Source organism: Chitinophaga sp. YR573 (genome assembly GCF_900110995.1).
Taxonomy (GTDB): domain Bacteria; phylum Bacteroidota; class Bacteroidia; order Chitinophagales; family Chitinophagaceae; genus Chitinophaga.
This window is the reverse complement of the sequence record NZ_FOJF01000001.1, coordinates 3,549,160-3,664,502: the sequence shown is the minus strand read 5'-3', so window position 1 is coordinate 3,664,502 and position 115,343 is coordinate 3,549,160. Positions and strand designations below refer to the sequence as shown.

The following is a 115,343-nucleotide window of genomic DNA, read 5'->3' as shown; positions in this document are numbered from 1 at the left end:
GGAGAAAATTAATCGGCTTAAACTAGCGACAGGAAAATTATCAGAAAATCAAAGGATTGCCATTACCAAAATATACTGGCAGAAATTATCTTATAAACAGGCAGCTGAGCAAATGGGAATATCAGTTAATAGCTTCAATGAACATATGAAACGGGCAATGCAGAAATACAGGAAACTTTTTGACTGACATTTATTTTCAGATTACACTATCTGAAACAAACAACAAATTGTAAGTACTTTTAAATTATTGATACTTATTGCTTATTTTTAATTATGCCTGATCATTTTGATGTTCATATCAATATTAGCTACAACTATATATTCGTCATTCAATCGTTACCTAGTGATGAATTGCCAACCGGGAAGAGACTTTATGATGACATTATTAGACGGCGCTGCGAGCTACGGAATGTAGAATCACGATATTTTCAAGTAGACAGTAAAGACGAGTTCTTTTCGTTGATAAGTAGAATCGTAGATGGAGTATTAAATAAGAAAGTCATACCCATATTGCATTTTGAAATGCACGGGGATGATAAAGGCTTTCAGCTTGCTAATGGAGAATTAGGGGATTGGGAGGAATTAGCACTCTATTTCCGCCAAATGAATGTCCATCTTAAAAACGGATTACTGATTACGTTAGGAGTATGTGAAGGTATCTATCTATACCAAATAATCAATCCTATAGAGCCCGCTCCTTTTTGGGGGATAATAGGGCCGAAGACGAAGATTGCTAACATTCATATTGAAGCTGACTTCACTGAATTCTATAATACCTTGCTGAGTTCATACGACTTTGGACAGGCTCTTAAAGATCTTAATCTTTTTCATGGCCATTATAAATACGCTATAATCACATGTGATATGATTTGGCAGATGTTCGTTGAAATGGCAAAAGAATTAGGAAGACCTATACCCAAGGAAGAGGAGACAAGAAAGCGCTTTTTGCTGATAACTTGAAAACAGATTCACCTCTTATGTGCAATTCAATTTGCTATTTCACATAAATACAAAGTGTCCAAATCTGAGTTGGACACTTTATGGAATATCTCCTAATTTCCTATCACCTTCTTTAAGGCAGCATTATATTGATCTTCTGTCAATACCCCACTGTCCTTGAGTTCCTTGAGCTTTTTAATCTGTTCTGCCAGGTCTGGTGGTGTAGTAGTAGTTGCGGCGGCAATTATTTCTTTTGGTGCATCACTGGCTACTTCCTTCTGATTTAATGCTGACACAATATCTATCCAATATGGAGAAAGGTTTCCCCCCTTTGCGACTACAAAAAACTTTTTCCCTGTCCGCTTTGTACCGGTTAACTGAAAATCCTTTACAGTCATTTTTAAGTTTGCCCAGGATGATCCTAATGGAACAGGACCCGCCAGTGACCAAGGAGATAACGTAATGAACTCAAATCCTTTAGCCCCATTAGAACCATATCCTAATCTGACCTCCTTACCCTTCCAGTACTTCTCACCTGTACTCAGATACAACGTGTCATTCTCAATTTTTCCGAATTCATTGGATTGGGCGACAGCGAAAGCAGGCAGTAACAATACAGCTAATAATAACCGTTTCATATAAATGGTTGAGGTTTGTTTTGATTGATATTATCTTCTTATAGTGGTTTAAATATTGTTTCTGCGTTTTCCGATTTAAGGCGTGCATAAAATTCAATAGCATAGCTATCGGTCATGCCTGCCACAAAATCGCAAACAATCCTCTTTTTATCAGCTCCCGTTGATTCATAGTAGTTTCTAAAATCCTCAGGAAGTAACTCACATCCTCCATCTTCGGTCAAAGTAGTGAATATCTCTTTAACAATTTCGCGCCCCCTATATTCTGCAATCTTCAACCTCGACGACAATACCTGAGAGATGTAGGTAAATTTCTTTAAGACTTCTACCTGCCCCAATGTTTTGTCATTTAGGGTAACTTTACTTTGTGCCGGGTACACTTTATTTGGAATCAACTTTACGCCCTCTATGAATTTATTTACTAGAGTTGAAGAAAGAAAGTTGCGCTGGTAGCCATTGTATGAGTATGAGTTTATTATTGCATACTGCTGATTTAGATACTTAAAGGCAGTATCGATATCTTTCACATTGGTAGGTTCAAAGTTCTGAAACAGAAATTCGGCAAATAAGTTTTGGAGAATTTCACCGACCTTTTCGGGTGAGGGTTTAAAAATATTGCCGTCTGGAAGTTCAAGCTCTATTTCGTCAGATATGGCATCTAACAGTTTCTGCTTTGGAAATACCACATCCTGAAGAGTATAAAAGCCGGCTTTAAGCCCGTCCTCCAAATCATAAGTTGAGTAAGAAATATCATCTGCCACATCCATTATCTGACACTCAATTGTTTTGTATTTCTCACCTTTACCATATCCGCCGGTATTTGCCTTTATCTGCGTTACCAAATCATTATCAAAATGATAGTAGCCCTTTACAGGTTTAATTTTTTCCCCCTTTTTCTTTCCACTTTTATATACTTCACCCTTGGGCCTGACCGGATCTATGATATTATCATATTTCAATATACTAGCTAATGTTCTTGCTGTAAGGTTTAACCCTTTTCGTTGATCGGTCCCCTTCAAAATTGAGTCATCAATATCATAAAACCCCTTCTTTTCAATTTTTGTCAATAATCGAAGGGTTTGTGCATTACCTTCGTAACCACCATCTTTTCTCATTAATGAATCCAATTCATACTCACCTTGATGGCCAAATGGGGGATGTCCAAGATCATGGGCGAGCCCGGCAAACTCCACTATATCAACATCAATTTGTCGATTTTCAAAGAATTTGTTCTGAGCATTCAATTTTGTTGCAATAGATCGTGCAATTGACGCCACTTCAAGTGAATGGGTAAGCCTATTACGAAAAAAGTCAGATTCAAATCCAGGATATAACTGAGTTTTACCTTGTAACCTACGGAAACAGGTAGAATGTATTAATCTGTCTATATCTCTTCGGTAAGGGGACCTGTAATCACATGCTTTACTGGAATCTTCAGTGTAGTAACGGAGCTCATCCTTTTGTACAATATACAGTGGACGGTCCTCTTTCTTTGATAAGGACAATTGGTTGATTGTTTGAGGTTAGTAAATAACGTAGAATAAAATGAATATACTTCTAAATGAAAAAGGTCGTGCTATTTAGCACGACCAGAAGATTTTGTGCGCCAAGCGCCGCTTGCTATTTCACTTTTGCTGAAAATGCTTGAACGAACAATGGCTTCTGTAGTTTTACCAGTCCTCGGAATGACATTTTCGGCAGCTTTCTTAGCATAAGCAGCAGCGGTCGCATTAGGGGTAACGACTTGATTCTTAGCTTTTTCCATGATGATCAGTTTGACAGGGTAAGTAAATTATACAATTCTTACAAAAAAGTGAATGGTGGCCTTCGCAATTCAGTGGATTAATAATTCGTTCCGCAAAGTTAATCCTTATAGAATCATTTTAAGTACAACTTTCGTACAAATTTTTACCACCTATCAAAATTAACGTTACTGCACAGATAACGTACAGCAGTCAAAATTGTTCTCTCCAATTCTTTTATATTGATAATCAATTCCAAAAAGATACCAAAATTACGTAATTAGATCAGATACTTAATCCATAGGTTAGATCTTGTCCGATTGCATAAATTGATTGCCACAATTAAACATAAAGATATTTTATAACATAACCTACACTTTGGGATAATTTATTTGTACAGACAAACTGAACCCACTCCTGCGAACATCCCCCCCTTGAGCTGGAGGGTCGGGGGTACCCCCGGCTATTGATCGACTTGAAACCTAATTTTTAACACAAAATTTTAATCGTATGGAACCAGAAGTAATACACGGTCTTAGCATGAGTGATTTCGGAGAATTCATTAAGACCCAAATAAATGATGACAACTCCTTTGGTTACGCTTTACTTCGTTATGGCAGTGAGGCTGTTATGATTACCAGTGAGCAGTGGTATAAGTTCTGTAGTGAAGGCAATGTAATACCAGGATCGATCTCCGTTAAAAAGGACTATCAGCGCACTTATAAGCTGGATGCAAATAAGCAGCGTGAAAAGGATGAAAATGGTGATTTCATCCTGATCCAGAAAGAGAAAAGGGGTTGGCAGATGATTGGTGCTAAATCACTGACTCAGGTTAAAACTGAGGCACTGATTGAAGGTGAGATCGCAGCACTTTCAATTGATAAGGAAGTAATCGTTCAGCGATCCAGAAACAAACTGGCTGAATTGCAAAGCGAAGCTGCCAAATTCAGTGTTCTTAGTGATGATACAATTGCCAGAATCAAAGCGCAACTGGCTCTTGACGCTGACGATGATGATGATGATGATCAAGAAGAAGAACAGAAAGATCCAAATCTGGAAGCTAATACAGTAGGGGGACAACAGGTTGCAGCTACTACAGCTGATCAACCACAGGGTTAAATGAGATACAGGGGGGCAATTGCTCTCCTGTATTCTTTTCCATATCTGATAGATATATCCAGCTCATATAATCAGATTTTCAACCACTAGATATCAGGAATATATCCTGTCAAACATATAAGATATAAATAGCATTAATATTCATTTATTCATAAACTTAATAATATGTCAGTGACCAAAAAATTTAAAGAAAAAATGGTTTCATTACTTCAGGTGGTAAGCACTCTTCGAAGATTTCAAGATAAACCATATTTAGGTTTACTGGAGAGTATCCTGATGGAATATGTAAAAATGCTCGATGATGCAATCTTTACAAGTACACGCTTAATCGAATTACAAAATAGTTTCTTAGGGTTGCTGGAGGCATTGGACATCCATCACAATGATTCACACACCCAATATGTGTATGAAGAGTTCCAAAACATTACCAGTGAAATACAGCCTCTTATAAATCAGAATCTTTCACTGGCATCTTAATAATAACACCATTTGTAATCTTTTTCTACAAATGGGGTTAAGAAATGGATCCCGGCAACTGAGTCTTCTAATGCCGGCAATTTATCTCCCTTTCTAAAACGTATTAATTGCAGTGTAATCACAAAGGTGAACCAGATTTGCTCGAAATAAATATAATCCTAGAATATCTATTCCCGGAACATTATATCATATCAATCAGGTAGTAGTTGTTGAACAACTATTTCAATAACGTCTAAAACAAAGCAGTTGAATTAAACATACCATAATTTTTCTGACAGCAATTACTAGCTCTCAGCACTTTAGTGTTTTTGAAAACAAAATTTGATATAGTTTTAACCTGCCAAATTAATTAGACACCTATACATGATTGCGACGGAAATTGTTTACCCGTTGGGTGTACACTACATGACACCTCAGTAAGGGATTATCAATTACATAAATTTTTAAAAAACTATGTTTTGGTTACTGTTGACGTTGGTAGCTATCCATGCTTCCAGATCAGCACGTAAGCGGGATGAGTATGCCTATAATAAAAAGAAAAAAGACAGACTAAAAAGAAAATTCATTACTAAACACTTAAAATAGAAAACATGGAACTCCAAGCATTTGTAAATGTTTCTACAGATTTTTCACAGAACACTATTCAAATATCCGGCATTACAAAGATCATATATTCACCGGAAAACATTATGATTTGGGCCCTCGATGAATCTTCATCAGCAGCAAGGTTTTTAAATCACAATAATAACGAAAAGCACTTCGGTGCAACTTATGTGATACCTGTAACGCTAATCGGACAGCTTCATATGGAAGGCGCTTTCAGATTACTACCACCAGGCAAAACAGAAGAAGTTATCCAGGTTGCCGAGTCTCATCGTGAAGAAGCCATTCATTCGGATATAAAGGATTTCTTACTCCCTTACATTAAATCCGAAGACATAACGCCGAGAATGAATGCTTTTATATTGAAAGGAGCCGCATATGTTAAAGCCAATACATTAGCGGAACTTTTCAAGAAAGCTACTGTCACCAGGCTAAAGGAAGTAGAAGCGATTGGTGACGGCGTAATCAAAGCAATTAAAGCCATTGGAAAGGAACACGGCCTAACACTGAGAAACTGATATTATTCTGGTTGCACCTTCTGTTTTTTGTGATACACATAACATTATTAACAAAACCAGATACATTTTTATGAACATGGAAACATTTAGAGTACAGAAGGTCAGCCACTATAAAAAGGAGGAAATTGTCCATCTTCCTGAACATACGGACTATTCACTGCTTTCTGTCGTACCGCAGGAGCAATCCCTTAAACTTATACTTGAAAAAAGTTCTACTCAAAGTGCGAAAAGTGGCAGAGCGGACATCCTGCTAACAGATAAGGACCTGTTGCCATTAATTGTGATGTTGGTGAATTACTATAAGCAAAGTATGGATGATAGGAAACAAAAGGAGTGAGTAGCAAAGAGTTTAGTTTAAAGGGCAATTACAAACCTTTAATCGAATCCAAAATGAAACAAGCGTATATCATCTTTGAAATTATTCACATTAAAGCAAAAATTTCTAAAGGATTGCATAAAGCTGAGCTCTTGAAACCAACAGAGTTTGTTGTGGAACATAATGAAATAAAAGGACATCTGCACCTGAAGAGATTTTTTCCTGGAATAGTGATGAATGTTGAATGGGAACGATTTTGTGATGAGGATAAAAAAAAAGTGTTTAACGGGATACTGGACGGTTTAAAAATGGAATACGGAGACCAATTAGTTTTCGCGCATTGCAGGGAATTCGTCTTTGGTGATGAATTAATGAAAAATAACACTTTCCCGTCTTACACAAATTTAAATGTTTCCAAAGTACTAATATTCGGGGAAAAACTCAGGCCACTACATGAAGTCATTGATGGATTTCTGAACCTTAATTTTAAAATATCGTATGACCAGGATACTGAAACAAACGTTAAGGTAATGGTAATATAGATAATGCTTGGAAGACCAAAAGCATCCCGGTGAACTGGTAAGTGAAATTGAACGGGATGCTTTGTTTTATAGCTATAGATTTAATAAAGATCTGTAAGATTTTTTTTTAAAATCAATTCAAATGAATACAAAAATACGCGCTTTTATTATTATGCTACTGTTATATGGATTACACGTTTATCTAATGAACACCTTATTGTCAATACATAGCAATATGAGTGATATTCTGGCCTTCTTAATGATGATCGCCTGTCCATTCTATAAACGAATACATCAGCGCTTAGTAGCAACATTAAAAAATAGATAATATACCTATTGCTTATATGATATCCAAAATCCTTCTTCTATGATCCTATCTGACAAATTCGCACATATTACCGATGCTATTCGGGGAACAGGAAAAAATCCTACCATAGGAAATCGCATCGGTGAGGCCGCTGTTAAATATGTTAATAATTACTGTAACAATTCATTGACAAAAAATAACGGAAAAAACCAGTCACCAGATGAAACTGCTTATAGAATATACTCTGACTGGTTGAATCAAATAGTAAAGTACACAGCCCAATATCCGGATGCTGTATTCCTACCGTTTGATATGTTCCTGGCAATAACCAGGCAGATAAGGATCAGAATGGGGCGATTGGTACGTCTGGAATATCTCTGCATTATAAATAGCGGGCCATCAGAAAAAAAAGAGAGTCCGCTCAGTGGAGAACAGCCAGTAATAGACTGGAATAAAGACCATGTATATATCTGTTCAGATGAAGTTACCGAACTCCAATCAATAGAAGCATACAAGGAGTATAAAAGCGCTGCTATAATAAAAACTGTTCCTGGAGGATACCTGATGATAACATCATGGTAAATAACAGGGTAAACATGCTACAGTTGAGGCATAAGCGAGTTTAAGTTTATAAGCTTCAAATATAAAAATGAGGGGTTTCTACCTCTCATTATTAATAATAAAATTCTTTTGGGGAGAATAAGATGAAATGAAAGATTTCATCAGTTTATGGATACTGTAATATTAAATAAAGGGGATCGCGGACAGGAACCCTGCAGTATTCATTATAAAAGTAGGGGCGGTAGCACAATTCATGTGTGAATGGGAAGATTTGAAAACGATGGTTGTGCTGCCCCCTTATCTTTTATATTTTTTTTATTCACAATTAAATCCATGCTAGTAAAAATTTCACTTATCGATATAAATAATCCTGATGCCGGTTTTTGGGTAACTGATGAATACCAGGATTTCCAAAAAGAGATAGATTTTGACGAAAATATCTTGGAAAAGCTCAATGGTAGACATGAAGCCCATTTTATTGCTACATTCTTCAAGGGAACAATAAAAATTGAAACTGAGGCACCTGCTCAAAACTGGTAAATGTATGTATGTACGTCAAATGCCAAAATTACTAACCCATTACCCGGTGGCCAAATGAAGACAATAAGATTGCCTATTATAAATGTCAGGCACCTGGATGACTTCTTTTTAGATAATAACGGTCACCTAAAAGCTATCTCTGCTTTAGAACTACATAAGATTCACGAAGTAGAAAGATCAGCCTGGGCACAAATGAATTCAGTATATCATTTTATTACAAAGGAAATGATAGAATGGCTTAAAGAGAAAATAGAAGGAAGAAGCGCCGTTGAAATATGTGCCGGCAACGGTGGAATTGCCAGGCTACTTGGAATACCGGCAACGGACAGCTATTATGAAACAGAGCCTAACGGCATCGATTATTGTTTAAAGAAAGGAATAAGGCCCGTCTTTCCAGCAGCAGATGTAATCAAAATGGAGGCTAATGAAGCAATCACATATGACAAACCAAAGGTTGCCATAGGAGCGTTCGTCCCTCAGATATACCTGCACAGTGATGTAAATAGTGATAATCCCGGAAAAACCTGGGGTGTAGATGAGGTGTTATTATTAAAAAAAGTCCAGACTTACATAATGTTAGGAAATGAGATTGTAGATAAAGGTAAACGGATCTTTAAATTACCACATCAAACATACCGGCTACCGTGGCAGATAACCAGAGCAAACGAACAGGCGCTAAACCGAATATGGATCTGGGATAAACGAATTATGAAAGTCAGATAACACAGCTGCAAATGTCTTTAAAATAAATAGTGCCGGGGAAACCTTGCCAACTCATTTGAATTAAAATTGGAATTATTCCAGAACCGATTCAAATCACCCGGCACTTTATCATTTCACTTACGTTTTATAGGGGAAACGTATGTGGTAAGGGTTGTTTCATAGCTCAAAGCGTAAGAGCGCAGGTGAGACTACCACCTGGTCACACATTAAATGTGGGGGATATTAATTGCCTGGCAAAGCATAATTAATAACTCTTGACCCGTTAGAATCGAGGGGAGACAACCTTTAATTTTTGTTACTATTTATTGTGTCCAACTATGATAAGACCGGGAAAGGTTGAGAGTATTCTACTTACAGAAAAAGAGGTTTATCTGCTCAGCAAAGGCAACTATGTTATATACAACAACAAAGTGGCGCAGATACAGGAAATGAAGTACTTTATTAAGATACTCTCCACCGGCGAGCAGCGTCAGCTTTCACGGGATGAAATGAGTACATTAAAAAGGATGGTAGTCACACTCAAGTATGGAATGAAGTCAGAAGGGATTCAGATACGCAGATTCCCATTAAAATATGAACAATGGCAATTTGCTATCGATAATAACCTGTTAAATACGGGTGTGCCCGTATCCTTTGAGGTAATTACATCATCGTTCATCAGCCAACATTCTACCGGTAAGATCACCACCTTTATCGCCATAATACTCTCAGGAAAAAGCAAATACTCATATACTGATACAGAGGTAAAAATCCTTGTAGATAATGCCATGTATCACGCTGTCAGCAGTGCCAAACTGGATCTAAACGGTGTCCTTATCGTTGAACAGGAAGAAATAGACAGATGGTGGGAGTACAATAAATATTTTGAATCGTAAAAAACAGAACCGGTATACCAATTGGCCAGTATTGGGCTGGCGGATCGGATATAGCATCTAATAAAAAGTTCTTTGAAAATACATTAACGCATGCTAAAAGTCAGACCTAAACCATCATGGCAAAGAGAAAGCGTCACCGTAAGAAAAAAGCTCCATTAATGCCCGCTATACCACCGGAAGATTATAATGGATCTATTGCAGATTGGATGTGTACGCTTATACTATGGGGATACTGGGATGGTGAAGGGTGGTATGGTGCCTGTAAAATCCCAAATGATATTTGGTGGGAATTGCTTGAAGCCTGTGAGGGTACCAATTAGTGATTGCTATTAATGACAACAAATCCAATTAATTATGTACTCACTACATCTTCAATCAAATAGTATCTAAAATAAACTTTATGTCTATGTCTGATAAAAACGTATTCGATTTAGGGCGTGCATTTGCTGCAACCTCTTCATCGCAGTTACAGAGCGTAACTAGCCTCGATACTTCAAAGAGTTTTCTGGAAATGCAAATATCCTACCAAAATGTTAGTGAGGAGCATATACGTGCAATTACACGAAATCAGCTTTTCTATGCTCTCTGTACTTACGACAGATACTATTTCCTGAAGATAATGATCAGTTTCTTTAATCATTCTTTTAACGTACCACTAAACTTTGGCGCATGTGAGATTGGAGACTGCGAGGATTGGATTAATAGAAATGATAATGAGCTGAAAATTGTTGTATTTGATAGTATAACCAAGGAATTAAAAGCCGAACGAATCATTAAGGTAGAATTAGGATTTCAGATTGCAGTCAGGAAAGCAGCTTTTTCTCAGATGCAGCAGTGTAATACAAATCCAGTTGACCTTTCCAGTATCTGTGATCACCTGAAGCATAGCGAATTTGAGATGGACGCCTACATTGAGCCATCTCAAAAAAGCGAAATTGCCTTTTAATCTCCATCATTATATTTCTTCATGTAGTTCATAATACTGATCACTAAAAAGGCGGCGCCATCAATAATAAGAATATTCAAATGTCAAATTCGGGTGGTCAACTTCCGGATTCCACGCTCAGCGTGCCCTACGGAGCTAAACAATAGGGATAACAGGAATCACTTCCTGTCAAAGTCTGCATCTAATGGACCAGTGATGCGCAATGATGCAGCAAAAACGGTTTTGGGGGAGTTTATCCGTTCAGGGCCTATAAAAAACTCCCCTTTATAATCCATTCTTCATTTTAAAACCGCTGCTTATGGAAAATAGATTTGATTTAAAAATAACTGCATCTGCAACAAGGTCTGAGTTAGCAGCTGACCTGATAAAAATTGCCTCCAAGATTAGTGATCCCAATATCTCAAACGATGATCTTTTCTTCGAGGAAGAGGATTGCGACAGTATTATCGAAATAAAAATATGGGATCCATTTGAACAACGGGTACTTGAGGCATCTGAGGGATTAAGAATGAGGTTGATGTAATATTCAATTAACCACTATTAAATAAATAAAGTTGGAAATCACAAGAATCAGCCTACTTACCCTAAAGAAAAATACCCTTGAGATAAATATATCATCCGAAGAACTTCTCAGAATTGAAAACGGCGAATTTGTACAACGTGTTGTCCCGCATTTAAGCCCGGAAATAAGGGAGTTTCTGATATCAGGTATTACACCAGAGGAATGGAAGGATCACTTTGGGAGTGAAGAAGACTCATAAGATGATATCCTATTTGCTCATTTTAATTACAAATACAAACCTAAAAACCAAATAAAAAATATGTCAGTACTTGATTCTAAACCACTTGCTCATGTCAATTTGAAACACATTGATGAGGTATTACTGGATTCAAACGGACTTTTAAAAGTTGTTGACGCAGACCTACTCAGATCCTTTAGATTTTTAGAACTGCGTCTGTGGGCCAGAGAGAATGGAGTGTACCAATTCATTACAACTGAAATGATCGATTGGTTGAGAACATACTTTGATGGGAGAAAAGGTTTGGAGATCTGTGCCGGCAAAGGTACAATCGGACGGACATTAGGTATTATCAGCACAGATTCACGCCTGCTACAAACTAATCATGGCATCGTGAAATCTGCAATGCAACAATTCAATGAACAGCCAACTAACCCACCTGATGATGTGCTGACTTTTGAGTCCAACGCAGCTGTCAATCATTTCAAACCGCAGGTGGTTGTTGGCGCTTTCGTTAGCCAGCTTTACAAACCTGGTGAAAACTGGGACAAAATCCCCAGTTCCGCCTTCGGTACTGATGAAGAACTATTATATAAGAAAGTTTCAACTTATATCATGTTCGGTAACATAAATGTTCACAAACACAAACGACTTTTCAAGAAACAGCATCGGGAATATTTCTTTCCATGGCTTTTTACCAGGTGTGAAGATCAAAGTAAAAACCGGGTATGGGTCTGGACGAAATAAATATATTTCAATATAAAACCAGGGCTAATATGCCTATTTCACGAAATATTAAAGGCCGGCTTCGATATGTTCATTCATAAAGCATAAGTCGGTCTTTTTCAAAAAGTTGATTACTTAAGACAGCACTATTACTATATCGATAAAATGAATTCACCATGACCAAATGTGCAAAGCTCGTGGCTGTTTCATTGATGACACGAGTTGAAGTAAATATTAATTTAACAGATGAACAGATTTGGAGTTTAGCTGTACCCAAATTGATTTCGGCCTTACAGGATGGCGGAATGGACAACCTTGAATTTATCGAGGACGATACCGAATGTCCATACATGGAAGCAGCATATGACAAGAAATCCAAGGATCAAACCGAAACGGAAGAACGTAGAATTATAGGATATCAGATTGAAAGTACGGATGGAGAACATCGGCTTCCCTTGGGCTTTTACAGCTTTGTAATTTTCTCTGAAAAAGCAGTAGATCTCTGGTTAGAAATTGATGCGTTAATTCCAAGCGGAGAATGGAGAAAGGTACCTGTTTATGCAGGTGAAATAGAAGACCCAATATTACTTAACAAAACTCCCCAAATCCATTAAATTTCCCAATACATACCAAATTATTCAACAATGGAGAAAAAAGAGATTAAAGAAAAACTACTCTCCATTATAGCGCAATACCCTACAGCCAGATTAATAGTGATTCAATATTATGGTGCCGCCGGTGATTTCGAGGAATTTTCAGATGTGTCAGCCTGTGACAATTGTGGGAATCCTGTATTACTACAAAAGGAATTTCTTTCGCAAATAGAATCTCTGCTCGGGCACTTAATAGGATATTCTGGGCTAACATTCGATGGAAACGGGTCTGAAGGACTAATCAACATAGATCTTAATACTATGACCTTATACCTGGATAACAACGATATATATTATCAAAGCTCACCAGGAATCAGCACTCAGCTGCGTATTAGCGAATAATGTGAAAAATCATTTATTGTATAACCATTAAAAATGAGACAAATGATCAGAAAAACAACTCTTTATTTAACACTAGGAATAGCGTTGGTTATAATAGGATTATCTCTTCTGTGCAAATTTGCCGGCTGGCAGATCGCGCTGGCAATAATAGCTGTCCTAATGGGAATTATTTTCATTTGGCATTACTCCAAATTAAAAAAGGAAAGCAATAGTCCCCGTAGTATCTGGGAGCATATCTATCAATGATTATTAATAACGATGTAAAATGAAAAAATCAGACATACCAACGCCTTACATATTGGTTGGAGCATATAGTAATGATTTCTCAGAAGATTGTGATTTTGCAATTATTGAGATTAGTACATCATTTTTACAGGAATTGGAAAATAGATTTAGCGTTTTCAATCAGCAGATATCTTCAAAATTTATTAATGTCACCTTCTACGATTCTCCAAAAGGCTTTTTTCGCAATAAACACAATTGCCCTGAAGATTTAACAGCTTCAGCAATACTGGGCTCTATGGATTTTTGCTTTATCGACATCACAGAGCAGGAAATTGAGAATCTGGAAATCCCTGAAAGTAGATATGATGAAGAAATGATGGTTATTACTGACTACAAAAACTTCTATTATACTGCCACCGCTAAGTACACTGAAGCGACTTTTAGAACCAATGGCATTCATATTCAGGATTTAAAGGATGCTTTGTATTCACAGCAGGCAACATAACAATCAAAATAGAAACACCATCAATTGTTTCTAACGCTGATATAATTACTAATCCAATAAAATATATAACTATGCCCCCACTATTCTCCAAAGCAGAGGAGCCTACTAATCTTATTTATATCAGGTCAATTTATCTACGAAATTTAGGCTATAGTATGTACACAATTGTTGAATTAAATGAAAGTTTGCTAAATATCATCAGAAAGGAAAAACTTCGCGTCGAATTGTTTTTTCGTGATGCTCCTTATTTAAAGTGTCTTTGCTACAATGTAGCGCCGGTCGGTTGTTTTCGATACAATAAATCTATCAAATATATAGAAGAGTCAGCTTCCATTGGTGATATTCAACAGGAAGATTGGTTCTTTATCAAAATGGACGAAGAAATATTGGAAAGGCACAAAAGAATTAGTGAGGCATTTTTTCAGTATCAGATGGAATTTTTACCTGACAAAACTTTTCGATTTACAGCTTCAACTAAAGCCTACAGTAACTTAATAACTACTGTAAATGTTTCGGCTAATGACCTATTAAATAAATGTAGTGATAATAAAATCAGCTACTTAAACTAATGAAACCTTATAGTACCAAATTCAGAGGGTGTCCAAAATACATAGCTCATAAATTCAAAGGGATACCTAGTAAAGCCAGAGGGATTACCAAGTCAGCCAGACAGCAGATTATTATTGCAAACCGCAGCCGGCATAAATCCGAAAGACAAAATGCTCGGTTGCTTATCAAAAAAGAGCTTGAACAGGATGACGATTCCGAGATAAAAGTAATACTAATTCTTGAAAATGGTGTTCTGCAACCGGTCTACAGTAATTACCCCCTTAAGTACGCTTTAGTGTATTATGATGAAGACAAAAAACCCGTGGAGGGTGTATTTGAGTCAGATCATTGCCAATTCGATCTCAAAGAACTATATAATCATCCGGACATTGAAAAATATATGGATATATATGATCAATTATGTCGCTTAAACTTCTAAAATTATATATCCTTAACTTTTAATTTCATGATTGAGAATGAGAAACAATATAGGATTACTCAGCGTTGGCTTCATAACTTTCAAAAATCTTTGAAAACACAGGAGTTAGTCACCTCTGACAACCCCTTATTGCAGCAGATTTACATCAACTCATTGAAAAGTATAATCAGCGAACTCAGTGATGAAATTAAGCAGTACGAAGCATTGCAAAACCAGCATTAAACCCTAATAGACTATTAACCCATTCATATTCCATATATCCCATCCTGTTTTACAATAACCCCAGGTAACCCATAATCCCTTATTGATATGTTTTGTGTGTATGATATAGAAACCCTCAAAGGGATGTTTCTGTACGTGTCGAAGAATTTACAGACTGGAAAAATGTCCGTCTATCGTATTGATAGGTATAGAAATGATCTGTATGATTTTGTTAGACATCTCCGGGAGGACGATTGTGAATACTATGTTTCATTTAACGGCCTTTCATTTGACAGCCAGGTAATACAGTATATCCTGGAAAACTATTCAACCTGGGAAGGTTTTTCAGCCCTAAAGATAACTGGACTCATTTACCAGTTTGCACAGGACCGGATAGATGATGCTAAATACAACCTACGTCCTCCATTCAAGGAATTTAAACTCTGGAAAAAACAAGTTGACCTATTTAAAATTCATCATTATGATAACAAGGGCCGGCGTTGCTCCCTTAAATGGCTGGAATTCTCCATGGACTTTCCCAATATCGAGGAAATGCCTATCGATCACAAGCGCTGGGACTTTACTCAAGTAGAGGTCAGGGAGATTATCTTCTATTGTATTAATGATGTGATGGCCACTGAGCGTCTTTACCTGATTACCAGAGGAATCACTGACCTGGAAGAATATGCCGGAAAAGACAAGATCCAGGAAAGATTTGATATTATTTCCGAATTTAATCTGTCTTGGTCTGCCTTAAGCTGGTCAGATGTCAGGATCGGCGATGAGCTTAACAGAGTAGGATATATCCGGGAATCGGGACTTAGCCCCTATGAAGTCTATGAGCTGAAAGAGAAAAGAACATCTACAGCCGGCTTCACGTTTTCAGACTGTATACCTAAATATGTCCAGTTCAAAACCCCTAAGTTCCAGGAATTTCTTGCACGGGTAAAAGATGAGAAAGTCTATCTCAAAAAGAAGCAGGAATTCATTATAGAGGTCGATGGTACCTCCTATATGATTAAAAAAGGCGGTATCCACAGCATGGAGAAAAAACGCATGCTGGTAGGCGGTGATGGCCGGCTTATTATCGATGCCGATGTGGGATCACAATATCCCAATGCTATCGTTAAAAGAGGATTATTCCCTTCCCACCTGGGCCCACTATGGCTAATTAACTACAAGCGTACGATTGAACTTCGTTTGAAGTACAAAGCCCTCAGCCAGGATACCTCACTGACATCTACCGAGCGGAAAAAATATAAAGGGCTTGCAGAGTTTTTAAAATTAGCGCTCAATGGTGGCGGATTCGGAAAGACAAATGAACCCACTAACTGGCAATACGATCCCAAAGTTCAATTTTCCTGCACAATAGGTAACCAATTCGAAATGCTAATGCTCATTGAATCATTGTTAATGGAAGGAATCAAGGTGGTTTCCGCAAATACTGACGGAATAGTATGTCAACTCGCCCAGGAGAAGGAATCCAGATATTACGAGATCTGCAGGGAGTGGGAGAAAATTGTAGGCAACAATGAAATGGGAAAATTGGAGTATACACATTTTGATAAAATTATTCAGACCTCTGTTAATGATTATTTAGGGATCAAATCAAATGGCGAAATAAAACGTAAAGGAGATTTTGCTATCAGCACGGAGCTTCATAAGAACAAAAGCAGGAGAATCATCCCTATTGCTATTGAGAAACATTTTGTTAACAATATTCCAATCGAGCAAACCATACGTCAGCATCAGAATGTATTCGATTTCTGTGTAGGTGTTAAATCGTCAAAAGATTATCACTATGAAGGTATCAATATCCGTAATGGTGAAAAGGATATATATCATCGGGTCATTAGGTACTATATGACTGAAAAAGGGAAAAAACTGGTAAAAGTTAAAAATCCGGAATCCTTAAAAAAAGGGAAAAAACTATCTCAATGTGAAGCTGGTAAGTGGTTAAGTGAAGTGATCAACACTTATAAAGACCAGAATATTTCAGATCTGGACATTGACTATAATTATTATATCCATAAATGCAATGAGATAATCCAGGGACTGGAAACACCTGCTAAGCGACAAAAGAAAAACCCGGTAAGTCAACCCTTAACCCAGCTATCGATTTTCTAACCGGCCAAATTTAGTAAATGAAACAACTGGATGAATTCATAAAAATTTTCAATTCACTGGGTAGATACCAGGACATAGCTGAAGCATTCGAAGTTTTCCTCGATCACTGCCTTCTGCCTCAAAAAAAAGGTGTCTTGCCACAAGAAATAGAGGAGTGCATGAAAAAGATACACCACCCGGAAGGAGAATTCCTTTTCATGGAACTTAAAAATATCCTCATTGATGTTAAAGCCAAAAAGGACTGCTATGATTTATTGGGGGATTTCTTTATGGATTCCATTTCAAGAGGCCATAATGGGCAGTTTTTCACTCCAGACGAGATCGGCAACATTTTAGCCAGAATTAATATTCCACAGGATGCAAAGCTGGGAGAAAAGGTACTGGACCCAGCTTGCGGAAGTGGAAGGCTGCTAATGGCCGCACATAGAAGGTGCCGGCATTTACTCCTCTTTGGAGCTGATACCAGTCGTATCTGTTGCAAAATGGCATTATTAAATATGCTAATGTATGGAATGATAGGAGAAATCAGCCATATGAACTCTCTTAGTAACGAATTCTTCGAAGCCTATATTATCTATGTAGAGCAGGAAGGCCACCTTTTAATTCCATACTATATACATACCATTGACCCCCAAAGATCATTTATTAGGCTCAAAACAAAAACGGAGTGGAAGGAGTATTGGGCTAAAAGGAAGGACTGTTATGAAAAAATGCTTCACCCTATATAATAGTGAAAAAACTTTCATCACAATGTTACCTTTTCTCCCTTAGTGCAATGTGTCATAGAAGGGCTCAAATAGAATTGACACTTATCGCTTTGCGTAGCATTGTGGTAGGTGTATTTCTGTTTGAGCCTTTTTTACATTATTCATATTAATTTATTTTAAAATGTATTTAAAGCTATCGCCATTACTTGTCTATCATTTACTTCCAACCCGACTATTGCGCCAGGAAAGTAGCAATGCTTAATGACCTTATGCCAGGTCGCAATCTCAAAAATCATAATAACCTAAAAATTTCTAAAATCAATTATGAAATCACGAACAAAAAAAAACATTTCAATTTTAATTTCTGTATTTGTAGTCGCCTCGATAATTCTCTATCTAATATATGAGCCCACCGTTTCTGTAAATTATTTTGGCAATGCTGACTTCAATGTTTTAGACAGTGGCCGAGTTGACATCACACCAAAACAGTTAATTGATAAATTATTCCACGCACTAGGAGGAAAACAAAGAATTGAGAACGTATCCACTGTATACGAAATCGTGACCCAAAAAAAAGGGGAGAAAACTCTTACTACAAAAAAATGGATATGCCAGGGAAAATATGCACGATATGAATATAAAGGAGATAGCATCGATATAACAGAAATATATACTCCTTCTGCTGCTATCATGATCGATGAAATTAGTGCTAAGGTAGGTGATATTGATATCACTGATAAAAATAACCTTTTATACTATGGCGATTATATGTATTCCGCAACTAATCTGCTGCTCGATTTTAACAGCACTAATTTCCGGCCAATGAATATGGATAAAAGGGGATACTATGTTTATAGCACTGCAAACGACCAGCATAATTATTTCTGGATTGATTATAAATCATTTCTCATAACAAGGTCAATACGATTTGATCTAGAAGGATTTGGTCACATAACCGATTACAGCAATTTTACCGTGGGCTATGATGGGTTTTCTTACCCCATCAAAGCTATAACAACAGTTTACGAATTCAAAGATGGATTTCCGGCAAAAAAACTAGATGATATCACTCAAACCGTATTTACATTCAATGTTCCAATACCAACTTCTTTGTTTAGGATCTCAGAGGAACAGCGAGGTATATACTACAATCTTACTAAAAAAGATTTTCCTCGGCTATAGCCAGTCTAGTAGGTATTCAATCGTTTTCCTTAATCAAAACATACAATTACAAAATGAACTCATTAAATAGAAGTATTAGTTTATTTTTCCTTTTTACCACCTTCCAATTATCCGGATGCACCTTCTCTTATGATCCTCCAACTGATGATTCTAAATCAGAAATTCCAACTGACATATTTAATGACAGTCTTGCCTCTGATCAAAATTTAACCCCCTTAATAAACACTAGCATTAATCCTTTTGATATCTCGACAGAAGAACTTAGCACGAAGCTTTTAAAAGCTGTTGGGGGTATTGAGGTTCTAAAAAAAACTAAAACAGAATACGAGGAATATCATCATACAATAGATGGCCATATAACAAGTGGTAGAAAATGGGTAGTCATAGATAATAGGTCCCGCACTGTAGATTTGGTCGATGGGTCAGAGCATTCTGATTTAGTATGCCAACAAGCAGGTATGCAAATTCACAAGGCACCTTTCGCAATAGTAGATATAGATTTAAAAGATCCTGGTTATAAAGAATTCTGCTTACATGGTTCATTTTTGTATGCGTATCCGGAAAGGGTCTCGCAATTTAATGAAAGAAATATCACTCCTTTAGGAATGGACCATGACTATTACATATTCGACATGCGCATTCAAAACAAAGATTTAGGATATTTCTGGGTAGATAAAGACAGCATGTTGGTGCGAAAACAATTGACGACGGGTATTGCTGCGGACGGGAAATATTTTGCAGACATCGTATCATACCAAAATTTTATTAAAAATAAAACCGGATACACACATCCTACTCTCATCTGCGTCTCAAGATATGATTACAAAAAAAGTAAGCTAGGCATGCAACAAAAATATAACTACACGATATTCAACATAAGCTTCGACAGAAAAATGGACAACTCATTGTTCTCCGTATCTGACGACATAAAAAGATACTATACCTTAAATACTGGGAAAGTGTATCCCTATTAAATTAATACAACAAAAATGAAAACTTTCAGGTCCATTAAAGAAGCCATTATTATGGCATTCACAATACTTTCATTCTCGTCTTGTTTTACAAATATCAAACCCAGTACTCCTACTATTCCGGCAAAAGATAGTGCAACTTCAATAAAGGATAATACGTCTGACTTCAGATCAGCATTTTTAGCTGATAAACTCGCTCCTATGGATATATCTACTCAAGAGCTAATAGCCAGACATATAAAAGCACTGGGAGGCCGGCAGGTGATCGAAAATATAAAAACTGTTTTTGAGAAAGTGGAAAAAAGTGAATCTGGTGAGTTATTAAATCTAAATAGATGTGTTTTGATAAATAAAAAGGCTCATTATGACGGAGAAAAAAATAATGAGAAGTTTACCGAAATAACAACCCCAAAAGGTTCGTTACATATTGACTGGAAAACCATGGAATTATCTGAATACACCCCTGAACCAGAGATACTTCCCATATTGCTTTCAGGGTTATTGCATTATGGGAATCCCATGGAAATTCTTGATTTAGACTCGACCAATTTCAAGCCTTTAGGAATAACATCAAGTTTTCTCTATAAAGTAAAGCATACGAATAGCTCCGGTATTATGTCCTATTTGTATATAGATCAAAAAACCTTTCTGGTAGTGCGAATGATGTCTGACCTTGACAATGGAGAGCCTGATGTATACTTGACTTTATTTTCAGAATTCACAAAAAACAAAGAAGGATATCATTATCCGGCGAGAATATTTTGCTTTACCTGCAAAAATGAAAACGGCAGGTTAGGAGAAACTACAGATTACAGTACAACTGTTACAGATATAAAGTATAATGTTCCATTATCTGATACGCTTTTCAATATACGGGAGCCTCTAAAGAGCCAATATGAAGCTAAATCCATACTACATATTTTTTCCAAATAACAACCAAAAGATTGATTAATGAAAACATTTCTATTAGTAATTCTCTCAATCTGCATATTGGAGGGATTAAAAATTCATGGCACTTATAGAATGGTGGATAGAAAGGGTGATTATGGAACCGTATACATAGATTTTGGAGATAGTACATATGTAAAAAGAACGTCTGAAGGTGCCATTGACAAAGGAAAAATTCATCGAGTAAAAATGCCTAATGGGCGAACAACAATATACCTGAAGAATTATGTTGAAACTGAAGATGAGGATTCGGCTAAACAATTAATTAGACGCTCATGGGGGAATAGCGTGATTGAGTTTATCGAAACGAGTAACGATACAATTCCATATAGGGTCACTTTCGTCAGGAATTTACATATAACGTTAGCATCGGGCAGATTTATTAAGAGCTATAAATAAAAAATTTAATTGTAGCAGGTATATGTATGATATATATCTGCTACAATTCTTTATAAAATCAAATTAATATGGCAATACATTATGTTGTCGGAGATGCTACATCTCCTATTGGGAGCGGATCGAAGGTTATTGCGCATATTTGCAACAATCAAGGCTACTGGGGAAAAGGATTTGTAATGGCATTATCTAAAAAATGGCCTTTCATCAGGGATGAATATAAAAAATGGTACTATAATAATAATGATACATTTAAGTTAGGAGCTGTATTAGCCCTACCAGTTGGGGAAAATATCTTAGTAGCCAATATAATTGGACAGGAGGGAATTTATAAGGATAAGGAGGGTAATCCGCCAATAAGATATGATGAACTTAAGACTGGACTATTCTATCTGACGGATCTTATTTGTGCAATGCGAACAAATATGCCGACATCAGTGCATATGCCTAGAATTGGTTGCGGACTTGCAGGAGGAGAATGGAAAATAGTTGAACCAATCATTGAATCAACGCTTTGTGAAGCTGGGATTGAGGTATACGTGTATGATTTAAAGTGAGGTTTTGTTCAACTTTTTCTCTAGCTCATCTTTAAAAGTCAATAATCGCAGGTAAAATGGTTCATATAAGGTCTGACCAATGTGCGTTTTCAGAACTAAAATGTGTCCAGAAACAAAATCAAGAGGACGAGAGACTATTGATCCCTTTGCAATTTCAATGTCTTTTGGAAGTTCTTTTCCTTTAAAAAAATCATCCAAATTATCTATATCCTGTATTGTAAATGATGGCATGATCCTATTTATGCAGGTAAATATAATATACAATTCCAAATTATAAAACAATACAACCAATGGAAAAAGATAAAAGATTTGAAGATTACTGGAATGAATTTTTATTGATTCCTGTTGTCAATGGAAGAATTCAACTACCATTTTATCAATTCGAAAAAGGATCTGAGTTTGAGAGGATTCTGGAATGGTTAAACGAAAAATGTGCAAACGAACTCCTTTAGGCTAAGATTATGACCGAAAGAATGACAAATGTCAGATCATACTCCTTTTTGAAATTGAAATTATTCTGGGAGAAAATTTGTAAACAGAAATAATCAAAATATATATTTGCACCTATGTTGGTTTACTATTTAGAAAATTATATGGCTCATCCCATTGAACTCACTAAAGCAATGGAAAAATTACTGGAGGATAAAGACTCTATAATATTAGGGCCAAAGCAATTATGGAATGAGACTTTGGGAGATATTAATATATCAACCACTTTTACCGGTAATGATATTTCTTTAGGGGCATCATCTCCGCCTTTAGTTTTTGAAACTTATATATACACACCAGGCGAAGATCACGAGTTTTATGAATATAGGGAGAACTACAGTACCTATCAGCAGGCTGAAAATGGTCACAAAAAAATAGTAGACATGGTAAAAGCCGCTGAAAAACGGTCGAAGTTTTAAGTGTTTGTGGGAAACTTCAGATGATATTCCTGTTAGAAATAGGAAATATTCTCAGAGGCAATCTAATACAATAAATTGTTAATATGAATACAAAAGTTAACCCCAAAACGAGATATTGTCCCGTTTGCCCATTCTAACTTATTGATTATCGGGCATTTCGAAACACCTTGTTGATATATATAAATTTTATTTATGGTATTATTCACTCCAGGAGAAGGATCTACACATATACGAATCAATAAATTAGTCCCTCTGACTCTGTTTGTCTTGGTTCGAATCCAGGTCAGGCAACAAGAAACTAAAACCCGCTCTAAGAGCGGGTTTTTTCGTATGTATAAAAATGTTTATGTACTACCCAATTCATTAAATCGTTATTATCTTACCAATTAACGCTACAATATCATCCATGCAAAACAAGGTAAAAATTCTGAAGACTGAAGTCCTCTCTGATAACTGGTACACGTTAAGAAAGATCACCTACGAATATCAGAAAGCCAATGGTACCTGGGAAACCCAAAACAGAGAAGCCTATGACAGGGGCAACGGTGCTACCATTTTACTGTATAACAAAGAGCAGAAAACAGTCATTCTCACCAGGCAGTTCAGACTACCTACTTTTGTAAATGGTAACCCAACCGGTATGCTCATTGAAACATGTGCAGGCCTGCTGGATAAAGACAATCCTGAAGATTGTATAAGAAGAGAAACGGAAGAAGAAACAGGATATAGGATTACAGATGTCCGTAAAATATTTGAAGCGTATATGTCTCCCGGTTCTGTTACAGAAGTATTATACTTCTTCGTTGCAGAATATTCAAAATCGATGAAGATACATGAGGGAGGTGGTATTGCACATGAACAGGAAGATATTGAAGTACTGGAAATAACACTTGATAAGGCTATGGAGATGATTGATAATGGGGAGATCAAAGATGGGAAGTCAATTATGTTGTTGCAGTATGCGAAGTTGAAGGCCTTAATTTAAAAGGTCTGCGTCAAAAAATTGACGCAGACCTTTTAAATTAATCTTTCGTAGGTAGTTTACCACGCCCACTGGAATCTACCTGTCCGCGTTGTATCATTTTGATCTGATCTTTCGCCTTAGGATCTACATCCAGCAATTTTAATGGTTCCGGAGAATCTTTCAACAAAGGAATAACGCCCAGGTAACGAATAGGTTTTACCTGTTTATCTCCCAGGTTGATCACAGTTTCAAAAGCAAATACGGGCTGCAGGTACCTGCCGTTATTATCATAATAGGTTTTATTGACGCTTTTGACATCGTATTGTGCAGTTGCGCCAAACTCCTGTATGATCTGCCTTTTCAACAGACCTTCTGCTTCTTCGCGGGAAATCAGTTCTTCCTGTTTTAGTTGCCGTTTGCCGGAAGTTTCATTCACTTCCCTCCAACGATAGGTTAAACCAAGTACCTCTCCTTTGTCCCCGATGTTCACTATGATTTTGGAGCCTGCTCCTATTACCTGTAAGCTGTCAATTATACGGCCATAAGTAAGCGTAATCAATTTATCTACGATAGGGCCATTTACAGATTGTGCGCGAAGCCCACCTTCATGTACCAGCTTTAGCTGTTCTGCTTTTTTAGGGAACAGCCCTTTATCACGGATAAACTTTTCGCTTATCTTAATAGCCTCTTCTTTGCCCGGTAGCTTAGGCGTAAAATCGCCCAGATATTCTTTACTGAATTTATTGAAGGCGAAGTTACCGGTGGTCAGATCCTGTTCCAGGGTTGTATTCACATCATCCGGAGATACGAAGTAAGCAATATTCTCATCTTTAGATACTGTGAGATCTTTAGCAGATGAGATGCCAAGAAAATCGCTTATCAGTTTCCGGGTATTATCCTGAGTAAGAGGTGCCGTCTCTTCAAAAGAATACAGATAAATGTTTGTCTCATTTCCCGGATGTGTTCTGTTACATTTACAGGCACACAGCGTAAGACAACTTATGAAAACAGCTGCATTTTTTATAGTCATGATTCTAACTTTAAAAGTGAATGAAATTAAAACTGCCACCAGGTTTTCATACCGCCGGTACCACCAGCAGGATCTGCTGCATAACTACCTAACCGGTCGTTCTCAGTGCTGGTATATATAATGGCGCTGGCATAACCGGGGAACTCTGTATAAGTGCCATCAGAGTAGAAGGTGCGTTCACCATCGACTGCACTGAACCATGACTGCCAGATGCCTCCGTTTGCTTTCAGTTTGTTGGCAAAACGGTTAGGAATACCGTTATCTGAGTAGCTCAGTGTACGGAAGCCTGCCAACTGATGCAGACCCTGAAAAATAGCACTCCATGGCGTCCACCAGTCGCCACTGGCAGGAGCTTCCGGAGCAGATGCTACGGTGGAGCAGGATTCAATAATCATGAACTCAAGATCCCCGCCGGTGGAGAGGTCGCCATAAGCAGGACAGTTACGCAGATCCACACCAGTACTGGTGCTTTGATTCGTTTGTACATAATAAGCACTTCCGTGAGCAGCTACATAGGCCAGGTCCATTTTATCAACGAAGTCCTGGTGATCACTGTCAAATTCGAATGGTTCTGCCCAGAAGTATTGTACTTCCTGCCAGCGGTTTGCACCAACCGTTTGCCAACCCTGGAAGTTCTTTATAAAGTTCCAGACGTTTCTTACAAAGCGATCTTCTGCGTGGTCTACATAGCCACCGATTTCACGATCGGAAGCTTTAACATAATTGATTACAGAACAGGATAGCAGGAACGCCACAAAAAGCGCCCTTACCCTGAAGAAGGAGGGGTTACGTGTTTTCATTACATTGTTTTTGGAGTTATGAACAAACTGCTTATGCCAATGGCATAAACACATAAATTAAATTATTAAATATCTTAATTAAATTGTTGGGGTAGCTCTATGCTGTTGGGGTATTATTGTGCCATTCACGTATAATCAAATATACAGATTTCTGATGATTTTCATCAATTTTGAAGTTACTAGTCAGATCACATTTCATTATTAAAATCAATATGTGATGGATAGAAAAAATGAAAATTCGAAAATATATAATCATGATAAGTTTTCATTAACATCAGATTAACCAAACCCTTAACATCCTATTATTTATCACAAGAAAGACTATTAGTTATATTTAGAAGGGCGTATTAAATCTATGTTATAGGGTTGCAGTTTTGAGAAGTAAACTTTATGTTTGTACGACCAATCATTTATTTTCAACAGAGTCAATATTTGTGAATGTATCCAGATTATGGAAATGATGTTATTCTGCTGGAACGGCTAAAGGCACATGATTTAGAAGCCTTTAACTACCTATATAATAACAACAGGAAGTGGTTATACGTTCTCGCTTTGTCTATTATAAAGGACGAATGCGAGGCGCAGGACCTTGTCCAGGATCTTTTCATTGATTTCTGGCAGCAAACTTTATATAAACAAGTCACAACATCTATTAAGGGTTATCTGTCTAACAGTATCAAAAACAGGGCATACAATTTTATTCGTAATGAAGGTGTTCGTAAAAAAAGAGAAAATAATATCCCGCTCCCCAATGAATTCATCCTACCCACTTACCATCTCGAAAATGCCGAGCTGAAGAAAGAACTTACCGCCGCTATGGATGATCTCTCCCCGGCCGCCGCAAGAGTCTTTAATCTCGCTTACCTGGAACATAGAAGCTACCATGAAATAGCCGCAGACCTGTCCATCAGCCGCAATACGGTGATGAATCATATGGTCAAAGCTTTAAAAACTTTACGTACCAGGCTAAAAAAGTGGGAATCCCTATAGTGCTATTCTATTAAAACCGTGTCTATAAGTCATAGTGATGAAACAGGATGATGATAAAATTGATTACTTATTGGCAGGTAAAATAGCCGGTACCCTTGATAGCACAGAGCTTATTGAGATAGATATGCTCATTGCTGAGGATAATACTATCCACGAACGCTGGCTCGCATTAAATAATGCGCTCCCTGCCGATGGGATCAGTGAAGTTGAATGGGCCGATCTCACCACCGTATTACAAAAATCAAAAACCAACATACACCTTTTCAAAAAGCTCGCAGTCGCCGCTGTTATAACCGGCGTCTGCGTAACAACCTTGTTCTACTTCTTACCAAAGCAGCAACAACAAATAGCCAATAATAATACGATACAATTAACACTGTCCAATGGCCAGGTCATCGACCTCAGTAAAGAGAAAGGTGATGTAGCTGCAGGAGATGCGCAACTTAACAATACACAACATACCCTCACCTATACTGTAACAGGAAAGGAAAAAACAGGCATTAACAGCCTTACTGTACCTATAGGGAAAGATTATAAGATCACTTTGGATGATGGTACAGAAGTATGGTTAAACTCCGCCAGCCAGCTGAGCTTCCCCTTCTCCTTTACCGGTAATACAAGAGAGATCAGTATCAATGGAGAAGCGTACCTGAAGATCGCGAAAGACGAAAAGAAACCTTTTATTGTACACCTGCCGCATAATAGCGTACAGGTACTGGGAACGGAATTTAACGTCAACTCCTATGATTCCGGAGTAGTAAAAGTAGCACTGGTACAGGGTGCTGTGAACGTCATCAACGGCACGAAAACAGTATCCGTACAACCAGGTATGGAAGCTGTATCCAATGCAAACGGGATCAGCATGGAGCAGTTTGATAAAACCCGCGTACTTGGCTGGAAAAAAGGGATCTATTACTTCTACGGGGCCGACCTGAAAGAGATATCAAAAGTATTGCCACGCTGGTTCGGTATAAATGTAAGTATCGACAACCCAATTGTCATGAACAAAAAGTTCGCCGGTGGAGTAGACAGAAATCAGCCGATCTCCGTATTCATAGAGAACCTGAAAATGGTAACGGATATCGAATGCTCTTTCGATGAAAAAAATAATACATTACACTTCAAATAACTCACTCAATTTTATATGTTTCGCCCACTTTTCACGTTTACCACCGCAATGGTGATGTCAGTCGCATGCCTGGCACAACCTTCCAGACACGTCATACTCATCAGCATTGATGGCTTACGGCCCGAATTTTACCTGGATAGTCAATATCCAACCCCTAACCTCCAACACTTAAAAAACGGCGGCTTATATGCCCTGAAAATGAAAAGTGTGTTCCCCAGTTACACCTACCCTTCCCATGTGGCCATGCTCACAGGTGCCATGCCGGCAAGAAGTGGTATTTATTACAACGCACCCGTAGGCAGCACCGGCAACTGGAACTGGTTCCTGAAAGATATCAAAGTCCCTACCGTATGGCAGGCACTCAAAGCAAAAGGCTTGACTACCAGTGCCGTACAATGGCCGGTTAGCGTAGGAGAAGGGATCGACTACTCCATTCCGGAAATATGGGATGATAAGCATGCAGAAGACAGGATCTCTGAATCCAGGAAATACGCTACCAAAGGACTGGTAGAAGAAATAGAACAGAATGCCACCGGCAAACTGAACGGAGAAAATATGAGCGAAGAATTCGTAAGCATGGATACCAACGCCGGCAGAATGGCGGCTTACATCTTCAAAACCTATAAACCTCACTTCCTGGCCTTACACTTCGCCTGTGTAGATGGCGCCGAACATGGCGTAGGCCGGGAAGGAGAAGAAGTTACACTTGCATTGGCCAATGCAGACAACGCCATCGGTGGCGTACTGGAAGCGGTAGAACGCTCCGGATTAAAAGACAGTACCACCATACTCATCGTGGGAGATCATGGATTTATGGACATCCACGGCGTACTAAGACCCAACATCTGGTTAAAACAAAACGACCTGCTGGAAGTAGCCAAATTCCAGTCTTCCGGAGGATCCGCTTTCCTGTACCTGAAAAACAAAGCCGCCCTGGAAAAAGTAAAGAAAATCCTGCAAAATCTGCCCTACAGTCAAAAAAAGTTATTTAGCATATATGACAGGGCCAAACTGGACGAAATGGGCGCAGATTCCAGTGCAGCACTGGCTTTAGCCGCCGTTCCGGGCATCGTTTTCAGCGGTGCTTCTGTAAACAAAGAAGGCGTATTACTGAAAGATGAATTAGGCGCAGCCAGTGGTGGCCATCACGGATATGATCCCAATTTCCCGGAAATGTATACCGGATTTATCGGTTATGGCGCCGGCATAAATAAAGGGACCGTCATCCCTGTTATAGGAGTAGAGGATATCGCATCATTAATTACAAAACTCTTAGGCGTCGAATTTAAAGCTCCTGATGGCATATTATTACCTGGTATCATAAAATAATTATCCCCAAAAACCACTACCCTTCATTCATTGTTGTTTTCCCTTTATACATGGAAGAGTTAATCCGATGTTAAGGACTGAAAATAACTTTGCGGGCTGATCTAATCAACTTATATTCAGATATCAGCCAAAATAAATTTATGCTCATTACCTTCCCCGATTTCATAAAAATAAATCGCAGATATCTTATTATAGCAGTAGCAGGTCTTGTTGTACAATTTATCATTTTCAAATTATTATACCCTTACGCAGATTTCTTCTCCGATTCCTATAGTTATCTGTATGCAGCATATGCTAATCTGGACATTAATATATGGCCAATAGGTTATTCTAAATTTCTGATGGTATTTCACAAAATAACTGCTTCTGATACTGCACTGGCAGGCTTTCAATACTTCTTCCTGGAATTTACAGCATTGCTTTTTTATTACACCATCCTGTATTTTTACAAACCTGCAAAAATCACCAGCAGCATTCTTTTTATCTTCCTTTTCTTCAATCCACTAAATTTATATATCTGCAATTATGTAAACAGCGATCCACTCTTTGCAGCATTGAGTTTATTATGGATTACACAACTGATATGGATTGTACAACGACCACGGTTATATCAGATCTTTACCCACGCAGTTTTATTATACGCCTGTTTCACCGTACGTAACAATGCCATGTATTATCCGTTTATTTCCGCGCTGGCATTTCTTATATCCACACAACGTATCTGGGTAAAAGCAACAGGGATTATACTGGGAAGTTTATTAGTGCTGATCTTCATCAACAACCAACGTAACGCCGCATACAAAATAACAGGTAAGCATCAGTTCTCATTATTCACCGGCTGGCAACTGGCCAATAATGCCCTGTATATGTATAAACAGATAGACGTTGATAGTACGTTATTACCTTCAGAAGCATCCAGAGAAGTAGACCATCTCACAAAACAATTCTTTAAAAATACCCCGCCTGATATGCAGGAAATATTATCGGATTATGTGGCTAATTTCTTTATCCGTCAATCAGAAGCTCCATTAAAACAATATTACAAACAGCATTTCAAACCCACAGACAGATACAATGTGATAGCCGAATGGGGAAAGGCTTCTATTGTATTTGAAGAATATGGCAGTTACCTGATAAGACATAATCCAGGGGCATTCACCAGGTATTATCTGTTAACCAATACAAAAAACTATTGCCTGCCACCACTGGAAAAACTGGAAGTATACAACCTCGGAAAAGACAATGTAGATCCCATAGCCCAGTATTGGTTCAATTATAAAAGCAGAAAAGTAACGGCCGTTTCTGCCACCATCCAGCATAAAATACTATTCCCTTTTACACCGCTTTTTTTTGTAATGAATATTTTATTTGTCATCTGTATGATCGCAAGAAAATTTCTTGCTGATAAGACATTAATATTGATCACTGCCTTTCTCATCATCAATTTTGCCTTCAGTGTTTTTGCTACCATAAACGTACTCCGTTATCAATTCTTCCCCATGATCCTATGTTTTACATTCACCTTGTTATTAATAGAATGGATGGATAAAAAAGCTGTCATCAAGCAATAATTTGCTTCAGTGCCTGATAATAATGCTCATACTGCTCGCTAGTAGATAAGAACAAAAGCGGTTCTATTAATTCCAGCTCCATCAATAAGAACCGCCCTTCTTTTACCACCCCATCTACTCTCGCATATAAACATCCATTTGCATACCGCTCTACAAAACTCAACGCTGTTGCTAAATAAGCCGCAGGGGGCGTCTGTGGTTCTGCACTTCCGCCAAACTGCCTCTGCACCCTGAACTCACCAGGTACAGGTCTCTTCAGCAAACAATGACTGAATACCCCATTAAAAAAGAGGAAAGACCACTCCCCTTCCAGGATCTCCGGCATAAAAGGCTGCACCATAAACGCTTCATCAAATACTAATGCTGGCAGTTTACCCGGTGTCACCACAAATGTATTCTTAGACCCACCACTGATGCATGGCTTCACAATCAGCTTATCTGTATTAAAATTGCTGAAGTAAGCAGGCCATAAAGGCTGCGTACCTTTCTCAATATATACAGCAGGAATCACCGGTAAATCAGCATCCATCATCTCCCGGATATAATGTTTATCACTATTCCATCTGACAATATCATAAGGATTTAATAACCGGATCTGCAAACTTTCCAGTTTAGACAGCCAGCTATAAAATGCTTTTATATTATCAATATAATCCCAGGGAGACTTTAAAATAACCAATTGATATTGTTCCCACTTCACCCCGGCATCTGTCCATACCTCACGATGAATATCCAAACCCTTTTGTTGCAGGAAATTCAACAACAAAGTATCCTCATCGGATAAACCCTGCAACAATTGCCCTTCATAACAGATATAAGCGATTTTCATATAAGTTTCGTTTTCTTACAATTCCACAGATACCAATAGCACTAGTTTTGACATATAAAAACAAATATATGGCACCCAAAATTCTTATCACAGGCGCATCGGGAAATATTGGATCTACACTCGTAAAAATACTCAGAGAACAGGGCATCCCCTTTCGTGCAATGGTCCGTTCCTTAAGTGAAGACATACCAGAAGCAATACAAGGTGATTTCAACGACCCGGCTTCTATCCCCAATGCTTTACAGGGGATAGAAAAAGCTTTCCTCTTAACAAACTCCTCAGAACAATCAGAAAAACAACAGATTACCTTTGTGCAACAGGCTAAAAAAGCAGGAGTAAAACACATAGTAAAACTGTCTCAATGGGCAGCAGATAAAAACTCGCCTGTACGTTTCCTGCGCTACCACGCAGCCGTAGAAGATAAGATAAAAGAATCCGGTATGACTTACACCTTTCTACGCCCTAATCTGTTCATGCAGGGGTTACTAGGCTTCAAAGAGCCTATCAAACAGGGGAAATTCTTTGCGGCCGTTGGCAATGCCAGGATCAGTGCTGTAGACATCAGAGATATTGCAGATGTAGCCGCAGTGGCATTAACCCAGCCAGGCCATGAGAATAAAACTTACAACCTCACAGGTCCGGAAGCTATTACCCATTATCAAATGGCGGAAGAACTCTCCAAAGCATTAGACAAACAGATCATCTTTATAGATGTCCCTCCGGCTGCCATGAGAGACGCGCTATCCCAGGTACACTTTCCGGAATGGCAGGCAGACGGACTAATAGAAGATTACGCACACTACGCCAGGGAAGAAGCGGCATCTATAGAATCAGGGGTAAAAGATGCAACAGGCAAGCCCCCACGCAGTTTTAAAGATTTTGTAAAGGATTATGCCCCCGCTTTTGCATAACCCTTTATCAATAGCCCGGGCTATTGATAAATACAAAAATCCCTGTAACTTTCGGGCAAGATGCACCTCTTAAGACAACATATAGAAAAAATCGTTCCTCTTACTGACAGTGAGTTTGACTATGTACTCTCTCACTTCAGTACGAGGAAATTCCGTAAACACCAGTTCCTGGTACAGGAAGGAGATCTTGTACCACAAGAGTTTTTTGTGATAAAAGGTTGTATGAAATCCTATATGATGAACGAAGAAGATAAGGAGTATATCTTACAGTTCGCCATGGAAAGCTGGTGGATCAGCGACTTCGAAGCCTATAACAAACATACTCCCGCTACCCTTAATGTTAATTGTATAGAAGACTCCGAAGTATTATGCCTCTCCTACGAAAACAGGGAAAAGATGTGTGATGAGATGCATAAAATGGAACATTATTTCAGAAAGATCTCCCACTCCGGTTATATAGCCTTGCAACAAAGAATCCTTTGTCTTCTTAGCAGCACTGCAAAAGAACGCTACGATAAATTACGGAACCAATATCCTACCCTCTTTCAAAGAGTTCCCAAATCAGTGATTGCGGCTTACCTGGGTGTATCCAGAGAAACCCTCAGCCGTATGGTGTGATCTACATCACATTAAAAAAGTGATCTGAATCGGGCTCTCATAACGCATATTCCCCGACCTTTGCATTCATAAATCAAACAATTATGAACTTAGGTCTTGATAATAAAACAGCCTTAGTATCTGCCTCATCAGGTGGAATAGGTCTGGAAATAGCTATTTCATTAGCCAGAGAAAATGCGACAGTAATCGTGAACGGCCGTACTGAGAAATCAGTATCTGAAGCTATTGCCAAAATTAAACAGCAATTACCCAACGCCAGCCTGAAAAGTCTGGTAGCTGATATTGGTACTAAAGAAGGTTGCGATAAAACCATACAGGAATTTCCGGAGATAGATATCCTGGTAAACAACCTGGGCATCTACGAAGCAGTAGGATTTTTTGACGAAACAGATGAGTCCTGGTTCAGGATCTTTGAAGTAAACATCATGAGTGGGGTACGTTTAAGCCGGCATTATGCCAAAAAGATGATAGAAAGAGGTACCGGCCGTGTGATCTTCATCTCCAGTGAATCAGGCTTAAATCCTGCTCCGGAGATGGCGCATTACAGTGCTACCAAAACGATGCAGCTGGCTATTTCAAGAAGTCTCGCCGAACTGACTAAAGGAACTAAGGTAACTGTGAACGCAATACTTCCTGGTCCTACCATCACCGAAGGAGTATCTAAATTTATACAGGATATCTTCCCCCAACATACACCAGAAGCAGCAGAAAAGGCTTTCGTAACGGAAAACCGTCCTACTTCTTTAATCCAGCGGTTGATCAACCCAACTGAGATTGGAGACTTTGTGGCCTTCGTAGCAAGTGAAAGAGCTTCCGCCATTAATGGCGCAGCACTGAGAGTAGATGGAGGAGTCGTAAAAAGTGCATTTTAAAAAAACTATATAAAACGAAAAGGCTCCCAAAACGGGAGCCTTTTGAAGTTATATTAACAGGAGTAGTTTCTTATCAAATCAACCTTCTCTTCCCAATTGCTTCAACATCTTCCCATGCGCCCACAACGCTAACAGAAAATTTGACTGCACATTATAAGGTATCTTAAACGACGCCGTAATAGACTTCACTATAGGTGCCAGCTTCCTGTAATGCACATGGCAGATATTACTAAACAAATGATGCTCTATCTGGTAATTCAACCCGCCAATAAACCAGGACAACACCCTGCTCCTCGGTGCATAATTACTCGTATTCGCCACTTCATGCACCGCCCAGGAATCTTCCATCCTCTTATGATCTCCACCTTCCACAGGCAAATTAAAAGCAGACTCCCCTATCACATGCGCAGGCTGGAAAATACAGGACAGGAACAATCCTGCCACAAAATGCATCCCTAAAAATCCTGCCAGCACAGCATACCATGGCATTCCGGAGAACAGCAACGGCAACACCAATATATAAGAGTAATAAAACACTTTAGCAATAGAAATACGTAACATCGCCGTCTTCAGCGTTACCTTCTGTTTCACGAGTAAATCATGCTGCTTATATCTGAAAACCTGTATATAATCTTTCGCCGTCATCCAGAACAACGTCATGATCATATAGAAAAACCAGGCATAGATATGCTGATAACGATGATACCAGTACCTTGGCTGATTAGGAGAAAAACGTAATAATTTAATACTATGAATATCCTCATCCAGTCCGTGGATATTTGTGTAAGTATGATGCAGAATATTATGCTGGATCTTCCAGTTAGCTACATATCCACCTATAAGTTCCAATACATGACCAATAAAATTATTCACTTTCTTATTCGAAGAATAAGCACCATGATTCGCATCATGCATGACGGAAGTACCGATACCGGTCATACCAATACCCATTACAAACCAGAAACCAAAAAACAACCAGGGATGACCTGCAGCTACTCCTGTAATCATTAATGTACAGGGTACAAAATACAATGCCAGCATCACAGCAGTTTTCACCCACATCTCGGTATTTGCATACGTGGAAATACGATTAGACTCGAAATACTCATTTACAGCTGTTTTCACGGCTTCCATAAAACTGTCCTTACCCTTTGGGGCGAAACGAACAATTTCCAACTTCTTACTTTTCATCTTAAACAACTTTTAACAGTACGAGAAATCTTAAACAGAGGTGCCATGTAAGGTACGATATATACACTAACTCTAGTACGCTCCCTTCGCTTTTAACACAACAATGGGAGTTTTTATTATAATTCTCAGATCTGATAATAACGTATATGTTGAGATATAAGTAAGGTCAGGTTTCATCATATAATCAGCACTTGTATTATGTTCCCTGTCCTCAATCTGCCACTGTCCTGTAATTCCCGGTCTTACCAAACAACGGATCTCATTAAAATCCGGTAATCCCGCCATCATAAAAGGCACCAATGGCCTCGGCCCTACCAGACTCATCTCTCCTTTCAGCACATTAAACAATTGTGGCAACTCATCTATGCTTGTTTTACGGATAATACTGCCAATCCAGGTAACCCGACTGTCATTCTTCACTTTATACAACACCCCATCAGTAGCCATCTGTTGTTCATGAACAACCATTGATCTGAACTTAAAACACCTGAAATGAACACCCCGGTAACCAATCCGCTCATTCGTATATAATACCGGTCCTTTGGAAGAAAAGAGAATAAGCAGAGACACAATAATCAGTAAAGGAGAGAATAAAATGATCAGCAAACCGGCAACGATAACATCAAAAATCCGCTTAATAACAAGTTGCAGCTTCTTCCGCTGCAAGGAAAGTTCGATATCTTCTTTGGTCAACATAATATGCTAAATATATACCCTTAATCAAACAAAAAAAATTACTGGTTGTAGTATAGTAAACCTTTCTCCGATACCTTAAATTGATTACATGTTAAACCCGATGAAAAATGTTCTTGTACTGGGCATCAACTACTCACCAGAATTAACCGGAATTGGAAAATATACAAGTGGAATGGTAGAACATATGGTGTCCGAAGGTATCAGCTGCACCGTTGTTACCGCATTCCCTTTTTATCCGCAATGGCATGTACAACAACCTTACAAAAACAGATTCTTCAAGAAAGAAGTAAACGGACTACTCACTATTTACAGATGCCCGTTTTACATTCCCCGCAAACCTTCCGGATTCAAAAGAATGATGCAGGATATCTCCTTTCTTCTCTCATCTTCTATCATCTTACTTAAACTAATATTCTCAAAACGTTTTGATACATTCATCACCATCGCTCCTCCTTTTCATATAGGTTTTGCTGCTCTGTTATTCCGCTTCTTCAGAAATACCCGCGTTGTTTATCATATACAGGATTTACAGATAGATCTCGCAAAAGAATTACATATGATAAAGTCTGACAAGTTATTGAAATGGATGTTTAAGCTGGAGAAATACATTTTAGAAAAAGCGGATCATGTAAGCACGATCTCCGAAGGGATGATTAATAAAGTAAAACAGAAACAGGATATCCCCGTCATCTACTTTCCCAACTGGGTAGATACCCAACTGTTTTATCCACTCCCCGATAAAATCATGCTGAAAAAGAAATGGGGATTTAAGAGTGATGACCACATTGTATTATACTCCGGTAATATAGGGGAGAAACAGGGTCTGGACAACATTTTACATGTAGCAGAAAGATGTCACAATATTCAATTTGTTATCTGTGGTACCGGCGCCTACAAAGGCCGACTGCTGGAACTATCCGTTATCATGGGATTACAAAATGTACATTTCATGCCCCTGCAACCTATAGAAGAATTTAACAACTTCCTTAATATGGCAGACATCCATCTCATCCTGCAAAAGAAAAATGCAGCAGACCTTGTCATGCCATCCAAACTAACCACTATCCTGTCTGTAGGCGGGAACATCATTGCTACCGCCAGCGAAGGCACTTCCTTATATCATACCATTGCGAACCATAACCTGGGACTGCTCATAGAACCCGAGAATATAGATCAGCTGCATAAAGCAATTGTGCAATTATCGGCAACACAAAATAACTGGTCGCCAAACGCACGCACATTTGCCACCAGTTATTTATCGGGCAGCACTATCATTAATCAATATATATGCAGTATAACTTCCTGATTGTCGGTGCCGGTCTTTCCGGCTGTGTATTGGCTGAAAGAATTGCTACACAGCTGAATAAAACAGTATTACTGATAGACAAAAGAGACCATATCGGCGGCAACTGTTACGACAAACCAGATGCCGCAGGTATCCTCGTGCATCAGTACGGGCCCCACTGGTTTCACACAAATGATAAAGACATCTTCAGTTATCTCTCTGCTTTTACAGACTGGCACCTGCATGAACACAAAGTAAAAACAAGCGTGGAGAATATGCTGTTACCCATACCCATCAATATGGATACCATCAACCAGTTGTACAACATGAAATTGCAGACTCCTGAACAAGTACAACAGTTTTATGATTCCGTAAGAGTAAAGGAAATTGTACATCCCCAGAATGCAGAAGAAATGATTATTAGTCAGGTTGGCTATGATCTCTATAATAAATTCTATAAGAATTATACCATTAAGCAATGGGATGTGCATCCTAAAAGGTTAAACGCCTCCATTACTGCCAGGATCCCGGTAAGAACAAATCAGGACGACCGCTACTTTACAGATACCTACCAGGGCATTCCAAAAAACGGGTACACAGAAATGTTCAGGAAGATGATTAACCATAAAAACATCACGGTAGCCCTGCAAACAGATTTCAACACCCTCTCTGCCAACTTTAACCAGGTGATCTATACAGGTCCTATCGACAGCTTCTTCCAGCATCAGTTTGGCGCATTACCCTACCGCTCATTACACTTTGAACATAAAACCATCAATCAGGAGTTTTACCAGGAATGCCAGCAGATAAATTATCCCAATGATTTCGCCTACACCCGCATCGTAGAATGGAAACATGCTACCGGTCAGCAACATCCTCAAACAAGTATTACCATGGAATACCCCTGTAAATGGGAACAGGGCAAAGAACCCTTTTATGCAGTACAGACAAAAGAAAGCGGCCTTTTATATAATAAATACCGGAAAGAAGCCGATAAACTGACAAGCGTAAAATTCTGTGGCAGACTGGCTGATTTTAAATATTATAACATGGATCAGGTGATAGCAAGAGCTTTTACATTTTTTAAAAAGGAACTCTACAGCCCTTATATAAGAAAAAATAGTGTTATATTTCAGCACTTTTTATAGAGATATGAGATATATACTTTTTCTGATTTTAACCATAACATTTAGCGGAACAGTGACCGCACAGAAGCCTGGCCGCAAAATGGCAGACTCCACTCTTTTTGGTGATGATAACATCCCTACCAGGAGCGATTACCTTAGCCAATTTGAAAAAGTATTCCAGACGCTGAACAAAGCTCCCCTCGTAACAGGGTCTTTTGTAAAAGCAGATGATATACAGGAACACCTGAACGAAAGCGACTCCGCTCTCGCTATCTTAAAAGAGAAGTTCTCCTCTACCAGCGACAGGACCCTCAACATCCGCAACCTGCAGATGTACAATACCCTGCTGGATGAACTGGACAGAAACATGAATGACTATTCTGTTCAACTGAACAGCTACGATACCAAACTGGAAGATCTTAAAAAAGAGATCCGCGACCTGAGAAAGGATACCCTGCTCCGCAAGGTATTCAGAGACTCCTCCCTGCGTCTGTCTTTCGTTCCCCAGCTACAACAGCTGCGTACCAAATTCAAACGTGCCGACAGCCTCATCAGACGCAGTACTACCCAGATCAACGACCTGAAAGCACATACTTCCGCCAACTCCATCACCGTAGAAGAACTGCTGTACCAGGCAGATGCTTCCTTAGCATCAGTAGGCAGCAAAGCTTTCGGTAAGGAACGCCGCTACCTGTGGGAACAACCTACTGCCAGGACCAACATGTCCAGAGGCGCCTTCCAGAAGTCCGTGAATAACGAACAGCAACTGGCGCAATACTATTTCACAAATACCCGCAGCAAACGATTCTGGCTGTTCCTAACCGGACTAGCCTTCTTTTTCTGGGTATGGAACAACTACCGCAGCCTTAAAAAGCGGAAGAAACTGAGCGCTGTAGACAGCTTCAACTTCAGCTATATCAACCATATTCCGGTTATTGCTACTTTATTATTGATCCTCAACCTGGCGCCCATCTTCGATGTACATGCGCCGGCTATCTATATAGAATCCACCCAGTTCCTGTTAATGATCTTATTAACCTTCGCATTCTATAAACGTTTGCCAAAAGATCTTTTCTGGGGATGGTGCATCTTTATCCTGCTGTTCTTATTATTACCGGGCACCCGCATCCTTGGCCTGCCTATAAGGCTGATGCGCTGGGCCACCCTGGCTCTCGATATTGCCTCTATCTTCTTCGGATTATATATCCTCTCCCGTTCCAAAGAAGTAAGAAGCAAATACAAGCTGATCTTCTACGCAACCGGGTTATATACTTTCTTCAACTTCCTGGCCGTGATCTGCAACATTTTCGGCAGGGTCACCCTTTCCCAGATCTTTGCCGCTACAGCCGTATATGCGCTGGCACAAACGGCTAGTCTGGCTGTATTCGTACAAATCATCATAGAAGCCTTCCTATTACAGATACAAAGCAGCAGGATCCGTAAAAACTATCCTGAAGAGTTTGAAGTAAAAGATATCAGGAAGTCTCTTTTTCGCCTGGTAATTGTCTTTGCCGCCGTATTGTGGTACATCGTATTCACGACCAACCTCAACCTCTACGACGCGCTGAACGATATATTATCAGAGCTCTTCACCGCTCCTGTCATTATCGGTAGCTTTAGATTCACACTTAAGGAAATCGCTATCTTCCTGGGTATTATATGGGTAGCCAACTTCTTACAGCGTTACATCGCTTACTTCTTCGGAGATACGGGAGATGATGCTGCTTTTGACGATAAAGGACAACGTTCCCGCTTACTCATTACCCGTCTTGTATTACTGATACTGGGCTTCCTGCTGGCAGTAGCCGCCTCCGGCTTACCAATAGACAAGATCACGGTGATATTGGGCGCTTTAGGTGTAGGTATTGGTTTGGGGCTGCAAAGCATCGTCAACAACTTTGTATCTGGGATTATATTGATATTCGACCGCCCTTTAAGAATAGGAGATACTGTAGAGATAGGTGATAAAAAAGGTCGTGTGAAAGAGATCGGTATCCGTACCAGCACCCTGCTCACTGAAGATGGGGCTGAGGTGATCATGCCAAACGGAGACGTGCTTTCCCATAATATCGTGAACTGGACACTCAGTAACAACCATGCCCGTGTGACCCTCAGCTTCAGTATCGAAAGGAAACCGGGGACAGAGATCCTGAAACCGGAGATCCTCAATATTATCAAAGGCAATGAAAAAGTGGTGGAAAAGAGAGAGGTGGAAGTAGCTGTGAGTAACATTAATTCTAAAAAGACAGATATCAATATCATCTTCTGGTGCAGGGATATCAGCAAAGTATCTGCTATTTCAGAGGAAGTACGCAATGCTATTTATGCCCATCTGGAACAAAAAGGAATCAATATTTTATAAATCGGATATTCCCGATACCTTTACAGTATGGAACAAGTTGAAATTTTCAAGGCTCTTTCAAACAAAACCAGGTTACAGATCCTGGAATGGCTGAAAGAGCCTGATAAACATTTTGCGGAGGAAGCGAACACCCCTACCGGTGTATGTGTGGGGGCTATACAGATAAAGGCGGGATTGACCCAGTCTACGATCTCGGAATACCTGACCATTCTCTTACGTGCCAATCTGGTGACTGTGACCCGTAAAGGACAATGGACTTACTACAAACGGAACGAAGAAGCCATCAAAGCGCTGGGGTTAAACATCCAGGAATCGCTCTGATAAAATAATACAGCCAATAGATAAATGAATATTACATAAGGGGACGGGTATTCCCATAGATTTGTACCCGTAAGAAACCAGTTCCACTCCTTATGATAAAATTAAAAGAAAAAATTGCCTACGGGTTCGGTGACATGGCTTCTTCCATGTTCTGGAAACTCTTCGGCATGTATCTATTGTTCTTTTACACAGATATATTCGGATTAAAAGCGGCTGCCGTAGGTACTATGTTCCTGATCACCCGCATCTGGGACACCCTTTTCGATCCTGTGGTAGGCACTCTGGCCGACAGGACCTCCTCCCGCTGGGGAAAATTCCGCCCTTACATCCTTTACATAGCCATCCCTTTCGGCGTGATAGGCGTACTCACCTTCTCCACCCCCGATCTTTCTCCTGGTGGCAAGCTGGTATACGCATACATCACCTATTCCGCCATGATGATGATCTATTCACTGATAAACGTGCCCTACGCTTCTTTGTTAGGGGTCATCTCCTCTGATGCAAAGGACAGGAACACCCTCGCTTCTTTCAGGATGGCTTTTGCCTTTGCGGGTAGCTTAATTGCGCTGGCATTGATAGAACCTTTAGTCACGCTTTTCAGTAAAGGAACCAGTCTGAAAACAGGCTGGCAGATGGGAGTAGCGGTGATAGCAGTGATATGTGTGCTGCTGTTCCTTGGCTGTTTCGCCGGGGTAAAAGAAAGGGTACAACCGATTAAAGAAGAAAAACCTTCCCTGAAGGAAGATATCGCAGATCTCACCGGTAACAAACCCTGGTGGATCTTACTCTGTGCCGGTATTATGGCATTGATTTTCAACTCTATCCGGGATGGCGCCACACTCTACTACTTCAAATACTTTATCCAGAATATAGAGGCTTTCAAACTGGGCAGCACCAGTATCACCTATTCCACGCTTTATCTCATTGTGGGTCAGGGCGCAAATATTATAGGGGTGATCTTAGCCTCTCCGGTAGCTAACCGCATAGGTAAAAAGAACACTTATATGGGGGCAATGGTCATTGCATCTATCTTCAGTATCCTCTTTTACTGGCTGGGCAAAGACCAGCTTTTCCTGATATTCTCTTTCCAATTGATTATCAGCATCTGTGCCGGTATCATTTTCCCTTTACTCTGGTCTATGTATGCAGATATCGCCGATTATTCCGAATGGAAAAGCGGGCGTCGTGCCACTGGCCTGATCTTCTCCTCTTCTTCCATGTCTCAGAAATTCGGCTGGACGATAGGCGGGGCTTTAACCGGCTGGCTACTCGATGCTTTCGGGTTCAAAGCCAATGCAGTACAGGGCAGCAGTGCACAAACAGGTATCTTACTGATGCTCAGTTTCTTACCTGCCATCGGGTCTGTCTTATCCATCGTATTCATCGCCTTATATCCATTATCAGAAAGCCGCGTAGCAGAAATAGCCGTCGCACTGGAACAAAGGAGAAAACAACAGTAATGCAAGCCGAACTAAAACAATCAGCACAAATCGCCCTTAATGATATCCTTCATTTCTGGATGGATCACACACCAGATCATGAAAACGGAGGCTTTTACGGGAAATTGGATAATGAGAATAAGATTGATATTACTGCGGATAAAGGGGCTGTTTTAAACACACGGATCCTCTGGACTTTCTCCGCGGCCTATAATGTCACAAAAGATCCTAAACACCTGGATATTGCCCGCAGGGCTTTCGAATATATTGATAAACATTTCCTTGATAAAGAATATGGCGGTGTATTCTGGAGCGTTGATTACAAAGGCCATCCCGCTGAAACCAAAAAGCAGATCTATGCCCTGGCTTTCAACATCTACGCCTGCAGTGAATATTACCTCGCTACACAAAACGAATACGCTAAACAAATAGCCATAGACGGCTATCAACTCATTCAGCAGCACAGCTATGACCCCACTTTCGGAGGTTACCTGGAAGCTTTTACCCGCGACTGGCAGGAAATCAATGACCTGCGACTAAGCGAAAAAGACGCTAATGAGAAGAAAACCATGAACACGCACCTGCATGTGTTGGAAGCATATACAAACCTCTATCGTATTTGGCCGGATAAGGCCCTTGCAGACGCTATCAGGGGGTTACTGGACATATTCCACGACAAGATATTAGACCTCAAAACAGGGCATTTACATTTGTTTTTTGATGAGCATTGGCTGGTGAAAGATGATATCATCTCCTATGGCCATGATATTGAAGCCAGCTGGTTGTTATTAGAGGCTGCGGAAGTACTGGCAGATCCTGCTCTTATCTCCGGATTCAAAAAAATAGCTGTCCAGATTGCAGATGCTACCATCAAAGGGCTTGATAAAGACGGTGGATTATGGTATGAGTCATCCGGTCATGGACTGATAGCAGAAAAACACTGGTGGCCACAGGCAGAAGCGCTGGTAGGTTTTGTAAACGCCTGGCAGGTGAGTAAGAACGAACTATACCTGGAGAAAGCATTCAATAACTGGACATTCATCCAACAGTATATACTGGATACATCTAAAGGAGAATGGTACTGGGGAAGAAAGAAAGATTACAGCATTATGCAGGAGGATAAAGCAGGTTTCTGGAAATGCCCTTATCATAATGGGCGGGCCTGTTTAGAACTAATGAAAAGATTATAAGTAAGAGGGTGTCAAAAATAATTGACACCCTCTTCTTTTATCAGAATACCAAATTAGCTAATGCTACTATCATAAACCCTATTAGAATAAAAATTGAATATAATATAACCACTCCAAGCGCTTTAAAAAAAGACTTGAGTAATGATTCATGATAAGTGTTCTTTAAAGCGACTACTATATATATAAATGCTATTAATTCCAGGTTATTAAGATCATGAAGTGAGAATATTCTTGTGATGATATCTACAACCAGGAAAAACAGGAAAAAAGCTGAATGGAAATGAAGAGAAAAAATAGCATGATCAACATATAAATATTTCTTCCTGTCGTAAAAGAGTTTTAATAACCACGCAAATAAGGGTAATAAAACAAACATCATTTTAGGAATAATATGCTGGGTCCTGGCGGCGGTCCGCAGTACTGTCCCCTCTCCTCCATAGTGATCTACCTTTTCCAGACAACGATGATAGAACCACGACTTCAGGCTTCTGTCCCTCTTCTCTTCCGGCAAAGAATTTTGCAGAGAATCATATGATCTCAGGTCCTTATGAGTAATATTCCCTACCACAGTAAAATCGTAGTATCGCGGAAGCGTATCAAGCCCATTCGTTGTTATTACCTGATGAATAGTTGTATTCTTTATTTTATCCGCAAGTGTATCATTGCTTTTTGTTAACAACAGACTATCCAGGTTAGCGACTATTTGTTTTTTCGTTTTCAGAGAAGCGCTATTGGCAATAGATTCTTCTATATGATCCTCAAAATGATTAAAACTAAGCAGGGCTAAAAAATATAAAAAAGAGATAAACACATACATCCGGATAGGATGTAAGTATTGCGATCTTCTACCTGCCAGGTATTCTTTGGTTAAAAACCCTGGTTTTAGTATCAGGTCTTTAATCGTAATGAATAGTTTAGAATCGTAGTGTGTAAAGTCTTCAAAAAAGTGCCTGAATAAATGACCAAAAGATTCCCTTAATTCAAGATTCTCCTGTCCGCAGTGCGTACAATATCTTTCTTCCACAATGGCCCCGCAATTCAAACAAGTTTTATCCTGACGTAGATGTTTTGACATAGTGATAGATTCGGTTATCCTACTAAAATAGAGAGGAAGCATGAAGATTGATAATTTTTGAAGGATTATTTTAAAGGTGTTACACCATCTATTTCCTGCTTAAGTCCAACCCTCCTTCATAGCTCCTTCATGTCTCCGCCTACTCTCCGCCATATTAACCGCGCACTTTGTCTACTCCTGGCAAACACTAAAACTCCAGGTAAATCCTATATCCCTTCATCATAGAAACCTCACTCCTTCGGCACTCTTTCGTCATTCCTATATCGTTTGGATATAGGAATGCCAGTAGAATGATATAGGAGTGATATAGGAGTGATGAAGGAATGATGATAGAATGAGCCATGAGAAAGTGTTCAGAGAGCCTTTACTGGCAAATAAAAAGCCCTTTATCCACTGCCTCTCAGCAAGTGAATAAAGGGCCTTATACCTTAATAATAAATTACTTACCCGACTTATAATCTATAGAAGAGGGAGGAGCATCCTCTTCTCCACTACCCCACTGTTTATTAGGGCTCTCACTCATCACCAGCTTTAACGTACTGCCGTCTAACACTGCCTGATGCGTGAACCAGGGGGTATTTAAAGGTTTACCATTCAAAGTGGCGCTCTGGATGTATTTCTTAGCATCAGAACTACCCGGAGCATCTATCGTAAACACCTTTCCATTGGATAATTTGATCTTTACCTGTTCAAATACCGGGCTACCGATATTATACACCGGAATACCAGGTGTTACCGGGCTAAAACCCATCATAGAAAACACGACAAAAGCAGTCATTCCACCCCCGTCTTCATCTCCCGGAATACCAAACAGGTTATCAGTATACCAGGTGTTCATCAGCATACGGATCCGTTTCTGCGTTTTCCAGGGTGCTCCCAGGTAATTGTAAATGTAAGGGATATGAAAACTGGGCTCATTTCCCATTACAAACTGACCCACCAAACCCGTAGCATCCGGGAAAGTATACCATAACTGGTACTTACTCCGTCCAAGGTCTTCCCGGAATAACTGGTCCAGTTTAGCTTCTGCTTTAGTTCTTCCGCCCATCAGGTAAAAAAGCCCTTTCAGGTCATGTTTTACATCCCAGTTATAGGTGTAGGCATTGTTTTCGGTGAAGTAATCACGGCCACCCTGCCCACCGGAGAATTTAGGGTCTATAGGATCTATCCAGTTACCGCTGGCATCCTTAGGCCACATAAAGCCTTTATCAGTTCGGAATACGTTCTTATAATTAGCGGCTCTTTTCAGGAACAGCGCTTCATCTTCTTTTTTGCCGGCAGCAGCTGCCAGTTGTGCAATGCACCAGTCGTCATAGCTGTTCTCTAATGTTACGGCTACTGCCTAACGGCGTTCAAAGTCATGCACTTCTTTTACGGTTTCCTTTTCGTTAGGTTTCAGTGCAGGCATATATCCATATACCCCATAAAAGCTATCCAGGGACGTAGCAGGGCCATTTCTCCAGGGCAGCAGGGTTGCTTCCAGGGCATTCTTTTTAAGCCCTTCATAGGCCCTGGGAAGGTCAAAATCATGTATGCCTTTGAACCAGGCGTCTGCCATCCAGGCGGCAGCATGGTTACCTGTCATACAGGCGTAATCTCCGAAAGGCAGGGCGAAGGAAGGCATCCAGCCACTTTGCTCATACATCTGCACATAAGATCTGATCTTATCTGCTTCCATTTTCGGGTTCAGCAGGGTTTGTAAAGGTTCCAGGGCGATATAGGTATCCCATAACCAGTTATCTACATAAAAAGGCTGATCAGAAGTATGTATCGTATGATCATATGCACTATAGTATTTCCCATATTCATTAATATTCACCATGCGCTCATAGGCGCGATACAGTGAAGTATAAAATACTTTTTTCTGAGAAAGAGTACCCCCTTTTACGTCTATCTGTCCCAGTACTTTATCCCAGGCGTTATATGCCTGTTGTTTGATAGCCGCGAAGTCCCAATTAGGGATCTCCTTCTGTAAATTCTCCTTTGCCTGGTCCACGCTGACAAAAGACACCCCATAACGGAATTCTACGACCTGCGTTTTCTCAGCGGTATTCACTTTCAGCTGTGTTTTACCGTTCGGGTCCCGGTAGCTGGTGTTGACAATATCCGTGTTCAGTTCTCCATAGAAGAACGCTGTCATACCTTCAAATACTTCCTTTCCGCTAATGGCCCTCTTGCCGGACACGGCGATATCTCCATCACCGTTAAGCACATTAATTCTTATCGCATGCGGTATGTTGCCGTTGAAATGGAAACGAAAATATCCGCTATGAGCGGCAGGCGTAAACTCCACCTGGTCTGTATCTTCTAAATAGGCACTGTAATAGTAAGGGGTTGTCTGTTCCCGGTCATATATGGTGGGCGACAGCCAGTTATAATCCTCTACGTCCCCTGATACCGGCATCAGGCCGAACAGGTTATTCTGCCGGTGGGCAGCGATCATAAGCGGGAAATAACTGATCCGGTCATCGAGCTGGTCCTTTCTGAAAGGGAACGTCCTCAGCATGCTATTGGGCAGGTGCACTGTAGGACGGGTAGGCTCCAGGATGATCCCTACGCCCCCTATAGTGGGGTCTACATAACTGACATTACTACGTGTTACCGCAGCTGTACGTACTGCCTGTGCGCTCACCTGTTGCATCATGCATATGGCTATGCATCCCGAAAGTATCGACCTGTATCTTCTCATAACTTTGAAATTTTGCAAACGGAATGTACAAATGATACCGGGACTATCCAAACTGGTAAAGAAAAGGTACAAAAAATGGGATGTGAAATAAATCACATCCCATCATATTCATTAAACGTGCCCTCTTAGTCTTTTAACTTCAGGTAAGCTTTCACTTCACTGTAATTATTCCAGTCAACAGATTTGCCGGTACGGGCAGCTGTTCCACCAGGAATCAGGACATACCTGTACTGCTGATGTTTTGCATTATCAGTACCGATGTAAGTCTGGAAACTGTTAGTTGCCAGCATGTAAATCTGGTTTGCAGAGAATGACGGATTAATGCTGTAACCAGCAAAAACGTCAAAGTAAGGCAAAGGAGTAATGTCAGGAGCTGCGGCAGTACCCAGGTTGATATATACTTTCACTTCACCGGTGGTCAGGATATCATTGTCCAGTTTATCAACAGCAATAGTTGTTTCGAAAGCAGCAGTATCCAGTTTACCATCCTCATCGAAATCACCGGTAATCGGATCATAAGCTACATCTAACCAGTCTGAATAAATCACATTGGCTGTACCTGTTGCTCCGGTAGGGCCAGCAGCACCGGCAGGACCCGTTGCTCCCGCAGGACCAACAGCACCGTCCTTAGAACATGCCCCACAGGAAAAAATAATAACAGCCAGCGAAAGTAAAAATGTGTTTCTCATGATTTTGAGTTGATTTAAATGTTTGATAATTGTGTGTATTTAATATTTTACCAGATATTCCGCGGACACAGATCAGCATAACGGTTGCCTATCAGGAAACCTACCATGATCTCATGTGTACCACGACTCACCGTATTTAATGAAGAAGTTGTATAGTCATACGCATAACTGATGTTGAACGTGGCATTCACATTAATACCCAGCATCGCCGCTACCCCATCCTTATGACGGTAAGAAGCACCTGCCCACAACACATCCCTGTACTGTAACTTGGCATTGAGATCCACACTCACCGGTAAAGCAGTTATATATTTGATCATCACAGATGGTAATACACTTACATCTTCGTTTACCCACAGGCGATACCCCGCAGTCGCAAAAAGATGCGGTACCAGTTTCCCCCTGTAAAGAGAATCTCCCTTCACTTTCCCATCATCAAAACCTAACTCCGCCGGAATAATATTCTGTGCAGAAATCCCCGCAAAGTATTGCGCCGAATACAGGTAAAGCCCCACATTCACATCAGGGCGCCACTTGTTCAGCGTAGTACTGCTGGCTATCGCCGGGTCAGAAGGGTCCTGGAACTGCAAGGCGGCAGCATCTAAAGAAATACGCTGTACACCAGCAGAAATACCTGCTGACAAACTCGTTCCGGGAGCAATACCAATATGATGCGCATACGCTACGCTGGCAGAAAACCGGTTCAGCGGGCCAGTCTTGTCGTTCAGTAATGTGAAGCCTGCTCCCGCATGAGAAGGCGGCGCCGTGTACGTTTCCCAGTAAGCCTTACCACGCGGATTTGCTCCATCCGGACTAAACCCCGTTACCGAAGCAGAAGGGAAATCCGTCTTACGCAGCGGCCCATGTACTGTTAAGTATGTAGTAACCGGCCCGCCATTCAATCCTGCCCACTGATGCCGGTGACTGGCCTTCACATCCCAGTAATTCTCTATACCGGCTACCGCAGGGTTAATGATAAAAGTATTCAGCACATACTGTGTGTAATGCGGTTGTTGCTGCGCATAACTATGAACAGCAAAAATCAGCATCAACACCAACGTTATAACACGGCTCATACACTATTGCTTTAATATCTTCAGCTCTATACGTCTGTTCAGTCTTCTGCCTTCAGGATTATCTGTTCCGTCAGGGAATGTATTAGGCGCTACAGGTTTGCTGGCACCATACCCTTTGTATTGCAAATGGTCCTTGGGAACACCTTTACTCATCAGGTAAGCCACACAGTTCATCGCACGTTTCTCAGACAACTGCTGGTTAAACACTGCTGTACCGGTGCTATCCGTATGTGCACTGATCTCTATCTCCATCTGCGGATGAGACAACAGCACCTCTGCCAGTTTATCCAGTGTTGGATAAGAAGAAGCACTCAGTGTGTATTCATTCAGTTCATAGTAAATCTGCTGGATGGCAATCGCCTCATTCACAGGTGTGCGAAGAATTGTATCAATGATAGTAGGAACAGGGGTAACAACTACTATCACGGGTGTATCCACAGGCGGAGGTGGCGTCATATTCAGACTGAATAACTCCAGGCAGCATTCCGCAGAACGGTCGGAACAAAACCAGGCATCATCCAGTACATTCGCTGTCTGACTCTTACTGGCAAAATAGATATCATCCTTCACCGCATTCACAGGATAACCAAAGTTCACAGCAGGTGATAATTGATCAATAGTACCCTTACTAAAATAAAGATCATATCCACCCATACCCACACCACCATTGCTGGCAAATACCAGCGTAGAAGAAGCAGCATGATAATAAGGCGCCTGTTCATCAGCAGTTGTATTCAGCGCAGAAAGCGCCTTCACAGAAACAGCTTTACCAGTAGCATCCAAAGTAGCTGCGTACAAATCATAATTACCGGCTTTATCACTGGAGAATAACAACGTCTTCCCATCAGCCATAATAAAAGGCTGCTGTGCATTAAAACCAGTAACATTGATCATCTCATCCAGTTTCACCGGTTCACTCCACTGCTGATCTTTCTTCTTACTGATATAAATAGCCGCAGATTTCTTTCCGTTATCCATAGTCCACTGTGTGAGGTACAAAGAATTACCATCTGCACTCACACTCACAGCACCCTGATGCACTTTAGACAACTGCACTAAAGGAATACGCGTAACAGCAACTGTATCGGAAGACTGGTAAATACGGTTCATCACCGGCATCCCCTTCGTAGAAGTAAACAACAGCTTATCCCCTGCCCATACAGGAGCATATGTAGCGCCGCCGGCATTCAAAGTGCCAGCGGCTTTATGTAAATGGTAAAGGGACAAATCACCCTTCTGCAACTGCTGACGGATGAAACGAAGATTCCTCAACTCTTTCTCTGCATCTGCACTATATGTATCCGTTGATTTATATTTCGCCAGGAAAGCGCTTAACACTTCCTCGGCAGCATCATACTTCTCTGTAGAACGCAAACAGATTCCATAGTAATAAGCCGCCAGGAGATAACGGTCGTTATTATACGTCATCGACTTCTCATACAACGGCGCCGCTTTAGCAGGATCATTCAGCCTGCGGTAACTATCCGCCAACTGATATACTGCCTGCTGCTCATCTGCTGCGGGGCCCGCCGTCACTCTGTCTGACGGACCCGGTGCAGCATATGGATTGTAGGTCATAGGATCTGTATGCTTTGTACCGGCCACCAGGTATTTCTCGTAATACAATGTTGCCGAATAATAATCTGCCTGTTTGTAATAACTGTCTGCTGCTTTCAGATAGCCTGTTTTATGTTGTGACCACGCTGCCTGGACAACTACAAGCATTACAGCGGTGAATAATATCTTCTTCATGTTGTAATTTTTATAATCTTGGACAAACAAATTCACCTGCCGGTGTTTTCAGCTTCTTCCTGCCTATGAAGGAAATCGACAGCTCAAAACTGTTACTTCCCCTGCTGATCTTACCCAGGTCTGATGAGTTCACATCATAACTCAGTCCCAGCATTACGTTCTTATAATTGAATCCTGTATACAATGCAAAGGCATCTTTAAAACGATAGTTAGCACCCAGCATCAGGTCTGTTTCCTCAGATAATTTATAACTGCCAAAAGCCCCCAGCATCTTCTCCTGTGCTGTTCCCTGACGCATGTACAATACGTTAGGTGTTAGGGTGAACAGTTCTGATAACTGTACACGCACACCACCATGCGCCGTATAACGAACGGGTATTCTGGCATCACCTGTAGCGCTGAACCGATCCGCCGGACGGTTCAGATGCATGGCAGAGAAACCACCAAACAGGTTGTACTTTTTACCCGGTTGCGCATTGTAATACAGAATACCAAAGCCCGCATCGAATGTCATCGAAGATGTTTTAGTAATCATATCATTGGTAGTATTTGCAGGATTATAACCAGTGATAGGATTCCACTGATCACCATAATGCAGCCTCGCGGGGTCAAACTTGCGCTGTATAAATCCTGCCTGTAAACCAAGTACGATACGGTGCTGTTCAAAATCGCCCAGCCTTACACCCGTATATGATGCACTACCATAAGCTGTTGTATAATTATACCCACCATCACCGGCTGCCTGATTCAACAGGCTGCCACCTACGTTAATATTGCTGTTAGTCTTTACATCTGCTGCTACGCCATAAGTCTTAAAGGGGCTATTCACACTTCCCCACTGTGAACGGTAAATCCCCGATAAACGGTAGCTCCCATCAAACACGCCCGTTAACGCCGGATTCAACCAGGACGGGTATACGTAATACCCGGAGAAATGGGGGTCTGACTGCGCCTGCAGCTTTTTACCGGTCAGGCTCACTATGATCAGCATCAACAATGCTTTGGTAAAAGTTCTCATGATGTCAGCATTTTATTTTTTATTATTTTAATATCACTACATACCCTGTCAGAGGTGCAGATCCATCCTTTAGTTTTATTACATAATAGTAGGTAGCCAGTGGTAACGTGTTACCATTGTACATTCCATCCCATGGGCGATCATACCCGGTCGATTTAAACACCAACTGCCCATAGCGGTTAAAGACTTCTACAGTACTGTTTCGGTAATCGGCCAGGTTTGTGATCATCCATGTATCATTTATATGATCGCCGTTAGGAGAAAACGCGTTGGGAATTTTCACTGGTTTATACACTTTCACTTCCATGTCATCGCTGGCAGTACAACCACTCAACCCCGTTGCCGTAAGCGTATATTTTTCATCATGTAAAGCAATTAACTGAGGGTTCAATACAGTAGAAGATGTCAGTTCTATCGCCGGCGTCCAGCTGAAAGTAAGTCCTGTTACATCATTCACTACCGGCTGAAACTGTACCGTAGTGCCATATTCCACCGTGAAAGAAGGGCCGGCATCTATCACTGGTTGCAGGAACACTCTTACATCCTGTGTGGCAGGATCAGAGATACAACCTGCGCTGCTGGTCACTGCCAGCTGCACCGTATAGTTACCTGGTTGCGTATAACGTTTATCCGGGTTACGTACATTATCATTCGTACCATCTCCAAAATCCCATGCCCATTCCTGTACTGTACTATTCAGCGCTGTACTCTTATCTGTAAAAGCATTATCCGCACCCTGGCATAAAGTATCTGCTGCTGTAGCAAAATCTGCTACAGGTTTCTCATAAAATGCTTTTAATGCTTTCGTAGTATCATCTGTACAACCATAAGAAGTATTCACCCGCAGATTAACTCCGTAATTACCAGCAGTGGCATATATATGTGAAGGATTGATCTCATTTAAAGGACTGCTGCCATCTCCGAAATTCCACTGATAGGATAAAGGAGATTGATCAGATACTTTAGAGATATTGGTAAAAGTGGCTTTCCCTTCCGGCATACATACCGCCTTTGGCATAGTAAAATCTGCTACCGGTGTGGCATGTACAGCTATAGAAATAGTTGTATCCTTTACACAACTATGATCACTTGTCACCAGTAATTTCACAGGGAAAGTACCCGCTGTGGCATATATCTTATCAAAAGGATCTGCCACATTTTTCACCACTGTTGTACCATCTCCAAAATTCCAGTTCCAGCTATTTATCACACCTGTTGATTGATCAGTAACCGTTACCGGTAAACCCTGACAAACATCATTCAAAGAAAATGCTGCATGAGGAACAGGATACACATCCACATTAAAAGAAGTATCCGCCACACAACCTTCACCAGAAACAACTGTTAATTTTACCGGTATAGTACCGGCAGCAAACGACTGTGTAGTGTTTATACCATCTGTTTTCTTAACAGGAAAATCCCATGTCCAGCGATTAATATTATAGCCATTCCCTGTCTTTGTTCCGTTAAAATGAACAGAATCATAGGCACAACCCAATCCGTTTGTATAAGAAGCAACAGCAGCAGGTTTTCCTTTTACTGTTATCGTATAAATAATTTCTTCGGTGTTATTACAATTTTCAATGTGCGGGGCCGTAGACAATACAGAAATATCATAAGAACCTGCAGCAGCAAACTGGTAAGACTGCGGTAATGAATATTCATAGAATATCACTCCTTTTATATTCACCTGAGCAGTAGACACAGGCGCATTATCAACCACATCCGTACCTGGCGTGATAGCTGTTTTACTCAGCTGCCATACCAGTTTAACAGGTTGATAAGTGAAGAGTACGGAAAGGTTTACCGGTGTGTTTACACAGGTGTAAGCATTTTGTGTAGCAGACGTATCCAGTGTATTATGGATCTGTCCTATTGCATTCAGATTATTGATATAAGTACCTGCATTGTAACCATAACTCTCAAAGGAACCCAGCCCATAAGTAATCGCATTAAAAGAAGAATCACTCTGTACGATACATTGTGCATCCGCAGATTTCCATTTTTTTACCACTACCGTATAACCGGGTAAGTTAGGATGAGCATAAGACACATCATAAGTATTATTACCATCTATTTTTAAAGAAGTCAATCCGGCATCCGGGATGATCAGGATCAACCCGTTTATATCAATTACTTCTTTTGTATTACGATAGAATGCCACTCTTTTGGTAGCCTGCTCTATCGGGCTTATATAAATCATTTCGGGGTCTCCAATGTCCGCTGTATAAGGGCAAGCATCCATAGAAGACATGAACTGCGCCAGTAATACCGGTTTATCAGATTCTATATAATCCGCAGTCCTGCTTTGAAATTCATAACAGGAATGAGCGGTTAATCCTGTCAGTACCACCCCGTTCCTTTTTACAACAGTAGCAGGATCTTTTACAACAATTTTATACAGATTAGTCTGATAACTGGTAGCCGTTCTACCGGATATAGGAGCCGTCAGATATCTTTTACCCCATGCCTGGAAAGGGAATACCTGCTGCATATTATTATCTCCACTGCTGCCTGTTCCACCGGGACAGGAAATAGCCGTGCGACTACTACCGGAAAACACTGCTATCGGAAAACACTTGCCATTTGAATTACCTAAAGATTTTACCGTAGTACCTGTTAACTCCCTTCCTATCCCACTACCAAGCGAAGCGCCTATCAACTGATAAATATCTCCTTTATTCAATGTAACAGTGAAAGGAACGCCACCAGGACGACCATTACGGCTTAGTTCAGAAGGTGTAATCTCCACCACCGTATTATTCTCTTTGGCCACTACATACATCCAGGAAAAGCAGTTATCCGCATAATGCTGCTGACTGTTTAATGAAATATAAGAGTACCCCCAGGTATTGACCGGCATCAGCATAGTTGCACCCGAAGAGGCACTTCCAAAAATATGTGCATAGGCTACAATGGGAACATCACTTACTATATGAATCCCTTTATTTGTAAAAACACCTTCTCCTCCAGTACCTCCGTATGAAGGCGGCAATGAAACCAGACGCGCATCATCAGGTCCGCTTTTGGGAATGAGTGCGGTAGGGATAACGGTATTGGCAGGAATACTGTAACTCCTTGTCCAGGCAGTACCTTCAATCATTACCGTTACATTAGCCGCTTCTTCAGCGCTCAGGTAAAGGATCATTTCCTGTGTGTTGGTTAAACCGGGTTCCATAAACTGGTGATGCCCGTACCCTACCCAGAATTCTTTTCCTTTGTTGGAAAGCTCCTGTGCGTTTGCCATCCCGCTGAGTATCAGCAGGAGGCAAACAACAGGTGTTATGTGTTTTACTAATGTCATCTTATGAGGTTGATAATGCCTTTCTTTTCTACAGTACTTCCATCCAGCAATTGCAGCCTGCATACATACATGTACACTCCGGAAGGCTGTTGTTTTCCTTTGTAGACACCATCCCATCCTCTGTCCTGACTATCAGACTCAAACAATTTCTCACCCCACTGGTCAAAGATCATCAGGTGTATCGTTTTCACGATATAACCATACACTTTGAACGTCTCATTCACACCATCACCATTCGGAGTAAACACATTCGGGATATAGATACCATCCAGTAATGTAGTACCACTCACATTCGCACCATTCACCGTTTCACAACCCAATGCTCTGATGTGCAGCGTTACTTCCTGAGAAGGTTTCAATCCGCTGATAGTATATGACAGACCACTTACTGATGTCCAGGTCAATCCGTCTGTAGAGACTTCATACCCGGTAGCATTAGGAACAGCTGCCCATTTGAAACGAAGCGTGTTCACACCTGCAGAATCCAGTTGTGCAACAGGAGCCGTTAACAGTGGCAGTACCACCAGTTTAGCGATTGTGCGTTTTGGACCAGGACAACCATCCTTTATTGTTTCCAGGTAGTAAGTAGCAGTAACATTAGCCGCGCTGATATTAAGCGTACTGCCTGTTCCAACCAGCGCACCACCGGTCAGTGCATCATACCAGTTATAGTCTACACCGGTAGCAGGGCTCTGTACAGAGAAGGAAGCAGCAGTTCCTATACATGTGGTGATAGAGTCCGTTGTCAGTATACCGGAAGCAGGTCCTTTTACTACTATGTTACCAGTCGTATCCGCGGTACAACCATCTGCTGCGATGATATCAAAGTTCACAGCGTAAGTACCACCGTTACCATACAGGTGAACAGGATTCTGTAACAGACTGGTAGCAGCATCTCCAAATGCCCAGCTCCATTTATTGATCGCAGCAGCATTGCTGGTAACTGCCATTCCTTTAAACCTTACGGAGTCACTTACACAACCGTTAAAGGCATAAGTGAAACTCACTACCGGTGCAGCAATTACAGTGACTGGTAAATAAGTAACCAGTTTGTTATCGCAACCTTCCAGTGTAGGATCTATCATTGTTACCGGTACATAATAAGTACCTGCTTTAGTGAAAGTATAATCCTGTTTAATGGCAAAGCGATAGTACTTTCTGCTGTTGGCTACAAATGAATCAACCGGAACAGGATTGGTTTGTGTTACATCTGTTGCAGGAGTAATATTGCTCACCTGACTAATACCCCATACAATGGATGCTGGTTTTTGTGTAGCGATAAATGTAAACCTGAAAGGTGTGTTGGCACAAGTGTGATCGCTCACCGAAGTACTGTCGCTGTTTGTATTTGTAATAGATGTTCTTGTGTTCAGGTTCCTCACCAGCGTACCGGCATTGTAACCGTAGCTTTCGTTTTCACCAAGACCGTAAGTAATGGCAGTGAAGGCAGAATCACTCTGTACGCTGCTCTGTGCCTGTTCAGCATCCCAACGTTTTACGACTACCGTATAACCAGCCAATGCAGGATGTTTGTAAGTATAGTCGAATGTGCTGCTACCATCAATCTTCAGTGTAGATACACCTCCATCAGGGATGATCAGCGTCAGCAGGTTAGCCTCAATGCTTTCCTGTGTATTACGATAGAAACCTGTCTTTTTAATACCCTGTTCAATAGGGCTCAGATAAATCATTTCAGGATCTCCATATCCACCGGTATTGAAACACTCTGTCCATGAAGCCATGTACTGAGCCACCATGATGGGCTGATCTGCCTGAATATAATCTGCGGTAGTACTGTTGTACTGATAGTAACGGTTATTGATCAGTCCTGTTAACACGGTACCATTCCTCTTCACCACTGTAGCAGGGTCTTTTACCTGTACACGGTACACATTGCCCATCAGTACCCCCGGATCTTCATCAGTAGAAGTAGGCGCTGTCAGATAACGTTTGCCCCATGCCTGAGAAGGGAAGTTCTGCTGGATAATGTTATCACCGTTACCACCGCTGCCACTGCCTGCACAGCTGATGCTGGTACGGCTGCTACCGGTGAATACACCAATAGGATAACATTTGCCGGAAGCATTGGATACAGACCTGAACCTGGTACCAGTGATATCGTAGCCAAGGCCACCACCTATTCTTGCTCCCAGTACCTGGTAAATCTCTCCTTTATTTAATACTACTGTGAACGGTACGTTTGCCGGATGACCACCTTCTGTTGGTACGGATGGGGTAATCTCTACCAGTGTATTCGGCTGGTCAGCTACTACATAACTCCAGGAGTAATCGAGATAACTGTAAGACTGATTATACCCTAATGCATAGTATTCATATCCGTAAGTACCTACCGGTAATAACATGGTAGCTCCTGATGATTCATGACTATAAATATGTGCGTATGCTACAATCGGTTTGGTACTTTCAATACTGATGCCTTTATCAGACACCCCTTCTGTCAGTAACCTCGCATCTTCAAGACCCTGTTTAGGAATCAGGTCACTTGTGATAGCGGTATTCGCAGGGATATGATATGTTTTTATCCAGCTGGTATTATTGATCTTCACGGTTACATCAGCATCTTCATTCGCAGCACTCAGGTACAATACCATGTTCTGTGCATTGTTCTCTGTAAAGTATTCGTGATGACCATAACCTACCCAGAAGCGGGTACCTGTGTTGGAACTATCCGCAGGAGAGATCACAACCGGCACTACTGCTCTTGCACTGTCTACCAGACCGGTAAATTTGCCTAAGAAGCTGAGTTTGGATTCTGTGAGATAATTAGCGGGATCATTTACCGTGCTGCTATCTCCTGTTATCCATTTATCAGCAGCATCTGTTCTGCCCAGTTGTAACAGCGACTGATTTTTCACAGTACCCTGCCATGGGTCCATATAGTACTGTTTCAGCGTATAGTTGTAAGCGCCGCTGCCGGTTACATTTACATTGGTATAGAAGTACATGTACTGTGCAGCAGGAGATAATCCCGTTGGTACAGTACCGGTATAACGCTGTAAAGTGATAGCAGAAGGAATAGCGCTCGCTGCATCCCATTTAAGGGTAGCTACCGTATCAGAACCAAACATAAATGTTTGTGTACTGCCTGCAACCGGTATAGCTGGTATGCCTGTCAATGCAACAGGTACGGAAGTGGGAGCAAATTCAAATGCGCCCATATCCGGTACGCCTGTTTCTAATGTAGTTGGCCTTAGTTGGTTATTGAAATCATGATTGTTACCTGGAACCTGTACACCACGGCCATTCAAAGCCCATACATCTGTACTTGTCACATCCGGTCTGAGGTCGCTGGCGCTTACAAACGCTGGTTTGTACACCATGGAATGCTGTTCCTGTTTGGTAGCCGCAACAAAAGCGGGTAAGGAAGCATAGTCCGCAGTACGGGTAGAAGCCAGCACCGTTCCAGTAGTATACAGCGTATTGAAGTCCGTATTTTCATACTGGTAATTATATACATACAACGCTCTGCGACCTGCTCCATGTGCAAAGATGTTATTCCTTACTACTACAGTTGGCTTACTTTGTCTCAGGTAAGCAGCTGTATTTTTTGTACCGCTGGTAGGAGACGTATTGTAAATGCTGTTATTAGTATAGCTCGCATTTTCTTCCCCCTGCACATACAAGCCACTGGCTACTGAAGAGGTGGTTTTAATGCTCACCACATTGTTCACTGCATTCAGGAACTGGTTGTTACCCGTATAGATACCATACAAATCGCTGGTATTACCGTTCAAGGCCAGGATAGTATTTCCTTCTATGGAACCGGAACCTGCAATCGAAGCGCCACTGTAAGTAAAGTTGATACCGTATGCAGGGCTGTGCGCATTATTGATAGTGATGTGGTTATGAGTAACAGTACAGATACTGTCTCCATACTGAACAAAAATACCAGAAACGCCGTATCCCGGTGCATTCAGATCCACTGTATTATTATTAATCTTCAGGTGGTTGCTCAGCATCGTATAGATACCATTTGAATAAGCACCTGAGATCTTATTACTGTCAATGACATGATCATGGTAATAAGTCTGCTGATTTACACCAGCCAGCCATATACCATTGTCTCCATTCTGAATGGTATTGCCCTTGATTACGTTATCGATACCTGTAAACTGATCTGCATAAATACCTGCGATATCAGGAGTAGAGAATGTAGCTACCGGAGCAATGATGGTGTTATTCGTTAAGCTGTCATGAGAGGTAGCACCTGCCATATAGATCACCCTTCCGTAATCAGGGCCATCTGCCTTCAGTGTGATAGCATTGTAAGTAACGTAGTCAGCACTGTCAAGTGTCAGTACATAGTTATCGCCTGGGTCAACCGCTGCGTAAGTGAGTGTAACCGAAGTTGCATCATTGTTAGCGCTGGTGAAAGCCACACGTGCATTCACACCGGAACCTGCTACATGGTGCATCCTCACCTGTTCATTATAAGTACCCGGAGATACCAGGAAGGTCACATTACCGGTAATACCACATTCCAGTGCCGCTACTGCAGCGTTGAAAGTCTGGAAGTTGGTCACACCCGCAGGTAATGCAGGATTGATCGTATAGAAACCCGACTGGAACGCTGCATTCATATTCACACTGGCCGGAGCAGAGTAAACGGTAGTACCGCCACAAGTCACGCCACAACGGAAGTAATTGCTAAACGTCAGCGCTATAATTGTTTCAGGAATATATTGCAGATCTCCAAAGTCTGTCCACGGACCCGTTGCAGATTTTGCACTCTGCCACTGGTAAGTTTGTGTACCACCCGTGGTGTTACCTGTTAAACTCAGTTTCACACTGTCTCCTAAACAAGCACCTGTAGCCGGAACAACAACTGTAGTACCAGCTACCGGAGGAGCAGCACATGCCGGAATACTGATTTCAAACGCGCCCATATCCGGAGTGGTAGTACTCCTGGTTACACCATTAATGTCTTTGCTAACAGGAACAGGTGTACCTGTATTATCCAGCGGAGAAATAACAGGAGCAAGATTACCGTTGGTTACATCTGCATATACAGGTTCTACATTGGTAGAATGTGCTTCCTGCAGACTTGCTGCTTTCCAGCCGGCTAATGTGGTATAAGCGATATTATCCGTTCTTCCGATGTAATTAACAACACCGCCTTTTACAGAGTAGTTGTTATTATCAAGCGTGATACCATCCACTTTATTCATCGCATTCATCGCCGTCTTCTCACCTGTACCTCCTCTTGTAATACGAACAAGATTATTCCTGATGATCATTCTTGTTACATCTCCGTAAAGTACAAAACCATTCACACCACTGGTGTTAGCAACAGCAGGAAGATTAACATCTATAGTATTATGATAGTAAAGGGTATTGTCTGAACCATTTGTATAGATAGCATCAATGCTACCGGTTGTATTAACATTGTAGATCACATTATTCCTTACCACATTCTCCGTTGGATTGTTATCATCAGAGCGATCCATTTCAATACCGGTAAAGCTGGCATAAGCAGAAGGATCTGCGCCACATGGATTAAAGATCCTGTTGTTCTCTATCACCAGGCCGCTATGACCATCAGAAACAATCCCAACAAAACTGTTAAGATCTGTACGGGTAGGTCTGCTTATTTTATTTCCGGAAATCAATGTATTGGAAACTCCGGTGATATAAATACCAACTCTGTAGAAATCGCGGATATCATTATTGGCGATCGTGTTACCCTTAATAATACCAGCGTAATAACCCATCAGCGTAATACCACCATCACCACCGGTAATCGTATTATTTTTGATAGTATTACCATCACAATTAGAACCCGTAGACCCGGCATAATCTTCGGCACCTGTGATAGCGATACCTGTATATTCACTTCCACTATTATAAACAGTGGGCACAGTAATCTTACATCTGCTTACAACGTTGCTATCAGCATTATTCAACAACTGCACACCATATCCATAAGTACCGGTACCTGTAGCATCTATCACCAGACTATCAATAATCACATGGTCTGTACTTCTCAGTTTGATGACTGAACGTTCGAATGAATTAATGGAGCTGAACGCTATCGTGTTACCATTACCGTTAAATGTAACAGTATTCACCGCAGAGCTGCCTTTGATACTATCCAGTATCAGTTGCTCATTGTAAGGACCGGAATTAGCCACTACATTAAATACGACCGGACCGGTAATACCACATTGCAGGGCCTGACTGGCAGCCGTGAAACTCACATAGTTGGTGGCACTGGCAGCAGCTCCTTTGTTAATGGTATACACACCAGTTGGTACCGGTGGATTTACTGTTAAAAGTATAGGGGTAGAATAGGACGCATTACCACTGCAGGTTAATGCTACACGGTAATAAGTAGAAACAGTTCCGGTAATGGTAGTATCCGAACCATCCATCACAGCGCCCAGTGAAGTAAAAGTAACGCCATCGGGAGAAGATTGCCACTGGTAAGTTTGTCCCACTCCTATTGAGTTACCTGTTAATCCCAGTACTACCTGTGTATTCGCACAAATAGGGTTGGCAGATAAAATAGTAGTACCAGGCGTTGGTGGCGCAGTACATGCAGGAGGTGTAAACTCATAGGCCCCTACATCCGGTTTGGTCGTACTACGTACAGCACCGGTAATATCTTTGGTAATATTTACAAATACACCCTGATCGTTCAGTGAATTGTTCTGCGGCATGTAGTTACCGGCAGTCACATCAAAGAACAAAGGATTCATTGCAACAGAGGTAGCATCCCCGCCAAAAGCAACTTTCCATTGTGCCAGTGTCTGATAATCAGCAGCACCATAATAACCGGTAGCACCCTGCTGTACAGAGTTAGCTATGTAGTAGTCATTGTGGTCAGCGATTACAGTACCCGGATCAGCTTCCACATATAGTGCATACTTCTTACCGGCACCAGCCCTGGTGACATGAATAATGTTGTTCTTAAAGTTGATACCACCACAATAGGGATCTACATAAAAACCGTAAGCTGTGTAAGTAGCAGCAGTGCTGGCACCATCCAACGCTATCGTGTTATGATAGAACCAGGCATTATTACAGGCAGACACATGAATGCCTTCCGCATTCCCCCCGGCAGTAAAATTATAAATGAGGTTATTGCTGATCACATTTTCCAATCCCGGCAATGCTCCTGCACTTTCTATATCAATACCAAAACAGTAATCAAGATTATCAGGAGTACCACCATAAGGATTACTGATCCTGTTACCATTAACGTTCAGCTTAGTATTAAGACCGGTAAGATACAGGCCATAAAACTGCCAGGTGGTGGTACGTGCAGGACGACTGATCTCATTTCCTTCTATCAACAGGTTAAATGTGCCCTGCGCATTGATACCTCCATGATGGAAATCATGAATAGTATTATTGATGATCTTATTATTACCAGCTGCATCTACCAGGTTACCATACATCGTGATACCATAATAGCCACCCGTAATAGTGTTATTACTGATGGTATTGTTATCACTTTTTGAATTTTCATCCGTCAGGAAATTACCTCCGCTGATAACAATACCAGCAAAGTTCTGCGAACCGGATAACAGGTCTGATGTAATCCTACAATTATTGATAATGTTAAAATCTGCGTCATTCGTCAGATGAATACCAAATCCATATTCATTGTAACCACTACCATCTGTTTTAATATCCAGATCGTTGATGATGATATAATCTGCCCCATCCAGTTTTATAACAGCCGGACTTGTACTAATAGCAGATAAATAATGAATATTATTGCCATTACCATTGAAAGTAATAGTGTTGGTAGCAGATGCTCCCGGAATAGCCGGGATCACCACCTGTTCATTATAAGGGCCACTGGCAGTTACTACATTAAATACAACTGCATTGCTGATGCCACATTTGATAAAGTTAACAGCATCATTAAACGACTGAAAATTACTTCCACCTGTAGCAACTGCACTGTTAATAGTAAAAGTACCACTTACAGGAGAAGGTGATACGCCCTGTACACTGGCAGAAAAAACAGAAGATCCACCACAGCTTACAACACAACGATACCAGGTGTTAACGGTTTGTGTAGCAGTATAACTACCTGTTGTAGCACCGGTGATATTCGACCAGGTACTGTTATCCAGAGATGATTGCCACTGGAATGTTAAACCGGAAGCAATCGTAGTGCCACTCAGGGAGAGGTTTACTTTACCTGTAGTGCATATTTCAGAAGCATCTATAACAGGCGTACCTGCAACAGGTGTACCTGTACAGGCAGCTGCGGCTGTCCATGCAAACACAATATCCGGGCGGTTACTTAAAGTACCGGTATTGGCTGTATTCGTAGTAGCACAAAGGTTACCCTCGCCATAAGCCCTGTAAGTATGTGAAGCATTAAAAGGCAGATTAGTAGTATACTGTACTTCGGGGTTCTGATCACTCGTTTCACCACTGTTATCCCCGTTACATATTTCCACTACAATGTTATCCATACCATTCCAGGTAAAATTGGCAGCAAACGCAAAAGTATTTGTACCGGTTACGGGCTGATACATGGCAGGGCCATATACCACACTACTCACAGTTTCCCAGGTAGTCTGGTTTAACTGAGAGGCTGAAACGGTACCTATCTTAATAGTGTAGTTTTCTATCAATCCTCCGCCACGCAGGTTCAGCACCTTAAAACTAAGTGCGCTGATAACACCTGCGCCCATACCGGCCGCCTGTAGCTCAGATGCCTTGTACAGGTATTGCGCCCTGGCCCCATCATAATAATCCTGCAAAGGACAGGGATACCAGCTCTCTTCATTACCGAAGGTCCCTGCGCCTATACTGATATTCGTCTGGGCACGTACGCTCAGTATGCTCATCAGCAATACTGCGACCAGCCAGGTTACTCTGCAAAAGGAATAAGTAGTATACCGTTTCATATCAAAAGCTCTTTTAGATTTTTAGTTCCAGGATATCCAGGCTTTGCCATCTTTTGCACTTACCATATCGTAAGTAGCACTTCCGGTGCGTACCAGGTAGAATCCTGTGCTCTCTGAAATTTTTGTAATTGTATTTATGATGGGGGTCGCATCATCAGGGTAAGTGCCCAGGTCGCCCAGGTAAGGGAAAACGATTCTGCCGTCTGTGGTATAGTTGGGAGCACTGAAAGCAGGACCATACTCTATGCTGGGTTGGGTAACACCGTCATACGTCACAAAACTCAGCAGATCATAGTTAATGCCGGAACTCGTCCCAAACTGCGGATAAAACAGCAGCAGGTAGTAATTCGGTAAGGTCTGGATACCATAGGCATCATCTACACCGTTTACATGGAAGCCGGTTACAGACTGCCAGTAAGAGCCAATCACCGCGTTATACCATGCTTTAGGAGCAGTCTTGTCTATCACTGTTGGTTTAGCTATTTCCTTAATAGTACCTGCACTGCCGTTTACGGTGAAGCTCAATGTAGTGGTGGAAGGGCTCCAGGTAACGTTATTAAAAGCAGTTATACTGCCATTTACTGCAGGATAAAAAGCAACACCATCCGGTGTGTAATAGAACCCTGTGATCTCTACATGCTCTGCACCGCTTTCATCTATCCAGCTGAATTTAGCGCTGCGGGTGAAGATGTTAAATGCAATATCATAGTTTACGCCACCGGTAGTTAAGCGTTTGAAGTAGGTAAGATATTTATCAATATTATCTATCAGCCTGTTACTTTGCTTACCGTAATAAGCCGCTTCTTCTTCCGCAGTAGCTTTGATGATCATCGCCTTGCTGCCATGGAAACGACCTGTCAGTTTCATAGTATCACCAGACATACCATCAATGGAAAATTCAAAATCAGAATACAATCCTTCTCCATATACACCACCATTTACAGCAGCATCGGGATCACTTAAAATATGTATATAGGAATAGGAATCGAATAAAAGACTGGGTTGTTGCAATGCCTTTAAGCGATAACTGCTTTCCTTCATGGTAATAGAAGAAACACTGTCGTAATCAGCAAACATCTGTACCCTGTTGGAATCATTAAACTTGAAATAGAAAGCAAATACACCATGGTCCAGTCCATCAGGAAGCACCAGTCCTTTCCATCCATGCTCTGCACCAGACAGAATTTTCTGGTATTTATTCAGTGTATCATTCAGCCTGGTATCGGGAGAAGCCCCGAATAAATTATCATCATCCGACTTTTTACAGGCAGCCAGTACGGTGATAGTAAGAAATATAAAGAGTAGCTGTTTGCGCATAGTTGTAATTATAGAATTAGTAAAGTAGCTGCTCAACAGCTTTGCGTGTTCTTGTTTGCAGACTGTAGAAATCAATGTTCCAGGCAGATTTAAAGTATCCGACTACCATCGCTTCTTTTTGTCGTAATGCCGACTGAGCAGCAGCTTGTGTAACGCCATTCACTGTTCCTTCAGGAATACTGTTTACCAGGTTGTCAAAGGCAGCTCTGCCATCTGTCAGCATCAGGGAAACGGTTTCCACGAAATCATCATCATAACCAGACATCGCATAAGGAGTGATAAACCCGGTGCTATGTGCTTCCTCATCAGAAATGTTATTCCAGTTAGCAGTATAATGCCCTGTAGAGATCTGTTTGAAGGCAGGTGGGTATAATATATTCTGATGAAGGATATGCCCGAATTCATGCTCTATTACGTGGAAGATTTGTTTTATCACCACAGAATCAGATAACTTATAACCGGGAGAGGTTTTAGTGCGGAAGTCGTTGATAGAATACAACACTACTTTACGTCCGCCTTCTGCAGTACCCAGCGTGATGGTACCATTGTCTACATTCCAGCTGGCACTACCGCAAAGGATCAGGAACTTAGGACTGTAACGTTTAAAGAATATATCTCCTGCTTCAGCGATGTAGGTATCTATCCATACTTTCTGAATAGCAGATATTGCAGGCTTCACCATAGATTCATCCGGTGGTACCAGTGTTTTATCCAGTTCAAACTCAAACTGGTCCCATTTATATTTTACTTCGATATTATAAGGTGCCACCATGGAATCATGTAACCACAGGTCCAGTGGAGTTTTAGCCCAGGTATCTCCACCCAGGCCGGGGATATCTTCAAGGTTATCCGGTTTGTCGTCCTTGGAGCAGGCTCCAAGAGTAGCAACAGTTAAAAGGATAAAAAATGTCTTTATAATTTTCATATGAATATTTTAATACGGTTATCTTGGATTCAATGCGATTCCGGAAGTCTTTGCAGATGCAGGTATCTGGAACACCCTGCGCAGATCATTCACTTCAAGTGTCATCACGTTACCAGTGCTTGTTACGTGTGTAACAGGTACTTTGTAGCGTGCCAGATCGAACCAGCGCATTCCTTCCTGTACATATTCCGCTCTTTTAAAATCCATGATGGTTTGTATCAGTGCCTGCTGTGTATTTGAGATACTGTAGAAAGCCTTGATGCCAGCGAGTGTTATTGTATTTACAGCAGGGTCGTAGTTAGCTACCGTTTTACTCGCAAACAGGTTTAGATCGGCTAATACAGCAGTGGTGTTGTTCAGGTAAACATTCGCTTCAGCCCTGTTGAACAATACTTCTTCTGTAGTAAATAAAGGCACCATTACATAAGCGGTACCGATAGAAGCATTCACAGAAGATTTTACGAAGTACTCTGTGATTTTAGGTACGAAGTAATTCTTCTCTCCCTGTGTATATACAGGGAATGCCCAGTCACCACCGGTAACATTGGCTCCCAGTATTTCCCTGAACAGCGTATAGTTCATTCCAAAACGGTACTGCGCTAAATAGCGGCCATATACAGATGGTGTTTCTACCAGCAGCAGGTTTGCCTTTTCGGAAGAGTTAGAATAGGTATTCCATAATGCAGCAGGCGTCATAGTAGCATACGTTGTATTCCAGGGACGCATATTGTCTGCAATGTTGTTGGCAGGGAATACCATGGCAGCATATGCCGCCGCTTTTGCGTAGTTCTTTTTGAACAGGTAAAAGCGGGTGGCAAATGCATAAGCCGCAGCCTGGTTAAAATGATAACGTGGAACTTTATAACGGTCATCACGGATCAGTGGCAATCCTTCCAATAAATCTTTCTCAATCTGCTCATACACATAAGCCACTGTTTTCCTTTCATATTGTTTCATTACTACATCTTCCGGTACTGTTACATAAGGAATACCGGGATCAGTAGCAGCGGTAGTAGAATCATATAATTTAGAGAAGAAATTTACCAGCATAAAATGCGCGTAAGCTCTTGCTACCAGCGCTTCTCCCTTTTGCTGAATATAAGCGGCCGTATCAGGAGCTGCATTACATGCCAGTATAGCATTGTTGGTAACAGCAATAGCGGCATAACAGGCACGCCAGTATGATTCCGGACTGTCATCATCACTGGACTCCACATCATTAAAATAAAAAGGATCTCTGTTCACTTTATCATCCTGTCCTGTTCCCTTATCTTCTACGTTATCAGAGGAAGCCTCGCAGAAGGTCATATAATTGGATTGAGGATAAGCCGTACCTAATAACTGACTTACTTTTTCCGGTGTATCCAGTAGTGTCCAGGTACTATCCGGAGATTTTTCCAGGTATTTCTTACATCCTGCGAAACCCAGGGTGCTGATTAAAAGAATATATAGTGCTGATCTTTGCATGCTTGTCATTTTAAATGCCCACTTTAAGAGATACTGTTACTTGCTTCTGTATAGGTTGTGCTACCCCGCCGGAGTTGAAGAATTCCGGGTCCTGACCTCTTAATTTCTTATCTGAATAGATGAGCCACATATTGGTAGCAGCGCCGGTTACCATCAGACTTTTAAAGCCTGAACGTTTTACAATTGCTTCCGGTACTACATAAGTAAGAGAGACTGTTTTCAAACGGATGAAATCTCCTTTGGCAACTCTTTCAGATGAATAGTTGTAGTTGTTATAAGGATAAGAACCACTGATCACCATTTTTTCAAAAGCATCTACCAGGGATGGTACAGCTGTAGTTCCTTCATCATGAGGCATTACCCAACGGTCATAAAATTCATTTGGCATAGCATCCAGGTCTGAATAGGAAGTTTTAAAAGCAGGATATAACCTGATTTTATTACCCCATTGGTAGGTAACAAATACGTTCAGAGAGAATGCTTTGTAACGGAAGGTATTGGAGAACCCACCCGTTACCGGTGGATCTACAGGGCCTTCATATTTCAGGTAAGCAACGGAATCAGCCTGCAGGTATACATTGGTACCTGTAGAACCATCTTCAGTTGTGAAGGAAGGCACACCGCTGTGTGAGTCCAGTCCTCTGTAAGCAATAGAGAACAGGCTGCGTACAGGATATCCTTCTACGTTTCCACCTTCTGCAGATACCAGATCGAAGATGATAGGTGCATTCTTCGCATTGGTGATTTTGTTCTTGTTGTATCCGAAGGTGAGGTTGGTTCTCCAACCCCAGTCTTTATGACGGATTACTTCTCCGCCAATCATCAGCTCAATACCTTTGGAATCCATATCTGCGTAGTTAGCCGCTTTAAAGGTTTCACCACCGATACCGGAAGTTTTGATAACACTGATGAGGTCAAAACTTTTACGTTTGTAAAGGTCCAGGGTGAAGTTCAGCCTCCTGTCAAGGAAGCCGCCTTCCAGCCCTGCATTAGAAGTATACAATTTTTCCCAGGTTAATTCTTTGTTCTGCAAGTGCGCCAGGTCTATCACAGATTCTACTTCACTCAGATGTGCACGGTTGGTATTAATAGTATGGTATACAATGTTGGAGTTGGTAGCAGGGCCCATACTGGCAGTTAAACCATAGCTGGCACGCAGCGACAGGTAATCTACCCAGGTAGCAGGCTGCATAAAGGATTCCCTGTCCAGGTTCCATCTGCCGGCAAAGCTCCAGGTAGGTAACCAGCGGGCAGCGGAAGAAGAACCTAAGCGGTTGGAACCATCGTAACGGGCATTGGCGCTTACATTATATTTATCTCCGTAAGAGTAATCAGCAGTACCATAGAAAGCAACAAACCGGTCGAAGTCTTTGCTCATACCATAGTAAGGGAAGTTGCCTTCAATGGTTTGTTTCAGGATGCGGTAGTCTACATAAGGGACACCACCATTATTATACTGATAGCCATATCCGGTGCTGGATGAATTTTGTCTGTCGGCATATTTCACCTGCTGACCACCGAGAACATTCAGTGTATGGTTACCACCCAGGGAAACATCATAACGTAAAGTGTTACGGAAGTCGTAGTTCATCAGCTGATCTTCTGTACGGTTGTAGAAACCACCATAAGGCAGTACAATCACGGGCAATGCATCCGGGTTGTCCGGGTCTGTATACAGGAATTTGTTGTTAGCTGCGATAGTCGCATTGTCTGCCGCCCTGTAGGCATTTGCCATGTTGGAATGTTCAGTGATCTGGTGTTCACGGGAAGATTTCACATAACGTAATGCGCCTACGAAATCGTAGTGCAGGTGAGGCGTGATTTTCCATCCGAAGTCGCCCTGCAAACGCAGGTCCATTACGTTCAGATCTATATAGTTGTTCTTAAGTTCATTGATGATGTTGAAGCCGTTGAAGTTGCGTCTGAAATATTCCAGGTCGCCGTTTTCATCATACGCCGTGATAGTACGGCTGGTATTCAGCGCATAACTGAAAGGATTGATATCAAAGTCGCGGTCGTACTGTCCTTCAACAGGGTTACTGGTACGGGTTAAAGCACCCGGAGCCCTTTGCTGGCGAACAGAAGCGATAGTAGAAAATCCTGCACTTACTTTATCAGAGAACTTGTAGTTATTTCTGAAATTGAGGGTGTAACGTTTTACTTTATCTGCAATAGTCCATCCGTTATCACCATAATAACTGGTAGAGAAATAAGATTGTGATTTATCTGTACCGGAAGAGATACTCAGGGAATGTTCCTGCATGAAGTTATTCCTGAACAGGATATCGAACCAATCCGTATTCGCTCTGCCATAACGCATCAGGAAAGCCTTACGCGCCTCTGGTGTATTTTCCAGTTTGAAGTTACCGTTGGCATCAGCCTGTAACGCTTCATACATCTTTCCAAACACACCATTATCTGAGCGGGAAAGGATATCCGGTGTAAGGGTACCTTTACGCTCCAGCTCTCCTAAAACAGACATCTGCCTGCCGGAGTTCATGATATTAAAATTACCGTAAGTAGGTTTTAACTGCGTAGTGAAGCTGCTGCTGTAGGTAATAACCGGTTTACCCGCTTTACCTTTTTTGGTGGTGATGACGATCACACCATTCATCGCACGGGCGCCATACAGTGCAGTAGCTGCCGCATCCTTCAGGATGTCGAAGCTTTCTATATCGTTTGAGTTCAATCCTGCTACAGCAGAACCCAGTAAGGTGGTAGGGTCACCGCTTGACAGTTGATCGTTAGAGATGTTAGCTACTTCTTCAAGTACTACGCCATCCACCACCCATAATGGTTTGTTATCACCATTAATAGAGGACGCACCACGGATACGTACTTTAGGCGCCGTACCAAATGTACCGGATACGTTCTGTATCGATACCCCGGCTGCACGGCCTTCCAGCATACGGCTCACGTCCGTCACACCTTCCAGTTTTACATCGTCTGCCTTTAATGATACTGCAGCACCCGCAAACTTCTTCTTGTCTACGTTCTGGAAGCCGGTAATCACCACCTCAGAGAGTACACCTTCTGTTCTGCTTAATACGACATTTAATATTGATTGTCCGCTAAACAATATTACCCGGGGTTGCTTACCCAGGTATCTGAAGCGGAGGCTGTCTCCCCTGTGGGCAGACAGGCTGAAGGAACCATCAACATTGGTTACAGTTCCTTTGTGTGTAGACATATTTTCTACAGACACATTTGGTAGCGGCACTTTTTCATCCGCATCGGTCACCTTTCCCTGCGCGCTGTTTGCTGGTAATGAATCTCGTAAGTTCTTTTTTTCCGACGCAAACAGATGCGTGGAGAAAATTAACATGAGGGTAATAATAATTATTCCTTTAAACGGCACAGGCAATTGATTACCATGTAGAGGTAATATCATAAATGATTTTGGTTTACGTAATAGATCCCGGTTACTTAAAATTTGTTTTGTCTTATATGTTCAGGTCGTCCTGTCGATTCTAGTTGTAACTATTTATTTATCAATGCAAAAAACCCCTTTAGAATATTGTGAACTCTCTGGTTGATTAAAAACCTAAAATTATTCCTGTTAACATAACATGGCCCCCCGGTAAACCGCTTAAATAGAAAATAGCGGTAAACCACTAATTAATTATTATCTTAACTCTCAGAATCAACCAAAGAATATAATCAGCGAACTTTAGGTCTAAAGAATCGTAAATCGTAAAGCCTGTTGAAATTTTTTAACAAATAACCTTGTAGCAAACATTCCTGAAACAACCCAGGGTTAACTGTGACTGTGCCAAAAATGACTTCTTATATGGGGAACCTTACTGCTTTGAACTATCGAAGGATATCATTGTGTATCATGCTGCTGTTGTTTGCAGGAAACTGTCTGTCCATGCCTCCCGATGACAGGAAACATGTGGATAGCCTCATAAAAATCGCTGCCCTCAAACGGGATAGCTCCAGTCAGGGAGCCGAAAAAATATATTACCAGGCAATAGGTCTCGCACAAAAGATAAATTACAACCATGGTGTAACGAGGGCGCTGCTGGGATTAGGTACCTGTTATAATAACAGTAGCCAGAAAGATAAAGCGCTGGCCTGTGGACGAATGGCATTACAGTATTGTACAAATGACATCAAAGGCCATGAGCAAAGGGTACTTACATACATTATGCTTTCCCACACCTATTATTACAAGGGAAAATACGACTCCTCTGCCTGGTATCGTTATGCTGCCCTGGGCGAACTGGAATCCAACAGGTTATTAGATCCTAAGATGCAGATGAAGGTCTATTGCAGTATTCTGGACTTCTGGCTCAACATCCATGATGATATCCGTAACGACCTGCACATACAACAGGTAATGCAACATGTGAATGTACTGGTAAACAAAGCAAAGGACAGAAAGGATACTGCTTCTCTGATGTTCCTCTATTTCTATAAGGCAGGTTATTATAATAATATACAACAGAACGATTCCGCCCGGTATTATTGTCAGACCAGCCTGAAAATGGGGAATCTCAACAATATGGCCAACTCCATGAAGGCAGGTCTGTTAATTAATATTGCGCTTACTTATATTGATGATAAGAATCCGGAGAAGGCATTACTCTCCATTCAAAAAGCAAAAGACCTTTTTACCAGAGGGAACGATTACTACGTACGTCAGCAATTGTTTACAGATCTTGTTAGCGGAGAGGCATATACTATGCAGCATAAATACGATAAAGCCATTGCCGTTATCATACCTGCGCTTAATGATGCGAATGAACGGCACCTGGCACATATTCTTGTTACACGTTCTTACAGAATTCTTGCAGATTGTTACGATGCTACAGGACAATACAAAAAAGCATCCCTCAATCGTAAGATATACTCAGAACTACGCGATACCATGATGAAAGTGGAGAAGCTGGAACTGGTATATAACCTGGAAATGAAATACCGTATTGCAGATAAGAACAAAGAACTGGCTGAGAAACAACTAGCCATTACCAGGAATGAAAACCGTATCAAAACAAAGAACTTCCTGATTATCGGTATCTCGGCAGGTCTGCTCCTCATCTCCCTGGTAAGTATCTTATTATATAGAAACGACCTCCATAAACAAAAACTGCAACAGGAAAAGATCCGTAACCTGCGTCAGGAAATGCAGATCGGTAGCTTACAGTCCATGATTGAAGGGGAAGAAAAAGAACGCAGCCGTATTGCCCGCGATCTGCATGATGGAATGGGCGGTACCCTGGGGACTATACGGACACGCCTCAGTGCTATCTATCGCAGGCATACCAGTGCAAACGTTTCCAATGATTTTATAGAGGTGTTACAACTGCTGGAAGAAGCCTCTTCTGAGCTGCGTAAAACAGCCCATAACCTGATGCCGGAGATATTGTTGCAGGAAGGACTGGCAAAGGCTACTGCCCTCTTCTGTGAACGTGTACGCAAAGGACATACTCTGGAAATCAACTTCGAAACATGGGGTACGGCACCTTCCCTGCATGCAGATTTTGAACTGGCGGTTTACCGTATCATCCAGGAACTGGTGAATAACATTCTCAAACATGCTGCTGCCCACACCGCTATCGTACAGATCGTTTATCATGAAAAACAACTTTGCGTCACCGTGGAAGATGATGGCAATGGTATGCTGCTGCATCATGGTGCCTATGATGGCATGGGATTAAAAACCATCCGCGAAAGAATGAACTCCCTCAATGGAGAACTGCACATAGAGAGTACACCGGGACAAGGCACCAGCATACATATTGAATTTACACTTAAACAAAATACATCCAGGTATGTCATTAAAACTAGCAATTGCTGACGACCACCCTATAGTGGCCAATGGAATCCTTAGCATATTGCGGGACGTACCCGATATCACTGTTACTGATATCTATAATAACGGGCACAGCCTGTTAAATGGCATCAAAGAACGACAGCCGGATGTATTACTGCTGGATATGCAGCTCCCTGATATCAGCGGTCCTGAGCTGGCAACTACCATCCTTAAAAACTATCCGCAGGTACGGATCCTTATCCTCAGTAGTACAGATGTACTGTTAATGGTGAAGAAGATGCTGAAGCTGGGTTGTATGGGATATATCCTCAAAGACTCTGATGACCTTACCATCCTTAAAGCGATAGAAACCGTGCAAAATGGCGGGCAGTTCCTCTCTCCTGTATTGCAACAACAGTTGGTGGAAGATATGTTCCGTACTAAAAAAACAAACCGGAAAACAACCACGCTTACCCGTCGGGAGAAGGAGATCTTACAGTTGATCGTACATGAACATACCAACCAGGAAATTGCAGACAAACTCTTTCTCAGCCTGCATACAGTGGAGAATCATCGTATCAGCCTGTTGCACAAACTGGAAGTAAAGAATACTGCGGGACTGGTAAAAGTGGCATTGGAAACGGGACTTGTATAAGAACTGTTAAAATACGCTGCTGAAACCGGACTGGCATAAAATTTCGTAATATAGCAGTATGAGGTTCCTGGCTATATTATTATTAACAGGTTTTTCTGCTTTCGCACAAAAACCAGAAGTCTTAGGTATTGTAAAATCAGACAAATTAGCTGAAGCATCAGGATTAGCATCCAGCTCTACCCTGCCCGGCTACTACTGGACACACAACGACAGTGGTAATAAGCCGGAAGTATACCTCTTGAACAGCAATGGTAAACTGGTAAGCACTATCCGCCTCAAAGGCATGTTTAACCGCGACTGGGAAGATATCGCCGAAGGTGTAGGCCCTGATCCTGATAAACAATACGTATACGTAGGAGATATTGGGAACAACGTAAAATTAGGGGTAGATATCATGGTCTATCGTTTCGAAGCCCCCACTAAAGTACCAGCAGAAAAATCCACCGTAAAACCGGATTATCTTTATTTAAGATACCCTGATAGTCCGAAAGATGCAGAGTCTTTAATGGTAGATCCTATTTCCAGGCACTTATACGTTATCAGCAAGAGAGAAAAACAGGTAGGGGTGTATAAAGTCCCTCATCTCGATTTTAAGAGCGGAGAAACGGCTAAGATGGAGAAAGTACTCACTTTACCTTATACCTGGATAACAGCCGGGGATATCTCAAAAGACGGTCATCATATTATTATCAAGAACGATACTAAAATCTTCTACTGGCATAGGAAAAATGGAGAAAGCGTGGAAGAAGCGATGGCCAGACCGGCAACAGTTTTACCATATGTTCCGGAGAAACAGGGTGAAGGGCTTACATTTAAAGTAGATAATTCCGGTTATCTTACTATCAGCGAAGGCAAACATCCGGCTTTATATTTTTATGCTCATCAGTTCTAACCGATGATATTGATCCTCGCCAGTTCCTCTAAAACATCCGTAATCATTTCCACCTGCTGAAACATAGGATTCTCTATATGTACATCTACATGCTCATGTGCCCAGGTAGTATGAAAAGGAATATGTATGGCATATCCGCCCAGGTTCAACACCGGCAGGATATCAGACTTTAAAGAATTCCCTACCATCAGGAACTCTTCCGGTTGAATATCCAGGTGCCTCAGCAGCTTTCTGTAATCCGATTCCTTCTTATCAGACATAATCTCTACATGATGAAAATAGTGATCAATACCTGAGTTCTTCAGTTTCTTTTCCTGGTCCAGCAGATCTCCTTTAGTGGCCACCACCAACCGGTATTTATCTTTCAAAGCATCCAATACGGTTTCCACGCCATCCAGTACCTCGATAGGTCTTGCCAGTAAAGCTTTCCCATAACCAATAATCTTTTCCACAGCGGTGATATCAATCGTATTACTGGAAACGGTGAGGGCAGTCTCTATCATAGACAGCATAAACCCTTTAATCCCGTAACCATAAAGCGCCAGATTTTTAATCTCTGTTTGCAGGAGTTCCCTGGCGGCGGTATGCTGTGGCACATAGTTTTCCATCAGCAGGCAGAATTCATTTTCTGTCTCACGGAAATAGGGTTCATTTACCCAGAGCGTATCATCCGCATCAAAAGCTATTACTTTTATACTCATATATTTAGATCTCAAGGGTTAGAGAACAAAAATATCCAATATTTGCAATAAGAATGGATCAAATTTTGCGATAGCTACAATTGACAATCATAATTATTTCTATGGACACTCTTTTTACCGTCGATTCCCTGATCAGCCTTTTGACCTTAACTGTATTAGAAATCGTACTGGGTATTGACAACATCGTATTCATTTCTATTCTCTCCGGTAAACTACCGGATAACCAGCAGAAGAAGGCGCGTCGCCTGGGCCTATCCCTGGCTATGTTCATCCGTGTCTTGCTATTATTATCCATCAGCTGGATCATGTCACTCACCAACACCCTTTTCAACATGGGCGAATGGATCGGCATCCAAAACCCAAAATGGCTGGAAATGACTGCCATCTCCGGCCGTGATCTCATTCTCTTAATAGGCGGACTGTTCCTCATCTACAAAAGCACTTCAGAGATCCATGAAAAGCTGGAAGGCAGCGAGCATGAGGAAACGAAAGTGCGTGTCACCAGCTTCACACATACCATCATACAAATCTTACTCCTCGATATTGTGTTCTCCTTAGACTCTGTCATCACGGCTGTCGGTATGGCAGACCATATCGAGATCATGATAGCAGCCGTTGTCATTGCAGTAGGCGTTATGCTGATCGCCTCAGAAGGCATTAGCAACTTCGTCAACAAACATCCTACTGTAAAGATGCTGGCACTCTCCTTCCTGCTTCTCATCGGCGTCTCTCTCCTTGCAGAGAGCTTTGATCAGCACATTCCAAAAGGATACATCTACTTCGCGATGGCCTTCTCCGTATTCATCGAAATCCTAAACCTGAAAATCAGACCAGCAGGTAAAGCGGTGCAGTTGAAACAAAAGGAGCAGTAATCTAATCTCATATAAGACCAACAGCCTGTTCAAATGATTTGAACAGGCTGTTGGTCTATATACAGGTTTGGATCAATTTTATCATCTCAGATAATATCATTCAATAGCGATCTTTTCGTTATTTTGATTATACATAGTTAATTCTTTCGCTCCTATTTTTATTTCCAGACCTAATACGGTTGTTATTTTCTCAATAATATCAATCGTTGGATTTGCTTGTCCTCTTTCGATTTTGTACAAGGTATTAACTCCTACCTTTGCTAATTGTGCAAGATCTGGTTGGGTAATCCTCAATGCTTTTCTTCTCGATTTAATGCTTTGTCCGATTTCCTTAACTGACATAGTTAGTTTATAATGCGATCATGGCTTTTTATACTAAAAATCATCTTATAGTGTGATTACAGGTACTTTAAGTCATCAGATAATTAGATTTTATACCTGAAATCACACTATAGGATTAAAAACTGTTCTTTTATAGAGCATCAGCTAATAGTAAATTCCTGATTTATTGCCGGCTCTTGCAGTTGCTTGTTCAAAAGATAATTAGCATCCAGCAGGTAAAGCAACTGATTATAAACAAGCATCAGGTTAGACCTGTTCTCTGCATTATCATAATAAGTATCTTGCGCTGCCAGGGTTTCATTAAGCCATAGCCCAAGCGTCTGACGAATTTCTGCCAGAGGAAATAGCTCGCAGAACTTGTTAATTGCTAATTCCGGATGCTTTAATTCCTGCTCATTTAGATGAGTAAAATGGAAGAAAGATGAGGATATTATTTCTGTGGATTCCATAAACAATAGATTTATTCAAACATACATATATTTTGCTTTAAAAGCAATTTATAACTACTTTTACACAAAATATTTCGCTTATTAATATACAAACACCTGTGTCACAATAAATACAATCTGCTTAAATTGAAGAAATATGCTTTTAAAGCAACATTATGAGCGATAAAGTCTTCAACAGAATAAAAGCAGTCCTGGCAGAAAAGGGTAAAACCAATAATTGGCTTGCCGAAACATTGGATGTAAACAGGACATCGGTTTCCAAGTGGTGTACAAATACAATGCAACCAACAGTAGAAACATTATTCGCCATAGCAGAGGCACTAGATGTTGAAGCGCGGGATTTATTAGTATTAAGGAAACAAGGATAAAATACAACATTTGGCATAAGTAGCCTTTTCTCCTAACTTAGCTCACAAGGTTGAAATATGAGTAAAATAAAAATCAAAAAATTCGGTCCAATTAAAGAAGGATTTACTGGTGAGGACAGTAACGAATGGATGGATATTAAAAAAGTAACCGTTTTTATTGGAACTCAGGGTTCTGGTAAGAGTACTGTGGCAAAGCTAATTTCCACACTTACCTGGATTGAGAAAGTTTTGGTAAGAGGAGACTATGAGGAAACAGAGTTTACAGATGGTAACAAATTCATGGAAAGATGTTGTGCCTATCACAGGCTTGAAAATTATTTCAAGGGATCAGATGGGGTTGACAATACTGAAATAGAATATGAGGGAAATGCTTATCATCTAACTTATAAGAATGGAAAATTCTATGTCAAGAAAAGAAATGAGCCAGATTTTTATTTTCACCCTCAGATAATGTATGTTCCTGCTGAAAGAAATTTTATCAGTACTATTAATAATGCAAGGCTTATAAAACTTTCTTCTGATCCATTAGTAGACTTTTTAACCGAGTTTGATAATGCAAAACGTGAAATAAAAGAATCCGTTGCACTACCAATAAATAAAATAAAAGTAGAGTATAATGATTTAGATGATATCGTAAGTATAAGTGGTGATAATTATAAGGTAAAGTTGACAGAAGCTTCAAGTGGATTTCAATCCTTGATACCTCTGTTTTTAGTTTCCAGATACCTTGCTTATTCAGTAAAAAAGCAAAGAGATAATTCTTCCCATTCTAATCGCGATCAATGGAGTTTATTAAAAAATAAGCTTACAGATCTTATTAGAAAAAATAAAATAAATGAGGAAGATTTAAGTACTTTATACACGTCCTTCTTTCAACTTAATAAGTCAATATTTATTAACATCGTTGAAGAACCTGAACAAAATCTCTTCCCTAGCTCACAAAGGCAAATGCTCAATAGTCTCATAGACTTTACAAATCTTAATGAGGGTAGTGAATTAATCTTAACAACACATAGTCCATATATCATCAATTATCTGACATTAGCAGTAAAAGCAAATTCAGTGCTAAACAAAATTAATAATGCCAGTAATAAAGACGAATTACAAAATAAACTAAACGAAATAGTTCCTTTAGATTCAGTTTTATCACCAGAAGATTTAGTTATTTATGAATTAGATGATCAAGGAAAAATAATTAAATTAGGTGATTATAAAGGGTTACCTTCTGATGAAAATTATCTTAATGATAAATTAGAAGAGAGTAATCAATTATTTACTGAATTAATAGCAATTGAAGAATCATGTCAATAAACTTTTTCGAGGCTAGTTGTAAAACTGAATCAAATACTAATGAATTTGGACTTTGTGATGATCCTCCGCCTGCCGAGAATCCAGCATATATTAATGAAGACGACTTTTCAAAGTGGATCGCAATAGTAGACAATCCAGATAATAAAGATGTAGATTTCTATGCAATTGATCATTGTGTGGAAATTTTAAGAGAAGATGGAACAAAAGAGAACAGATGTGATGGCATATTACATTATGATAATAATTTAACTTTTGTAGAACTAAAGGATAGAACTGGAAGTGGCTGGTTAGGCAAAGGCCGGAAACAACTTACAACAACCATTGAAGCATTTTCAAAGACCTATGATATAAATAATTACACAAAGGTTGAAGCATATATATCAAATAATCTTAGACCCCGATCTAATAGTAATTACATAATTGATATCCAAAAATTTAAGGATGCAACAGGTTTGATCTTAAATATTGAACAGAAGATCTCAATTTAATAACCTAATCACAGTATTGTGTGATTCCAGATATACAACTTCCAATTGGTAATCATTTTATCTTAATATCTAGCTTTACCGCCTTCTTCATGCCTGTACCCAAATAAAACCCGGTATGTGGAGGTTGGTTATAACCCACATTCTGCCAGGCGATGCTTAACCTGTATTGCGGGTCGTGCATTAGGGTTGGCATTTTGTATTTAGTAGGGATAGTGGTCGTATAGATTCTTAAACTTTGGTTATCGCTGCTGCGTAATATTAACTCTTCCCGCCAGTCTCCTAAGATATCCGCACTAAGTGCAGGCGTGGATTTTGTGCCATTGTTAGAGATACATCCGTCAGCTGTGAAGATTCTGCCGGTTTTATATTTATCAATATGATTACCATCTAATAGTTCACGTGAAAGATCCCCATCCCACCAGATTAAAAAATTAACTGATTTGGGCGCCTCTCCTATCACATTGCCTTTGATATCGTACAATTCCTTTGAGCCAGACCACCACATCTGTGCCCCTTTTCTATCAGGATCAATATTCTCCGCTACTCCTCTTCCCACATCTTTATCCATAGATCCTTTAAAAAGGATTTCTCCTGTTTTGGCATCGTATACTGCAGCTCCCGGGCCTTTTGTTCCTTCTTCTATTTCATGAATACCGAATACTTCCAATCCTTTATGATCCAGGTCAAGGTCTCCTACGTGAATCGCATCACCATGACGTAGCCCTGTGGTATATAAACCGTGGCCATTATCATCTACACACATAGACCCGTAAATAATCTCATCCTTCCCATCACCATCTACATCCGCTACACTTAAGTTATGATTTCCCATACCGGAAAATAGTGTGCCATTGGAATCATATACCCAACGGGAAGTCAATTTGCCACCACGCCAATCCCAGGCAGCCATCACAATCCTGCCATAATATCCCCGGCACATGATTACACTCGGATGTACACCATCTAAATATGCAACACAGGCTGTAAAGCGGTCTACTCTGTTACCGGTATTGTCATTCTTACCGTTACCTCCAATTCCACCCCAGCTGCCTATATCTCCCCTTGCGGGAATGTAATCTGTGGTAGCCAGCGCTTCGCCAGTGCGACCACTGAATATGGTAAAGTATTCCGGGCCGCTAAGGATTTTGCCATATTTAGGGGTGTTGGGGGTAAGCTCTCTCCAGTCTTTGCTGCTATCTCCTATTATTTTACCAATGCCATCAATTGTACCATCTGCTGTTTTGCAGGCAAACTCCGCGATACCATCTCCATCAAGATCGTATACCATGAATTGTGTATAATGCGCTCCTTCACGGATATTCTTTCCCAGGTTAATCTCCCATAAGAAAGTACCATCTAATTTATATGCCTGGAAGATGGACGGATCTGTAATACCGGGAGAAGCATTATCCCGGCCACGGCCGGTCTGATGTAAGATAATATCGTACTGACCATCTCCATCTAAGTCTCCAACAGAAACATCATTGGGCGTGTAACCAGGGGGTGTTTTTAAAGGGATGGATAAATAGGACAAGGTATCTTTTAAGGTATAACTGCCAAGGGTAGCAGATTCCTTTCCTTGTAAAAGAGTCTTTACAAAGTATTCCGCTCCGCTTACATAGTTATCTATATAATTCGTACTTTCTGTAACAGGTCTTGCATTTAGCTTTACTGTATTAGTACCGGTTTTCCGGTACACATTAAAAGCTATATTTTCAGGATCGGTGCCTAACATTCTCCAACCCACATACACTTTCCCGTGCCCCTGGTAAACAGCAATAACACCACGATCAAGGTTTTCCATTAACCGCTGCGCGTTAACCGGTAATAAATAACACAGGAAAATAACTATAAGTAACTGCTTCATAAGTCGCTAAGGTAACATCCGTTGAAAGTCGCAGGAATGGCAAATCATACAATTCCCTGTAAAATCATACACCTCTATTCCCACCTGAAAGGCAGATACCAGTTCTGCTTATCCATCAAAGCAGATCTCACCGCTCCTGCCATTCCATCATTCGCTGCCTCAAACTTAGCCGCTATTTTATTCGCTAAATAAGCAGGATCACTTCCCTGCCGCCTTAATGCAATACGTAACAAATCCGCCCAGCGGTTACCTTCAAATGCCAGCTCCAGTCCATCTTCAGCAATCAGCTTATCCTCCATAAAAAGAATCAATCCGGCCCTGTCTATAACCTCTTTGCTATTCATATCGAAATAACTGGCAGAATCGATCAATGCCGGCTTCAAAGCCACACGTCCTCTGATACCCGTATTACGATACCAGGTATTCCTGTATTGAGGATAGTTCCCGTCCCTCGCATCAAAATCATAAGGAGGCACATCATGTGTCTGTTCTATGTCTGTTACATTACGTCCTTCCCCTCCACTCACACCTGTGGCCATATAAACAGGATCATACGTATTTTTAATACCGTTATTCAGCAACGCATACGCCAGCTTATCCCTGCCTTCCCGGTTAGCAGCTTCTGCATACCGCAGATGTAACATAGCAGCACGATACAATATCCATTTGCCATTTGTTTCAAAAGGTAATAAAGGATTAAAGTTGTAAGTAAACTTATTAATGACAGGAGATCCGCCACTCATCTTCCAGGAAGCACCCGGACCTCTAAGATCAACAGGTGTATTATTCCCTACCGCATCGCCTGCACGTATCTGGTCATTCCAGTTTTTAACAGCCAGCGCAGAAGGTTTCAGCTGATAACTTCCTTTTGTATTATCAAAGAGGTCTATAAAAGGATTAGGAGGATCAAAGTTCTTATCAAAAGGAAGGTCCCAGATAATCTCATAATTCGAATACCGCTCACCATAAGGCTGACTGAAAATATTACGCCAGTTGCCACCGGTGAGATTAGCCGTATAAGCCAGCTTATAAGTTTCATACCATTGCTCACTGTTCTTTGCAGGATACAACACATCCCCATAGTTCATCATGTACTGGTAATTAATCGCAGCCTGCACATAATTACCTTTCCACAGATAAAGATCTCCCAGGAAACATTTTATATTGATGAAAAACTTCTCCGTGTTATAAGCATCTACAGTAGTTAACAAAGAAGTCCCTGCCGGAAAAGGTAATTTATAAGGTAAAGCTTCTGTAAATGCCAGCAGCTTATCCAGCAGTTCATCAAACGTTACTCTCGGGAACTTAGCTGCATCTTTCAGGTCATTTACATTAGACAACGGATCAGTAACATAAGGAATAGTCCCATACTGAATCCCCAGCTGCAGATATAACCAGGAACGGATAGCACCTACAGTAGAATATCGCAGGCCATACTCATCCACAGTCATTCTCTTATCCTTCAGCATCACGTCAAAATTAGAAAGTGCATCATTGCAGTTGAGAATCACTTCATAAAAAGGTCTGGGATCTGCATAAGGATTATCAGCAGTTACGCTATGTGTACTTAACTGCTGCAAGTATTTACCATTAGCCGACGGCGTTACATCCACCAGATCTCCCCTTAATTCATTTAAAATTACCAACCTTCCGGCAAGCGAGATCACTTTACCATAAATACCTACTACAGCAGCATCTGCATCATGTACATCCCGGTACGTCTGTGAATGGTCCAGGGTTTCCTCTGGCTTTATATCAAATATCTTACTACATGCGCACAGGCTTATGCAAAGCACCAGACCTGAAATTAATATTTTCATATAGGCTCTTTTAAAATTATAATCCAATCCTTACCCCCAACTGAATTGTTCTGAATTGTGGTTCAAGTCTCACATCAATACCCTGTGTGAATAAACTACCCGAAGCACTGAACTCCGGATCATATCCCAGGTAGTGAGTGAGCGTAAACACATTATTACCGGCAGCAGATATCTTAACATACTTAATAGCCCCACGTTTCAAAGGCAGACTATAAGTAAGCGACAACGTGCGCAAACGCAGGTAACTACCATCTTCTATCCAGCGATCTGAAAAACGTGCATTACCTGCCGGATCTCCCCAGGCAGCACGGGGGATATCAGTTACCTGCCCATCAGCTCTCCATCTGTTTACCATAGCCAGCGACTGATTACCGGCATCTTTCATAGACTCAATATTCGCACGGGTGTAATTATAGATGTCATTACCACTAATGAAAGTAAAAATCACATCAAGCTCCCATCTCTTAAAAGACAGCATGTTGCTGAACATGCCTGTAAGAGAAGGATTAGGATTCCCAATTACCTGCCTGTCGTTCTCATCAATCACATGATCTCCATTCTTATCAATAAAGCGCATATCTCCTCCCTTAAACGGTGTTATCAAACCAGCACTCTGCGCCTCTGCATCCGAAGTGAACACACCATTCGTTTTGTATCCGTAAAAAAGATTGGCAGCCTGTCCTTTCTCTGTCAGATATGTAGCATCTGCATAAGTAGTCAGTATTCTATCTCCCGGTATTTTCGTGATCTTATTTTTATAAGTAGCCAGGTTCAATCCCATATCCCATTTCAGAACACGGTCTACTATTCTGCTATTTATGGCCAGTTCAAAACCATGTGTCTGCATTCCACCATTATTGGTAATGATACTTTTAAAACCAGTAACCGATTCAACAGGTTCAACCATCAGCATATCTTTAGTACGATTACTAAATACGTCTGCACTTATATTTAAACGCTCATGCAGAAACGAAACATCTACACCTGCATTGAGCTTCTCTACACTCTCCCACTTCAGATAGGGATTACCGATATTCCCTCTTACCAGTCCCTGCATTCCCAGTAAGTTCTGCGATACATAATACTGTCTTGCAGCATAATTACCGATATCATCATTCCCCACCTTTCCATAACTAACTCTTAGCTTCAACAATTCTATTCCTGATAAAAAAGGCTCTGAGGAAACAAGCCATCCCGCAGCTACAGAAGGCATCACCGCATATTTATACTGACCAATACCCAACGCTCCCGGGGCTTGTTTACCAAACCTGGAAGACCCATCCACTGCCATATTAAACGACAGGAAATACCTGTTCAACAATGTATAATCAGCATTGATATAAGTATTCAGCCAGTTCCATTTACCAATTCCTCCTCCTACCTGTCTCAGCTGACTTTGTCCCATGCCCACACTGATAAATTCATCTGTAGCTGAATTATATCCCAGCCCATAATCAGTTTCACTGTTATTATTGTTAAAACGGACACCCGCATTGGCAGAAAGATGATGCTGGTTAAAAGTATGATCATATGAAAAACGGGTATCATTATACAAAGCATAATACCGCTGCACATTACTGCCCGATCTGTTATAAATAACACTGTTCACAGCCGTATCAGGCGCTATTCCCTTTTGAGGAATAAAGAAGTTCTCTCTTACTTTATCATATGTAATCCCTAATAAAGTATGCAGACTAATAGATTTATTCAACTGATAGCGGAAGTTCACAGATCCTGAAAACCGGTAATTCTTATTCACAGCCTGCATACTCTGTATCAGCGCTACCGGATTGGAAACATTAAAAATGTCATAATCAGCAAGGCTGGGAGATTCAATACCATCATCACTCACCACCTGTGTAGGCAGAAAAGGCGCTTTTATCAGTCCCAGGTATAAAGGATTGGTTTTATTCGCTATGCCCTGGTCTTTCAGACGTTGCTGGTTAGAAGTAAAAGCAAGATTGACAGATGCTTTTAGCCGGGAAGATAAATTAAGATCAGCATTAAAGCGGGTCTGATAACGGCCCAGGTTTGTATTATCTGTTATACCCGCCTGTTTCAGGTATCCAAGAGACAACCCATATGTAGCAATATCATCCCCACCACTTACCTTCAGATAATACTGCTGGTTATAGCTATTGCTCATTACCTTCTTTTGCCAGTCAGTATTGTAGTGATAACGATAATAATCCGGATTGGGGTTATCATTCATATAAGGCTCTTTCTCATTTTTGAACAGATCTGACAAATAAACCCGGTAATCACCTGCCTCCATTACAGGAAGCTTTGTAACAGCTGTATTAAACCCGCCACTCACCGAAAAATCAATTCTAGTAGCCAACTCCTTTGCCCGGCTTGTAGTGATCAGAATCACCCCATTAGCCCCTTTAGTGCCATAAGTAGAAGTACCATCTTTAATCACTGTAAAATTATCTATGTCCTTCACATCAATATCTGCCAGCGGATTATTCACATGTCCGGCAATTAATGAACCACCGTATTCATTAATATCGTATATCATCCCATCCACTACTATCAGCGGCTTATTAGTAGCATACAAAGAAGTATAGCCCCTCAGGAAAAGTTCAGCGCCAATACCCGGTGTACCGGAACGTCTGATCACATTCATACCGGCCACACTTCCCTGCAAATAAGCATCCGGGGAAACAGGTACGCGCTGCCACTTATCATCTGCGTTAACAGCACTGACAGAATAAATAATGCGATTCTTAGGCTGCTTGCCAAAAGGAAGCACAGCATCATCATATACACTATTAAAAGAGGCTTCATGCAGCATAGCGGTAATGTTATGCCGTCCCTTCAATACGATCTCCTGTACCTGATATCCCGGGCCGGACACAATTAGTACAGCATCAGAAGAAGGTACTTTAATACGGAATGCTCCTTTTTCATTTGTAATAGCCGCCGAATAACCAGGCACACTGATATTAATGCCCGGTAAGGGCATACCGGTAGCAGCTTCTTTAATGACCCCTCTGATAGTATCCTGTGCTTTTAATTGAAAAGAGAACAGTAAGATGATGAAGAGCAGTTTTATACATCTGTTCATAAAGATCAGTTTAGAATGGGTACCAGTTTAATGTAATCCAGCACAAGCGTGTTCAATCCGTTAGTGGTAACACTGTTACCCACCAGGTATAAGTTGAGCAATCCGTAGTGATCTGTTGTATAATCACCCAGATACACTTCACCGTAATTATTCAGCTCAACCGTTTTATAGGCGAAGCCGGTAACAGCAGGATCTTTAAAAGCCACTCTCATAGGGAAAGTACCTGTCTGAAAATCATTTACTGCTACCCAGTAGACTTTATATTTTACGGAATTCACTACTGTTCTGTAATTAATCCAGAAAGCATTGATACCATGGTTAGCGATATAGATATCGCGGAATAAGAGATGAGTAAGAGGATTGATACGGGTGCGTACAGAAGATGATTTGGTACGATCTTTCAGATCATAGAACCTTTCTCCTTCTATGATAACCGGTTTTATTTTTGAATCCAGTTCATAATCTATATGGTCCATCACATATACAATCCCGTTACTTACTTTTTGTACGGATACGATGGCATTTCTATCCAGATGGAATTTCACACTATCCTTCACAGAATATAATACTGCTGGTAAATTATCAGGATCATATACCCCGTTAAACACAAGGTCCTTTACCACATTCCATTGCGTAGTGGTATCTGTAAGTGTAGCGGTAGTATCTGTAAAATACTGTACCAGCTTATTCTTTTCATCTGTATAAGCATTGTCTTTCAGGATCACATAGGTGAGAAGCGAATCTTCATTACTGATATCTGTCCTTTGCAGGAAAAGGTTCAGTTCAACGACGCCGGTCCCGGGTTTATAGATAGGCCGGCCTGTCTCCGGATCTACTCCTATCTGTTCGGCAATAGTAGTATCAATACCCGTGTATTTAAGTGATTGCAGGAATGCCTGTTGAAAACCACCAATGCTGTTCAGGTATTCCCAGGCATTCATCTTAGGGAGTAATACACCATCTACAACATGTAAAATGCCATTAGCTGTATACTGGTCAGCACTGGTAATATGTTCTTCATCTACCTGTGTAGCCGTAAATGTTATATTCTTCCCGTTTAATGTCCTGATACGTAAAGCAGGAGACGGCATTGTAGTGAGGTAAGACTGATTGGCAATATGATTCGCTATCAGCAGTTTCAGCTTTGCCGTATCATTTATTACAGAAGGGTCCACACTTTGCAAGGCTGTATTTGTAGGCGCCCATACAGTAAACGTCTTGGAAGAAGCAATCACTTTATCATAACCAGTTTTAACGAGGTATGTATTAAACAGACTCAGATCAGGATTGCCGCTGATCATTTGCAGCAGGTTCTTTTTGAGTGCAGGATCATCAATCCTGTTCCTGTCATTCCATTTATCCTTTTTACAGGAAAGCACTACTAAGAGGAATAATATTATTACAGATCTTGTCATTGTTGCTGCATTAATTAGTTAGGGTCTGGGTACCGGTGTTCCATCTGTTTTAAAACGTGGATACAACTGATCCATATCCTGTGGGATAAAGTGGATCATATCCAGGTTATTGGTATTCTGCGTACCCTGTAAGGTTGTAAAGCGTATCAGGTGGCGGTCGGTTGTTTTGATATCAATAGTACCTACCTGTCGCCCTGCCCAGCCATTAGATACAGGATCTGTAAACCATTTCCAGCCCTGTGCTTCCATTTCACCTTCGCTGCTCACAGGCATAGAGGTAGTGAAATTCATCGTACGCTGTAAAGGTTCTCCATCAACAGAAATCTGGTTCACGTTATTAGAACTACCTGATTGCTTCTGTGTTCTGTAACAGATCCACACTTTATATTTCCCTCTCACCAGCAAAGGAGTTCTTAATTCCACCCAGGCACTGCGATTAGGACCACCTAAAGCAATCTGCAGAAAATCGCCGTTCACATAAGTAGAACCCACTGTATAAGTCATTGCAGAAGGACCAGGCATCGTTATATCTTTAGGCATATTGGTGAGGGCAAAAGGATAATTCTGTTTACCAAAATAAGCAGGCAGATTGCGGATCTCAGGGAAATTGGCCACATCCCAGTAAACAGGTACGGGGTTGCGGATCTTAATTGAGAAATGTCCCATAGCAGTATGCAGTACACCATTGCTGGCAGCATTGTCACTGCCTGGGCGGTTCAGTTCTACACCTGGCTCGTAGATGCCATTAAAAGTATCATCATTGATTAATACGGTTTGTCCCGATAGTTTGGACGTCACTACTTCCAAAGGAGCCAGCGTATTATGCGATGTACTGGAAACAATATCTGCCAGGTATTTTACTCCATACAGGATATGATAATCCACATACAGGTGAAGACTGTCATCCAGATTTTTAGGATCTCCTGTATGAGAGAACCTGGCTTTCAGATCAGCATAACTGTTGAAGCCAGCATTCTTTAATACGGAATCAGATTCGGCTATTACTGTCAGCCAGGCCCGACTACTATCTGTATTAGCAACAGGTAATATATTCAGTGTATCATATAACCCGGCTTCTTTAATGGCCTGTGAGAAAATGGAATACCTGGGATCATTTTCTATCATGGCGGCCAGTGTGAATACCGCTGGCTGTAATACATGATCTATCACATGAATGATCCCATTTCCTACCCTGATATTACTCTCTATGATGTTCGCCTGCCTGTTTACGGTGATCCTTGTAAAACCATCCTTATTACTGGCTCCGGTAATCAGGTACTGACCATACATAGTGAGTTTGTTCAACTTACCATCAGAAAAAGAACTGGTAGAAATAGTGTCTTGCAGCAGATGAAATTTAACCAGGTCTTTCAGTTCCTGTACATCTATATTTTCTATCGCTGCTTTCCCTTTTAATTGCAGATAAGCAGTGATAGCATCATTGTCTGGCACAAATGCTGTATAAGCACCATATACACCCAGAAACCCCTCATCCCCGGTAATAGAAAGGATTTTAAGGAAGGATGAAAATTTATCCGGATGCAGTTGCAGATAACCTGTGATATTTACTTCATCAGAAGTATTAGAAACAATAGCTACCTTTTTACAACTACACAACAGTAACAGACATATAAAGACGATTCTCATAACGTAGTTTTATTGGTAATAAGGATTCTGTACAAGTTGTTTATCCGCCTGCAACTCGTACTGGTTAATCGGGAAGTAATGACTGCGCACATCTTTATACTTATTGATAATTGACTGCTGCATATTTCCAGGTGCGTTGAATGCTACCATATCCAGCAGGATATCAAGATGTGCGTAGTTATCCCGTTTCGCATGGCGTAATACATCATACCAGCGCTTACCTTCAAAAGCAAATTCACGGGACCTCTCTTCCAGTATATAATTGGATACGTCTATTGCAGAAGTAGGATCAGGTGTTCTTTCTGTAAATACCAGTGCATGCGCGCGTGAGCGGATACGGCCTACCAGTTCCAATGCTTCTGCCCCCCTGTTTGTCCAGGCCAATGCTTCCGCCTTTAGCAGCAGGATATCTGCAAAGCGATATACAAACCAATGTGCATAGGAATCAGCAGCTGTCCTGGCATCCAGTTGTGTACCGCTGGTAGCCCCGGCAAACTTCCAGATCATCTGATCAGTGGCCCGGATAGATCCCCCATCCCCCCTGATATCTTTCTTCGTAGCATCTGTTATATCTATCCCATATACTTCTTCCATTACCCTGGGAGAACCAATGAAGCGGTTATTGGCAGCGCCAAACATCAGATAGAAGGGGTTTAACTTCTGTTTATCAAACTGGAACTCAAAAATGCTTTCATTGGAATTACCTGTGAAATACACCGTGTTGAACCACTGTGACTGTACATTGCCATCCATCAATCCAAACCTGCTTGAAAGGATGATCTTATCACATGCAGCGATGCAATCATCATATTTCTCCATCCATAAAAATGCATCTGCTTCAATAGCATATATCGAAAACTTTGTAAGCCGGCCTTTATCTTCCAGTACATTCCCGTACGTTTCCTGTGCATGCTGTTCAGCAAAAACAAGATCTTTCATGATCTGATCATACACTTCCTGTTGTGTACTCTTTTTAAGCTGCTGTAACTGATCATCACCTGAACTCGCCTTTAACTGCAAAGGCACTTCCCCGAATGACCTTAGCAGATAATAGTACATCAGGGCCCTCAGTCCATGCGCTTCTGCCAGGTATGCATCCAGTTGTTCCTGTGTTAATGTTTTATCTGATTCAGTCACCTGCGAAGCAAAATCTATCACTGTATTACAATAGTTGATAGTACGGTAAACTGCTGCCCATCCTGTATAGCTATTACTGGCAAGGATATTCGCCTGCATGATACTGATTTCGTCCACCGTTGTATACAGCGTGGAACTCACCATATCCGCTCTTAATTCTCCCCATACAAAAAGATTCTGCACCAGTGCATTATCCAGCAGAGAAGCGTAACAGCCAATGACAGCTGCTTTTAATTGTTCCTTGTTCTGCCAGTAGTTATCACGGATAATACCATCCTGTGGCTTTACGTCCAGCCATTTACTACAGGATGATAAAAAGATCATTATCAAAAGAAATTTGTACTTCATATCTATCAGTTTAGAAACTGGCAGTGATGCCTATCAGGAAATTCTTTGCAGGAGGCGTCAGGGCATTATCCACCGGATAAGCAAAAGGGTCGTTATCTCCTTTCATAGATACATCGGGGTTCTGACCAATGTACTTTGTCCAGGTATATAAATTCTCCGCTGTGATATAACATCCGGCGCTCCTGATCCCCAGTTTATCCAGGATCCTCTTACCAAAATTGTATCGTAGTGTAACAGACTGCAACCGCACAAAAGAAGCGTTCTGCACATATCTGTCGGATCCCAGCCAGTTATAACCGGAACGGTATAACGCTCTTGGTATATCTGTTACATCTCCGGGATTACGCCATCTTCTCAATACGACGGTGCTCTGGTTATCATATCCGTACATGTTGCTGGTATTCATATCAGCCTGGTTCACCAGTTGGTATCCCAGCCTGTAAACAAAGTAAGTAGTCAGTTTAAGGCTGCCCATGAAACTAACGTTGGGCCCAAACCCGCCTGTAATTTTAGGAATCCCGTTACCCAGGTATACAATGTCTTTGTTATCGATATTGCCATCATGATTGATATCCTCATACATGGCATCACCTGGTTGAAAAGTGTAGTCTGTAGCTGGGTAATTGAAGCGCATGTACAATGTTTGCCCATTGGCACCCGCTATCTTACCCCCTTTGGCATCCCTCACAATGGTGGCATCCTGGTCTTTATAGACCCCTTTATACCTGAAGCCATAGTATGATCCAAAAGGATTACCGATCTGTAAATAAGTCTTATACAGGCCATTCTGATTGATGGCTACATTATTCTCCCGCGGGAAGAATTCAGAGACAGATCTCACCACATTTGTATTGCGGGCAATATTGAGGTCAAAGCCTATCTGCCAGTTCTTTGTTTTTATAGGGATTGTATTCAGCAACACTTCCCATCCCTGGTTATCCATCGTCCCCACATTCATCGCTATATCTGAAAATCCCGAGTAGGAAGGGATTTGCAGGTTCTCATAAAACATGTCTTTAGTGCGGTTCCGGTAGGCTTCTACATCTAACCTTATCCTGTTCTTAAAAATCCATAGATTAAAACCCAGGTTCTGTCCTACTACTGTCTGCCATTTCAGGTTAGAAAGTTCAATATTGGAAGGATATACACCAGACATGCCCATATAACTATATCCGAAAGGCTGATAAGTATTGAAATAATTCCAGGCATCTTTATCAGGAGGAGCAGAACCACTTTGTCCATAACTGGCCCTGAAACTCAGGTCATCAATGAACTTGTATTTTTTCATGAATGGCTCTCCTGAAAAACGCCATCTCAGCGAAAGTGAAGGGAATAATCCATACCGGTGATTAGGGCCAAATCTTGAATTACCATCACCACGAACGCCTGCGTTTATAATATAACGATCCAACAAACCATACTGGCCCTGTAATAACAGTCCCACACTTCTTGTTCTTCCCTGCACAGACTCCAATACCAAATCTGAATTAGCTGTTCTGGAAGGATTAGAAGGGTCCTGGAATGCAGAAGAAGCTGTATTGGAAGTAAGTGCATTATGCGTCACATAATTCCTGTCCTCTGTCTGGATAGACATTAACGCCTGCAGGTTATGATTAACGTCGTTCTTTTTGCGGGTGTATATTAAATTGGTTTTTGTGTATACGTCCAGCACATCTCCATCGCTGTCTCCTGCACGGTTTACCACTGTTTCTGTTATTGGTCTGCCTGTGGCTACCTGTGGCAAAAAGGTGGTTGCTTTTGTATTATTGATATCAAACTGTACATCAAAAGTGGCCAGCAGTGAGGATGGGATCACATCATACTGAATATTGAATTTAGGCGTGATACGTTCTCCTACCTGCTTGTACATACTTTCCATGGCTAATGCCACCGGGTTATAAGTTTTGTAGTAAATACCCTGGATGTTAGAAGCCGGCGACAAATAATTAGGCGTAACATTTCCATATTCATCGTATTCATGAATAGCCATATTGGGCATTTTGGTATAGGCCACTCCTCTTACCTGGTAACTTTTATCCGGTACATAATTCAGGTTATTCACCACATGTGTATAGGTGATATCCGATCTGAAACGGATACGGTTAGATACGTTATAGTCCAGGTTAATTTTAGAGGTAATACGGCTCAATGCAGTACCTACTGTAGTCCCCTTTTGATCCAGATACCCGACGGAAGCATAATAGCGGGCCTTTTCGCCACCACCTGTCATAGACACATTATGTTCCTGGGAATAACCTATACGGGTAATCGCTTTCACCCAATCGGTATTGTTACTGTAATTATAGTACCAGTAAGGGTCATAAGGATCGAATGAAAATTCTTTGTTAGTCTGGATGTTTAAGGGCAGTCCACCAGTGTTTGCTATTTCTTCTGGTATCAGTGTGGCATATTGATCACCACTCAGCAAAGGAACATTAGCAGGTTGTTTTGAAAATGTGCCTTTGAAATTATAGGTGATAGAGGGCTTTCCGATATTACCTCTTTTCGTATTAATGATCAATACACCGTTAGCCGCTCTTGATCCCCATACAGCAGTGGCTGCCGCATCTTTCAATACGGTAATATCCCTGATATCCGAAGGGGCTATATTCAGCAGCTGCGCATATCCCTGTTCATCTGCACTACCAAAATTGAAATCGGAAGGAACTTCCGTATCATATGGCATTCCATCCAGCACAATCAGCGGGTTGGCAGAACCATTGATAGAAGCAGTTCCCCTGATGCGAATAGACATACCCGCGCCGGGATCACCGGATGTAGTACCAATATCCACACCGGGAAGGCGTCCCTGCAATGCCTGATCTATCGATGTAGCAGACAGTTCTTCCAGGTCTTTGGCTTTGATAGTAGCAGTGGCAAACGTGGTATTACGGCTTTCTATATTCATACCGGTACCGTTGTCTACTATCTGGCGGGCAGTAATGTTTACCTCATTTAAATCTCTTGTATTGGATGCCAGTTGAAAATTGATAACTGTTCTGTCATTGATAGGCTGTATAATGGTTTTATAGCTGATAAAAGAAACAGAGATCTGATTTTTAGGATTGGAAATACGAAGGGCAAAGTTTCCATCTATATCTGTCACCACACCTGCTACAGTACGTTTGTCTTTGTCCAGTTCTACTACAGATGCTCCAATAACCGGCAACTTTGTTCCTGCATCCAATACCTTACCTCTTACCGTAATCTTTTCAACTTTCTGCGCATGCAGAGAACTGAATAGCATGATCAGCAAACAGAAAATTATGAAGGGTTGTTTGTACATATTGATCATTGTTATTGAACTTTGTATCTGAGAAAATTATTAATGGAGTGAAGGACTGCCCGGTTAGACAGGTTATTACTCCTGGCGACATTCACCAGCACACTGTTATTAAATGCATCTCTCAGGTCCATTACGTTCAACTGGTTGTTTATTGTAATGAAAGTCAGATCACCACCTGTTGTTCTCAGCAGCGTTTCAAAGGCTCCGGATTTCTTACCATCGGGAACAACGCTGTTTTTATTAAGGATGTGATAGTTGATGAAACGGGTGACTTTGTCTTTGTCCGCATCCAGTGTGGGTGTGAAATTGGGGACGCCTGTTGTGGCATTTCCCGGCAGCCAGCCTTCTTTAACCGCTGTTGAAACAGCATCATTGGTAGGGATCAATACTGTATAGAAATTACCGGGAACAGTGCCTGCAATATCCTTGGTGCTTGTCCATAAAGAGGAGCTTTTCAGATACTGGTAAAAGCTGTTAAAGTTGGTAGGATCAGTAGTTGCCAGTTGTTCAATATGAAAACCAATAGGGTTTTCTGTGAAGGTGAGCAGTCCATCTGTATAATATACGTTACCATTCTTCGCTGTACTTAGTTTATCAATATGTAACACTGTACCCGCATCTGCATTTCCACTGGCAAATACGGTATTGTTCTTATACTTTACATACTCTCCGTTCCATGCTTCTACGATCCCCTCTCCGGAAAGGTCATCGAGTTCTCCGTTCAGGGTAGTTAACACAGACGTCTGTAATATGCGGTATAACCTGTCCTGTGCACCTGAGCCAAACTGGATAGTACCACCTGGTGCCTGGTAAGACCAGTCATTTCTGTCTGAATTAAAATCATATCCCGCAGCCCTTAGTTTTGTATCGGGCATCATGAATATTGTATACTTTATACTGGGATTAATGATAGAGAATTTCAGGTCTGCATCCAGTGCTCTTGTCATCAATGAATAGGCAGGATCAAGAAAGGGCTTACCATAAACTGTCCTGAATACATTGGCATCCTGCACGGTATTCATCCCATAGAAAAAGCCATTACTAAGCACCTTTTTATCTGTTATATCAGACATTGTAAAGGTGGGTACTTCATGCTGACTGTTACCCGTTACAGCCAGTTTACCAGGCCATACGCTGTTCTGCCACATATGAGCATTCAGCAGGCTTAATAAAACAATTGGCGGAGCAGCTTCGAATGTGCCATAATTGACAAGTATTTCCTTTTCATAAGCGCGCAACACATCGTTTTTAGGTACGAACAATGTCCATCCCGCTGTTTGTGCATCAGTACTGGATGAGATATAATTTTCATTGTTGGGAGAGAAGGCTAATGCCGCACTATATAGTTTTACAAATACCGAATCTGTTGATCCTGTCAACACCATATTACGGTGTGTGAGATCGGCGTTGGACTGGTAAGTAACCAGTTTGTCCAGCAGGCTTTTGAACTCGCTATAGTCCGGATTAGCTGACAGATAGCCTTCCAGGTTCTGCAGGGGCAGTAACACTTTATCTATTTCATGGATGATCCCATTTTCAGCAGCGATATCTGCGTTTACCACAGTAGCATCCATTACATTAAAACCGGTATAGGGAATACCAGGATAGAAGAAATTATAGTCTGCACCACTTAGTCCGTTTGCAGATAAATACCTGTCGATAAAGTAAGGGATGTTCTTATTGTTGTTATCATTAGCTGCATAGCCGCCATTCCTGTTGGCTGCTATAATCTTGCCGGAGTGAGTGCTTTCTGTATATACCCAGTCGTAGTAAGTGGTTTTCCTTTTGTAACCCTGACTGGTATCTGGTTGTCCTGCCCTCTGGTAATTACTCAGCTGGTCTTTCCGGTAAGCATTATACACAAGTGCGTATGTCACTATTTTACGGGCAGTGAGGGAGTCTATACCATCATCCCCACCAATTCCCTTTTCCTGGAAATACTTTTCAAAGGCAGCATCATTAGCTGCAAAGAATGTCCAGTAACCGGCCTTACTAAGGATATCTTTATATCCTGCTTTATTAATAGCAGCCAGCAGGTGTTTGAAGTTCTTATGCGCTTCCAGTTGCTGGTAGATAGGAGCAGCAAGCCAGTCCGGACGGCCATAATATTCATCAAATGCTTTTTTACGGCAACTACAAATCAGACAAATAAACAATAGAAAGGTTGTACCCGGAAGCTGGATACTTCGGATCATTTTTTTCATAACGAATTCTTTAACATTGTCCCGGCTAACAGAGAGACTAATTCTGGTTGATGATGGAATTTATCTTTATATCTGCTACAGTTCTTCGTGGAATGCTAAGTTAGCAGGACCTTATCTCTCCGGGAATGGAAGATTATACTATTACCTGTAAATATCGGCATGGAAATTTTGGTGAGGCATGGAATATCATACAGCCCCGCTGTATAACTAGTTGAAAATTAGGGTTAAGCTGCTTTATAATATAATATAACGACGCCGGAGTCAAACGTCTTCAGTTTCATTAGTTTCATATTGATCTTATCTTTAAACAATGGTTTTCCCTTTCCTAATATAACAGGATGTACCCAGAGCAGGTATTCATCAATCAGGTTTAACTGCATTAAAGAGCTAACAAGTTTACCACTTCCATAGATGATAATATCTTTACCGGCCTGCTGTTTTAACTCCAGAATCTCTTTGCCGGTATTTCCTCTTACAAATCTCGAATTATTCCACACCGGGGTATCCATACTTCTGGAGAAGACAACTTTTTCATAACGGTTCATCATCTCTGCAAATGCCAGGTCTTCTCTTGGGAAAGACATATCCGCAGCCCGTCCGGGCCAGTACCTCGCCATTGCACTGTAAGTAACCCTGCCAAGGATGATTGTATCCGCTTTACTTAACTGTTCACATAGGGAAAGCGCCATGTCAGGCCCCCATTTTTCAAAATGCCAGTCCAGTTCACAGTTGGGACCTGCTATAAAACCATCCAGAGTAACATTCATGGAAAGAACCACTTTTCGCATGCACACATTTATTTATAATGAGGTAATCACTCCTTCCTCAAGGATATTTTTCATATTCACGAGGCTGATCTCTATATCCTTCCCCAGCATTTTCTCCATGTTCATAAACAATAACATAAGGTTCATGGGATATTTCAGGGTGCTGCTCGCGCCCCAGGTAACTTTTGTCTGGTGAGGGGATAAGGCAGTGGTAGTAAACGGCGTTTGTGCCAGGCCGGCAAAAGGCCTTACAAAACGTACTTCTATATCCAGTTTCTCCCCTTCTACTATGTTTGTAATTTCCTGTTCTCCCTCACCTGCCTTCTTATTACCATTCCAGGCGTAGATAAATCCTACAGTCCCGTCCGTACCGGTAAATGTCTTTTTCATGTTGGGGTCGGTCATTACCCATTTACTGTAATGATCCTGGTTCTTCAGGAACTTCAGATAGTTAAAAACATCCTGTTTTGGCTTATCGACAATAATATCCCGTTGAATAGCATAAGACTTCTTTGAGAATAAGCCTATTATAAAGACTAATACTATAAGCAATACGATAATCAGTAAGATATTCATATGGGTAATAATTTATAGTTACAAATGTATCCCCATTAATATAATTTTATCATGTGTAAACAGGACATCTTACAGGGTTGGTTGCGACTTAATTTCCTTATTTTTACTATTCCACGACCAAAAACCTACAAATGAAGCATATTTCAATACTTGTGTTTAATGAAGCAGTTCCGGCAAGTATCGTAGATCCTCGTTATATGTTCACTGCCATTAACCAGTTTTTACAGGATGCCGGGGAAGATCCTGCCTTTAATGTGCAGCTTATCGGGTTAAAAAAGGAGATCCCTTTACACAATGGGGTCTTTTATGTGCATACAGATGCACTGATAAGTGATACTCCTAAAACAGACCTGATCATCATACCGGCATTAAGTGGTGATATCTACGCCGCGCTGGAAGCAAATAAGGCAATGATCCCCTGGATAGTAGAACAACACCAGCGGGGGGCTGAGGTAGCCTCTCTTTGTATAGGTGCGTTCTTACTGGCAGCTACGGGTTTGCTGAATGGGAAGAAGTGTTCTACACACTGGCTGTTTGCCAATGAATTCCGGACTTTATTCCCGGATGTAACACTCACAGATGGTAGCATTGTTACAGATGAACAGGGGCTTTATTCCAGTGGTGGGGCTAACTCATACTGGAACCTGCTGTTGCACCTGGTAGAGAAATATACCAGCCGTACAATGGCTATTAAAGCATCCAAATTCTTTGCAATAGAGATAGACCGTAAGAGTCAGTCGCCCTTTATTATGTTCAACGGGCAGAAGAAACATGAAGATGAGCCTATCAAACAGGCGCAGGAGTTTATTGAAAAGAATGTAACGGAGAAGATCTCCATAGAAGATCTGGCGGTTAAATTTGCCATCGGCAGACGCCATTTTGAAAGACGCTTTAAGAAAGCTACGAATAATACGCCCAGCGAATATATCCAGCGTGTAAAGATTGAAGCGGCCAAGAAACAGTTGGAGAATACCCGTAAAAATGTGAATGAGGTAATGTATGATGTGGGTTATGCAGATACCAAAGCCTTCAGGACTATCTTCAAAAAAGTAACAGGGTTATCTCCTGTTGAATACAGGAATAAGTATAATAAAGAGATGATGATGGCGTAGTATAAAAGCCCGTATAGGGCTTTTATAATGTAAGCTCTCCTGTTTCAATATCCACTCCTGTAGCCAGTGGGGCTTTCTTTTTAATATATGGGAGATCTACTGTAGGTAACATACCGCCTGATGCAGCACCTGCTATTGCGCCTCCTATTAATCCTCCTCCTATCATACTGCCAAGTAACACATTATTCTTACGGCGTGCCTTAGGCAGGTAGTCGGTAAGAACAATAGCATTCTGTTTCTGCTCTATAGGTATCAGCTTACCTTCATATTGTTTGAACGCCATTCCTTCTCTTCTTAATCCCCAGAATTTATCAACATAGATTCTTTTTCCTGTACTGTCTTTATAATAAAAGTGGTCCGTATCACTGTCATAAGCTACGTTTGTAAAAGAAGGCGTATCGTTTATAAACGCTTCAAATGTCATGTATATACCATCTTCATGTTCCTTCGCCTGTAAGGCTGGCTTCAGGTAACGTTGTGCCGCCTTTTCTTTTATTTCAGACAGTGAATAAGCCGGACTATCAGACTGTTTTGAGGCAAGCGACGCCTGTAATAATAGCTGTAAAGCCTCTGCAATATGATCTCCATGTTTATGTGTAACATCCAGGCCAGACATCACCAGTACTGTATCTATCTGTGTAATCCATTTAAACGTTTCATTACCGGCAAAAGCCTTGGCCTTTAATCGTACAAACCCTTTTTCACTCATACTGAAAGTACGCTCATTGATATGTAACTCCTGTATCACCCACAACAACTGGGGGGCATCTTTTTTATAAATTGATTTATACTGTTCATCTAGATAAGACTGTAGAAAGATAGTTAAAGGTTTATCAGCTACCGCTTCACCCCACCTGTTTAACATCCCGGTCTGTACATACCCCAGCAGGGAAGAATCGCTTACTGCATTCATCACCTGTATCCCGGAAATATCCATTCCTGAAGGTGCTTTACTATCAGAGGTTGTCAGTGAAATTTTATGTTGGGCATGGGTAACAGTGCCAAAGAAGCTCAAAAGGAGCAGATAGCTAACAGTTTTCATCTATATAGGTTGAGGGAATGAAGATAATTAAACAGTATTAATTATTCAAAAAGTATATCAGAAACTGGCTGGTAATTAAAAGCCGGGATAAATCCCGGCTCCTGTTATATTGATTCCAGTAATGTGGTTAATTCATCCGGCATAGTGATCATCGCATCATGTCCTGTATTCAGCATATAATATTTCCAATCCTTACTGTTCTTCGCCTTGTCTGCAAATACCTTTAATACTGGCATTTGTGGCTTCAGGCAAGCGATATACGACATTGGTATATTATTGCCGTAAGGATATTTTAAAACCAAAGGCTGCGTAAATGCTCTGTAAGGTTGAGCCGTCAACCTCTCTTTTGTCCATTTTATATCTTTGGGATCAGTTACGCCAAAAGTTTCAGGAGACCAGGCGGGTATACTCAAACCATGATCCTGTTCCGCTGATTTCGCTACCCTTTCTCCCATTTCCTTTGGCTGCACAGAAATAGTGCTCTGTCCGTTTTCCATAAGCAGCGCATCTAAAAAAATGAGCTTACTTAACCTTTCAGGTATCCTGTCTGCAACGCCTGCAATGACTGCACCGGCATAGCTATGCCCTACCAGCACAACATTATGCAAATCTTCCATCTCTATCAGGTTTACGATATCAGTGATATGCGTATTCAGATCAACATCTTTGTTCAATGTATTCTTATGTTCTCCTAATCCGCTTAGTGTAGGAGTATACACGACATTCCCAGCTGCACGCAGTTTAGTACTTACTTTCTGCCAGCACCATCCGCCATGCCAGGCACCATGAACCAATACAAAAACAGATTGCGCATTTACATTAACAGCGATTAGTAATAAAAGACTAAAGAAGACTGATTTTATTGACATAGTTTGTAATTTTGTGCAAAGCTAAATGCTACTGTTTCCAATCTCAATAGCTCACCCTAAAGTGAGTTGGCTTAATAAGATATCATATGGCAACGAAAGTGAAAGAATGCTCTTCTAATGCTTATAATCTACAGGTGCTGGCAACTTCCTGTGAAGTAAATGAGGTGTTAGAGAAAATTGGTTCCAGATGGAAGATGCAGATTTTACATAGCATTGCGCATGGCACACAGCAATTCAGTACATTGAAAAAAGCATTTCCTTCTTTATCAGATCAGGTGTTGGGAAAAAGGCTGAAGGAACTGGTGGAATACGGGCTAATTAATAAAGCCATTGTAGAAGATACTGTTCCTCCTCAGACAATCTACTCCGCCACCTCAAAAGGAACAGCGCTCTTATCTATTATTCATGATTTACACATGTGGGGGATGAAAGAATGGGATTAGATAATTAACTTTATAATACTATGAGACCTATACTTCTACTTTTAACATTAGGCTTGTTCTCGTGCCATAATAAGCCCAAAAGTATTATTTCTGAGAATGCAGCTGTCCCTGTTGAAAAGATAACAGCTACACCCGATCAACAGGAAAGACGCAAAAGTTCTGAAGCCTATTGCCAGCAGCATAATGTTCCCTTTTATAAAAATCCAACCGCTTTATTTGTTGATCCTGAAGAACAGGTTGTTATAAGAACAAAAGATAAAGTAGTTGACCGCGCTTTAGCCCTTTGTTATATAGGATTAAAAAGTGAAGGATTATCTGATGATCTGTTAGCGCAAATAGATAAGACCTATCATATCAGAATTAAACTAACGCCCAAAGAAAGAGCGTATGTTTTATCCAGCGAACCAACAGAGCAACAAAAAATAGATGCCAACTGGAAGTATGAAGGTTTGCATGTTTTACTCTGGTCATTAGGATTTATTGATACCCTTAGTTATCCTGATAAAACCTGTATAGTCGCTGATGATGTAAAAATTATTCACGACCTCACAGAACAGGAGTTCTTTCAAAAGGCAAAGCTGCGTTCAAAAAAGGAAATCCTTGATCAGGCAGATCTGATTCTTCGTTTACATTGGGCCTGTCAGGAAGCCAGGATAAATAACAAACCCGCACCCGGTAATCTGAATAGTGAAGTTATACAGGAAAGGCATTATGCCCTCAACTGGTTAATACAGTATATGGATGCGGCATGGGATGATGTGGAGACTAATACCTGAGGTTAAATCCAACAAAAAGAGCGCTGAAAATTCAGCGCTCTTTTTGTTGGATTTAATTTTTTATATACGGGCTTTCAAAACCAAGTTTCTTCAGGCCTGTACTTATTTCCGGGCAACTCATAAACAGTTTCCATAACAATCCGCTATGGTAATTTTCCATCATTACCACTGCCGGCCCCTGATCTATGGCCAGGTATCTCTGCGGAAACCATTGAGCTGTTTCGCTGAAGGCATCGTAAAAACCATATTTCCCCAAAAGCTTACCATTAAAATCCTTATACCAGTGCATCATTGCCTGTTTGGAATACTCAGGCGTATAAGGCATGGACGATATCGCAGCCGTAGGAGAAATTACTCCCAGATCCGTTTCCTGACCTGGTGCATGTGCTGCATACCCCTTTACGGAATAACTGGCAGTAAGTCCCCAGTTATCCGGTCCATATCCTTTATAATGTTTGGGATTCTGAATGCACCAGGCGTGGTTAATCAGCGTCTGGTTGGTATTATGCTCCCAGTAATCGGCATAACGGTCTTTTAGCCCGTGAGGGTCAAGTCCCAGAAAAGAGTAATGTGCCCAGAAAAGAGGGCCTCCGTATTGCCGGGCGAAATTATGTGATAGAGTCAGCGTATACCCATATGCAGTAATGCTATCCCTGATCTTACCACTACGTGCCCATCCTTCATGATATACTTCTGCAGGTATCCCATATGTAGGAGAAGATGCGGCCAATATATACATGATCAGGCATTCATTATACCCGGTTACAGCAAAATTCATTTCCCACTGATAGGTAGGCGACCAATGCCAGTATAATACATTCTTGCCATTCCGGAACCAGCTCCATTCCACTTCTTTCCATAATTGATTGATCTGCATGGCCAATGCTCTTTCCTGCTTATTACCATCTGCAAAATACTGACGTACACATAACAGTCCCTGGACCATATAGGCCGTTTCTACCAGGTCTCCGCCATTATCTTTCTGTCCGAAAGGTTTTACTTTGCCCGTTTCTCCGTACATCCAGTGTGGCCAGGCACCGTGAAAACGATCCGCCTTTTTCAGGAACTGAACGATATGCGATAATCTCTCAAATCCCTGCTGGCGGGTAATATATCCTCTTTCAATACCTACCAGTATGGCCATCACTCCAAAACCACTGCCCCCGGAGGTAACTACATTTATATCATGTTCCGGATAATCTCCATCTACATGATATCTTTCACGCGCCATCCCACTATTTGGTTCCGCGCCATCCCAGAAATATTGGAAAGTATGCTGTTCAACAAGATTGAATACTGAATCTGCGCTTATTGTTGTATCAACAACTGCCTTTACTTTTACCGGCCCATTAGAAGTATAACAACCACTTCCTGTTACAATGATGAGTAGGCTTACAAATAACGTTGTTCTCATTAGCATGATTTAATGTAGTTGCACTACAAGATTAACATTTTCAGAAGAGCTCCCTTGTAGATGGACAATATACTTACCGGTACTAAATGAAACCAGCATAGCGCCTGGTTATTCCAGAGAGTGCTTACGATTGTACCATCTTATTTTTCTAACGTAAGTGTAAAGTTATTATTTTCTGCAGCAAAGCAACAGGAAGCAGGTATTAATATCCGGCATTCTGTACAAGCTTTTTCCCACTGGCATCAATTTCTGACTGCGGAATTGGAAATACTTCATTCTTCCCATCAACAAAATTTTTCCCTTGTGCACGTAATACAATACCCGCACGCCCCTGACGCACCAGGTCAAAGAAACGGTCATGCTCCATCCCCAATTCCACTCTTCTTTCATTCCAGATGGCGGTACGCAGTGCAGACTGATCCGCAGCGGTAGTATTGGCCAGTCCTGCACGTGTCCTCACGGCATTAAGCGAGGTCTGCGCCACAGTAATATTACTCAGCTCATTGGCAGCTTCTGCATGGATCAGGTAAATCTCTCCCATTCGCAAAATGCGTACATTCTTGTTGGTAAGATCCCCATCTCCATTATACGACTCCTGTGTTTCACTCACATAGGCCTTATAGTTATATCTGTCATTCACAGCACTGACAAGGATAACACCATCAAATAAAGTATCCCCTACATGAATGATCGTTGCTTTCTTTCGCACATCACCCGTTTCATAAGCATTATCAAGATCTTCACTGGGCGTATTGAAACCCCAGCCGCTATAGGCATCGGTTACCCCGGCAAAAGTACCGCCACGGATGCCTTGTACAGCCGAATATTGTTGTACGCCGGCATTCGGACTTCCTGTTTTCCCCTGCACTTCAAACAAAGATTCAGCACTGTTCTCTCCTATCTCCCTCCAGATAGTACTATAATCGCTGACCAGCGCATAACTACCGGCAGCACCAGATAGAATCTCTGAAGTAAGATCATAAGCCTGCTGATAATTCTTTTCATAGAGACTTACTTTTGCCAGCAGGCCTATAGCAGCACCTTTCGTAGCACGTCCCACATCTTTGGCCGCTTGTTCATCGCGGGTAGGCAATGCACTGATAGCGTAATTAAGATCACTTTCTATTAAAGCATAGATTTTAGATGATGCAACCTGTGTATTGGCTTTTTCAAGGGATGCTGCGTCATTAGCATCTATGACTGTATCAACCAAAGGAATATTACCAAACATACGTACCAGGTTAAAGTAATAATAGGCGCGTAAAAATCTGGCCTCTCCCTTTAACTGTACAGCAGTGGCTGCATCCAATGTTGTAAATTTAGGTATGTTAGCCAGTGCCTGGTTACAGTTGGAAACACCCTGATAATTACCGGACCATACATCACTGACACTACCGGAAGTTGGTGTATAAGTGATCGCATCCATCTGGTCTTTATCAGAACCATTATCACCGGCAGAACTTCCTTTATCTGCATCATCAGAAGTAATACTGGTAACACCTATCCAGGCAAAACTACTCTCACTCCAGGTGAGCAGATTAGTATAACAGGCATTGACAAATTTAGTGGCATTACTGTTATCTGTGTATATAGAATCGGAACTGGTCAGTTGATCCTCCGGACTGGGACTTAACCAGCTTTTACTGCAGGAGCTTTGTGTAATAACAAAAGCCGCAACAGCTATGATGAATAAACAATACTTTTTCATGTCGCACACTTTTAGAAGATTAGAAAGAGAGATTAAACCCTGCCATGTAAGTAGAGGTAACCGGGTAGATATTCAATTCAATACCCGAACTGGTAGCAGATCCTGGCAATTCAGGTGTATAACCGCTATACTTTTTAAAGATAACAGGGTTCTGCGCCGTGGCAAAGACCCGGAAATTGCTTACAGTACTGCCCCACCGGGTAGTAGGTATATTGTAGCCAAGTGTGATATTATTGATACGGAAAAAGGAACCTGATTCCACATAATAAGTGGAAGGTACAGGGATAGTATTGGACGCTCTGGGAACATTGGTATTTGTGTTGGCAGATGTCCAGCGGTTAGCAGCTACACTCGCTTCTATATTGTCATTACCAAAACGTACTGCCTTCTTACCATTATATACTTTATTGCCGGCATTACCATAACAATCTACCGAGAAATCCAGCCGTTTCCAGCTGAAGCCTGCATTAATACCATAATAGGTCTTTGGCTGATAAGACCCCGTAAAGATCCTGTCATTATCATCTATTACACCATCTGCTTTTCCATCGCTGCCACTCAGATCAGCCAGTTTAAAGTCGCCTGGTTTTGTTCCTGTTAAATGCGGGGAATTATCTATCTCTTCCTGTGTCTGGTAGATCCCATCTGTTTTATATACCCAGAAACTACCTATTGGTTTACCTACTACTGTGTAAGTAGTGATCTGTCCATTGCCCAGACTACCGCTTTTCAATTGCAGGTTACCACTCACCTTTTCCACGTTGTTCTTATTAAAGGTGATATTACCACCTATGAAATAAGAAAAATCCTTATTGACCTTATTACTCCAGTTCAGGGTTATTTCCACTCCTTTATTACGCACATCTGCTGCCCGGGAATAAATAGTCTGATCAGCATCGCCCAGTGTACTGGGAACAGTTACATCTACATAAGCGCTGGTTAGCTTGTTATAGTAACTTGCACTACCATTCAGTCTTCTGTTCAGTACTGAAAACTCTATACCTGCATCAGTACCTGTAGTAGGCTCCCAGGTAGCAGTAGCATCTTTCACCTGATCGTACGTAATAGCCTGTTGCTGAGAATAGGAATTTCCACCAAATGCATAATAATAGCTCTGTATACTTACACCATTTAATATACCCAAACCACTTACGTTGTCATTACCTACTTTACCATAACCTGCTCTTACTTTCAGCTCATCAAAAATGTGCTGGTTTTCCATAAACCGTTCCTCTGTAATTATCCAGGAAGCACCTGCTGAATAAAATGTACCCCATTTATTGCCAACCGGAAAATTACTGGAACCATCCTTTCGAAATGAACCGCTTAAGTTGTAACGCCGGTCAAATGTGTAGGTAAGACGACCATAAGCAGATGCCCTGGTAACCAACTGCCCGGAGTTTGTGACAGAAGTAGTAGTAAGATCTCCCTGCCCGAGGTACCAGAGATTCCTCTGATTAGGAACTCCTTTCGCAGAAGCACTAAGAGAATCTCCTTTGTTATGCTCTGCAGAATAACCTACCGTAACAGACAGTTCATGTTTGTCATTAATCGTTTTATTATAGGTGAGATTATTATCTATATTATAATAAAATCCATTCCCTCTTCCTGCCGTCAATAAAGAAGTATCATTCTTCTGACCACTCCAGATGTAATAGGCAGGAGTGTATATTGTACTTTTACTATCACGCCGGTCAAAGTTAAAACTGCTATGCAGTGTGAGCCCTTTAACCGGAGTAAGATCTCCATATACATTTCCCTGGAGACGTACCTGGTTCAGGATATCATTTGTATATTCCAGATCTGCTACCGGGTTGGCAACACTCAGATTTTGTTCATATCCCCAGGAACCATCTGCATATTTCACCGGGGTAGAAGGTGCCATACGGTAAGCATTCGTAAACTCATTATTCTTATTGTTGGCTTTAACAATACTTATATTCAGATTATGTCCCAGTTTCAGGAAAGGGGCCAGCCTGTATTCATTGTTAATGCGGATCACGCCACGGTTATAATCATTCCCTCTGACGATACCATTGTCTTTAAAATAACCTGCACTGAAATAATATGTGGTCTTTTCAGTCCCACCACTGATATTCAGATTATAGTTCTGAACAATTCCTTTACGTGTAATTTCATCAAACCAGTTTGTATTGTTATTAATGGTATCCACGTCAAATATGGCTGAATTCCCATCATACACATTGGCTTCATTTGTATATTGTGCATATGCTTTACCGCTTGCCATTTTCACTTTGGAAGTAGCTGCCCTGAAACCGGAATAAGCATCTATCCCAATATGCATTTTTCCTGTTTTCCCTCTTTTGGTGGTAACAAGTATTACACCATTGCCGGCACGACTTCCATAAATGGCTTGTGCTGAAGCATCTTTCAATACCTCTACAGACTCAATATCCGAATTACTGACATTAGTAATATCAGTAGTAATAACACCATCCACAACATAGATCGGATTAGCATCACCGGTAATAGAACTTACTCCCCTGATACGTACTTGCGGCTGAGAACCCGGAGTACCTGCAGCTACGACCTGTACACCGCTCGTTTTAGCCTGCAATCCCTGAGCAGCTGTTAAAACGGGCTGTTTGGTAATTTCCGCACCCTTCACAGTTCCTACAGATCCCACTACCTGGCTACGGCGCTGTGTACCATATCCAACTATTACAACCTGGTCCAGTTGATTATTACTCTTTTTCAGCCTAACGTTTAGTTCTGTCTGACCATTTACCGGTACTTCTATATTGGCATAACCAATAAATGAAAATACCAGCACAGCATGTTCATCTGCTGTAATGGTATAAGTACCCTCAGTACCAGACATCGTACCTCTGGCTGTTCCCTTTATGGCAATCGAAACGGCCTGTAGCGGTTCTCCGCTTTCATCGGAGACCTTTCCTTTAATCACTATTTCTGAATTGGGAATTGCATGTGTATGTACTGAAAAGGCTAAAAGGGGGAAGAATACAAAGCATAGCCACTTAACTGCCCAATTTTTATGGGCAATCACAACCGAAGATTTCATAAATTTAAGCGTTGAGATGATAAATTCAGTCCTGCAAGACTGGGTTTAATCCATTGATTACAAAGAGGGGGAATGCGTCAACATTCCTCTTCTTCTTTTTATTAAGATTAAGGTGGATGTTTAATGACAGCTGTCATATACATAAATGTGGAATTTATCAGTTAATAAAAGAATCCTGTCTCTGTCAGGATCAAGCCTGCAGAGGACAAATTTTCTTATTTACTGCTTATATAAAAACGTGATAATTGGTTCGCAGAAATTAAGTGCTGATTGTTTTTTCTCTAACGTTTACGCATAGCTTTCTTCTTGACAAGTTTTTAAGTTACCCTTTGCTCAATAGTTAACATTTATATAACAATTCTATTCCAAGATAATAAGTTTGAAGAACATTGCAAAGGCTTATAAATGCCGCTGCAAGCTTCATTTATACGGGATAAGTGATTCATAGACAATAAGCAACATTCTGTCGTTATATCATCCTGATACATCTACAATAGGAGCACTATTTAAAGTTGATAAATAATTTTTTATGACTGCCGGAAAGTATGAAGTAGCCTTTGATGTGCTCGTTTGTTAACCTTGAAGAGATGAGACTATTAATGAAGAAAGGTCAAAAGCTGCAATCCTGCTACTTTTGACCTTTTGTTGGACCAGTTGGACAGTTATCGATCTCAATTAATGCTAAGGTTTCAAACGTATCCAATAATCAGCCGTTGCATATTCTGATCCGGCATCAAGAGCGTCTTCAATATCCTGCTTTAATGGGTTTTGATCTACCATAGGCTTATTACGATATGCTACAACGGAATACGTTGAAGAGTAGATCCAGGCCGAATTAAATATCCTGATTGCACAAAGATTTACTTTTGGTGTACTACAGAATACACCACCAGGTGCCAATACATAGTTAGCCGGATTATGCCTGGCAGCAAAATCTCTGGCAGCGGCTTCTTTTGCTGTATTATCTTTCTTTATAACATTATTGGATGAAGCTATCCCAGAATAATCACCGGGTAGAGATGTTGGTTTAGTGGAAGGTTCATTTCTCGCAAAAAATGTCTCTCCTGTAAAAGAGAAATCATACGTTTCTCTCTTGGTTTCTTCCAGCGTCCGCACGATTCCCTTGTTTGTTTTAATCTTTTTGGCATTAAATGCCATCACGCCACCAACTATAGCAAAAATACAAATGAGGCCTAATAAGATTTTAGGAGTTTTCATAAATGAAGAGATTTTATATTTAAATTAATTGCCTACTCTGTTCGAATGGTGTTCTGATAAATGGAATATGAGACAATGAGGTTGAGTAGTTATATTATTTCCAGGCAGTTATTTATTATGGCAACTCTAAAATGCATCATGCCATATAGTGTTATAAAGTTATTGATTAACTAAAAAAAATAATTAGGAGATCGGGAATAATATCTGACAATGATAAGGCTATAGCGAAGCTTGGGACTCCGGGGCAGATGAACTGAAGGCTTTTAGGTCACAGCAACTGGTCCCATATCTCCCTGAAATCTTCATCGCTAAGTGCTTCACTCAAATTATAAGCATCATACCCGGTTGAATGTATGGCATCTCTGCATTGCAACAATAGTTTAACACATTTCTCTTTATCGCCTGATTTTATCGCTAACCTTGCCATAGAGATGTAAGGATGTGAATAGTAATTCCTGCCCAGCACTGCAGCGATTTGCAGTTTTTCTTCTGCCAGGCGGTTAATGGATGGCGACTTGTAATCGTAGGCTAGCCCAGTATATTCAAGAAGGAAATCGCCCCAGTAAATATTCAGCTGGAAATCCTCTTCATGTTTATATACCTGTGAGAAAATTTGTAGCCCATGTTCAAATGTATTAATTAATTTTTCGTAAGCTCCCTGTTCATGATAGATATGTGCCATGCCCAGCAGGGAATTGGTAGCATATACTGGAAATGTCCAGGCGGCCTGTTGTTGCTCATGACCTTTTTTGAAGAAATCTACTGAAATCCTGTAATACTCCAGTTTCAGATCGTTGTCTGTTGATCTTTGGGCTGTGTCTGCAAATGCTTTACCCAGGCGGTTCAGCAGTTCAGGATTTTCTGTATAATAACCGTCAAGCGGCTGCAACAACGACGCTGTTTGTGCAACCATAACCGCCTTGTATGCCAATTCAATTTCAGGTGAGTCGTGATAGAGGATGTAGTGGTATGTCTCTGCCCAGTCGAGGTAAACGAGCTGGTTCTTTTCTGCGTGTTCATACATAGCGACTTCAAACTCACTTAGCAGGCGCTGATGCCAGTAGTAATTTTGTTCAAACGGGAGAAAAAGTACCCTAAAGCAATGATGGATCAAGGCTTTTACAAAGGTAGTATCGCTGAGCACGGGACGGAAAAAGTACAACAACTCTGTGAACGCTTCGGTGGTGAATTGTGTTGTAATTTCCATTTTATCCGTAAGGGCTCTCACCATCAACATTTGTATGTCGGTGGTTTGAGGAGCAATGTTGTAAATATGGATGGCCTCTTGTATGTAACGTACTTTATCTTCATAAGCAGTCGCATGATCGGCCAGGTTCTGGTAACAACAGCCACGTTCCTGGTAATAAGTTTGATCAGGAAAGAAACGCTGTATGGAGGCGATGATATCGAGCAGGTAAAAAATAAAGTCTACCGGGTCGCTGACTTTATCACAGTCAAGGTCGTACATACCATAGGAGTATAGTGTATCATAGGTTTCAATGATCTCTTGTTTATATTCTTCCAGTTGAATGGGTGAAAGGCTTTCTACAAGGGTATCCATTGCTCCATGGTCATAGTTCCCGAGCAGCTCTTTCAGTTGGGATATGATATTCATTCGCTAAAAATAATTAAACAGCGTTATTCTTTCAGGGTTGAGTTTAATTGTTTGAATTTCAAGTGGCCGGATAGCGCCAAATAAATTCATATCGGATCATGCGGGGGAATGATCTTGCATTTTGTTAACCGACCTGAGCTGAATGTATTCTATAAATGAGTATATTGAATTACCTATAAAACAGATTAATTACCCTTTTTCTCACCCAAATAACCCAAGACCATGAAAAGACTCATTTTCACGCTATTTATTTTCTCTTTGATGGCATGTTCCAAAAATGAGAATGATTCCCAGAAATTAAAATTAGCCAATGGACTGATGACAGATTCCGATACTACAGGCTTCACCGGTGTTGCGGCCTGTTACTGGACGCTTAATCAGACATTGGAGAATCCGCCGGATGATTATATTCCGGGATCCGCAGAACTCGAATTTCAATCCTGTGCCGGTTCATACGGCAGCGGATCCACGTCTGGTCATACCTTGTATCCCCCTGCCCCTCCTGTTATATTAACAAAAGTTTATCCGGATGCCCCCAATGTTAATGATGACCAGGTTCTAAAGGCTTTCTTCCATCTTTATATCGATTATATTAATGGAACACTACCGGATTACGCTGGTGCGGGTGCCAAAATAAATCTGTATAACAGTCTGATTATGCAGGCGTTGTCTACCTATCCTCCTGCCGGTAGCAATAACCTGGATAAAATCAACTCCTGTGTCACCTATATCTTTAATTATCCGCCTTCAGATCCCACATTTAACCAAAGTGAATTCCTTGATTATGTAACAAATGTGGTTTACAAATATGCAGGCCAGCTGAGGATTACTATAGCTTTCTCAAGGCAGTTGAACTTATCTTTCGATGCATATTCACTGTTCACTATGTTACTGTAGCTATAAACGAAAAAACCTTGTAGGAATATGACCTGTAAAGGGATACAGAGAGGTCTAAAAAACAAAGAAGGCTCTGATAAATCAGAGCCTTCTTTGCCTTGTTGCCCCACCTGGATTCGAACCAAGACAAACAGTACCAAAAACTGTCGTACTACCATTATACTATAGGGCACCGTATAATTGGATGGCGAAATTAGCAATTTTTCCTAACCCACAAAAAAAACTTTTAAAGAATTAGCTTAACCCGCTACTGATAACACTTTAGATACTACGGCCTCTGGTGCTAACCACTCCATACAGGCATGATCACCGCGAAAACAAGGCTTATTGCCAAAAATAGAGCACGGACGGCAGGAAAGGTCATTTACCTGCACTGCGTTATCAATACTTTGCCCATATCCCATAAATCCTGCAAAAGGATGCGTAGCCCCCCAGACAGATACCACCGGCACCCCAAATAGTGACGCCAGGTGCATATTCGCCGAGTCCATGCTGATCATCACATCCAGTTGACTGATAATCACCAGCTCTTCAGGAAGGGTGTAACGCCCTGCAATAACCTCAGCCGTCGGGTATTTCGCGGCAAGAGCCGTTAGTTGGGCTACTTCATTAGCACCACCGCCCATCAGTAAGACTGTCGTAGCAGGCTGTTGCACTAAAGCGGCCAGTACCTGCTCTATTTTATCGAGGGGGTATGTTTTCTCGCGATATGTAGCGAAAGGCGCCAGGCCTATCCAGCGGTTTGAATCTTTGGAAGAAGAACGCGGAAACACCGGAGGAGTAGCAGCAACATCAACCGCCAGCCCCAGTTCCCGGAAAACAGCTGCATACCGCTCAATAGTGCTGGTCAGTGGCCGCAGGATCTTGTTCTCCTGGCGGGCCAGCGCCTTCTTCTCCGCACGCCCTTTATCGATCACAGCAACACGTTTGCCACTCAGCTTAAAGAAAGTACGCACTATCTGAGAGCGCAGCACCTGGTGAAGGTCTGCCACCGCATCTATATGGTACGCCTGCCGGATACTCCGGAACAACCCAAAAAGACCTTTAAACCCCTTATGCGCCCCTTTCAGGTCTGCCGGGAAAAAGATCAGCCGGGGGATGTTGGCACAAAGCGCACCCCAGTTCTTATTGGTGACAAAAACGATCTGTATATCCGGATTGGCATCCAGGACTAACTTCATCACAGGGATAGTCATGGCGACATCCCCCATGGCAGAAAAACGGATAGCCAGTATTGTTCTCATCAGGATTTAGCGTAAAGGACCGGATTCAGAGACGGGTCATTGTACATTTTCATCTGCTTATACACTTTCATGTACTTCTTACCGGCGCCAATATCCGAAAGTAACAGCGTAATAGCCGTTCCCAGGTCATTGCGCTGGTCCAGCAGGATGTCCAGTTTACGCTGACAGGCTTCACGATGCTCCGCAGAAGCATCCGCACGGGTAGCCTCTTCACGCATATGGTAAATCTTCAGTGCAAGAATAGACAGGCGATCTATCGCCCATGCCGGACTCTCCGTATTAATAGACGCCTCAGCAAGCGGTGAAACAGTCTTGAACTGCTCCAGGAAGTAGCTGTCTATGTACTCCACCACGTCCGTACGCTCCTGATTAGACCGGTCGATCCAACGCTTGATTTCCAACGCTTTTACCGGATCAATCAATGGATCGCGGATAATATCTTCCAGGTGCCATTGCACCGTATCAATCCAGTTTTTAAGGTATAGCAGGTGCTCTATGGCTGCTTTTTCATAAGGATTCAGGATAGGCTGATTTACACTGTTATGCAGATGATAATCGGCAATACTCTGATCAAATATTTTATTGCACAGTTCTGTAAACATGAAGCAAATGTATATAAATAGCCTTAACATTCAAGTAACATGTACTGCTTACATTTATTTTCCATAATAGCAACCTTATATCAAACTATATGTCTGATAACCCATCCAGAATACTCTTTGATCAATTGTTTGAGGACAACCGCGAAAAGGTCTACCGGTTTGCTTTCAAACTAACCGAAGACCGTTTGCGGGCACAGGAAATTACACAACAATGCTTTATTAAGCTATGGGAAAACATGCATAAAGTACAACCCGGACAAGACATCTTTCCGCTTCTCTTCGTGTATGTAAAACATATTGTAATTGATGAAACACGTAAGTTATACCGGGAGAAAAAATCCCTGGAAAAAATATCTACCGGTTCACAATCATCAACAGATAACTCCCTGTTACATAAAGAATTTCACCAGCACATCCAGAAAGTAATAGGGAGAATGCCGGAACAACGCCGCAATATCTACCTGTTAAGCAGAGATAAAGGCAAAAGTTATAAAGAGATAGCAGACCAGCTAAGCATCTCCCCTACTACTGTAAGAAATCACCTCAACCTGGCCCTGCAATATATCAGGCGGGAAATGATGGCCCATTACGATATGTAAAACTATTCATGATGAAACGCTACACATTGGTTTTCCTGCTGTTAGCCGCCTGCAGTAAAAAGGATCAACCTGTTACCCCTGTTCCAACAGGCCCCGTTACGCAGAAAGAGACCAATAACTGGATGTTGGACAGTATGAAGTACTTTTACCTGTGGAATGATCAGCTCCCCGCTACAGCAGATACCACACTAACGACCACCGCATTCTTCAACCAGATAAAAAGCAAAGAAGACCGGTTTTCATTCATCTATAAACCTGCTGATATCTCTACCTATCCTAAATACATGTTGTATATGTATGGTATCGATTTCTCCGTAATAGACTGGCCGTCAGCTCCGGGAGGGGCATTGGGTGTGGTTAAAATAGTACTGCCCGGCTCTGCTGCCGATCAAAACGGAATAAAACGGGGACACTATTTCACACAGATCAATGGTACTACTCTTACCGGTACAAATGCTACCACGTTAAGCAACGCATTACTGGAAGCATCATCTGCCGCATTAACAATGGCCACCGTCAATAACACTACAATAAAAGAAGACAGTACCATCACTCTTGCGGCGCAGTCCCTCTCAGAGAAACCCATTTACCAGGCCACTACCTGGCATATAAGCGGAAAAGAAGTCGCTTACCTGTTTTATAATGCTTTTGATGATAATTACAACCAGGCACTTACAGCAGCCTTTCAGCAATTCAAAAATGCAGAGGCCACAGAACTGATCCTCGACCTGCGTTACAATCCCGGTGGAAGTGTCGCCGGGGCTGCATTGTTAAACGCATTTATAGCACCTGGTATAAATGAACAAAGTACTTTTGCCAAATACAGTGGTAATAACCACCTTGGACAAAGAACTATCTCTTATAAGTCAGCACTATCCGTTCCCGAAAGCGGATCACCCATTGATTTCAATTCACTGACAGGTGCCAGGC

99 protein-coding genes, 1 tRNA gene and 1 pseudogene (2 of these 101 only partly in view) are annotated in these 115,343 nt (G+C 41.1%); 57 read left to right on the top strand and 44 right to left on the bottom strand.

The genetic code is table 11. The annotated features are described in order from the left end of the window. Window positions 1-187 carry the 3' end of an RNA polymerase sigma factor gene (locus tag BMW86_RS15580; protein WP_089782648.1) on the top strand. It extends 341 nt beyond the left edge of the window, so 187 of the gene's 528 nt are visible here — the last part of the coding sequence; the start codon falls outside the window, past its left edge; the stop codon is at window positions 185-187. 86 nt (window positions 188-273) lie between these two features. Next, window positions 274-960, top strand: coding sequence for a hypothetical protein (locus BMW86_RS15575; protein ID WP_089782647.1), 687 nt, complete (start codon window positions 274-276; stop codon window positions 958-960). 92 nt (window positions 961-1,052) lie between these two features. Here the strand turns inward: BMW86_RS15575 and BMW86_RS15570 are convergent, their stop codons facing one another. From BMW86_RS15570 to BMW86_RS15560, 3 genes are all read right to left on the bottom strand, one after another. Next, entirely contained in the window at window positions 1,053-1,577 is a 525-nt protein-coding gene (locus BMW86_RS15570) for an SHOCT domain-containing protein (RefSeq protein ID WP_089782646.1), read from the bottom strand. 38 nt (window positions 1,578-1,615) lie between these two features. Continuing rightward, entirely contained in the window at window positions 1,616-3,079 is a 1,464-nt protein-coding gene (gene dgt / locus BMW86_RS15565) for a dGTP triphosphohydrolase (RefSeq protein ID WP_218149151.1), read from the bottom strand. Between the two features lie 71 nt (window positions 3,080-3,150). After that, window positions 3,151-3,339, bottom strand: coding sequence for a hypothetical protein (locus tag BMW86_RS15560; RefSeq protein WP_089782645.1), 189 nt, complete (start codon window positions 3,337-3,339; stop codon window positions 3,151-3,153). Window positions 3,340-3,826: 487 nt separating this feature from the next. On the opposite strand from BMW86_RS15560, the gene BMW86_RS15555 reads away from it, so the two are divergent. From BMW86_RS15555 to BMW86_RS15425, 26 genes are all read left to right on the top strand, one after another. After that, on the top strand, window positions 3,827-4,435 hold the full coding sequence (locus BMW86_RS15555; RefSeq protein ID WP_143056580.1) for a hypothetical protein: 609 nt from the start codon (window positions 3,827-3,829) through the stop codon (window positions 4,433-4,435). A 165-nt stretch (window positions 4,436-4,600) separates the two neighbouring features. Next, window positions 4,601-4,912, top strand: coding sequence for a hypothetical protein (locus BMW86_RS15550; RefSeq protein ID WP_089782643.1), 312 nt, complete (start codon window positions 4,601-4,603; stop codon window positions 4,910-4,912). Between the two features lie 590 nt (window positions 4,913-5,502). After that, window positions 5,503-6,033: a hypothetical protein gene (locus BMW86_RS15545; protein ID WP_089782642.1), complete on the top strand. Its 531-nt coding sequence runs from the start codon at window positions 5,503-5,505 to the stop codon at window positions 6,031-6,033. A gap of 76 nt (window positions 6,034-6,109) precedes the next feature. Continuing rightward, window positions 6,110-6,370, top strand: a complete 261-nt coding sequence (locus tag BMW86_RS15540; protein ID WP_143056579.1) for a hypothetical protein — start codon at window positions 6,110-6,112, stop codon at window positions 6,368-6,370. A 53-nt stretch (window positions 6,371-6,423) separates the two neighbouring features. After that, a complete protein-coding gene (locus tag BMW86_RS15535; RefSeq protein WP_089782640.1) occupies window positions 6,424-6,891 on the top strand; it encodes a hypothetical protein in 468 nt (155 codons plus the stop codon). Window positions 6,892-7,237: 346 nt separating this feature from the next. Further along, window positions 7,238-7,759, top strand: coding sequence for a hypothetical protein (locus tag BMW86_RS15530; protein WP_089782639.1), 522 nt, complete (start codon window positions 7,238-7,240; stop codon window positions 7,757-7,759). Window positions 7,760-7,999: 240 nt separating this feature from the next. After that, entirely contained in the window at window positions 8,000-8,278 is a 279-nt protein-coding gene (locus tag BMW86_RS15525; protein ID WP_089782638.1) for a hypothetical protein, read from the top strand. A 54-nt stretch (window positions 8,279-8,332) separates the two neighbouring features. After that, window positions 8,333-9,001: a hypothetical protein gene (locus tag BMW86_RS15520; RefSeq protein ID WP_143056578.1), complete on the top strand. Its 669-nt coding sequence runs from the start codon at window positions 8,333-8,335 to the stop codon at window positions 8,999-9,001. A gap of 317 nt (window positions 9,002-9,318) precedes the next feature. Then, window positions 9,319-9,876 carry a hypothetical protein gene (locus tag BMW86_RS15515; RefSeq protein ID WP_089782636.1) on the top strand — a complete coding sequence of 186 codons (558 nt, stop codon included), beginning with the start codon at window positions 9,319-9,321 and terminating at the stop codon, window positions 9,874-9,876. A 116-nt stretch (window positions 9,877-9,992) separates the two neighbouring features. After that, window positions 9,993-10,196 (top strand): hypothetical protein, encoded by a 204-nt coding sequence (locus BMW86_RS15510; protein WP_089782635.1) that lies wholly within the window; start codon window positions 9,993-9,995, stop codon window positions 10,194-10,196. An 86-nt stretch (window positions 10,197-10,282) separates the two neighbouring features. Beyond that, the gene (locus tag BMW86_RS15505; protein ID WP_143056577.1) at window positions 10,283-10,822 is read left to right on the top strand and encodes a hypothetical protein; all 540 of its coding nucleotides are present in this window, start codon (window positions 10,283-10,285) and stop codon (window positions 10,820-10,822) included. A gap of 298 nt (window positions 10,823-11,120) precedes the next feature. Continuing rightward, window positions 11,121-11,345, top strand: a complete 225-nt coding sequence (locus BMW86_RS15500) for a hypothetical protein (protein WP_089782633.1) — start codon at window positions 11,121-11,123, stop codon at window positions 11,343-11,345. A 31-nt stretch (window positions 11,346-11,376) separates the two neighbouring features. Then, the gene (locus BMW86_RS32505) at window positions 11,377-11,583 is read left to right on the top strand and encodes a hypothetical protein (protein ID WP_143056576.1); all 207 of its coding nucleotides are present in this window, start codon (window positions 11,377-11,379) and stop codon (window positions 11,581-11,583) included. Between the two features lie 60 nt (window positions 11,584-11,643). Beyond that, window positions 11,644-12,309: a hypothetical protein gene (locus tag BMW86_RS15495; protein ID WP_089782632.1), complete on the top strand. Its 666-nt coding sequence runs from the start codon at window positions 11,644-11,646 to the stop codon at window positions 12,307-12,309. 155 nt (window positions 12,310-12,464) lie between these two features. Continuing rightward, complete coding sequence (locus BMW86_RS15490) at window positions 12,465-12,902, top strand: hypothetical protein (protein ID WP_089782631.1); 438 nt, start codon at window positions 12,465-12,467, stop codon at window positions 12,900-12,902. 30 nt (window positions 12,903-12,932) lie between these two features. Then, entirely contained in the window at window positions 12,933-13,283 is a 351-nt protein-coding gene (locus tag BMW86_RS15485; RefSeq protein WP_089782630.1) for a hypothetical protein, read from the top strand. Window positions 13,284-13,548: 265 nt separating this feature from the next. Continuing rightward, window positions 13,549-14,013, top strand: coding sequence for a hypothetical protein (locus tag BMW86_RS15475; protein ID WP_089782628.1), 465 nt, complete (start codon window positions 13,549-13,551; stop codon window positions 14,011-14,013). 71 nt (window positions 14,014-14,084) lie between these two features. Beyond that, entirely contained in the window at window positions 14,085-14,582 is a 498-nt protein-coding gene (locus tag BMW86_RS15470; protein ID WP_089782627.1) for a hypothetical protein, read from the top strand. Beyond that, window positions 14,582-15,001 carry a hypothetical protein gene (locus tag BMW86_RS15465; RefSeq protein WP_089782626.1) on the top strand — a complete coding sequence of 140 codons (420 nt, stop codon included), beginning with the start codon at window positions 14,582-14,584 and terminating at the stop codon, window positions 14,999-15,001. Before BMW86_RS15470 ends, BMW86_RS15465 begins: the two co-directional genes overlap by 1 nt. A gap of 345 nt (window positions 15,002-15,346) precedes the next feature. Next, a complete protein-coding gene (locus BMW86_RS15455) occupies window positions 15,347-17,329 on the top strand; it encodes a hypothetical protein (RefSeq protein WP_143056575.1) in 1,983 nt (660 codons plus the stop codon). 17 nt (window positions 17,330-17,346) lie between these two features. After that, a complete protein-coding gene (locus BMW86_RS15450) occupies window positions 17,347-18,057 on the top strand; it encodes an N-6 DNA methylase (RefSeq protein ID WP_089782623.1) in 711 nt (236 codons plus the stop codon). 303 nt (window positions 18,058-18,360) lie between these two features. Then, window positions 18,361-19,218 carry a hypothetical protein gene (locus tag BMW86_RS15445; RefSeq protein WP_089782622.1) on the top strand — a complete coding sequence of 286 codons (858 nt, stop codon included), beginning with the start codon at window positions 18,361-18,363 and terminating at the stop codon, window positions 19,216-19,218. Between the two features lie 53 nt (window positions 19,219-19,271). Then, window positions 19,272-20,192 carry a hypothetical protein gene (locus BMW86_RS15440; protein WP_089782621.1) on the top strand — a complete coding sequence of 307 codons (921 nt, stop codon included), beginning with the start codon at window positions 19,272-19,274 and terminating at the stop codon, window positions 20,190-20,192. A gap of 15 nt (window positions 20,193-20,207) precedes the next feature. Next, a complete protein-coding gene (locus BMW86_RS15435) occupies window positions 20,208-21,122 on the top strand; it encodes a hypothetical protein (RefSeq protein ID WP_089782620.1) in 915 nt (304 codons plus the stop codon). 18 nt (window positions 21,123-21,140) lie between these two features. Next, window positions 21,141-21,536: a hypothetical protein gene (locus tag BMW86_RS15430; RefSeq protein WP_089782619.1), complete on the top strand. Its 396-nt coding sequence runs from the start codon at window positions 21,141-21,143 to the stop codon at window positions 21,534-21,536. Between the two features lie 68 nt (window positions 21,537-21,604). Next, the gene (locus BMW86_RS15425; RefSeq protein ID WP_089782618.1) at window positions 21,605-22,090 is read left to right on the top strand and encodes a macro domain-containing protein; all 486 of its coding nucleotides are present in this window, start codon (window positions 21,605-21,607) and stop codon (window positions 22,088-22,090) included. Here BMW86_RS15425 and BMW86_RS15420 read toward each other — a convergent pair. Continuing rightward, window positions 22,082-22,321, bottom strand: coding sequence for a DUF6965 family protein (locus BMW86_RS15420; RefSeq protein ID WP_089782617.1), 240 nt, complete (start codon window positions 22,319-22,321; stop codon window positions 22,082-22,084). The two genes, BMW86_RS15425 and BMW86_RS15420, sit on opposite strands and share 9 nt — an antisense overlap. 59 nt (window positions 22,322-22,380) lie before the next feature. Here BMW86_RS15420 and BMW86_RS32835 point away from each other — a divergent pair, with 59 nt between their 5' ends. The 3 genes from BMW86_RS32835 (at window position 22,381) to nudK (ending at window position 23,983) form a co-directional block, all read left to right on the top strand. After that, a complete protein-coding gene (locus tag BMW86_RS32835; RefSeq protein ID WP_177189273.1) occupies window positions 22,381-22,542 on the top strand; it encodes a hypothetical protein in 162 nt (53 codons plus the stop codon). 114 nt (window positions 22,543-22,656) lie between these two features. After that, window positions 22,657-22,998, top strand: a complete 342-nt coding sequence (locus BMW86_RS15415) for a hypothetical protein (RefSeq protein WP_089782616.1) — start codon at window positions 22,657-22,659, stop codon at window positions 22,996-22,998. Window positions 22,999-23,404: 406 nt separating this feature from the next. Then, window positions 23,405-23,983, top strand: coding sequence for a GDP-mannose pyrophosphatase NudK (gene nudK / locus BMW86_RS15410; protein ID WP_089782615.1), 579 nt, complete (start codon window positions 23,405-23,407; stop codon window positions 23,981-23,983). 37 nt (window positions 23,984-24,020) lie between these two features. On the opposite strand, the gene BMW86_RS15405 is transcribed toward nudK, so the two are convergent. Then, entirely contained in the window at window positions 24,021-24,992 is a 972-nt protein-coding gene (locus BMW86_RS15405; protein WP_089782614.1) for a hypothetical protein, read from the bottom strand. Window positions 24,993-25,018: 26 nt separating this feature from the next. Further along, on the bottom strand, window positions 25,019-25,792 hold the full coding sequence (locus BMW86_RS15400; RefSeq protein WP_143056574.1) for a DUF6345 domain-containing protein: 774 nt from the start codon (window positions 25,790-25,792) through the stop codon (window positions 25,019-25,021). 438 nt (window positions 25,793-26,230) lie between these two features. Here BMW86_RS15400 and BMW86_RS15395 point away from each other — a divergent pair, with 438 nt between their 5' ends. The 4 genes from BMW86_RS15395 to BMW86_RS15380 all read left to right on the top strand — a co-directional run bounded on the left by BMW86_RS15395 (window position 26,231) and on the right by BMW86_RS15380 (window position 30,811). Continuing rightward, complete coding sequence (locus BMW86_RS15395) at window positions 26,231-26,782, top strand: RNA polymerase sigma factor (RefSeq protein WP_089782612.1); 552 nt, start codon at window positions 26,231-26,233, stop codon at window positions 26,780-26,782. A gap of 37 nt (window positions 26,783-26,819) precedes the next feature. Continuing rightward, window positions 26,820-27,911: a FecR family protein gene (locus tag BMW86_RS15390; protein ID WP_089782611.1), complete on the top strand. Its 1,092-nt coding sequence runs from the start codon at window positions 26,820-26,822 to the stop codon at window positions 27,909-27,911. Window positions 27,912-27,926: 15 nt separating this feature from the next. Next, window positions 27,927-29,240, top strand: coding sequence for an alkaline phosphatase family protein (locus BMW86_RS15385; RefSeq protein ID WP_218149150.1), 1,314 nt, complete (start codon window positions 27,927-27,929; stop codon window positions 29,238-29,240). 140 nt (window positions 29,241-29,380) lie between these two features. Further along, the gene (locus tag BMW86_RS15380; protein ID WP_089782609.1) at window positions 29,381-30,811 is read left to right on the top strand and encodes a hypothetical protein; all 1,431 of its coding nucleotides are present in this window, start codon (window positions 29,381-29,383) and stop codon (window positions 30,809-30,811) included. Here BMW86_RS15380 and BMW86_RS15375 read toward each other — a convergent pair. After that, entirely contained in the window at window positions 30,801-31,640 is an 840-nt protein-coding gene (locus tag BMW86_RS15375) for an ATP-grasp domain-containing protein (protein WP_089782608.1), read from the bottom strand. The genes BMW86_RS15380 and BMW86_RS15375 overlap by 11 nt on opposite strands. Window positions 31,641-31,708: 68 nt before the next feature. On the opposite strand from BMW86_RS15375, the gene BMW86_RS15370 reads away from it, so the two are divergent. The 3 genes from BMW86_RS15370 to BMW86_RS15360 all read left to right on the top strand — a co-directional run bounded on the left by BMW86_RS15370 (window position 31,709) and on the right by BMW86_RS15360 (window position 34,041). Next, entirely contained in the window at window positions 31,709-32,551 is an 843-nt protein-coding gene (locus tag BMW86_RS15370) for an SDR family oxidoreductase (RefSeq protein ID WP_089782607.1), read from the top strand. A 60-nt stretch (window positions 32,552-32,611) separates the two neighbouring features. Continuing rightward, complete coding sequence (locus BMW86_RS15365) at window positions 32,612-33,169, top strand: Crp/Fnr family transcriptional regulator (protein WP_089782606.1); 558 nt, start codon at window positions 32,612-32,614, stop codon at window positions 33,167-33,169. 83 nt (window positions 33,170-33,252) lie between these two features. Beyond that, window positions 33,253-34,041 carry an SDR family NAD(P)-dependent oxidoreductase gene (locus BMW86_RS15360; protein WP_089782605.1) on the top strand — a complete coding sequence of 263 codons (789 nt, stop codon included), beginning with the start codon at window positions 33,253-33,255 and terminating at the stop codon, window positions 34,039-34,041. Between the two features lie 78 nt (window positions 34,042-34,119). On the opposite strand, the gene BMW86_RS15355 is transcribed toward BMW86_RS15360, so the two are convergent. Together BMW86_RS15355 and BMW86_RS15350 are read right to left on the bottom strand one after the other, a co-directional pair. After that, entirely contained in the window at window positions 34,120-35,232 is a 1,113-nt protein-coding gene (locus tag BMW86_RS15355; protein ID WP_218149149.1) for a fatty acid desaturase family protein, read from the bottom strand. 72 nt (window positions 35,233-35,304) lie between these two features. Beyond that, window positions 35,305-35,928: a sugar transferase gene (locus BMW86_RS15350; RefSeq protein ID WP_089782604.1), complete on the bottom strand. Its 624-nt coding sequence runs from the start codon at window positions 35,926-35,928 to the stop codon at window positions 35,305-35,307. A 100-nt stretch (window positions 35,929-36,028) separates the two neighbouring features. Between BMW86_RS15350 and BMW86_RS15345 the strand changes: the two genes are divergently transcribed. The 6 genes from BMW86_RS15345 (at window position 36,029) to BMW86_RS15320 (ending at window position 43,652) form a co-directional block, all read left to right on the top strand. After that, window positions 36,029-37,234 (top strand): WcaI family glycosyltransferase, encoded by a 1,206-nt coding sequence (locus BMW86_RS15345; RefSeq protein ID WP_177189272.1) that lies wholly within the window; start codon window positions 36,029-36,031, stop codon window positions 37,232-37,234. Beyond that, window positions 37,216-38,361 (top strand): UDP-galactopyranose mutase, encoded by a 1,146-nt coding sequence (gene glf / locus BMW86_RS15340; protein WP_089782602.1) that lies wholly within the window; start codon window positions 37,216-37,218, stop codon window positions 38,359-38,361. The genes BMW86_RS15345 and glf overlap by 19 nt, the downstream gene beginning before the upstream one ends. 4 nt (window positions 38,362-38,365) lie before the next feature. Next, entirely contained in the window at window positions 38,366-40,702 is a 2,337-nt protein-coding gene (locus tag BMW86_RS15335) for a mechanosensitive ion channel domain-containing protein (RefSeq protein WP_089782601.1), read from the top strand. Between the two features lie 27 nt (window positions 40,703-40,729). After that, a complete protein-coding gene (locus BMW86_RS15330) occupies window positions 40,730-41,023 on the top strand; it encodes an ArsR/SmtB family transcription factor (RefSeq protein WP_089782600.1) in 294 nt (97 codons plus the stop codon). Window positions 41,024-41,115: 92 nt separating this feature from the next. Then, window positions 41,116-42,483, top strand: coding sequence for an MFS transporter (locus tag BMW86_RS15325; protein ID WP_089782599.1), 1,368 nt, complete (start codon window positions 41,116-41,118; stop codon window positions 42,481-42,483). Then, window positions 42,483-43,652: an AGE family epimerase/isomerase gene (locus BMW86_RS15320; RefSeq protein WP_089782598.1), complete on the top strand. Its 1,170-nt coding sequence runs from the start codon at window positions 42,483-42,485 to the stop codon at window positions 43,650-43,652. Before BMW86_RS15325 ends, BMW86_RS15320 begins: the two co-directional genes overlap by 1 nt. A 40-nt stretch (window positions 43,653-43,692) precedes the next feature. Here BMW86_RS15320 and BMW86_RS15315 read toward each other — a convergent pair whose 3' ends face one another. The 12 genes and pseudogenes from BMW86_RS15315 to BMW86_RS15260 all read right to left on the bottom strand — a co-directional run bounded on the left by BMW86_RS15315 (window position 43,693) and on the right by BMW86_RS15260 (window position 71,249). Continuing rightward, window positions 43,693-44,727, bottom strand: coding sequence for a DUF3667 domain-containing protein (locus tag BMW86_RS15315; RefSeq protein ID WP_177189271.1), 1,035 nt, complete (start codon window positions 44,725-44,727; stop codon window positions 43,693-43,695). A 439-nt stretch (window positions 44,728-45,166) separates the two neighbouring features. Then, window positions 45,167-47,416, bottom strand: a pseudogene (locus BMW86_RS33190) (GH92 family glycosyl hydrolase). 125 nt (window positions 47,417-47,541) lie between these two features. After that, a complete protein-coding gene (locus BMW86_RS15305) occupies window positions 47,542-48,105 on the bottom strand; it encodes a hypothetical protein (protein WP_089782596.1) in 564 nt (187 codons plus the stop codon). Window positions 48,106-48,152: 47 nt separating this feature from the next. After that, the gene (locus BMW86_RS15300; RefSeq protein ID WP_089782595.1) at window positions 48,153-49,181 is read right to left on the bottom strand and encodes a PorP/SprF family type IX secretion system membrane protein; all 1,029 of its coding nucleotides are present in this window, start codon (window positions 49,179-49,181) and stop codon (window positions 48,153-48,155) included. A gap of 3 nt (window positions 49,182-49,184) precedes the next feature. Continuing rightward, the gene (locus tag BMW86_RS15295; protein WP_089782594.1) at window positions 49,185-50,933 is read right to left on the bottom strand and encodes an OmpA family protein; all 1,749 of its coding nucleotides are present in this window, start codon (window positions 50,931-50,933) and stop codon (window positions 49,185-49,187) included. Between the two features lie 10 nt (window positions 50,934-50,943). Continuing rightward, window positions 50,944-51,951, bottom strand: a complete 1,008-nt coding sequence (locus BMW86_RS15290; RefSeq protein WP_089782593.1) for a PorP/SprF family type IX secretion system membrane protein — start codon at window positions 51,949-51,951, stop codon at window positions 50,944-50,946. 22 nt (window positions 51,952-51,973) lie between these two features. After that, entirely contained in the window at window positions 51,974-55,255 is a 3,282-nt protein-coding gene (locus tag BMW86_RS15285; protein WP_089782592.1) for a PKD domain-containing protein, read from the bottom strand. Next, complete coding sequence (locus BMW86_RS15280) at window positions 55,252-64,149, bottom strand: right-handed parallel beta-helix repeat-containing protein (RefSeq protein WP_089782591.1); 8,898 nt, start codon at window positions 64,147-64,149, stop codon at window positions 55,252-55,254. Before BMW86_RS15280 ends, BMW86_RS15285 begins: the two co-directional genes overlap by 4 nt. A gap of 21 nt (window positions 64,150-64,170) precedes the next feature. After that, on the bottom strand, window positions 64,171-65,466 hold the full coding sequence (locus BMW86_RS15275) for a DUF4302 domain-containing protein (RefSeq protein WP_089782590.1): 1,296 nt from the start codon (window positions 65,464-65,466) through the stop codon (window positions 64,171-64,173). 16 nt (window positions 65,467-65,482) lie between these two features. Further along, window positions 65,483-66,391, bottom strand: a complete 909-nt coding sequence (locus BMW86_RS15270) for a zinc-binding metallopeptidase (RefSeq protein WP_089782589.1) — start codon at window positions 66,389-66,391, stop codon at window positions 65,483-65,485. 18 nt (window positions 66,392-66,409) lie between these two features. Beyond that, entirely contained in the window at window positions 66,410-67,858 is a 1,449-nt protein-coding gene (locus tag BMW86_RS15265) for a RagB/SusD family nutrient uptake outer membrane protein (protein WP_089783694.1), read from the bottom strand. Window positions 67,859-67,868: 10 nt separating this feature from the next. Further along, on the bottom strand, window positions 67,869-71,249 hold the full coding sequence (locus tag BMW86_RS15260; protein WP_089782588.1) for a SusC/RagA family TonB-linked outer membrane protein: 3,381 nt from the start codon (window positions 71,247-71,249) through the stop codon (window positions 67,869-67,871). Between the two features lie 399 nt (window positions 71,250-71,648). Here BMW86_RS15260 and BMW86_RS15255 point away from each other — a divergent pair, with 399 nt between their 5' ends. Genes BMW86_RS15255 through BMW86_RS15245 form a run of 3 tightly spaced genes read left to right on the top strand, consistent with a single transcriptional unit; the run spans window position 71,649 to window position 75,163 of the window. Then, entirely contained in the window at window positions 71,649-73,661 is a 2,013-nt protein-coding gene (locus BMW86_RS15255; RefSeq protein ID WP_089783693.1) for an ATP-binding protein, read from the top strand. Further along, window positions 73,636-74,271, top strand: coding sequence for a response regulator (locus BMW86_RS15250; protein WP_089782587.1), 636 nt, complete (start codon window positions 73,636-73,638; stop codon window positions 74,269-74,271). Before BMW86_RS15255 ends, BMW86_RS15250 begins: the two co-directional genes overlap by 26 nt. A gap of 58 nt (window positions 74,272-74,329) precedes the next feature. After that, window positions 74,330-75,163: a lactonase family protein gene (locus BMW86_RS15245; RefSeq protein ID WP_089782586.1), complete on the top strand. Its 834-nt coding sequence runs from the start codon at window positions 74,330-74,332 to the stop codon at window positions 75,161-75,163. On the opposite strand, the gene BMW86_RS15240 is transcribed toward BMW86_RS15245, so the two are convergent. Next, complete coding sequence (locus BMW86_RS15240) at window positions 75,160-75,864, bottom strand: HAD family hydrolase (RefSeq protein ID WP_089782585.1); 705 nt, start codon at window positions 75,862-75,864, stop codon at window positions 75,160-75,162. The genes BMW86_RS15245 and BMW86_RS15240 overlap by 4 nt on opposite strands. A gap of 101 nt (window positions 75,865-75,965) precedes the next feature. On the opposite strand from BMW86_RS15240, the gene BMW86_RS15235 reads away from it, so the two are divergent. Beyond that, window positions 75,966-76,736, top strand: coding sequence for a TerC family protein (locus BMW86_RS15235; protein WP_089782584.1), 771 nt, complete (start codon window positions 75,966-75,968; stop codon window positions 76,734-76,736). 96 nt (window positions 76,737-76,832) lie between these two features. On the opposite strand, the gene BMW86_RS15230 is transcribed toward BMW86_RS15235, so the two are convergent. Together BMW86_RS15230 and BMW86_RS15225 are read right to left on the bottom strand one after the other, a co-directional pair. Further along, window positions 76,833-77,078 carry a helix-turn-helix domain-containing protein gene (locus tag BMW86_RS15230; protein WP_089782583.1) on the bottom strand — a complete coding sequence of 82 codons (246 nt, stop codon included), beginning with the start codon at window positions 77,076-77,078 and terminating at the stop codon, window positions 76,833-76,835. 140 nt (window positions 77,079-77,218) lie between these two features. Further along, the gene (locus BMW86_RS15225; protein ID WP_089782582.1) at window positions 77,219-77,527 is read right to left on the bottom strand and encodes a hypothetical protein; all 309 of its coding nucleotides are present in this window, start codon (window positions 77,525-77,527) and stop codon (window positions 77,219-77,221) included. 155 nt (window positions 77,528-77,682) lie between these two features. Between BMW86_RS15225 and BMW86_RS15220 the strand changes: the two genes are divergently transcribed. Genes BMW86_RS15220 through BMW86_RS15210 form a run of 3 tightly spaced genes read left to right on the top strand, consistent with a single transcriptional unit; the run spans window position 77,683 to window position 79,694 of the window. Continuing rightward, a complete protein-coding gene (locus BMW86_RS15220; RefSeq protein ID WP_089782581.1) occupies window positions 77,683-77,895 on the top strand; it encodes a helix-turn-helix transcriptional regulator in 213 nt (70 codons plus the stop codon). A 57-nt stretch (window positions 77,896-77,952) separates the two neighbouring features. Then, window positions 77,953-79,206 (top strand): AAA family ATPase, encoded by a 1,254-nt coding sequence (locus tag BMW86_RS15215; protein WP_089782580.1) that lies wholly within the window; start codon window positions 77,953-77,955, stop codon window positions 79,204-79,206. Beyond that, window positions 79,197-79,694 carry a hypothetical protein gene (locus tag BMW86_RS15210; RefSeq protein WP_089782579.1) on the top strand — a complete coding sequence of 166 codons (498 nt, stop codon included), beginning with the start codon at window positions 79,197-79,199 and terminating at the stop codon, window positions 79,692-79,694. Before BMW86_RS15215 ends, BMW86_RS15210 begins: the two co-directional genes overlap by 10 nt. Before the next feature lie 52 nt (window positions 79,695-79,746). Here BMW86_RS15210 and BMW86_RS15205 read toward each other — a convergent pair whose 3' ends face one another. The 10 genes from BMW86_RS15205 to BMW86_RS15160 all read right to left on the bottom strand — a co-directional run bounded on the left by BMW86_RS15205 (window position 79,747) and on the right by BMW86_RS15160 (window position 97,831). Next, a complete protein-coding gene (locus BMW86_RS15205) occupies window positions 79,747-81,561 on the bottom strand; it encodes a rhamnogalacturonan lyase (RefSeq protein WP_089782578.1) in 1,815 nt (604 codons plus the stop codon). Window positions 81,562-81,635: 74 nt separating this feature from the next. Further along, entirely contained in the window at window positions 81,636-83,381 is a 1,746-nt protein-coding gene (locus BMW86_RS15200) for a RagB/SusD family nutrient uptake outer membrane protein (RefSeq protein WP_089783692.1), read from the bottom strand. A gap of 16 nt (window positions 83,382-83,397) precedes the next feature. Beyond that, window positions 83,398-86,451 carry a SusC/RagA family TonB-linked outer membrane protein gene (locus BMW86_RS15195; RefSeq protein ID WP_089782577.1) on the bottom strand — a complete coding sequence of 1,018 codons (3,054 nt, stop codon included), beginning with the start codon at window positions 86,449-86,451 and terminating at the stop codon, window positions 83,398-83,400. Window positions 86,452-86,456: 5 nt separating this feature from the next. Then, the gene (locus tag BMW86_RS15190; protein ID WP_089782576.1) at window positions 86,457-87,866 is read right to left on the bottom strand and encodes a fasciclin domain-containing protein; all 1,410 of its coding nucleotides are present in this window, start codon (window positions 87,864-87,866) and stop codon (window positions 86,457-86,459) included. 18 nt (window positions 87,867-87,884) lie between these two features. Continuing rightward, complete coding sequence (locus BMW86_RS15185) at window positions 87,885-89,513, bottom strand: fasciclin domain-containing protein (protein ID WP_089782575.1); 1,629 nt, start codon at window positions 89,511-89,513, stop codon at window positions 87,885-87,887. A gap of 9 nt (window positions 89,514-89,522) precedes the next feature. Beyond that, a complete protein-coding gene (locus tag BMW86_RS15180; RefSeq protein WP_089782574.1) occupies window positions 89,523-90,998 on the bottom strand; it encodes a RagB/SusD family nutrient uptake outer membrane protein in 1,476 nt (491 codons plus the stop codon). Window positions 90,999-91,008: 10 nt separating this feature from the next. After that, complete coding sequence (locus BMW86_RS15175; RefSeq protein ID WP_089783691.1) at window positions 91,009-94,284, bottom strand: SusC/RagA family TonB-linked outer membrane protein; 3,276 nt, start codon at window positions 94,282-94,284, stop codon at window positions 91,009-91,011. Window positions 94,285-94,295: 11 nt separating this feature from the next. Next, window positions 94,296-96,488: a fasciclin domain-containing protein gene (locus BMW86_RS15170; RefSeq protein ID WP_089782573.1), complete on the bottom strand. Its 2,193-nt coding sequence runs from the start codon at window positions 96,486-96,488 to the stop codon at window positions 94,296-94,298. Window positions 96,489-96,712: 224 nt separating this feature from the next. Next, entirely contained in the window at window positions 96,713-97,276 is a 564-nt protein-coding gene (locus BMW86_RS15165; RefSeq protein ID WP_089782572.1) for a dihydrofolate reductase family protein, read from the bottom strand. A 12-nt stretch (window positions 97,277-97,288) separates the two neighbouring features. Continuing rightward, a complete protein-coding gene (locus tag BMW86_RS15160) occupies window positions 97,289-97,831 on the bottom strand; it encodes an SRPBCC family protein (protein ID WP_089782571.1) in 543 nt (180 codons plus the stop codon). A 131-nt stretch (window positions 97,832-97,962) separates the two neighbouring features. Between BMW86_RS15160 and BMW86_RS15155 the strand changes: the two genes are divergently transcribed. Then, window positions 97,963-98,943, top strand: a complete 981-nt coding sequence (locus tag BMW86_RS15155; RefSeq protein WP_089782570.1) for a GlxA family transcriptional regulator — start codon at window positions 97,963-97,965, stop codon at window positions 98,941-98,943. Window positions 98,944-98,965: 22 nt separating this feature from the next. On the opposite strand, the gene BMW86_RS15150 is transcribed toward BMW86_RS15155, so the two are convergent. Beyond that, a complete protein-coding gene (locus BMW86_RS15150) occupies window positions 98,966-99,985 on the bottom strand; it encodes a hypothetical protein (protein WP_089782569.1) in 1,020 nt (339 codons plus the stop codon). Window positions 99,986-100,089: 104 nt separating this feature from the next. After that, window positions 100,090-100,854 (bottom strand): alpha/beta fold hydrolase, encoded by a 765-nt coding sequence (locus tag BMW86_RS15145; protein WP_089782568.1) that lies wholly within the window; start codon window positions 100,852-100,854, stop codon window positions 100,090-100,092. A gap of 86 nt (window positions 100,855-100,940) precedes the next feature. Between BMW86_RS15145 and BMW86_RS15140 the strand changes: the two genes are divergently transcribed. Together BMW86_RS15140 and BMW86_RS15135 are read left to right on the top strand one after the other, a co-directional pair. Then, window positions 100,941-101,297, top strand: coding sequence for a winged helix-turn-helix transcriptional regulator (locus tag BMW86_RS15140; protein ID WP_089782567.1), 357 nt, complete (start codon window positions 100,941-100,943; stop codon window positions 101,295-101,297). 20 nt (window positions 101,298-101,317) lie between these two features. Further along, complete coding sequence (locus tag BMW86_RS15135) at window positions 101,318-102,073, top strand: DUF4272 domain-containing protein (protein ID WP_089782566.1); 756 nt, start codon at window positions 101,318-101,320, stop codon at window positions 102,071-102,073. A 52-nt stretch (window positions 102,074-102,125) separates the two neighbouring features. Here the strand turns inward: BMW86_RS15135 and BMW86_RS15130 are convergent, their stop codons facing one another. The 5 genes from BMW86_RS15130 to BMW86_RS15110 all read right to left on the bottom strand — a co-directional run bounded on the left by BMW86_RS15130 (window position 102,126) and on the right by BMW86_RS15110 (window position 111,071). Then, window positions 102,126-103,487, bottom strand: a complete 1,362-nt coding sequence (locus BMW86_RS15130; protein ID WP_089782565.1) for a glucoamylase family protein — start codon at window positions 103,485-103,487, stop codon at window positions 102,126-102,128. 202 nt (window positions 103,488-103,689) lie between these two features. Next, window positions 103,690-105,195, bottom strand: a complete 1,506-nt coding sequence (locus BMW86_RS15125) for a RagB/SusD family nutrient uptake outer membrane protein (RefSeq protein WP_089782564.1) — start codon at window positions 105,193-105,195, stop codon at window positions 103,690-103,692. Between the two features lie 19 nt (window positions 105,196-105,214). Beyond that, window positions 105,215-108,238, bottom strand: a complete 3,024-nt coding sequence (locus BMW86_RS15120; protein ID WP_089782563.1) for a SusC/RagA family TonB-linked outer membrane protein — start codon at window positions 108,236-108,238, stop codon at window positions 105,215-105,217. Window positions 108,239-108,919: 681 nt separating this feature from the next. Continuing rightward, window positions 108,920-109,456 (bottom strand): hypothetical protein, encoded by a 537-nt coding sequence (locus BMW86_RS15115; protein WP_089782562.1) that lies wholly within the window; start codon window positions 109,454-109,456, stop codon window positions 108,920-108,922. Between the two features lie 268 nt (window positions 109,457-109,724). After that, complete coding sequence (locus BMW86_RS15110) at window positions 109,725-111,071, bottom strand: hypothetical protein (protein ID WP_089782561.1); 1,347 nt, start codon at window positions 111,069-111,071, stop codon at window positions 109,725-109,727. A 222-nt stretch (window positions 111,072-111,293) separates the two neighbouring features. On the opposite strand from BMW86_RS15110, the gene BMW86_RS15105 reads away from it, so the two are divergent. After that, complete coding sequence (locus BMW86_RS15105) at window positions 111,294-111,968, top strand: hypothetical protein (RefSeq protein WP_143056573.1); 675 nt, start codon at window positions 111,294-111,296, stop codon at window positions 111,966-111,968. Between the two features lie 101 nt (window positions 111,969-112,069). On the opposite strand, the gene BMW86_RS15100 is transcribed toward BMW86_RS15105, so the two are convergent. The 3 genes from BMW86_RS15100 to BMW86_RS15090 all read right to left on the bottom strand — a co-directional run bounded on the left by BMW86_RS15100 (window position 112,070) and on the right by BMW86_RS15090 (window position 113,814). Further along, window positions 112,070-112,140: transfer RNA gene (locus BMW86_RS15100), tRNA-Gln, on the bottom strand. A gap of 67 nt (window positions 112,141-112,207) precedes the next feature. Beyond that, complete coding sequence (locus BMW86_RS15095; protein ID WP_089782559.1) at window positions 112,208-113,212, bottom strand: glycosyltransferase family 9 protein; 1,005 nt, start codon at window positions 113,210-113,212, stop codon at window positions 112,208-112,210. After that, on the bottom strand, window positions 113,212-113,814 hold the full coding sequence (locus tag BMW86_RS15090) for a DUF4254 domain-containing protein (RefSeq protein ID WP_089782558.1): 603 nt from the start codon (window positions 113,812-113,814) through the stop codon (window positions 113,212-113,214). Before BMW86_RS15090 ends, BMW86_RS15095 begins: the two co-directional genes overlap by 1 nt. A gap of 89 nt (window positions 113,815-113,903) precedes the next feature. On the opposite strand from BMW86_RS15090, the gene BMW86_RS15085 reads away from it, so the two are divergent. Together BMW86_RS15085 and BMW86_RS15080 are read left to right on the top strand one after the other, a co-directional pair. Further along, window positions 113,904-114,413, top strand: a complete 510-nt coding sequence (locus BMW86_RS15085; protein ID WP_089782557.1) for an RNA polymerase sigma-70 factor — start codon at window positions 113,904-113,906, stop codon at window positions 114,411-114,413. A gap of 8 nt (window positions 114,414-114,421) precedes the next feature. After that, window positions 114,422-115,343, top strand: the 5' portion of a protein-coding gene (locus tag BMW86_RS15080) for a S41 family peptidase (RefSeq protein WP_089782556.1). Its footprint extends 440 nt past the window's final position; the window shows 922 of its 1,362 coding nt (coding positions 1-922); it begins with the start codon at window positions 114,422-114,424; its stop codon lies off the right edge, out of view.

Bases quoted from the DNA above. Each gene is read 5' to 3' on its own strand.
- BMW86_RS15345 (WP_177189272.1), top strand. From the start codon at position 36,029: ATGAAAAATGTTCTTGTACTGGGCATCAACTACTCACCAGAATTAACC.
- BMW86_RS15495 (WP_089782632.1), top strand. From the start codon at position 11,644: ATGTCAGTACTTGATTCTAAACCACTTGCTCATGTCAATTTGAAACAC.
- BMW86_RS15110 (WP_089782561.1), bottom strand. From the start codon at position 111,071: ATGAATATCATATCCCAACTGAAAGAGCTGCTCGGGAACTATGACCAT.
- BMW86_RS15470 (WP_089782627.1), top strand. From the start codon at position 14,085: ATGCCCCCACTATTCTCCAAAGCAGAGGAGCCTACTAATCTTATTTAT.
- BMW86_RS15175 (WP_089783691.1), bottom strand. From the start codon at position 94,284: ATGTACAAACAACCCTTCATAATTTTCTGTTTGCTGATCATGCTATTC.
- BMW86_RS15425 (WP_089782618.1), top strand. From the start codon at position 21,605: ATGGCAATACATTATGTTGTCGGAGATGCTACATCTCCTATTGGGAGC.
- BMW86_RS15230 (WP_089782583.1), bottom strand. From the start codon at position 77,078: ATGTCAGTTAAGGAAATCGGACAAAGCATTAAATCGAGAAGAAAAGCA.
- BMW86_RS15095 (WP_089782559.1), bottom strand. From the start codon at position 113,212: ATGAGAACAATACTGGCTATCCGTTTTTCTGCCATGGGGGATGTCGCC.
- BMW86_RS15295 (WP_089782594.1), bottom strand. From the start codon at position 50,933: ATGAAGAAGATATTATTCACCGCTGTAATGCTTGTAGTTGTCCAGGCA.
- BMW86_RS15195 (WP_089782577.1), bottom strand. From the start codon at position 86,451: ATGAACAGATGTATAAAACTGCTCTTCATCATCTTACTGTTCTCTTTT.
- BMW86_RS15090 (WP_089782558.1), bottom strand. From the start codon at position 113,814: ATGTTTACAGAACTGTGCAATAAAATATTTGATCAGAGTATTGCCGAT.
- BMW86_RS15220 (WP_089782581.1), top strand. From the start codon at position 77,683: ATGAGCGATAAAGTCTTCAACAGAATAAAAGCAGTCCTGGCAGAAAAG.
- BMW86_RS15405 (WP_089782614.1), bottom strand. From the start codon at position 24,992: ATGACTATAAAAAATGCAGCTGTTTTCATAAGTTGTCTTACGCTGTGT.
- BMW86_RS15415 (WP_089782616.1), top strand. From the start codon at position 22,657: ATGTTGGTTTACTATTTAGAAAATTATATGGCTCATCCCATTGAACTC.
- BMW86_RS15225 (WP_089782582.1), bottom strand. From the start codon at position 77,527: ATGGAATCCACAGAAATAATATCCTCATCTTTCTTCCATTTTACTCAT.
- BMW86_RS15445 (WP_089782622.1), top strand. From the start codon at position 18,361: ATGAAATCACGAACAAAAAAAAACATTTCAATTTTAATTTCTGTATTT.
- BMW86_RS15125 (WP_089782564.1), bottom strand. From the start codon at position 105,195: ATGAAAAAGTATTGTTTATTCATCATAGCTGTTGCGGCTTTTGTTATT.
- BMW86_RS15510 (WP_089782635.1), top strand. From the start codon at position 9,993: ATGGCAAAGAGAAAGCGTCACCGTAAGAAAAAAGCTCCATTAATGCCC.
- BMW86_RS15390 (WP_089782611.1), top strand. From the start codon at position 26,820: ATGAAACAGGATGATGATAAAATTGATTACTTATTGGCAGGTAAAATA.
- BMW86_RS15275 (WP_089782590.1), bottom strand. From the start codon at position 65,466: ATGCGCAAACAGCTACTCTTTATATTTCTTACTATCACCGTACTGGCT.
- BMW86_RS15305 (WP_089782596.1), bottom strand. From the start codon at position 48,105: ATGAGAAACACATTTTTACTTTCGCTGGCTGTTATTATTTTTTCCTGT.
- BMW86_RS15385 (WP_218149150.1), top strand. From the start codon at position 27,927: ATGTTTCGCCCACTTTTCACGTTTACCACCGCAATGGTGATGTCAGTC.
- BMW86_RS15430 (WP_089782619.1), top strand. From the start codon at position 21,141: ATGAAAACATTTCTATTAGTAATTCTCTCAATCTGCATATTGGAGGGA.
- BMW86_RS15320 (WP_089782598.1), top strand. From the start codon at position 42,483: ATGCAAGCCGAACTAAAACAATCAGCACAAATCGCCCTTAATGATATC.
- BMW86_RS15260 (WP_089782588.1), bottom strand. From the start codon at position 71,249: ATGATATTACCTCTACATGGTAATCAATTGCCTGTGCCGTTTAAAGGA.
- BMW86_RS15105 (WP_143056573.1), top strand. From the start codon at position 111,294: ATGAAAAGACTCATTTTCACGCTATTTATTTTCTCTTTGATGGCATGT.
- BMW86_RS15235 (WP_089782584.1), top strand. From the start codon at position 75,966: ATGGACACTCTTTTTACCGTCGATTCCCTGATCAGCCTTTTGACCTTA.
- BMW86_RS32835 (WP_177189273.1), top strand. From the start codon at position 22,381: ATGGAAAAAGATAAAAGATTTGAAGATTACTGGAATGAATTTTTATTG.
- BMW86_RS15530 (WP_089782639.1), top strand. From the start codon at position 7,238: ATGATCCTATCTGACAAATTCGCACATATTACCGATGCTATTCGGGGA.
- BMW86_RS15115 (WP_089782562.1), bottom strand. From the start codon at position 109,456: ATGAAAACTCCTAAAATCTTATTAGGCCTCATTTGTATTTTTGCTATA.
- BMW86_RS15500 (WP_089782633.1), top strand. From the start codon at position 11,121: ATGGAAAATAGATTTGATTTAAAAATAACTGCATCTGCAACAAGGTCT.
- BMW86_RS15575 (WP_089782647.1), top strand. From the start codon at position 274: ATGCCTGATCATTTTGATGTTCATATCAATATTAGCTACAACTATATA.
- BMW86_RS15535 (WP_089782640.1), top strand. From the start codon at position 6,424: ATGAAACAAGCGTATATCATCTTTGAAATTATTCACATTAAAGCAAAA.
- BMW86_RS15085 (WP_089782557.1), top strand. From the start codon at position 113,904: ATGTCTGATAACCCATCCAGAATACTCTTTGATCAATTGTTTGAGGAC.
- BMW86_RS15315 (WP_177189271.1), bottom strand. From the start codon at position 44,727: ATGTCAAAACATCTACGTCAGGATAAAACTTGTTTGAATTGCGGGGCC.
- BMW86_RS15435 (WP_089782620.1), top strand. From the start codon at position 20,208: ATGAAAACTTTCAGGTCCATTAAAGAAGCCATTATTATGGCATTCACA.
- BMW86_RS15150 (WP_089782569.1), bottom strand. From the start codon at position 99,985: ATGAAAACTGTTAGCTATCTGCTCCTTTTGAGCTTCTTTGGCACTGTT.
- BMW86_RS15485 (WP_089782630.1), top strand. From the start codon at position 12,933: ATGGAGAAAAAAGAGATTAAAGAAAAACTACTCTCCATTATAGCGCAA.
- BMW86_RS15155 (WP_089782570.1), top strand. From the start codon at position 97,963: ATGAAGCATATTTCAATACTTGTGTTTAATGAAGCAGTTCCGGCAAGT.
- BMW86_RS15185 (WP_089782575.1), bottom strand. From the start codon at position 89,513: ATGAGAATCGTCTTTATATGTCTGTTACTGTTGTGTAGTTGTAAAAAG.
- BMW86_RS15560 (WP_089782645.1), bottom strand. From the start codon at position 3,339: ATGGAAAAAGCTAAGAATCAAGTCGTTACCCCTAATGCGACCGCTGCT.
- BMW86_RS15165 (WP_089782572.1), bottom strand. From the start codon at position 97,276: ATGCGAAAAGTGGTTCTTTCCATGAATGTTACTCTGGATGGTTTTATA.
- BMW86_RS15180 (WP_089782574.1), bottom strand. From the start codon at position 90,998: ATGAAGTACAAATTTCTTTTGATAATGATCTTTTTATCATCCTGTAGT.
- BMW86_RS15265 (WP_089783694.1), bottom strand. From the start codon at position 67,858: ATGCAAAGATCAGCACTATATATTCTTTTAATCAGCACCCTGGGTTTC.
- BMW86_RS15490 (WP_089782631.1), top strand. From the start codon at position 12,465: ATGACCAAATGTGCAAAGCTCGTGGCTGTTTCATTGATGACACGAGTT.
- BMW86_RS15360 (WP_089782605.1), top strand. From the start codon at position 33,253: ATGAACTTAGGTCTTGATAATAAAACAGCCTTAGTATCTGCCTCATCA.
- BMW86_RS15325 (WP_089782599.1), top strand. From the start codon at position 41,116: ATGATAAAATTAAAAGAAAAAATTGCCTACGGGTTCGGTGACATGGCT.
- BMW86_RS15210 (WP_089782579.1), top strand. From the start codon at position 79,197: ATGTCAATAAACTTTTTCGAGGCTAGTTGTAAAACTGAATCAAATACT.
- BMW86_RS15290 (WP_089782593.1), bottom strand. From the start codon at position 51,951: ATGAGAACTTTTACCAAAGCATTGTTGATGCTGATCATAGTGAGCCTG.
- BMW86_RS15120 (WP_089782563.1), bottom strand. From the start codon at position 108,238: ATGAAATCTTCGGTTGTGATTGCCCATAAAAATTGGGCAGTTAAGTGG.
- glf (WP_089782602.1), top strand. From the start codon at position 37,216: ATGCAGTATAACTTCCTGATTGTCGGTGCCGGTCTTTCCGGCTGTGTA.
- BMW86_RS15215 (WP_089782580.1), top strand. From the start codon at position 77,953: ATGAGTAAAATAAAAATCAAAAAATTCGGTCCAATTAAAGAAGGATTT.
- BMW86_RS15145 (WP_089782568.1), bottom strand. From the start codon at position 100,854: ATGTCAATAAAATCAGTCTTCTTTAGTCTTTTATTACTAATCGCTGTT.
- BMW86_RS15555 (WP_143056580.1), top strand. From the start codon at position 3,827: ATGGAACCAGAAGTAATACACGGTCTTAGCATGAGTGATTTCGGAGAA.
- BMW86_RS15335 (WP_089782601.1), top strand. From the start codon at position 38,366: ATGAGATATATACTTTTTCTGATTTTAACCATAACATTTAGCGGAACA.
- BMW86_RS15190 (WP_089782576.1), bottom strand. From the start codon at position 87,866: ATGACAAGATCTGTAATAATATTATTCCTCTTAGTAGTGCTTTCCTGT.
- BMW86_RS15285 (WP_089782592.1), bottom strand. From the start codon at position 55,255: ATGACATTAGTAAAACACATAACACCTGTTGTTTGCCTCCTGCTGATA.
- BMW86_RS15570 (WP_089782646.1), bottom strand. From the start codon at position 1,577: ATGAAACGGTTATTATTAGCTGTATTGTTACTGCCTGCTTTCGCTGTC.
- BMW86_RS15330 (WP_089782600.1), top strand. From the start codon at position 40,730: ATGGAACAAGTTGAAATTTTCAAGGCTCTTTCAAACAAAACCAGGTTA.
- BMW86_RS15465 (WP_089782626.1), top strand. From the start codon at position 14,582: ATGAAACCTTATAGTACCAAATTCAGAGGGTGTCCAAAATACATAGCT.
- BMW86_RS15420 (WP_089782617.1), bottom strand. From the start codon at position 22,321: ATGCCATCATTTACAATACAGGATATAGATAATTTGGATGATTTTTTT.
- BMW86_RS15365 (WP_089782606.1), top strand. From the start codon at position 32,612: ATGCACCTCTTAAGACAACATATAGAAAAAATCGTTCCTCTTACTGAC.
- BMW86_RS15135 (WP_089782566.1), top strand. From the start codon at position 101,318: ATGAGACCTATACTTCTACTTTTAACATTAGGCTTGTTCTCGTGCCAT.
- BMW86_RS15270 (WP_089782589.1), bottom strand. From the start codon at position 66,391: ATGAAAATTATAAAGACATTTTTTATCCTTTTAACTGTTGCTACTCTT.
- BMW86_RS15505 (WP_143056577.1), top strand. From the start codon at position 10,283: ATGTCTGATAAAAACGTATTCGATTTAGGGCGTGCATTTGCTGCAACC.
- BMW86_RS15380 (WP_089782609.1), top strand. From the start codon at position 29,381: ATGCTCATTACCTTCCCCGATTTCATAAAAATAAATCGCAGATATCTT.
- BMW86_RS15450 (WP_089782623.1), top strand. From the start codon at position 17,347: ATGAAACAACTGGATGAATTCATAAAAATTTTCAATTCACTGGGTAGA.
- BMW86_RS15205 (WP_089782578.1), bottom strand. From the start codon at position 81,561: ATGAAGCAGTTACTTATAGTTATTTTCCTGTGTTATTTATTACCGGTT.
- BMW86_RS15475 (WP_089782628.1), top strand. From the start codon at position 13,549: ATGAAAAAATCAGACATACCAACGCCTTACATATTGGTTGGAGCATAT.
- BMW86_RS15245 (WP_089782586.1), top strand. From the start codon at position 74,330: ATGAGGTTCCTGGCTATATTATTATTAACAGGTTTTTCTGCTTTCGCA.
- BMW86_RS15370 (WP_089782607.1), top strand. From the start codon at position 31,709: ATGGCACCCAAAATTCTTATCACAGGCGCATCGGGAAATATTGGATCT.
- BMW86_RS15395 (WP_089782612.1), top strand. From the start codon at position 26,231: ATGTATCCAGATTATGGAAATGATGTTATTCTGCTGGAACGGCTAAAG.
- BMW86_RS15250 (WP_089782587.1), top strand. From the start codon at position 73,636: ATGTCATTAAAACTAGCAATTGCTGACGACCACCCTATAGTGGCCAAT.
- BMW86_RS15550 (WP_089782643.1), top strand. From the start codon at position 4,601: ATGTCAGTGACCAAAAAATTTAAAGAAAAAATGGTTTCATTACTTCAG.
- BMW86_RS15160 (WP_089782571.1), bottom strand. From the start codon at position 97,831: ATGAATATCTTACTGATTATCGTATTGCTTATAGTATTAGTCTTTATA.
- BMW86_RS15545 (WP_089782642.1), top strand. From the start codon at position 5,503: ATGGAACTCCAAGCATTTGTAAATGTTTCTACAGATTTTTCACAGAAC.
- BMW86_RS15130 (WP_089782565.1), bottom strand. From the start codon at position 103,487: ATGAGAACAACGTTATTTGTAAGCCTACTCATCATTGTAACAGGAAGT.
- BMW86_RS15400 (WP_143056574.1), bottom strand. From the start codon at position 25,792: ATGAAAACACGTAACCCCTCCTTCTTCAGGGTAAGGGCGCTTTTTGTG.
- BMW86_RS15255 (WP_089783693.1), top strand. From the start codon at position 71,649: ATGGGGAACCTTACTGCTTTGAACTATCGAAGGATATCATTGTGTATC.
- BMW86_RS15350 (WP_089782604.1), bottom strand. From the start codon at position 35,928: ATGTTGACCAAAGAAGATATCGAACTTTCCTTGCAGCGGAAGAAGCTG.
- BMW86_RS15375 (WP_089782608.1), bottom strand. From the start codon at position 31,640: ATGAAAATCGCTTATATCTGTTATGAAGGGCAATTGTTGCAGGGTTTA.
- BMW86_RS15300 (WP_089782595.1), bottom strand. From the start codon at position 49,181: ATGAGCCGTGTTATAACGTTGGTGTTGATGCTGATTTTTGCTGTTCAT.
- BMW86_RS15520 (WP_143056578.1), top strand. From the start codon at position 8,333: ATGAAGACAATAAGATTGCCTATTATAAATGTCAGGCACCTGGATGAC.
- nudK (WP_089782615.1), top strand. From the start codon at position 23,405: ATGCAAAACAAGGTAAAAATTCTGAAGACTGAAGTCCTCTCTGATAAC.
- BMW86_RS15355 (WP_218149149.1), bottom strand. From the start codon at position 35,232: ATGAAAAGTAAGAAGTTGGAAATTGTTCGTTTCGCCCCAAAGGGTAAG.
- BMW86_RS15440 (WP_089782621.1), top strand. From the start codon at position 19,272: ATGAACTCATTAAATAGAAGTATTAGTTTATTTTTCCTTTTTACCACC.
- BMW86_RS15280 (WP_089782591.1), bottom strand. From the start codon at position 64,149: ATGAAACGGTATACTACTTATTCCTTTTGCAGAGTAACCTGGCTGGTC.
- BMW86_RS15170 (WP_089782573.1), bottom strand. From the start codon at position 96,488: ATGAAAAAAATGATCCGAAGTATCCAGCTTCCGGGTACAACCTTTCTA.
- BMW86_RS15525 (WP_089782638.1), top strand. From the start codon at position 8,000: ATGGGAAGATTTGAAAACGATGGTTGTGCTGCCCCCTTATCTTTTATA.
- BMW86_RS15140 (WP_089782567.1), top strand. From the start codon at position 100,941: ATGGCAACGAAAGTGAAAGAATGCTCTTCTAATGCTTATAATCTACAG.
- BMW86_RS15540 (WP_143056579.1), top strand. From the start codon at position 6,110: ATGGAAACATTTAGAGTACAGAAGGTCAGCCACTATAAAAAGGAGGAA.
- BMW86_RS15455 (WP_143056575.1), top strand. From the start codon at position 15,347: ATGTTTCTGTACGTGTCGAAGAATTTACAGACTGGAAAAATGTCCGTC.
- BMW86_RS15240 (WP_089782585.1), bottom strand. From the start codon at position 75,864: ATGAGTATAAAAGTAATAGCTTTTGATGCGGATGATACGCTCTGGGTA.
- BMW86_RS15515 (WP_089782636.1), top strand. From the start codon at position 9,319: ATGATAAGACCGGGAAAGGTTGAGAGTATTCTACTTACAGAAAAAGAG.
- BMW86_RS15200 (WP_089783692.1), bottom strand. From the start codon at position 83,381: ATGAAAATATTAATTTCAGGTCTGGTGCTTTGCATAAGCCTGTGCGCA.